This window comes from Asticcacaulis machinosus, assembly GCF_028550435.1.
Classification (GTDB): domain Bacteria; phylum Pseudomonadota; class Alphaproteobacteria; order Caulobacterales; family Caulobacteraceae; genus Asticcacaulis; species Asticcacaulis machinosus.
In genome coordinates this window covers 286369-390036 of record NZ_JAQQKV010000003.1, presented here as the reverse complement: position 1 = coordinate 390036, position 103668 = coordinate 286369, and the positions used below count along the sequence as shown (strand labels likewise).

The window sequence follows — 103668 nt, the reverse complement described above, 5'->3', positions numbered from 1 at the left end:
GATGTTCTATAACCCCAAACGCAAGCACACAAACAATGGCATGTTGTCGCCCATTGACTTCGAAGACAGACAACGCATTTTGAAGACGCAAGGTGTCTACAATTCTAGGGGCACCTCACATAGCGCGTTTGTGGCGGCAACCACTTTTGTGGGTGCAGCGCATACCACATGCGGAAACCCTTTGTGAAAAATGCCCTTACCCGCGTAACTGGCACGTAATGTCAATCAACACGACTGACGCCTCAACAGCTTCATCGCCGCAGCCAGTTTCGGCCCCAGTTGTAACTGCGCGGCAGTTGATAAATGAATGCCATCCGCATTTTTGGGCAAACCGGCAGCGGATACGAAGCCCACATTGGCAATTGATGACGCCACCTCAATCTGTGCGGCCTGAACCTGCGCCCACCCATCCGTAGGCTTGGGCCAGCGCAGGGGATCCGGCCGATCAGATAACCCGACGATCACCCAGGGCAAGCAGGCATTACCGATATCCTGACGCATACGGGCAATAAGGGTTGTCATCCTCTCGCCCCAAACCTGCGCGGTCGCCATCTGCCCGGCATCAGTTTCGCCCTGATACCACAAAACACCGGCGATCCGGCCCTTAGCCGAAGCTTCACGGGCTCTTGCCAGACACGATCCGTAAAGGCGTGTCCGTGACGTATCGGGCGTCCACTGCGACAGGGACGAGCCGCCTTTGGCACAGGGCACCAGAGCAATCGGGCGTGAGCCTCCCGCCATTGCCTGACCAAAGGAGAGACCGGGGCCGACACCGGCCTTACCGGCATCTGAGGATACCGCATCAACTTCGTTTGTGGGATCATCCAGCGGTTCCTGAGCGGGTCGCCAGACTCCGTCATTACCGTAAAGCCACACAATATCCGAAGCCCGCAACGACTCAGGCAGCTCAGCCAGATCGCCGCGCCCTGACATATTGGATTGCCCCATCAGTAGATAGATATCCATGTCCGCAGGCGGGAGCGTTTTCGCCTCGGTAAGCGCGATGGTCGACAGAGACAACCCTATAGCGATCTGACAGACCATATATTGGAATTTTAACATTGGGGCGCCCCGATGGTTTAGCCACAGTCTACTTCACCGGGCCGAGAATGTCCGCCTCGACAATACTCAGGATATTGCCGGTTTTGACTTTTTCTGCCCCGGTAGAGGCCCCCTGACGGTCGGTGGTCACTTCGATGATGTTCCCGAAACCGTCACGGTCTTCGGTCGGAGATATCAGCTCGATCTTGAGTTTTTGCCCCGTTTTCACCGGCCAGTTCAGATCGGCATAGCCGAGGTTCTTTTCCGGCGTACCGCGATAGACCGTCTGACCATCAAGGGTGATATGCAGCGGATAGCTGCGCACCCGCCAACCGGTCATGCGCAGTGAGACCATATCAACGGCCTGCGGCGTACCCAAATCGTATTCGATCCACGCACCTGTTGCGGTGCCATCGGAATTCCAGACCGAAGCTTCGTTATCGTCACGCGATTTGGCCGCATCAGCCGCGTTGGAGCCTGCGGTGATCGACGCCACCGTCACCCCGCGCCGGGCGTCGGTATAAGAAGGCGTCGCAGGTGTCGGTCCGCGCGTAAGGTTGACCGGCTGATAGTCTTCGGCAAACACTTTCGACAGACCATCTTTGACGGCGATAGCCTTGGTACGGGTTGAAACCGTCGCCCCTTTCAGGCCATCGGCTGAGGCGGTCAGGGTCACCTTCCCTGCCTTGGTGGTGGATCGGATCAGAACGCGGTTGATGCCGCCTTCGACCGGCAGAACCTGAGACAGGACATAGTTGGTCGATTTTTTCTTGTCACCCGCACCGTTCGGCCCGACCTCTTCCTGCGCGAGGCCGCCTTTCCAGATCGCAGCCCCGTCCAGCTTGAAATTGATGGCATTGAACGCGGTCGGCACACGGTTGCCGTCTTTATCGACCACTTCGACATCGACCAGCATGGCGTCCATGCCATCGGCGACAAAGCCGCGCGGCCCATAAACCGGCGTCAGTTTCACCGCGACCGGCGCGCCTGTGGTTTTGCGCACATCCTCAGACGTTTTACCGTCGCCATAGGCCGCCACCGCCTTTAGTTCCCCCGGCGCATAGGCCACATTTTTGAAGGTGAACAGGAAACCATCGGATTTCTCGCCCTGCCCCACGGATTTGCCGTTTATGAACAATTCGACACGGTCGCCGTTAGAGGCCACAAAGATGTCTTTGGTCACACCCGCTGTGTAATTCCAATGACCAATGATATGGGTGTGATAGCCTTCGGAATTGACCCAACCATCCCACATCACCTTATGCACCCACAGGCTGTCCTTGGGCAGGCGCATGGCGTCCACTTCGCCGGAGCGACGGTAGTTGTTGTCGCCACGGAAATGCGAATTTGAGTCGGTAAAGCCGATGTTCACGCCGCCTGCACTGACGCGGTCGCCGGTGCCCGGACGGTAGCGGTAAAAGTCCCACCAGCGCTTGACGTTTTCTACCGCGATCGATTCCACATTACGGTTATAGGCGGGGCTGTCCTTATGGAATGGCGGGGTAAAGTCGTCCTGATAGGCGCGGGCCGCTTCGTCACGGGAATATTCGGTCGCCCACAGGGGCTTCGATTTCGACTTGTTGATATAGAGCATCTCACCGCCATATTCGGCGATCTGTGAGCCCATCATTTCACGCGACCCAATGGCACGCCCGCCATGAGGATCATAAAGATCGCGCACGGCCTTCATCTGCGCCATGTGGGCTTCGGTGATGCCCTTATTGCCGCTTTCGTACATAATGATGGACGGATTATTGCGGTTATAGATGATCGCATCGCGCATCAGATCAACCCGCAGATCAAAGCGCCGGTCCTGGGGATCGCCCTCTGAGTCGCCGGCCGGCATGGCCTGCATCAGACCCAGACGATCCGACGATTCCACATCCTGCTTTGCCGGCGTGACGTGCATCCAGCGCACCAGATTGCCATTGCCTTCCAGCATCAGATTATTGCCAAAGTCCGATATCCACGGGGGTACGGAAATGCCCACGCCCGGCCATTCGTTGGTGGAGCGCTGGGCATAGCCCTTCATCATAAGGACGCGACCGTTCAAGGTTACTCTACCATTGTCAAATGAAGTCGAGCGAAACCCGGTGCGGGTATCGACGGCATCAATGACTTTGCCGTTTTCGCTCAAGGTTGTGGTCACCGTATAGAGATAGCCGTAGCCCCATGACCAGAAATTGAGATCACCCACCCGTTGTTCGGCGCTGAGGGTCGCGGTCTGGCCGGGAGCGACGGTGACTGGCTGCCCGGCGTACTTCGCCACCACCTTGCCGTCCAGGTCACGGATTTCCACGCCGTAGGTCAGGGTACGCGGCGCAGATGTCGTATTGCGAACCTCGGATTCAGCATGGACGGTCGCGGCCTTTCCCGCGATGTCATAGTCCTTGCCGTAGATATAGACGCCGGTCGTTTCCAGCGATGACCATAACGGCAAGGTCTGGTAGACGCCGCCGGTCAGGTGAAGTCCTACCGACTTATTGATACCGCCATAGTTGGCATAAAAATTCTTGTCCGCCCACTGATAGCGGGTTTTGGTGGTGCGTTCGCGGGCCGCCCAGTCGTTATCAACGCGCACGGCGATGACATTGTTGCCTGCTTTCAGGGCCTTAGCGATATCGAACCCGAACGCCATGACGCCGTTTTCGTTATAACCGATCTTTTCGCCATTAACCCAGACGTCAGCGATATGACGCACGCCTTCAAATTCCACAAAAACATGCTCAGGTTTTGCACCGGCCGGCAGCTTGAAATGCTTGCGATACCAGGTAATGCCGGTCTTTTGCAGGTGAATGTCCGACGCAAAGGCCTCTTCCTCATTAAAGGCATTGGGCAGAACCGCATCCTGCCAGCCCTTATCGTCAAAGCCCATCTCGGAGGCTTTCGCATCATCGCCGGTCGTCATTTTCCAGCCGTGATCGAAGCTGTAGCTTTCGCGCGGAGAAGATACGAAGGCCGAGGCGCGGTGCGCTTGCGCCGGTAAGGTTACGGCCAGTCCGGCATTCAAAATCAGAACGGCCACAAAGGTACGCGCGCGGATATAGGGCATGGGTCAGCGTTTCCTGTTGATCTTAATTGACCAATACCATTACATTGGTCAGACCAATAACGCAATTACAATCATATTCCGTCGCCATCACGCACGAATTTTATTTAGGCGCTTCTATAAATAGTGCGCCAACAACCCCTCAAAACCGTTGCGCTCTTACATGGTCGACAAAGGCTCTCAGCGCCGCGGGCATTTGTCGACGACTGGGATAATAGAGGAAGAAACCCGGATAGTAAGGGCACCAGTCTGACAGAACCTCCACCAGTTGCCCTGATTGAATATAGGCGGCCACCTGCTCCTCAAACACGTAGGCCAGCCCAAGGCCGTCAAGCGCGGGCCTGACCATCAGATCGAGGTCATTGACGGTAACAGGGCCTGCGACCTCAACCTCCGGCGCTTCCGGCCCGCGTTCAAATTCCCAGCGATACAGAGCCCCGCTATCGAAACGGTAGCGTATACATGGAAAATGCCGCAGATCATGAGGTGTTTTGGGCACGCCATGCCTGGTAAGAAACTCAGGCGACGCCACAACGGAAAAGCGCTTACGCGGCCCCAGCGGGATGGCGATCATGTCCGCCGCCAATGCTTCGCCGAAACGCACGCCGGCGTCAAAGCCCTTACCCACAATATCGCTCAACGCATTATCGGAAACCACCTCCACGGACACATCCGGATAGCTTCGGGTAAAGCCCGAAAGCAAAGGTAACAACACAAGATGACACGCCAGCCGGGCCGCGTTAATGCGGATTGAACCCGCTGGCCGATCCCGAAAACGGTTGAGATCCTCGATCGCATCGTCGATATCACGAAACGCCGGCGTCACACGATCGTACAGCCTTTGTCCGGCCTCCGTCAGGGCCACACTGCGCGTGGTCCGGTTAAGCAGACGCACGCCCAACCGCTCTTCTAACGTGCGCATGGCATGGCTCAGCGCCGATGCCGTTACACCCAGTTCTTCCGATGCTTTACGAAAACTTTTCTGGCGCGCAATAGCGATAAAGGTCGATAGATCGTTGGGATCAAGACGGCTCATTGCTGAATTTATTTCAGTACTATATGGAAAAATCAAGGGATTAATTCAGGAGATAACTGGGCGTACCTTTCAATCATGGCCGCAGGGAAGCGGCTCGATCGAAAGGAAACCCAATGAAAACAATTCGTAAAGTCTGGTTCATCACCGGCGCCACTCGCGGCTTTGGTGTGCGCATTGCCCAGAGCGCGCTTGACGCAGGCGATCAGGTGGTTGCCACCGGCCGCAAGGTTGAGGCCATCGAAACCGCACTTGGGCATCACCCTAATCTTTTGGCCCTGCCGCTCGATGTCACCTCCGAAGCTCAGGCGCAAGTCGCCGTGGCGGCGGCCGTCAAGCACTTCGGTCGCATTGATGTCCTCGTCAACAATGCCGGCTACGGTTTGCTGTCGGCGGTTGAAGAAGCGACAGCGGCGGAGGTCGAACGCCTCTATGCCACCAACGTCTTCGGACTGCTCAACGTCACCCGTGCCGTGCTGCCACAGATGCGCCGGCAGCGTTCCGGCCATATCATCAACCTGTCCTCACTGGGCGGTTACATGGCCTATTACGGCTGGGGCGTCTATGGCTCGACCAAGTTCGCCGTCGAAGGCCTGACCGAAGCGATGTCGATGGAGTTAGCGCCTCTGGGCATCCATGCCACGGTCGTTGAACCCGGCTTCTTCCGCACCGACTTCCTTGATGATACATCGCTGAAGGTCGCCCGTGAGATCGCCGATTACGCCGACACGGTGGGCCAGATGCGCCATCTGGCCGCCGACCTCAACCACGCCCAGCCGGGGAATCCGGATAAGCTGGCCGCCGCCATCCTCGAACTGGCCTCGACCGACACCCCGCCCCTGCGACTGCCGCTCGGTAGCGATGCCCTGCAACGCATCGCTGACAAACATGCTCAGGTCGAACGCGAAACCCGCCAATGGCGCGGGCTGTCACAATCGACCGACTTCGCCCCCGAAGCCCACGCCGCCGCCGAATAAGGAACTTTCCCATGCTCACCCTCGAACAGTCCCAGCGCGCCCTTGCCGCCGCCGAAGCCCACGCCGTTGCCATCGGCGTCCCCGTAAACATCGCCATAGTTGATGCCGGCGTGCACCTTACCGCCTTTGCCCGCATGGACGGCGCGGTTCTCGGTGCCATCGACGTCGCTCTGGGCAAGGCCCGAACCGCCGCCCTCTTCCGGATCCCCAGCGAAAGCGTCTGGGACTACTGCAAACCCGCCGCCCCCGCCCCGACACTTGAACTGTCAAACGGTGGCCTGATGGCCTTCCCCGGCGGTCTGCCGCTCACCGCGGCCGATGGCACGTTTCTGGGTGCCGTTGGCGTATCGGGCGGCGCGCCCTCTCAGGACCGTGAGATCGCTAAAGCCGCCACCCAAACCCTTTAGTCGCGTTCCCGCTCCAACACATTGATCTTCATCTGAAAGGAACTTTGTTATGTCTACTCACTCGAAAACCATTCTCATCACTGGTGCCGCGGGCGGCTTCGGCAAGGGCGCAGCCATTGGCATGGCCCGCAATGGCCACACCATCATCGCCACCGTCCATGTAGCGTCTCAGGTCACGGCCTTGCGTGAAGAGGTTGAGCGCCTCGGCCTCAGCGACAAGATTACGGTCCACCGCCTCGACCTGACCGATCCTTACGATATCAAACAGGCGGTCGGGCTCGACTTTGACATCCTGTGGAACAATGCCGGCATGGGCGAAGCCGGGCCGGTGTGGGAAATCCCGCTTGATCTGGTGCGCAAGAACTACGAGGTCAATGTCTTCCTGCCGCTGGAACTGACCCAACAAGTGGTACGTAAGTGGATCACTGAAGGCCGTAATGCCGGTAAGAAGGTGGTCTTTACCTCATCAATGGGCGGGCTATTTACCCCGGCCAACTGGGGCACCTATGTCTCGACCAAACATGCGCTGGAATCGATCGCCGAAGCCCTGCAACAGGAACTGGCAGGTTATGACATCAAAATTCAGACCATCAATCCGGGCGCCTACTACACCGGCTATAACGAGACCATGGCCGACAATCCCTTCCGCTGGCTGGACGACAAGGTACACTTCACTAAGCGTGCCGATTTGCGTAAGGGCTTTGACGACTTTTTCGCTACACCTGAAGGCAAGATGGACGCACAGGAAATGATCGACACCATGATTGACGTGGTTCCGGCTGACACCGGAAAGTTCCGCAATGTCATGCCCAAAGCCATCGAGGACATGCTGAAAACACATCAATTAGCGGCCTGGGATAACCAGATTTAAGTCACCTGACAGGACGGTACCTAAAGTACCGTCCCTTTCCCCCTAAAGGCCACTTCGATTACTCTATCGACCGCTTGCCAGCCCCTGAGTAACGGCCGCATTGCGATCAACCGACATGTGTTCGTTTACAACACGAAGTTCGGCTACCTGCAAAACGGTGCGGTGCTGCCAGTAGGGATCGGTTTTGGCAGCATCCTCCTGCCCCTGATGGACGAAATAATAGATCAGAGCGCGTTCGGTCCCGTCCGCTTCGCGGCTGACGACGACATCAGCATGCTGTCCTTTTTCCCTGTCAGTCGGATATATACCCGGCATTTCCAGAATACGATCCGGCTGCCATTCCCAGTTCACCCCATCCTCGGAGCGCTGGATGCTCAGGCCTTTCCATGAATCGATAAGCATCCAGTAGATACCGTCCAGCCGGATCACCTTTGGCCCTTCGCCGCGCCCGGCAAACGCGGGCTTATCGTCGCGCACCCAGCTCTTTAGATCGTCAGATTTCGCTGAATAAATCCGACCTTCCTTCATGTCTTTGTACCACATGCGATACGTACCCGGTGACATCTCTAGGGTTGAGACATCGATAACGGTGCTTGATCCCAGATCCGGCTCCCCCTGGCACGCCCATGATTTCAGATCGCGACTGGTCAGATGAACGATCCTGGGTTTTGCGGCAGGGTCTCCCCACGCCTTGAAGACCCCGTTCACCACGGTCAGATACATATGGTATTCGCCCCTGGTGAATATGATATCCGGTGCCCACAGGGTTGGGCCGGTGCAATGTTCGGGGATGTTGGCAATGCCATCATAGCTCCAGTGCAGCCCGTCTTTTGAAGTCGCCACGCCGATATGCGTGCCGTGCACCCACGACACATCTTCAATCGATGGATATTTCACATCAGCGCGACGATTGGTATAAAACATCCGCCACAGCTTCGCGCCCTCATCAAACACGATGGCCGGATCCGCCGCACCGTCATGAACCGGATCGCGGTACATCGGTTTTGCCGCCGGCCCCGTTTGCGCCAGCACCGGTGTCACGGCCACAATCAGCGTCAGTAAAACCGCCGATATCAGGCGTAAGATTACCTTTCCGGTCATTCAGGGCTTCCTTTGAGTCTTGTCATGCAGGGCAGCCTGCGGGGCCATGCCGGTATCGCTGCGGCAATAGTGGTGTATGAAGGCGCCGTGCGCGGGCATCCGGTCACCACAGGCCGCAATCACCTGACGCATATCGGATAAGGCACGGCCAAGGTCGGCATGAGGAATACTCAACGATAAGGGATCGGCCTGACGGGGGCGCAAGCCCTGCCCCCACATGACTGCCAGCCAGTTGCCGGTGCGAAACTGCTCACCGCGCTCAGGCGGAATACGGCCCCGGCTCTCAAACAAGGCTAATCTGGCCGACAGGGTCTCCGGTATTTTCATACTCTGACAGTAGCGCCAGAAGTCACTGTCCTGGCGTGTGCCAGCATGATAGTGCAGGATCAGGAAATCGCGCACCTCTTCGTATTCGCGTGTCATGTCGGCATTATAGGCGTCGATGTCAGCAGCCTCAAACGCCCGATCCGGAAACAGGTACTGCAGGCGGGCAATGCCGTTCTGGATCAACATGATTGATGTCGATTCCAAGGGCTCAAGAAACCCTGACGCCAACCCGATAGCCACACAATTGTTGTGCCAGAACTTTTTGCGGCGGCCGGTGGTAAACGCAATGCGCCTCGGTTCAGACAGCGCCGGCTCACTCAGGCTGGACATCAGATGCGATACGGCCTCGGACTCATCCATGAACGCACTTGAAAAGACAATGCCGTTGCCGTTACGATGCTGAAGCGGAATACGCCATTGCCACCCGGCACTGTGCGCTATGGAGCGGGTAAAAGGTGGTGGCGGCGCCGTTGTCGCCGTGGGCACCGCATAGGCGCGGTCGCAGGGCAGCCAGTGGCTCCAGTCCTCAAAACCAACGCCCAGCGCTTCGCCCAGCAATAGTGACCGAAAGCCCGTGCAATCGATAAACAGATCGCCATCAATCTGACGATCGCCGTTCAGCTTAAGGCCGGTGATGAAACCGCGATCGTCGGTCAACACCGTCTCAATTTTGCCTTCGACCCGCCTCACCCCACCCGCTTCCGACATCTGGCGCAGAAAACGGGCATAGAGGGTGGCATCGAAATGGTAGGCATAGGTGATTTCGGCCAGCGGTGAATTGGCTCCAGACGGCGGCATGAATTTGCCTGCTCGTGCGGCCACCGCCTGAAGATTATAGCCCTCAAGACTATCCGAAGGGGTCTCCAGCGCATGACGCAACCACGCCGAATGAAACGGCAAGGCGCCAAAATCGCGTCCAAAGGCCCCAAACGGATGGAAATAGCGGTTGTCTTCTCGCCCCCAGCCTTCAAACTCGATGCCCAGCTTACAGGTGCCGCCGGTGAATTTCAGGAAGGCGGCCTCATCGATGCCGAGCACCTGATTATAAACCTGAATATAAGGCGTTGTCGCCTCACCGACCCCCACCGTTGCGATCTCGTCGCTTTCGACCAGAACGATCTCTTCGACATCGCCTTTAAGCGTTTTGGCAAACCACGCCGCCGTCATCCATCCGGCGGTGCCGCCCCCGGCAATGACCACTTTCCTGATCGGCTGAGACATAATGAAATCCCACTGAGGTTAACGCGTGACGATACCAAAGTCTTTGAAAGCGACTTTCTGGCTGCCCGCGACGGGATGAGGCAGCACCAGCCGGACAAAGCGCCCTTTAGCCGGAGCCTTGAACCGGACAGTCTGAAGGGCGCGGTTATTGGCGATGTTGGAAAACTCGCCCTCAGCCACCGGCGCACCCCAGTCCTTGCCGTCCGCGCTGATCCATATCTGGTAACCCGCAGGCGGCCCTTCGCTGAGCAAGGGATTGGTCTCCCCCGGTGACAGAGTAATGCCCAAAAGATCGTAAGGATGGCTCAGGTCGATAATCACTTCATAGGGGACGCCTGACGGGCCGGAGAACTTTGCGCCTGAGAAAGGGATAGCTTCAGGCTTTACAAGCCTCCATGAGGCCGATGACACATCGAAACTGGCCGATGACACCTCACTGACCGTGCCTTCCGGCAAGCGGGCGACGGCCTTGATCACGCCGCCGTCCACCAGCGATACCGCATGCGTGTAGAGCGGACTGGACGCGGCAGGTATTGAACCGTCGGTCGTGAAATAGATCGCCGCCTTTGGGTTGGCGGCTAAAAGTGTGACCATGCCCGACCGGTCGCGACGTATCTCCGGGGCTTCGATGACCGCAGGCTTGAGGAACAGGCCAAACTGCCCGATAACCGGCGACGCATCGGCCTTAACGAAACGCACCCGCACACGGTCGGTCGTGACCGGCGTCGGCAGCAGGACAAGGCGTTTATAGGCAATGCACTGATGTTGCGCCACCTGCTGCCAGCCGTCTGCCTTAAATATATCGATGGCAAATGTGTCTACCCGAACGCCCAGATTTATATCTTCGGCCAGCCGGATAACATCAAAGGTCTGAGCTGTCGGCAATTTGACCTCAACCCAGGCGCTGATGCGATCCTTAACCTTGGCTGCCCAATATGCCGTGTCGGACAGGAGGTTGGCGGCCTTATATTGTGACGACAAGTGGCTTGAGGCCGTCACCGTGGCGCCTTTTACGAGATTAACCGCATAAAGCTGATCGCGCAGGGCCTTCCAGGCTTTTAGTTCACGCACATCTTCGTCCGGCACCCGCCCGCGCCGGTCAGGGGCCATGTTGAGCAACAGGTTTGAACCCCGCCCTACCGACTCAAAATAAAGCCGCAGCAGATTGGCGGCACTGCGTGGAGCTTCGTCGGCGTGCCAGAACCAGCCGCGCCGGATAGACACATCCGTTTCCGCCGGATTCCAGATGTCGCCATTACGCGTGCCGCTATTGCCCTTGGCCTTGGTAAAGGGCGTCGCGTCAACCGTAGGCCAGCATGGATCGCCCGCGTGTCCCTCTTCGTTACCGACCCAGCGAATATCCATATGGGCATCGGCAAACATCACCGCCTGCGGCTGGTTGCGGCGAACGATTTCGCGCACGCGATCCCACTGATAATAGGTCGCACCATCAATGCGCCGGCGTTCGCGCGCGCCGCCATAATAGCCATCGCCCCCGTTAGCGCCGTCAAACCACACCTCAAACAAGGGACCGTATTGTGTGGTCAGTTCTTCGAGTTGGTTGTGATAATAGCGGACATAGGCGTCACGGCCATATTCGGCGTGGTTACGATCCCACGGCGACAGATAGGTGCCGAACCTCAGCCCCTTACGCGCACAGGCCTCAGCCAGTTCGCGTACGATGTCGCCTTTACCGGCTTTGTAGGGACTATTTTTGATTGAATGTTCCGTATAGGCGCTGGGCCACAGGCAAAAGCCGTCATGGTGCTTGGCCGTCAGGATCAGAGCCTTCAGGCCACCCGCTTGCGCAGCCTCAACAATCTGATTGGCACTAAAGTCAGATGGATTGAACAGGGAGGCAGATTCGTCGCCATATCCCCATTCCCGATCGGTGAAGGTATTGATGGTGAAGTGCACAAAACCATAGGTTTCGAGCCGATGCCACGCCGCCTGACGCGCAGACGGCACAGCACCATAGGGCTGAACACCGGCAGCAGCAAAAGCGCCCTCAGCCAGGCCCCCTAAACCCGCGGCTCCGCCCAACACAACCTGCCTGCGCGATAGATGGAACATTGGCCTGTGTCCTGATTTTTAGCGCTTGATCTCTTCGATGGTGCCGTCAGGGCGATGGATCAGAGGGGCAAAGCTGATCGAGCGGCGGTGGCTGCCCCCGCCCGGCAACAGGTTATCATGATAGAAGAACCACCATTTACCGGCCCGCTTGATGATCGCCTGATGGTTGGTGCTGATAGACAGATAATCGAAGATCACACCGCGATATTCAAAGGGCCCTGTGGGTGATTTGGAGGTGCCATAGACAATCTGCCCCGGCCATCCGGTCGAAAAGCTGAAATAATATAGCCCGTTATGCTTATGTAAAAACGGCGCTTCGCCGTATTTTTTCTTAGGGTCACTGGCTGGGAAACCGGTGATTTCGACGTTCATGATCGGCCCGGAGGTCGTGACCATATCCTTATTGAGCTTAATGACCTTGGGCACGCGCGTCCCAAAAAACAAATAGGCCTGACCGTCATCATCAATCATTACCGCCGGATCGATCGGTTCATCACCGGCATTGGCGTCACGCGCCTTATCGATCAGGGCATCGGTGCGGGCATCCTTAAACGGCCCCTGCGGTTTGCTGGCCACCGCCACGCCGATCTTGTCACCGCCGACCGGGGCGTAAAAGTAATATTTGCCGTTGCGGTAAGCGGCTTCCGGTGCCCAGGCCTTGGCGTCAGGCTTGGCCCATTTAAAGACACTGACGCCAAGGAAAGCGCCGTCGTCCGACCAGGTTTTCATGTCCTTAGACGAATAGAGCCGCCATGTGGTCGAATCCCAATATTTACCCGAATTGGACGCATCATCGGTCGCATAGACATAGACCTTGCCCTTAAAATCATGGGGCGACGGGTCGGCATTAAAGCGCGGCGAGATTGGGGTTTGCGCCACCGCCGCACTGGCTGCGATCATCAAAGTTGCCGTGATAAATCCTGCCCATTTCCGTTTCATGTCCTGCTCCTTATTATTCGACGATGCCATAATATTTGTCCGCCCCATCGAGCCGGATTTCAGCATGGTCCAAAACCACACCGGGGTCGAGGGGCCAGATCTTAAGCTCATGGGCTCCGGCGTTAAGCATCCGCAGAGGCTGGGTTTGCACGGCCTTATTTGTCAGCACATTGGCTCGCCACTGATCGCTGCGGCCCACCGTTGAGAAATCAAACACTTCTATGGGGCCGCTATCCAGTTGCACCGCGACCTTCACGCCCGTGCCCGGATTGAGCGCGTGAACCGGCAAGGCGACCAGATTAAGGCTGCCGCCCACAGAACTATAGGTCGAAAACCGGTAACGCAGGGGCTCGCCGTCCGGGGCCTGCAAGGTTGGCAGATCAAGACGAGAACGCAACGCAGCACCTGTATGCCCCAGATCCTCCAGCCGCTCCCAGCGCGCATCGCTTTGGCTGGCCAGCGGTATGACCACGCGGCGATCATTTTCAACAAAATCAGCCGGTGCCGGTGCAGGCAGCAATTTTGTGTGGATGCGGATCGTTTTGCCGCCGCACTGAATATCGATCGGTCCCAGTTCGGTTGTGCCGTCATAGGTGACGGTCAGGCGCTGCTCCCAGCCATTGGCTGCGTTGAGAGTGCCCCTTTCGGATGAAAGCTTAAGCGCGCCTTTGGGGGCTTTCAACGACCAGTTCTGATCGGTTGTCTGGCGCGAAAAAAGCTCGATCACCCGGCTGCGCGGCTGGCCCGTCACAAAGGTCAGGGCGTTTTCATCATTCCACCAGCCGCCCGCAACGGCCGTCGCGCAGTCCGGTTGCGATGACGGTGACCACTGCGGATAGACCGGCTCCATAAACACTGGCAATCGCCGCGGCACCATATCCATCATGCGGTTCCACTTGCCGTTTTCCAGACCATTATAGGTGGCGGTATCGGCCACGATGGCCTGATGGGCGGCGCGGGCACGGTCAGAGTATACATTGGCACTGGCGCGCCCCTGACGGGCATAGAGACCGGCCAGATCGATATTGAGCACCCGTGCGTTCAGATTGGCCGCCCCTCTGACCGGATAGAGCACCAGTTCAAAATAGGCCGACTGACGATCCACCGGCAACCGCGCCCCCAACGCCTCAGCGCGCGCCACCAGATCAGCATAGGCGGCCAGACGGCCTTGCGCCTTTTCCCCATCGGGTTTGACGAAATCGCTCTGGGTGACCGGCGTGACCGGCTCGGTTTCGGAAAAGCCCATATATTCAGGCTTTCGCTCAAACGCCAGATCATAAAAGCCCATCATGATATCGGCAACTTCAGCCCCGTTTCCGGCCCCGAAGGTTTCATCACCCCACCACGTCAGATGCGCCCTTGGGCCTGATTTCAGAAGGTCCGCATCAAACGCCAGATCAAGGAAATACTGCGTCAGATATTCCAGCGGTTTAACATCACCGACATTGAGTATCCAGATACGACGCGCTTCAAGCGCGTAAGCTTTCTGCATTTCAGAGCGCAGCAACTCAGGATGGTTAGTGCCCAGCCACTGATAATCATGAGGCCGCCCCCAATAGGAGACATGGTAATATACCCCTGATCCGCCCTTACGCTTACGCTCCTCAGCGTTACTCAGGCGGCGGATATAACCGTAATTATCGTCGGCCCACATCAGGGTGACATCATCCGGCAATTTCAGCCCGGCGTCATAGGCTTCCTGAAGCTCGTGATAGAGCACATAGGTCTGCGGCACGGTTTCCGGTGCGCGCCCCAGAGCGGACTTGAACAGGTTGCGTTGAAGGCCGATCACCGACTGCAACACGTCCTTGCGCGCCTCAAGCGTATCGGCGCCCTGCATCGGCCCATCGTGAATCCCGCGCAGGCCTACGGTATAGATGTTCTCGTAAGGCGCACTTTCCTTAAGGCGGGTGCGCCAGTAGTTGAGGATTTTGTCGCGATTGACGGTAAAATTGAACGGCCCGTTGCGGGCCTCATCCCATTCGCGCAGATTGTTGCGCATCATCGGCTCGGCATGGGAGGTGCCGATAATGATGGCATAGTCATCGGCCACCTTTGGATTGCCCTTTAGGCCGTAAAACTGCACCGTATTGATGTGCATGGCCGGCCACAGAGTATTGGCCTTCAGCCGCCACATCAGTTCATAGACCCGCGCATAGGTCTTTGGCCCGATATTGCCGACATCGGGCTCAAAGGTCTTGCCCGCCCACGGCTCAAGGCCCCAATCTTCGTCGTTGAGGAATATACCGCGATACTGCACCGAAGGAGTCTGGGACAGGCGTGCGGCGTCATCAATCACCAGCCGCTCAGTCCGGCGCGGCTTGACATCGGCCCACCACTCCCACGGCGACACCCCCAGTTCGCGCGACAGGTCGGTTACGCCGTACACCGCACCCCGGCGGTCTGAGCCATAGATCAGCACATAGGTTTTACCGTCCTTTTGCAGCACGGCGCGGCCATAGCGCTCCCACTGACCTTTGAGGGCCAACGGATCAACGCCTGTGGATTTGGCCAGATTGGCCATCAGCGCCGAATCATAGGTGCCGATGACCACGCACACTTGCGGGCAGTCGCGCAGACGGGTTGAGACCTTTGCGGTGTGTCCGGTCAGGGCCTCAACATCGCGCGATAGCATCTGCGCGGCCAACTCCAGCGTGCGGCCCTTATCGTGGACGACGCCGATCTTGTTTGTGCCGTCAAACAGGGTGACCTCGGCACTGAGCGCCGACGATGCGGACATAAGCACGGCCCCGGATAATAGTCCCGATAACAGCCATGAGCGAACCATCGGCAACCTCCTACTTCTCACTGGATGACAGGCGGAAACTATAACTGACCGGCGCCAGCGGTACGCGGTATTTCACCAGTGGCCGTCCGATCGTATTCCAGCCCGTATCGCCACCGACGCCTGACTGGGCTATGTCGATCAGCAGCGAGCCTTCGCCGTGAGGCGCGATATCGGAGGACTTCCAGGTGCCCTGCGGCCGGACGTAAAGATCCTCATAGGGGAAGGCCAGCGCATTGACCGACAGAGGCTGCGCCCCGGTTACCTTGAGGCTGCGCCCCTTATCGTCCGACAGCGACAACCAGCGCACATCGGTTTTATTGCCGCTTTCCTGCGGACGGGCATAGTCGTGATACTGGGCCCGAACCGAACCGCGATATAGCCCAAGCGCCGCGCCGGTATGGCGGTCGCCGTAACTTTCGTGCGGCCCCTTGCCATACCAGCTCAGGTCATCCATCGCCGGATCGAAATTGAAACGCAGGCCGACTCGCAACGGATCAGGCAAATCGTCTTTTTCGGGGGTAAACGCCGCCGTCACATCGACCTGACCGTCGCCCGCCATCCGGTAGGTAATATCAAAGCGACCCCCGCCTTGGCCCAGCGCATAGTTGACCCGGACGAAATCAGCGCCGGTTTCAATGGCGCGCACCCGGCGGTGCTCGGTATAGTCCTTCCAGATGCGGTGGCTTTTCTCAAGGCCGATGCCGACATCATTATCAGTCAGCCCGCGCCAGAAGTTGGGCGCACCCCCATTCAGCAGTTGTTTGCCCGCCTCATCAAAGCGGATCAGGCCCGTTCGGGTATCGACCGTTAACTGATTGCGCGCCGCACTTAAGGAGATAGCATCGGCAGACTTTGCGATTTTTACAGTCCCTGAAACAGGAGCCGCCAGAGGCGCGGCCACCCGCAAGGTGAACTGATTAAAGGCCAGTTCGGTGCCCGCCGGCACGCCTTTGATCGCACCGTCACGGGCGATGGCCCGCACCGTCAGTATGGCCTCGCCGTCATCACCGATTGCGGGCAGGCTAAAGGGGATCGTCTGGCGCTCACCGGCCTTAACCGGCACAGTTGTGAGCACACCACGGGCACTTTCACGGCCATCGATGCGGACATCCCAGCGCAGGTCAAAGCCCGACAGGTCGATGAAATCATAGCGGTTTTCGACGACAATATTGCCGCCTGTGTCGCGTTCAAACGCCACCGGCGCCTGCACCTGACGCAGTTCGTAATATTCCGGATCAGGGGTGCGATCGGCCTTGATAACGCCATCACCGATGACACTGTTGTCGCCGCGTTTGGGGTTAAGATCAAAGCCTGACGCCCAATAGGTGCGGCCTTTGTCATCCTTGGCATAGACATACTGATCGACCCAATCCCAGATGAACCCGCCCTGCAGCTTTTTGTGGGCGCGGATGGTTTGCCAATAGTCTTCAAAATTGCCGAGCGAATTGCCCATAGCATGGGCATATTCGGTCTGGATCATCGGCTGGGTGAACTGCGGATCTTCGGCATAGTCACGCATCCGGTCGATATCGTCATACATGGGCGCATAGATATCGACATAAGCATTGGGCCTATGTTCCTCGGTCAGGGCGCTGTAGCCCAGGAAGGACAACAGGCGGGTCTTGTCATTTTGCCGAACCCATTTGGCGGCGTTTTCAAAATTCGGGCCGACGCCGGTTTCATTGCCCAGCGACCAGAAGATGATGGACGGCGAATTCTTGTCGCGCTCAACCATGCGCGACACCCGATCAAGGTGCGCGACTTTCCAGTGTGGTTTAAAGCCCAACTGGACGCTGGTATCGCCCTTGTCACGGCCCAGAGTCATATATTCGTGGCTCTCGACATTGGCCTCGTCCATGACATAGAGGCCGTATTCGTCGGCCAGATCATAGAGCCGCGGATCGTTCGGATAGTGCGAGGTGCGCAGCGCATTGACATTGGCCTGCTTCATCAGTTCGATATCTGTGCGCATCAACGCTTCTGAGATGACGCGGTAAGTTTTCGGGTCGTGCTCATGGCGGTTGACGCCCTTGATCATCACCCGCTTGCCATTGACCTGCACTTCGCCATTGCGGATTTCGACCGTGCGGAAACCGATCTTGCGTGAGGTGGCTGAAATCAGATTGCCCTTGGCATCTGTGTATTCGATCACCAGACGATAGAGGTTCGGCGTTTCCGCCGACCAGGCTTTGACGCCCTTGATCGTGCCGGTCAGTTTAGCCGGTTTAGTGGTCGAGGCCTTGGCTGTGGTTTTCAGCACCTGAGTGTCGCCGTCATAGACCGTGGCGGTGATCGTCCCCGATCCCTTGACACCGGCCAGTTCGGCCTCCAGGGCAAAGGTGCCGTCGGTGTAGGTTTTATCGAGGGAGGCCGTGACGGTATAATCGCGCAAACGGACTTTAGGCTCAGCATAGAGATAAACGCTGCGCTCGATCCCTGACAGGCGCCAGAAATCCTGATCCTCAAGATAGGAGCCATCGGCATAGCGGTAGATTTCAATCGCGATACTGTTGGTACCGGCTTTCAGGAACTTGGTGACATTAAATTCCGACGGCAGTTTGGAGTCTTCGGAATAGCCGACCTTTTCACCGTTGACCCAGATGTAATAGGCCGCGCCCGCCGCCCCGATATGTAGGAACACATCACGACCGGCCCAGTCGGCGCTGACCTCAAAGCTGCGCTTATACGATCCGACCTCATTGGCGTCATGCGGGATGAAGGGCTCGTTCATCGGGAACGGATATTGGATATTATAGAATTCAGGGGTCCCGAACTTGCCCTGCCCTTGGGCCTGAATCATGCCGGGCACCTGGATCTTATCCCAACCCGTCGTGGCTTCTTTATAGAAATCTTTAGGCCGCGTCTCTACGCCCTTCGAGAACTTGAAATCCCACGTCCCGTCCAGCGAGAGGTAATTGCGCGACGCCGACATATCTCCCGCCAGCGCCAGATCCCGGCGCTCAAAATTAAAGAACGTCGCCTTCATCGGCTCGCGGTTCACCGCCACTACCTCCGGCTGCTCCCATTCGGCGCGCGGCGCCACCTGAGCCAGAGCCGGTGTCGCCAGCACCAGAGCCAGAGCCGTGAGCGCCGTTACAATAGGGCTACGCATAATCAATCCTCCGCGTCGGCGGGCTCTGCGGCCCGCCCGACGATCGTTATTAATTCACAGCACAGGCCGATGACGGCGCCGCGATCAGTTCAACCTCGGCAACCTTGACCGCCTTGCCTGCCGTCAGGGCAAAACGATAGCGGGCATAGGCCCTGGCTTTCAGGTCATAGGTTTTGGTCATATAGGCTTGATCGAACACCTCACCCTTGCGGGTATCAAGCGCGACCCAGCGCTTGCCATCCCAGCCCTCGACACGCCAGGCTGACGGCGGCGTTGATGGGTCGCTCGTGCTGACCGTATAGGCCTTAAGGCATACTGGCGCCGTTCGCTCAAAGGTGGCGCTATCACCGGATTTGGCTGTCCAGACCGTTGAGGATTTACCATCAACCAGTTCGGCTACGCTTGAGATTGTGGTCACGACCGCGCCGTCATAGAGCCACTGCCCCGGCGTTGCACTCATGCTAAAGGCCAGCTTACCCCCCGCCTGCACCTGTGCCTGAGTGACAAATGGTGCCTCCAGCGGCGTTCCATTCAGGGTCACGCCCGCAATATAGGGCAGGCCATCCCCGGCATTATCCGCAACGATTTCCAGAGACTTATCCTCGCCAAGCTGAATGACGCTGCGCACGTGACGCGGACCGTGCAGATAATACCGATCACTGGCCAGCTTGGGGAACAGGCCCAGACGGTTAAAGACATAGTTGGAACTCATCGCACCGGCATCTTCATCGCCGGGATAAGCCGTATCCGTGAAATATTTGAACGTGTCGCGCGCCCAATAGGATGACAGGTCGGCGCGACCGATATTATGGAACAGCCACGGCGTGGAGAACGATGGCTCATTGGTAATATCGATCAGGTGCGAGCTAAGCGCGTGCTGCAAACGCTCATTAAAGCGCACCCGCCCGCCCATAGCCTCGACCATGCCGTCGATATCGTGCAGAATACCGTAAGAATAAACCCAGGCCGTGCCTTCGTAATAGCCGACATTATTGTGAACCTTACCGTCCCAGCCGAGTTTGGCATCGATATCCTGAAACGTGCCATCCGGATAACGCGGCATGAGAAAACCACTGAAGCCATCACTGGTGGTCGCCGGGTTCCAGATCTTTTTCCAATTGGCCGAGCGCGTCATCAGGCGTTCGGCTTCATCAGTCTTACCGACTTTTTTGGCCACCTGAGCAGCGAAATAATCGTTAAGCGCAAACCCAAGCGTCGATGAGCCCGACTTGGCGCGCTGATTATTGGGTTCGGGACTTAAGTCACCAACACCGAAATAGCCGCTTTCCAGATAGCGCGGACGGCGGCGCTCAAACGCATTGAAATGGGTCAGACGATAGGCATCATTCCAGTCAATGCCCTTGGCATCCCGGATCAGGGCCTCACCAATCACATTGTCCGCTTCATCCCCACCCTGGCCCACATGATAGTTCTGGCCACCGATAATGGCCGTGTCCGCTGCCCCCAGCTTGTCATAGGTATGGATCAGCGAATTGATGTTTGACGCATAATCCTTAGGCGACAGGATCGACATCAGCGGGAACAGGGTCCGATAGGTGTCCCACAGGGTATAGTGATCATCCCAGTTGGGTCGCCCCATTTCCTTGGTCGGCTGATCCAGCGAACGATCACGCGGCTGAATCGAGCTATGGTACAGGGCGGTATAAAAGCGGCGGGTTTGGGCTTCATTAAGACCGGACACCTCAATTCTGGACAGGCGTGTGTTCCAAGCCGTTTGCGCATCTTTGCGCACCTGCTCGAAATCCCAGCCCGGAATTTCCTTATCTAGCAGCGCTTCGGCCGTTTCAGCGCTGGTAAACGACACGGCCAGCTTGACCAGAACCAGTTTTTGGGGATCGCCCTTGAAGGTCAGCCATGCCCCCAGACGCTCATCAGGGCCGGTCGCGGCCTGAGTGGCGCCTGCCTTAGTCGCTCCCTTATCGAAAATGCCCCACTTTGTGGGCATCTGACTGACGCGGGCGACAAACCAGATATCAATCAGCGCCGGGTTCCAATAGCCCTTAGCCTTAACGTGACCGACGACTTTACCCTCTTTCGGGTAGAGCTTTACGTCCGCCAGTTCAGAGGCAACCACGCCACCCACTTTACGCGTCACGTCAAAAACGAGTTGCGCCTCGTTACTTTTGGGATAGGTCAGGCGATAAATGGCCGAATAGTGGGCCGGTGTGATCTCCACCCGTGTCGCATAGCGGGCCAGATCGACACTGTAGTAATCGGCGGCCATCGTCACATTGGCCTTGTCCGACAGGTGCGCCGGCTCATCAAATTCGGGCACGCCCACCTGCGGCGACAATAGAAAGGTGCCATAGGTCGTGACCCCGCCGGAGCCTTGGGTATGCAACTGCCCGAAACCGCTGATCTTTTCGACGGGATTATAGCCGGAATTATTGGGATTAAGTGTTTCAGGCGACGGATGGATCGACCCGTTGGGGCGCGCGACACCCGGAATAGTATCGCCTTCGTTGTCATTGCCCAGCCCAATCCGCAGATCCGGCAGGGTGTAAAGCGCCGGTGCCTGCGCGGCCACAGCCACGCTGATAAGAGACAGACTAACTACCCCAGACGCCAGCCATATGGCGCGGTAAAATTGGGTCATGAATGTCCCTTCCTGCTTATGTTTTTTGGCAAAATAAAATATGGCAACGCATGAGCGCCCGCCATTAAAATTTACATCGTCCCCCCCTACTTCCAAAAAGAAAAATGGCGGGCCAGAAAGGAGAAACTGGCCCGCCCAGGGGGAGGAAGCTTTTAGAAAACAGCGCGCGCGGTCAGGGTGACTGTACGGCCGTCATAATCGATCCAGCGCACGAAACGCTCATCGTTCTCATACTCGTAACGCTTCTCGTCGGTGATGTTGTAAGCATCCAGAGAGATGGTCACCGCATCGGTCAGGTTATAAGACGCCGACAGATCAAGCTGACCGCGTTCCTTTACCGAACGAGCACCGCCGGTGTAGGTGCCGTTGGCATTGAGCGGGTAATCGGTGCGGTAGTTGTAAACCGCCCGGATACCGTACTTGGAGGTTTCATAGAACAGGATCGCATTGGCGGCGTGTTTTGAAATCCCTGGGAACGGAGCGATGGCCGGGCTCTTGGATTCCGTATAGGCATAGTTGAAGTTACCGCCGAAGTTACGCCAGAAGCCCGGCAGGAAGTCAAAGTTCTGCTGAATAGCGAACTCGACACCTTCCACAGTCGTGTCCTTGTCAAGGTTATAGGCCCCCGACGCATTGACGTGAACGATACGTGTCGGTGTGCTCAGAGCTGTGGCGGTGCAGTACTGACCGTCCCATGACAATGCGCCAAAGCCCCAGGTCGAACCATCCGACGGACACAGAATGGCCGGATCAGACGTCGCCACGACACGGCCGGTGATGATCTTCTTGAAATAGGCCAGAGAGACCATACCACCCGGGCGATTATACCACTCCAGCGACAGATCGTAAGAGTCGGCCAGATACGGCTGGAGCTTGTTATTACCGATCCGCACACTGGTGTCATAGACGCTGATCGAGGGGGTCGACAGGCCGGCATTCAGGGTCTGCGACGGCGTTATACGGGTGACCGGCGAGAACTGACGCGCCTGCGGACGCACATAGGTCTTATAGTAGGCGCCGCGTAACAGCAGGTCATCGGTAATATCCGCCGCAAAGATGGCGGACGGCAGCCAGTAGTCATAGCTGTTCTCAATGCTCTGCCATTCAAAGTTTGACAGCGAACCGACCGAGTTGGTGAACGGCGTGATGACATCGTAGGAATCGATTGTGTTGTCGGTCGATTCATAACGTGTACCAAAATTACCGCGGACACGATGGCCCAGAACATCCGTATCGAATTTGAACTGGATATAGGCCTGAGATACATCGTTCTGGGTATTATAGTTATAGTCGGCAAAGGCACCGTCGGCATACTGGATATTAAAGCCCGCCGTCGTCAGCCCACCACCGGACGGGGTGTAAGGCGTTACCGGTGTGACCGCCTTAATGAAGCGCTCCGCATCAAACGTGATCCAGTTGGTAGTGATATCGGCATTGCCATTCATGAAATCACCGACGAAGGACGGGGTATAGACCATGTCCGCGGTGATGTTCTGCATCTGAAGACCGTAACCCATATTGCGGAAGCCGCGGGATTGGAACTTGTTCTGCAGCAGTTGAACGCCGCCCTTGATGCTCTTGATCGGGCCGAAGTCCACGAAACGCTCGACATTGACCTGCGCCGAATTGACCGTTTCTTCCGCAAGGGATTCTGAACCACTCAGGCTGAAGTAGTAGACACCACCCGGTTGCAGATATCCGGCAGGATCAGAGGCATTGGCATTAATGCTGTTGGGCGCACCCTGCCAGACCCAGCCAGACGTAAACAGTCTGTTCTGTGGCGACGGCGTGACCGAATAGCTGAAGTCATCCAGATCGCCAAAGCCAGTCGTGATTGTCCCGCTGATGCCATTGCTTCCGCCACCACTGACCGAGTTGGTCTGAAGATTCAGCTCAGTTTCAATCGATGAGTTTTCACCTTTAGACAGGGCAAGCACCCCGTCAATTTTCCATTCTTCGCTCGACCACTCGGCATTAGCGACGATACCGCCGGCTTTCTGATGCTGACCATACTGACGCGTCGAGATCTTGGCCGGGAAGTTGTTATGGGTGACCGTCTCGTAAAGCCAGCGGCCATCCGAAGTCTGCACCGGCGTGCCTGACGGCGTCATGGTGCCCGCCCCCGCCCAGACCGCGTTGATCAGGAAGTGCTGGGTCGTCTTTGGCAGGTCACGATCGGTGTAGTACCCGACAATACCGACCTTGGTGCTGGTGTTTGGCTTCCACTCCATGCCGCCCGAGGCCGTCCACAGGTCGCCTTCGTTGGTACGGGTATACTGACGAATGGCATCCAGCGCATAAACGCCGGTATTGCCTTTTGAACCGGTCGTGCTGGTGTTAAAAGCCGAAGTCCCCAGAACCGTCGCCAGAGGCTGACAGAAGGAACCAGACGTCGGGCAGGCCGAGGCCGAATAGTAGTCCCCATAGGTCGCCGCAAACTGGGCATTGGTCAGGCCCGTCAAGGCCGGGGTCAGACGGCTGTAACCGTTAAAGCGCAGGGTATCGCGGCGGAAATTTTCTTTCCGGTAGGCCACCGTACCAAACACGGCCAGATTTTCACTCAGATGCTTATTGTAACCCAAGGTGAACGCAGGCGCCACAGTGCCACCCAGCTCATTATATTCATAAGCTCCCTTGATCATGCCACCGTCCTTACGGGACAGAGCCGGCGCAATCTGCATGTCAACGTTACCACTCAGGCCGCCGGACGGCGCATTGGCCATCGGAGACTTCTGGATGACAAACGCCGAAAAGATGTCGGAGTTGAAGGCACCCAAGGGCGAGCCCTGATCATTCGCCAGAGACGGCGGTGCGGCGAACGCCACACCATTAATGGTCGTCTGGGCATAGGAGCCAGGCATACCGCGGACGTTGATCGTGGCGTTACGGCCTTCGGCTTCACGGTTGATCTGGACGCCTGGCACACGCTGCAAGGCCTCACCGACGTTAAGGTCTGGGAAACGGCCCAGACCATCCGACGAAATCCCGTCGGTAACTTCGATATTAGCGCGCTTGGCGCGCACAGCGTCGATATAGCTTTTCTTGATGCCGGTGACGACGACCGTATTAATGTCTTCGTCCGCCGGCGCAGCTTCCTGCGCACTGGCCATCACAGGCAATCCGCCCATAATCGTAGCACTTAAAAGCGCCGCTCTCCAAGCAAGGCTGGCATGAGAGTTCACTGGATACACCGCAATTTCCTTTCCTGATTGCACCGGTCTCAGGCCGGTTTTTTCTTTATTAGCCGTCATACCAAAATTGGCACAATAGGTCTGACCAATCAGTTATCAATGGAAAATCGATTAGTCAATTTGTACGACCATATACTCATGTCTAATTTTGACAATGATACAAAAAAGTCACAGACCAATCACAATTGATTGTTTTTGCTTGCTTTTAAATATGAATTTTAAAATACTTATCTTTAAAACATATTTTAGCGCTAACATTTCACACCTTGTGATCACGGCGGATGGTAAGGCCAATACCGCTTGACTTAATGTAAGCCTCAATACACACAGTGTTTAATTGGTAATGCCAATTGGAAAATGGCCTGACTTCCGCAGACAACGGGCTATGCTTTGAAGGAGTCGCGTAAAATGACCTATACGGGAATCGATTTTGAAGAGATGACGCAAACCACCCTGCGCAAGCCCCCGATAGCGTCAGAAGGCCTGTCCGGCACAAATCTTGTGCGCGCCGGCGAACACAATCAGCGCGTCATCCTTCAGGCCATCCGGTCAAACGCCTCTATAACCCGCACCGAACTGACCGCCATCACCGGCCTGACACCGCCCGCCGTGGCCAAGATCACGAATCGATTGCTGGAGGAGCGGCTTATCCAAACCAGCGGAAAGGTGCTGGGCAGCCGGGGCCAGCCCGCCAGCAAGTTTGTCATAAGCCCGCAAGGGGCTTACGCCCTGGGGCTGAATATTGACAGAGATCATACCACTCTGGTGGCGATGGACTTCGGGGGGCAGGTGGTCGATAGTTGCTGCATGGAAGGCCACTTTGCCTTACCGCATGACGTTCTGAGCTTCGTACAGGCACAAATCGACCGGCTGAAACGTGAAAAGCGCTTCAATATGAACCGGCTGGCAGGCATTGGGATTGGCATCCCCGATAAGCTGGGCGACATCCCCCTGCCAAATAAGCCCGCGGGCTATGAAATATGGTCTCAGATCGATGTGTGCGAGTTCTTTTCCGAAGCCCTCGCCCTGCCCGCCTATATCGAAAACGACGCGACGGCGGCCGCCATTGGCGAACTTCATTTTGGTGGGGGCGGCTCTCACCAGAATTTTATGTTCACCCTGATAAGCGCCGGACTTGGGTGCGGCATCATCATCGGTGGCCAGCCCTACAGGGGGGCCGACGGGCGCAGCGGTGAAATTGCCTTTATTGCCCGCGACCTTTTCCAATCCTCCCACCCCGGCATTGTGCAGGATAATCTGTCTCTCTATTCCTTGTATGCGTTTCTGGCTGAGCGCGGCATCAGCGCCTCGACCCCATCAGATATAAAGCCGGACCATCCCGAACATGCTGACGCCATTGAAATATGGTCGAAGCTGGCGGCAGATGAACTCCTGGGGACCGTCGCCGTTTTGAACTGCGCCCTGAATCCTGACTCCCACATTATTGGCGGCCGCCTGCCTGCCGCCGTTATTGAGCGTATCTGCAACCGCCTGAATGAGCAGTTGGCCTTGCGGCTTCCGCAAGCCCCCTCTGTCGCTCAGGTTCGACCGGCCAAAGCCGTAGAGGACGCCGCGCCTATGGGGGCTGCCATGCTGGTGTTTCAGAACCGTTACCTGCCGACCCCGGAAGTGCTGATGAAGACGGAATACGCCTGAGTAATATTTTACCTCGCCTGAACATAGGCGGCGACGCCGTGGGGCGGTAAAGTCACCGCATCTTGCGCTGGCGTGTTATCGAACACCGATTTCCAACGCTCCTTATCGCCCAGAGGCAATGATTTGGGGGCGCCGGTCAGGTTAATCAGCACCCGCGCCTGTGTGCCATCCTTTTCACGGCTAAAGATCAGGTGGTCGTCACCGGCTTTTGAGATCAGGGTAAACTGCCCGTCGGCCAGAACCGGATGGTTTTGCCGGGCTTTATAGAGCGCGCGGTAATATTCCAGAAGGCTGCCTTTGGCGCCGGTTTGCGCCGCGACCGTATGGGTTTGCGCATTGACGGCATAAGGGCGATAGGGTTTGGCCGCGGTGGTAAAGCCATGTCCGGCAGAGCCATCCCATGACATCGGCGCCCGCAGGCCCGGATCGTTATATTTGCCGTTATTACCCATGCCGATTTCTTCGCCATAGTAAGAAAACGGCGTATCGGACGCCAGAATGGAAATCGCCGCCGCCACTCGGTAAGCGCCGTCATTACCGGCAAATTCATGGATCAAACGGTCGCCGACATAGGCGTCATGGCTTTGCAGCACCAGCGGCATCAGCGGGCGCTTTTCGCTTGAGAGCACCGCAACCAGTTTTTCTGACAGGTGGCCGGTTTTGGCGCTGTCCTTGATCTCTTTTTGAGTGCCGAACGCAAACGAATTGGTGCAGGCGTCACCGGCATAAAGGGCGGGCTGTTCCGACGCCTCACAGATCAGATAACGGTTGCCATAGGACTTCACCACCGCGTTTAGCTGTTTCAAAATCTCAAGGTTTTCGGGCTGATCCATATAGGCGGTAGGGCCGTTTTCCACCAGCATGGTCACCGCATCGATACGAAAACCATCGACGCCCTTATTGAGCCAAAACCGGAAATTGTCGGCATGATAGGCCAAAGCCTTGGGATTTTTGAGGTTGAAATCCGGCATCTGGTCATCGAACAGGCCGTAGACATAGCCGCCGCCGACCTTGTTCTGACGCCACGGCCCCCAGGAAAAGCCCTGCCACTTCGGATCGGTATCGGCAAAGATATACCAGTCGCGATAGGGGCTCGATTTTGAGCGCGCCGCATCCAGAAAGATCGGGTTATCACTGGCTGAATGATTGACCACATAATCGATGATGACACCAATGCCGCGCTTATGGGCCTCGCCTACAAAGCGCTCGAAATCGGCCATAGTGCCAAAATCGGGATTGATAGCCCGATAATCTGAAACCGCATAGTTGTGGTCCTTATCAGCCGAGGGATGGATCGGCATCAGCCAGATACCGGTAACGCCCATATCTTTCAGATAATCCAGCCGCGCCGTCAGGCCATTGAAATCACCGATACCGTCGCCGTTGCTGTCCTGATAGGAACGCACAAAGATTTCCATAAAGGTCGCGCGCGTGTTCCAGCCCGCATCTAAGCCGGTGTCTTTGGGCTGGGCCGCAACCGTTGAGACATCGATGGTGGTCACGGGGGCGAGCGCAGCTTCGGCGCTTACAGCCGCAGACAGGCACAGCGCGCCGATACAGGCGGCGAAGGTTTTGAAAGTCATTAGGTGTCTCCCTGTGTTTTGGGGAGCAAACCACACGGCGCATCGCCTGCCTACCATGCGCGCTAATGAATACGTATCCAGCCTTCAATCAAATTTTCGCCCGGCAATTCTGAGCCACATAAGCCCCATGATCGGGCAAACCGGCCACGGCGGCACTGAGGAGTTGGCGGATATTAGCCATATACTCCCCCAGTTTTTCGTCGCTAACCGTCAGGGTCAGAGGCGACGGTGATTTCGGGATAATCCCCTGCCCGATCAGCACCTGCGCCCAGTTGGTGTCGCGGAACAGGTCGGCCTCTTCGATGATCAGGCGACCGTGCTCACGGAAGTAATCGATCTTGTGCGCCAGACTGTCGGGAATCGTCATGGTGCGGCAATGGTTCCAGAATTCGCTGTCGTCGCGCTGCGTCGCCTTATAGTGCAGCACCAGAAAATCACGGATCAGCTCATACTCGTGGGCGGTCAGTCGGTTATATTCAGCGATTTCCAGCGGGCTAAACCCCTTATCCGGAAAGAATTTCAGGAACCGCGTCATGCCCGATTGCACCAGATGAATACTGGTCGATTCCAGCGGCTCCATGAAACCGGACGACAGGCCAAAGGCGACGCAGTTTTTGACCCAACTGGCTTTGCGCCGACCTGTGGTAAAGCTTAAGGTTCTGGGGTCGGCCAAAGCCTTGCCGTCCAGATTAGTCATCAGGATATCGCGCGCCTCATCCTCGGCCATAAAGGCGCTACAGAAGACATGACCATTGCCGATGCGGTGCTGAAGCGGAATGCGCCATTGCCAGCCCGCGCTGTGGGCCGTGGCGCGCGTATAGGGCAGAAGCGTCTGCGTTGACGCGCACGGCACCGCAATCGCACGGTCGCACGGCAATACATGCGTCCAGTCCTCATAGCCGGCCTTGAGCGCGCCTTCGATCAACAGCCCCCGAAAACCGGAACAGTCGATAAACAGATCGCCCTCGACGATGGCCCCATCACTCAGGGTCAGGCTATCTATAAAGCCATCCTCGGCCCGCAGATTAACGCCTGAGACCATGCCTTCGCGCCGCGTGACACCTTGCGCCTCACACACCCGCCGCAGGAACTTGGCCAGCAACCCCGCATCGAAATGCCAGGCATGGGTCAGGCCCGCCATCGGTGCGTTCGGCAGTTGTTTCAGCGGCGCAAACCGGCCCGCTTGGGCTGCCAGATCATTGAGGCTGTAGTCCCACAAGGATCCGCCCCGCCCGGCCAGATGCTCTTTCAGCCAGTATTCGTAAAACGGCACGATGCCCAGATCGCGGCCCGGACTGCCGAAAGCGTGGGTGTAGCGATGGCCTTTACGATGCCAATCGACAAACTCGATCCCCAGCTTATAGGTGCCCTGAACCGCCGCCAGCATCTCATGCTCAGGGATGCCCAGAAAGATAAACAGATTGGCCAGCGGCGGGATGGTCGCTTCGCCCACACCGACCGTGCCGATGTCCTCGGACTCAACCAGCACAATCTCGATCGATCGGTTGACCACACGCGCCAGCATAGCCGCCGACAGCCAGCCCGCTGTACCGCCGCCGACAATTACTACCCGTTTAATCGCCTGATCGTTCATGGGCGGAATCTTCCTTCTCCCTGCGTGCGGGGAGAAGGTGGGCTGACATCAAAGATGGCAGACCGGATGAGGGGCAAACCCCGCACCCGGCGCATTTGATGCTATTCCAAGCCCCTCACCCCACCCTCTCCCCGCACGCAGGGAGAGGGAGTAACAAGTTATCAGAACTTGTAGCTCAGGCCCACCAGATAGGTGGAACCGTACTTCTCTTCCTTGACCACGTTGTTGCCCTTATAGAGATAGAAGGGCTCATTGGTCAGGTTCGAGCCGGACACCGAAATAGCCAGATCCTTGAGCGGGCCATCCTGGAAGGTATAGCTCATCTGGGCATCGACCACGGTTTCCTCACGCACCGTGCGGTTTTGAAGGGCGTTGGTGAAGTCAGGCACTTCGCCGGTAAAGTCGCCGCGGTAACGACTTGAGACCCGCGCCGAGAAGCCGTGCTTTTCGTAATAGACCGTGCTGTTGATGATCTTTTCCGACAGGCCCGGCACCGGAATGACGGCGCTGCCCGACGGGTTGATCTCCGAGTCATTAAAGCTGGCGGTCAGGATGGCACCGAAACCATCCAGTATCGGGTGAATCATCTCACCCGGCACGGACACGGTGAACTCCGCCCCCTTGATCCAGCCGCCTTCACCATTGGCCTGAGCCGAGGTAATGCCGGTACGGTTAGCGTCCGCCAGCGAACAAACCCAGATATTGGTCACCGGATCAAGACGCTGAACCGTGTTATTGGTGCCGGAAACATAGCATTTGCTGGGCAGAGGTGCGCCGGTATAGTCCTTAAGCACCGTGCGGTTATAGATGAACGACGTCAGGTCCTTATAGAACAGGGCCGCCGACACATAGCCCTTACGGCCAAAGTACTTCTCGATCGAAACGTCAAAGGCATTGGCCTTCCACGGACGGATCTGGGCGTTGCCGCCATTGCCCGACCATGCGTAGGCATTGCCGCTGAACAGTACCGGCGCCTCGGTATTCATCTTGGCGTCGTAGGTGGTGCCCGCCGACATATCATCCATGCGCGGCCGCGCCATTGTGGTGCCGGCCCCGACCCGCACCGTCAGGTCTTCGGCGACCTGAAAGTTCAGGTTCAGGCTCGGCAGGGTTTCCATATAGTCGTCGCCATCGGTAACCGTGCGCGCACCGGCATCGCTGAGGAACAGGGATGTGGCTTCCTGCTCTGCCTTTTGTACCTGAATGCCGACATTACCGCTGACCGGAATGCCGAACAGGCTGGTGTCGATATCGCCCTTAAGGAAGACGACATCGATGGTTTCCGACACCGACCAGTCCCGCTTCAGTTCACTGGAATCGGTCGACTGCACCAGAGTAAACAGGCCATCGCGGTACATGCCCAGCGAGTCATAGGAAATCATGCCCGACGTGTTGCCAAGGAAGGACGCATCGGTCGTGCCCAGACGGTATTTCTCCGGCACCACCAGTTGGGCGACTGAGCCTAAGCTCATATAGGCGGCGTAGTCGTCCTTGGACTTGGTATGGTCATTACGGCTGACGCCAAAGGTGACCTTATTGATCGGCCCGGCGCCAACGGTGCGTTCCACCGCCAGTTTGATGATGTCCATCTCATCTTCGACGTGCGGCGCGCGGAAGAAGCCCGCCCGGTTGGTGACCCCGCCCCAGCCGCCCGGATCGGTCAGGTAGATGGTGTTGAAGTCAGAGTAATCGAGGACGCCCGACAGCACATAGGCATTGTTCTCACCGGTATTGCGGAAATTGATGGTGTCAGTAGCCCCGCTGCCTGAAGGCCCGGTACCAGCAGTCGATTCAATGATGATGTCATCGCGTTCGACCTTCTGGGTCGAAATATCGGCGATCAGGCTCCACTGGTCGTTCAGATTGTAGATGGTGTTGAGGCCAAAGGCCTGAACGGTCGACTGGCGCTGGTTGGTGTAGTTTTCAACCACCGTCTTGACGCCGGTAAAGGTGCCTGACGTCACATAGCCATCCGCCGTCGTATAGCCCGGCTGCAGGGCGGCTGATGACCAATAGAGCGGATATTCAAGACGGGCGATGCGTTGAAGTTCTTCAAACTCAGAATAATAAGCATCAAACGTCATGCGCAGGCGGTCATTGGGCCGCCATTCGACCACGGCCATATAGCCATCGCGCTCAAGATTCGACGACTGAACCGCACTTTTCTGACCGCCGGGGATGAACTCACCGGTGGGCAGGGCCGGCAGATCGCCGTCACCCCACGGCTCAAGACGCGTAACCTGATAGGGGGAAGTGGTGCGGGCATAGCCCAGCGCCACACCCAGGGTCTTATTGAAGAACTGATCGATATAGTTGATCGAATAGCGCTCGCCTTCATTGCTCAGGCCCGCGACCGCAGCGTCTTCGGAATTGAACTCCTTGCGCACATTAAGGGCGATAGCTTTTTTACCATAGGCCAGAGGCCGCACGGTTTGCAGATCGGCCGTACCGGCAATGCCCTGCGTGGTCATAGCGGCGTTCGGGGTCTTATAGATCAGCACCTGACTGATCAGTTCGGACGGGAACTGGTCGAACTCGACGGAGCGGTTGTCATTGGTTGAGACCTGCTCACGCCCGTTCAGGGTAGTGACCGTATAGTCAGGGCCAAGGCCACGGATCGACAGGGTCTGGGCGCGGCCATTGGTGCGCTGGGCCGCAATACCGGGCAGGCGCGCGATCGATTCGGCGATCGATTGATCCGGCAGCTTGCCGATGTCTTCGGCAGAGACCACTTCGACGATATTGGAATTGCCCTTCTTGGTGGCAATGGCGTTCTGAATACCCCGACGGATACCGGTGACGACGACTTCGGTGACATCGGAGTCTGCCGCTACGGGTGCCGTTTCCTGTGCAAAGGCGGGTGCGGAAAACCCGCAGGCCACGGTCAGGGCAATGGCACTTACTGCCAGTTTCGCGGCGGGCAGTTTAGCGGCGGGCAGTTTTTTAGATTTACGAAGATGAGGGGATTCAGAGCCTGAGATGTAGAACATGTGAGCCTTCCTGGTTGTTATTATAAAAGCTTTTTCGCAACACAGATGACGACGCACCGCCTCCCGCCCTTGGGCGAAACACTCGGCGGTACCGTAGAAAAATCTGCGTCCCTGTATTTTTATTCTCAGCTTTTTTGAGGCTCTTGCGGCCTCATGCGCATTTATCTACATGCTCGTCGAAAATTTGCAAGCATTTGCAAAATTACAGACAATTTAGGAAACGCTTTGCCATACCCTGTGGCTAACAGGATACAATTATGGCCCATTTTGATGCTTAAATCGTATATTTTGCCCAATTTGTTGCAACGCAGCGCAAATACACGCTTTAAAATTTCTGGAAATTTATTTGCACAATAATGCAAATTTATGCAAATCCATGCAAAATTTCACGCCAGAAATGATGGTTGCGCTAACATTTTCTCAGGGGATAACAGCTTTAACCGCCGCACGACTCACGCACCACCAGTTCGGTGGACAACCGCTCCGAAGGGATATCGGTATTGGACAGGGCGCCGATCAGTTTGGACACCATCAGTCTTCCCGCACGGCCCAGATCCTGAGAGATCGTCGTCAGTGCCGGATGGGTAAAGCTGGAAAGCTGGATATTGTCATAGCCGACGACCGAGACATCCTGCGGCACATTAAGCCCCGCTCGCGTCAGCCCCTTTATGGCGCCAACCGCAATGACATCGGAGGCGGCAAACACGCCATCGATCTTAATACCCTTGGCCAGCAAACCGGCAATGGCGGCCTCACCGGCGGCTATATCGAAGTGCGCCGGCACGACCAGACGCGGATCGAATTCAAGACCATAGTCACTCAGGCCATTAATATAACCCTCATAGCGCTGCTTGATTTCCGGCGCTTCGGTATCGCCCAGAAAGACGATTTTTCGCCGCCCCAGACGCGCCAGATGTGATGTCGCCCGCGCCCCGCCCTGCATATTGTTGGACCCGATCGAACAATAGTCCTGCCCGTTCAGTTCCGCCCCCCAGACGATGAACTTATGCGGGCCTCTGGCCAACTGGTTAAAGCGTTCATGAAAATAGCTCTGGCCCAGAAAAATGACGCCATCGGCGCGGATGTTCTGCATCAGCTTAGACAGGTCATGCTGGTTGCGCGGCGTCAGGTGCGACAGCAACAGATCACAGCCCATATCACGCGCGGCCTCCCCCACCCCTGAGATCAGCTCCAGATAAAACGGATCGTTAAACCGGCCCTCACGGCCCTGAGGCGGCGGAATAACAATGGCAATGGTCGCCTGAATACCGCTTAAGGAAATGGGCAGGTCATGGCCGGAAAAGTAGTGATTTTCGCGCGCGATATCCCAGATGCGCCGCTTGGTCACACGGTTGATCGCCGGTGAATCATTGAGCGCCCGCGATACGGTCGCCACGGACACACCGGCGATTTTGGCCAGATCTTCGAGACGGGTCTTGGTTTTATTCACGAATTTTACGCTCAATACTCAGAGGTGGGGCCGGTTCTTGCCGCTATAGAGTGCCATAGCGTCAGTGGCGTCAAGAACCTTCCGAACCCACCTATAATTACCTATCTGGATTTTGCTGCCACAAAGCGGATGGCCTGCCCACCACCGGGTGCCAGTTTAAGCGTCAGGCGATCGGCGGCTGTCACCGCCTTTTGCTCGATGACATAATGATGGCGGGTCTCGGTGCGGAAATCGGTATCGTCCGCATCACGATAGATCTGGGCGGTATAGGTTCTGCCCGGCTCAAGAAAGCTGAGCGCGACCTCCAGCGTGCGGCCGTCCTCATCAGTGGCCGCTCCCAGATACCAGTCGGCCGAGGCCTTATCCTTACGGACGATGGTAACATAATCACCGACCTCACCATTGAGCACCTTGGTGTCCGCCCAGTCAGTCGGTACGTCCTTGATGAACTGGAACGGCTTCATGTGCTTGCGATAGTTCTCGATCGTGTCCGCCGCCATCTGAATGGGCGAATAGATCACGACATAGAGGGCCAGTTGCCGCGCTACGGTCGATTGCAGGGGCTGGCCCGCACCCTCAAGGCTTAAGACCCCCGGCGTATAGTCCATCGGCCCGGACAACAGACGCGTAAAGACCAGATTGATCTCATGCTCCGGCGGGTTGGGCGGATTACCCCAGGCATTATATTCCATGCCGCGTGCCCCTTCGCGGGCCACCCAGTTGGGGTAGGTACGCCGCAGGCCCGTATCCTTAATCGGCTCATGCGGATTGATGGCGATATGGCGTTTGGCGGCCTCAACGACGACTTTCAGATGGTGGCGCGACATGACCTGACCATCATGCCAGGTGTAGAAAATATTGCCCTCGGCATCGCGGGCCTTGACCCCGCCCGCATCCGCCACATAGCCGGTCTTGATACTGTCGATGCCCAGACGCTGATAGAGATCAAGCGCGGCCTCAAGCTGCGGCTCATAGACGGCGATATTGCCCGCCGTTTCATGGTGACCAACGATGCGGACGCCCTTCTTTTTGGCATAGGCGGCCAAGGCTTCTATATCGAAATCAGGATAAGCTTCGGTGAAACTGAAATCATCGCCATTGGCGAACCAGTCGCCGTCCCAGCCCTTATTCCAGCCTTCGACCAAAACTCCGCGCAGGCCATGCTTTGCGGCAAAATCAATATAGTCTTTGGTTTTTTGAGTGGTGGCGCCATGCTTTGGGCCTGAGCCCCATGTATTGTTATTGAGGTGCATATCCCACCAGATGCCGACATATTTGTACGGCTTGACCCAACTGACGTCGCCCAGCGCATTGGGTTCATTGAGGTTCAGCACCAGATCATTTTCGACCAGCCCCCCGGCGGTATCGGCCATCTGCACGGTGCGCCACGGCGTGTTAAACGGGGCCGTACGGGTAACCTTTGGGCCATCGCCATGCGGCGACAGATTGGCCTTTAAGGTTTGCCCGCTCACCCGGCGCAGCCACATGGCGGAGTAATCCACCAGCGCGGCCTCATGAAACGCCATATGCAGGCCGGAGGCGGTTTTGAGGGTTATAGGCGTATGGGCCTGACTGACCTCATTCAGCGGGGTCTTGTTATAGAGGTATTCATAGCGGTTCCATTCCCCCGCCGGTATCCACCAGGCGGTGGCCGGCTCCGTGACCGAAAATTCGGTCAGTTCCTCAACGATCTTCACCGTCTTTAACTGCGGCTGATCGGGGAACTCATAGCGAAAGCCAAAGCCGTTATCATAAAGCCGGAACACTACCATCAACTGCCGCTTCAGGCCGGTCTTTTCAGTAAAGCCAAGGCGCAACTCGTTATAGTCATTACGCACGAACTGCCGCTCCCCCCACGGCAGTTCCCATGTGTCATCGTGACGGGATTGCGACTGTGAGGTCAGGGCCATATTGCGTTCCAACTTGGGCTGGTCGGCCAGAATGAAGCCGAGCTTCGACGGCGCGATGACCTCCTTGCCGCCCCGATCTATCGCATAGGTGATGTGGCCTTCATTGCCGGTCATGACCCGAACGGCAAGCTGCCCGCCCGGCGATGCGGCGGTGGCGACCTGATCCGCATAGGCGGAAATGGCTATCACCAGACCTATGATCAGGGTGATCACGAATAAAGATGCCGCTTTTGGAAAGCCGGACAGATGTGATGAGAACATGACGTTTCCTGTGTCAGCGCTTGGTGCGCCCTATTTTGACGCGACCATAACCAGCTTTTGCGCAAACGCCGCCTGAATACGTATTCATGGCCATGCTGCGATCTGTGAATACGTATTCGCGTTGCGCAAGCCGTGCCTCAGTGAAATAGGCTTATCCCCAAGATGTCGTCGCAGGCTCTGCGCGTAAGTTGTTGTCCCTGACGCCTTATGTGCTGTGCGCGCCGGCAGTCTCAGTATCAGGTTGATAATCTGGCGGGCGCCGTTAACGTCGGCCAGCCCTTAACCTGCCCTCCGCGAGTGGCGACATTCGCGGGCTCTGTAGTTTGCCGTTCAACCTGTTGGACGGTGGGCGCTTTTTTTCTCAGCAAAAAACTCCCTCTCCCCCTCGTCCACGCTCGGGCGGGGGGTAATTTTTTTGTCCTGTAAGCCGCAACATCTCACATCTTAAAGCTTTGTAATCGGCCTGCATACGTATTCACATTGCCGGTGGGTTTTCAAATCCATATGACAGTTGAGACGCGTTTTTACAGGGACAACGCGGCGGGTGATTTTCAGCACCCACCATAACAAAACAGTTCAAACACATGTCGCGCAAACCCCGAAACCGGGCATGCGAACGGCAGGGAGCTTACCATGACGTCCAGACTATCCAAAACCGTTGTCCTTCTGATGTGCAGCGCCGCCACAGGCGCACTGAGCCTGACCGCTAACGCTCAGGAGGTTGCGTCCAACGCCGCCCATACCCCCAACCAGATCGTGCAAACAGAAGCCACTGATGGGCCCGGCGAGGTTTCGCCCTGGGCCTATTCGGCCAAGCAGGGGATCGGCGCATCCTATGAAGCCTATAAGGACTTCCACTATTCAGACGATGCCACCACCGGCAAGGTGTCAAAGGTATGGTTCTCACTGGCCGACGGCGTTGTCACCGAAACCATGTCGGGCCTGATCCATGAGGCCCAGATCCGTGAACTGCAAATCGCCATCGCCGGCAAAGGTTATGTCGCGCTGGAGACCACCGACACGACCTCAAAGATTGAATATATCCACACCGACCCTGACGGTCGCCCACTGTCGCCCGCCTACCGCCTGACCAATACCGATAAAGAGGGCCGGTTCGTGATCGTGAAGGACATCTTCACCGATCCGGATCACCAGACCCTGATGATGCGCGTGACGGTTAAGGCTCTGAAAGGGCCGGTTACGCCCTATATCGTGCTCGATCCTTCGGTCGCCAATACTTCCGGCGACGATCAGGGCCGCGCCAGCCCCACCGCCTTACAGGCGTTTGAAGGGGATGCCGCCCTGTCCTTGAAAGCCAGTGTCCCGTTCAAAAAGGCCAGTGTCGGCTTTACCGGAAAGGACGGGCTGGCCAGCCTGCTAACGACCCAAAAACTCGGCAAACTGTCGTCGGACACCGGCGGCGTTAAAGGCAATATCCGCCTGATCGGTGAACTGGCCCCGGTGACCACCACCACGACCTTTGATGTGGCTTTGGGTTTTGGCTCAACGACCGCCGCCGCCGATGCACAAGCCGCGGCGACCTTAAAGACCGGCTACGCCAAGGTTCTGGCCAATTACAATGGTGAAGGGGCGGCGATTGGCTGGGAAGACTATCTGGCGTCTCTGGGCGAACTGAAATCCCTCGTTCCGGTGACCGAAGACAACGGCAAACTGCTCTATGCCTCGGCTCTGGCGCTAAAGGTTCAGGAAGACCGCACCTATTCCGGAGCGCTCATTGCCTCCTTGTCCAACCCGTGGGGCGACACCGCCACACCTAAGGTCAGCGCCACTGGCTATAAGGCGGTCTGGCCACGCGACTTCTATCAGGTCGCGATGGCGATGGCAGCACTTGGCGATAAGGAAACGCCGGTCGCCGCCTTTCGTTATTTACCCAAGGTTCAGGTTGGCGCGCACACACCCGGCAATAAGGGTGACGGCGGCTGGTATCTGCAAAAGGCCCATGTCGACGGCACACCGGAATGGGTGGGCGTTCAGCTTGACCAGACCGCCATGCCGATCATGCTGGGCTGGAAGCTGGAAAGCCTTGGCCTGATCTCAAAGCATGAACTGGTTGGCTCATATAAAACGTCACTGAAAAAAGCCGCCGATTTCTTAAGCTTTGGCGGCACCCCGAACCTCGGCTGGAACAACCAGAAAATCACGCCGCCCTATAGCCAGCAGGAGCGCTGGGAAGAACAGGAAGGCCACTCGCCATCCACCACCGCCGCCGTGATCGCGGGCCTGCTGGTGGCGTCCGATATCGCCACACAGGCCGGAGATGCCACCTCTGCCGCGACCTATAAATCCAAGGCGCTCGACTATTCCGCCAAGCTGGATCAACGCCTCTATACCACTAAGGGCGAAGTGGCAGGTGCGCCGCAGTCTTACTATCTGCGCATCAGCCGCTCCGAAGACGCCAACACTCCCGGCGTGCAGGATGAACGTAACGGCCGCGTGGGGCTGCACGGCGATAAGGTTATCGATGCCGGGTTCTTAGAATTGGTGCGCTACGGCGTGCGCCCGGCCCGCGATGCCAAGATCGCCCAGTCTTTGACCGTCATCGATAATGAAACCATCGCGGAGAACCTGCGGGTCAAATATACTTTTAAGGGTAAATATCCGGGCTTCCGCCGCTATGGCAATGACGGTTACGGCGAAGATCAGGTCACCGGCGGCAATTACGCGGTCTTTGGCCAAAGCTCACCCAATCAGCGCGGACGGGTGTGGCCGATCTTTACCGGTGAGCGCGGTCATTACGAACTGGCGCTGGCCACAGCCAAAGGGGCAACGGATGCTGATATTGCCCGCATCCGCGACACCTACGTGGCCGCAATGGAATACTTCGCCAATGACGGCCTGATGCTGCCCGAACAGGTCTGGGACGGGGTCGGCGCGCCCTCACCTCACGGCTATGCGGTGGGCGACGGCACCGACAGTGCCACACCTCTGGCCTGGACCCACGCCGAATATGTCAAGTTGCTGCGCTCAGTCCGCGATCGCAAGGTCTGGGATCATTACCCGGTCGTGGCCGATCAGTTGACAAAATAGCTGTTTTAGAACTCCCCCCTGATTTCAGGGGGGATACCGCCTATTAGGCGGAGGGGGGTTAAAACCGCCGATGTTAACCCCACCCGTCGTCCGATGCTAAAGCACCAGCCGCCACCCTCCCCTGAAATCAGGGGAGGTTCTATAATTACCCACCACACGATTCGCGAATAATCAACTGCGTCGGGATACGTTTCAGTTCAACCGGCTGGCCGCTGATCAGCACATCCAGCGCATCGACCAGCACATGGGCGGCCTCAGTTGTATCCTGACGCACGGTCGACAGCATCGGGCTGGTGCAGGTGCACACCCACAGGTCGTCAAACCCCATCACTGACACGTCCTTTGGCACCGACAGTCCGGCCCGCAGCAATTGCTGGATCGCCCCAACCGCCAGCAAATCGGCGACGGCGAATACGGCATCGAACGCAACGCCCTCACGTATCAGGCGTTCAATCGCCGCCACGCCGTCCTCACGCGAAATAAAGCAGTCGATCATAAGCTCCGGGTCAGGCGTTATCCCGGCCTCGGTCAGGGCACGGACATAGCCCTCAAAGCGTTCCTTGTACTCAAGATGGCTGGCCGACGGCTCACCCAGAAAGGCAATCCGCCGCCGACCCAGCCCGATCAGATGCTTAACCGCGCTATAGGCCCCGCCTTCATTATCCGAGCCGATAACCAGATTGGGATGCTCAGGGATTACCGGCCCCCACAACACCCACGGCTCGCCCATCTCACCCAGCACGGCGACCTTTTTCGTATAGGTGTCGTAGTCGTTGTAGCCGAGGAAAATGATGCCATCGGCCCGACGCGCATGGCCGTAATCCGAGCCCCAGTTATCGCTTTGTTTTTGCAGCGACACCAGAACATCATAGCCTTTTGATCCGGCATATTTCAGGATCGACCCGATCAGCGGCATAAAGAACGGATTGATAGGGCTGTCGGACTTATCCATATCCTCAGAGATCAGCACGGCGATGGTGTTGATCTTTTTGGAGCGCAGCTTACGCGCATTGACATCGACCGTGTAGTTCAGTTGTGCCGCGGCATCGACCACGCGCTGACGCACAGCCTCACTGACCACCCCGCCCTGACTGAGCGCGCGCGACACCGTCGCCTGAGATACCCCCGCAAGGGCCGCAATATCAAACGAAGTCGGCCGTTTCACGATATATTTGTCCCTTAAGTCTTTTGTATTTTAGGGCCAGAATAGAGTAAATCGCGGCGGAAACAAGTTGACCTTACCCACTATAGTTTAAGCGTGCGTGTCAGGACGCGTGACGGGCTACCTTCCTTCAGAATATACATGGTGCCGCCGTGCTTAAGGCCAGAAAATTACGGCGTAAATTTTGGACATTAGACATAGTTAAAGTCCTTGATGAGGCTGAGATAAGATTTCGGATTAAGGCTTGGTTGAGTTATTACGCGTCACCACAGCCGCACGCCGGTCATGGTTTCCGACAGTTCCCACAGCCGCTTGCAGTCAGCCTGATTGAGGGCGGGTGCCGGTATTTTAGCAAGCGTCGGATAGCCGCGCGTTTCGCTCATCCGTTCCGGCCCGATATAGCTGCCGGGCTTGGCCAAAGGTGCCGTGGCGGCATAAAGGGTCGGCCATGCACCGTGGGCCACCGGCTGGAACATAAAGCCCAACACGCTGCGCAAAATACCGACCGCGCTCCAGCGACCGGCGGAATTGTACAAAAGCTCTGTGCGCGACAGGCCCGGATGGGAGGCCATACTGGCTACCCCCCAGCCTCCGGCCTCGCTGCGGCGCTGAAACTCAAGGGCAAACATCAGGCAGGCCAGTTTTGACTGGGCATAGACCGGCATCGGCTGATAGTTTTTTTCGGCATTAAAATTATCGAAATTAATGATGCCCTGCCGGGCGGCAACGCTGGACAAGGTCACCACCCGTGGCTGCTTGGATTGGCGCAGAAGCGGCATCAGATGAGCGGTGAGCGCAAAATGACCCAGATAGTTGGTGCCCAGTTGCAACTCAAAGCCGTCTTCGGTCACCTGCCGTTTGGGCGGTCGCATGACGCCTGCATTATTGATCAGAATATCCAGGCTCAGTCTTTGGTTGCGCAGACGCCTACCAAAATCCGCAACAGAGGCCAGACTGGCCAGATCGAGTGCTTCAAAACACACATTGGCAGCAGGGGTGGCTTTTAGAATGGCCGCTACCGCCTCGGCTCCTTTTTTGGGATTGCGCCCCGCGATGATGACTTCGGCCCCGGCGTGCGCCAACGCCAGCGCCGTCTCAAACCCCAGACCGCCCGTGCCGGTAACCACGGCTGAGCGGCCGCTTTGGGAGGGCATATTGGAAGATGTCCATTTCACCATGATAATACCTCAGAAACTGTAAGCTAAAGTGATGCCCGCCGTCGGCTGCCAGCGGCTGCCGGGGATGGGGATCGGACTGTCGGCAATGTTACCGACCAGATAGTTCACGCGCACACCGAGGGCGTCCACGCCATCCAGTGATCCGTCAGATGGGCGACTTTGTGCGGCGGCGGCGGTGCCGAGGGCGGCGCCCGCCATCACAATTCCACAGGCCAAGACATAGGTTTGATAGGTGAGCATGTTCATTCCTTTGCAATTGAAACCATGCGCTTCAGGCATATCTGTCCGCATTCCGACACATGGATGTCCGAAGGGGCTGGTATCTAAGGCTATGTTTTGGCTTTAGGTTTTACGGATAAGTTCAGCGATACGCTGGTTGGCGATCAGGCACGCAATGCCGGACAGGACGCACGCCACGGGCACAATCAACAGCCCAAGCCCCAGCCCGTTGGGTATTTGCGCAGAGGTTGCCGCATCGCTGATCATACCGACCATCAACGGGGCCAGCGCCGGGCCCAAGAGGCCTGAGGCAATCATCACCAGACTGGAGGCCATAGCCTGCTTACCCGGCCCCGCCACCAGATGGGCGGCACCAAACGCCCACGGCAGCAGAAACGCAAAGGCCAGCATGGTCGGCACGAACAGCAGGATGGCGACCCAGCCGATGGGCGCAAACAGGGCCGCGGTGACCGTCACGCTGGAGATCAGAAACAGAATGGCCGGCGGGCCCAGCACACGCCCTGTGCCGGAGCGCACCGCCCGGTCAAAGCCGCGTCCGCCAACCAGCGTGCCAATAATGCCCATCAGCCCCTGAAGCAGGCCAAACGACAGGCCGACCTCGCTGGCCGTAAAGCCGTGGGTACGGATCAGAAACGGGGCCGAAAAGGCATAAAAAGGTGCTGAGGCAAAGCCGAGGGCTACCCCCGCAATCACCAGCCAGCGAAAGGCGGGCACAGACAGCAGCCGCAGGCTTGAGGCCAGGAAAGGCTCGGTCACCTTTGATGTCACCATGACACGCGGCGTTGACGGTATGACCAGGTAGGCCAGCACGGCCACAGCCGCACCCAGAGCACCGGCGCCGATCAGGGCTGTGCGCCAGCCCAGGCTATCACCGATGGCACCACCGGCGGCAAACCCAACCATTGTCCCCAGCGGGATTCCCATGGAGAACAGGCCGATCGCCAGCCCTCGCCGTTCAAGCCGGATGGTGCGGGCGATTATAGCGTGGCCTGAAGGAATAGCCCCCGCTTCGCCAAACGCCACCCCAAAGCGGGTCAGGGCCAGAAACACAAAGCTGGCGGCCATACCGCCCAGAGCGGTCATAACGCTCCATACCACAAGACAGATGAGAAGGACCATCCGTGGTGAACCGCGATCCGCCTGACGAGCCAATGGCAGAGACAGCAGGGTATAACAGACCGCAAAGGCAACACCGGTCATCAGGCCGATCTGGGTATCGCTCAGCGACAGGTCTGTTTTAATGGCTTCCGCCAGAATATAGGGCAGTATCCGGTCGATCTGGCTGACCGCGTTTATCAACAAAAGCGTGGCAAGGACGGCCCCGAAACGCCAGCCCTGCACATAATTAGCGCTAAGGTTTGGGTCAGGACTTACCGCCGGGGGTTGACAAGTCAGGGCGTTCGGCTCAACTCTTTGGGTCTCAGCAGTTTCTGACATGACACGCTTTCATTTGGTTCGATTGGGCAAAATCAAGCTAAAGGGAAATGTCGATGTTCAAAATGCCTGAAACCTCAATAAACTTGCCTATTCCTGCAAACGCGGACTCTAAGGTGGTTCAGTTGCACCCCAGCCCCATATCGCCCCCAAACGCCGAGGCCTCGCCCATGCTTGCGGGGCTGCTGAGGGATGTGACCGCCTATATCGAGGCCGAAGGCGGCGGTCAGGGCGCCTTTAAAACCGCCGTCAGCAACGTCAATATCCTGCGCTGTTTTCAGGCCATGATGCCGATGCGTAAGATCTATAAGCCCTCCATGTGCGTGACCTTGCAGGGTTCCAAGGAAATCCTGTTAGGCGACGAACAACTCGATTACCGCGCTATGGAGTTTCTGGTAGTCAGCATCGAGGTGCCGGGTTCCGGCCGTATTGTCGAGGCCAGCCCTGACCTGCCCTATGTCGGCATCGTTATTGATTTCGATAGCGCCCTGATGCGCGAAGTCGTAGCACAGGTTGACGATATTCCGGCCACCTCAGAGTCAGGCCGGTGCGTATTTGTGGGCAAGGTCGATGACCGGTTGGCCGAATGTCTGCTGCGGCTGGTGCGATTGTCGGACACGCCCAAGGCGGTGCCGGTGCTCTACCCGTCGATCATGAAGGAAATCTATTACTGGCTGCTGACCGGGCCGCATGGCGCTGAGCTGCGCAAGCTGGCCCTGCCGGAAAGCAATATGGAGCGGGTGACCAACGCCATTTACCTGATCCGCGATAATCTCGCCAAAACCATACGTGTGGAGGAACTGGCCTCAGAGGCGCGCATGAGCCCGTCGTCATTCCATCAGCATTTTAAGCGCATGACCTCGATGTCGCCATTGCAGTACCAAAAGCAACTTAGGCTGCTGGAGGCTCGGCGGCTGCTTATGGCGGATGCCGCCAATGTCTCGGACGCCGCCTATCAGGTCGGCTATGAGAGCGCCTCCCAGTTCAGCCGGGAATATTCCCGCATGTTCGGCATGGCCCCAAAGCGCAGCCTGATGGTCTTGCGGCCCCTGCCCGCCTGACAGGCGCTGTCAGGCAGGCAGAGATTTACATCTTATTGCGACAGATCACCGGTTTTGGCGGGCTTTTTGCCGGGCACCCAAAGTTCCGGCGTGGCCGGTTTCAGGTCTTTGCGGGTTTTGCGACCCTTAGCATCCTTGGTCAGCGAAAAGGCATCATAAAGCTCACCATTGGCAGTGAAGGCTTTATAGTTCAGGGCCTTGCCCTCAACGGTCAGCACCTGAAACAACTGAGTGTGAGAGGCCTTACGGTCCACCCAGTCAAGATCGGCCACGGCATACATCTTAGGGCCTGCGACTGACACCACATAGACCGTGGCGTCGTCTTTCGGACTTTGCTTTGACCGCGCCGTGGGTGCTGCCCCGCGGGCATAGCCGTGGTCATGGCCTTGCAGCAGCAGATCGACCTTATATTTGTCGATCAGTGGCTTAAGCGCCTCACGCACGCGCGGATTATCGCGGTCAGGCTCGGACGAATAAAGCGGAAAATGCAGGCTGATGATCGTCCAGTCATTGGGGTTGTTGGCCAAAATCTTATCAAGCCACTGAACCTGCGCGGTGCGCTCGGCTTCATCGCCGTGCAGCAGCGGCGCATCGATCGAAATGACCCGTACACCCTGATAATCAACATAGAATGCCGTTTCTTTCAGCTTATCACGGCCCTCCGGCCCATTTTCCGGTAAGGTATATTGCGCCCGCCACTGGGGTGACAGACGCGCGCCGGTATCATCAATCGGGCGGCCATATTCGTGATTGCCCGGCGTCATGATCGACGGGGTCTGAGCGTGGATAAAGCCACCGGCTGAGAACCATTCGCCCCATTCGCGGTCGCTGGCATGACGGTTGATCAGGTCACCGGCGTGCAGCATGAACGACGCCTTGCTATCTTCGCGCAAAGCTTCGCGCAACACCCGCGACCAGTGTTCTTTGATATTGTTCTGGGCATCGCCCAGATAGATGAAGGTGAATTTGTCGCCCGGCTTACCCGCCGTCGAAAACTGGAACCATTCTGACCAGTTGGCACCATCCCCGACGCGGTAGACATAGCGGGTGGCGGGTTTCAGTCCTGTCAGCACCACCGAATTATAGGTCGCCTGAAAGCCCGTTTGTTCCTGCACATCCAACGTCAGGGCCTCGGTCTTTGCGGCTACTTCGGTTGTGCGGGACACAAAGTTCGGACCGGGTTCGGAGATGGCAAACTGCACCTTGCCCGCTGCGGAACCCGCAGCCGAGCGCCAGGTAACGGCCATTTCGTGTTGCGGATCATTGGTCAGATTAAGGATGATACGTTCAGGCTCAACCGTGGCCGGAGCCAGTGGCGGCACAGGCGCGGTTTGCGCGGTCGCCAGTACGCTGATGGCCAGACCCGCCGCCGTCAAAAGCGCACGCGCCGCCAGATATTTTGCAGATGAGGTCATGAAGCTGCCTTTAAAAGCAAAAGGCGGAGCCTCCGGTACGCACCGAAGACTCCGCAAGTTTGGGGACAGGGTTATTAGTAAACGTAGTTGAAGGTCAGGTTGATCGTGCGGCCATTCTTGATGAACGCGCGGCTTGACGCTTCGGTCGGGCCATAGGAAATCCAGTAGGTATGCTCATCGAACATGTTCTGGACATCGAGGCTGACGGTCGCCTTTTTGGTCAGGGCCTTGCGCACCTTCATGTCGACAAAGGTATAGTCCTGCTCATAGGGGTTGTTGCCGAAGTCCTGAATGCCTTCCAGCATTTCCGACTGATGGTTGACGGCGATATAGCCTTCCCAGCCGTATTTTTCGTAGAACAGTTCAAGGTTTAACACCCGCTCAGGCGTCTCCATCAGCGGCAGTTTATAGCCGTCCGGATGCCAGCTCATGCCCGTGACCGCTTCCGAAGTCTGGAAGGTGCCGTTGAAACCGACCCCAAAGCCATCGAGCGGCGACGGCAGCCAGTGGAATATCTGACGGGCGCTGACTTCCATGCCCTGAACGGTCGCCTTCTTGCCATTGTTCGGCATCAGGACGGCCACACCATTGGGATCTTCGTTCTCGCTGGAGGTGCCATCGCGGACGTTGGAAGATGACGAGCGGAACAGGAAGTTCTTGATGTCCTTATAATAGACGGCCACCGAATAGGCGCCGGTCTTGCCGTTATACCATTCCAGCGACAGATCGTAATTGACCGCTTCCATAGGCTTTAGATCAGGATTGCCCTTTTCCACCGCCACCAGTTCCCATTCGGCCACAGGATTGGCCGTACCGTTGCCGTCAGGATCGGTGTTGTAGCTATATTCCTCGGCCGAACTCATGCGGGCAATGTCCGGACGGGCAAAGCTGGTCCAGATCGCCCCGCGCAGGAACAGGTTCGGGCTGAACTTATAGGTCGCATGAACCGACGGCAGGACATTAGTGAAGTCGGTCTTGGTCTGGGAATACTGATCCCCCAGCTTCGGATCCATCATCCAGGCATTGATCAGATTTTCTGTCTTCTCAACACGGGCACCGGCGATGACCTGAAGCTTGCCGAACTCGGCTTCGCCCATGGCATAGAGCGCGGTGACCTTTTCCTCAAAGCCAAAGCTGTCTTCGTCGGAGATGGTGGCCTCATCCGGCGTCAGGGCCTCCCCGTCAAAGAAGGTCGAGGTGCCGGCCGTGGCGCGGGCCAGTTCGGCCAGCATTTTGTCGTTATCCAGCACAATCCCCAGACGATAATCGCCGCTGTATTCGCCGTCGAACAGGCTGTTTACCGGATCGCCATAAAACTGGGAGAAGTCCGCCAGCGTGCCGTCCATATCAAGATTGAGGAACGAGCCTTCAAACTTGTTGCGGTCGGATTCGTAATATTTGGCCCCGGCGCGGAAGGTGCGCAGCCAGTCGTGATTGAAGTCATAGGCGATGTTGATCTGGGCCTGCTTCAGCTTTTCCTTGACCGAGGATACACCGGCCTCAAGACCCGAAAAATTGTAGTTGGCCGGATCATGAACGGCGGCCATACCCGCAGAGTTCAACACCCATTTCGGGTAGCGGCTGTCGGCCGAGCTATCGACGCCCACGCCTTTGTTGCCTTGCCAGCCATAAAAGTCGGTGCGGAATTCCAGTTCGTATTCACCATCAGCGACATCTTCGGATTCCGATACCGACAGGTCATAATCGACCGTCAACTGGCCAAAGCGGCTCTTACCGCCAAAGTTCAGCGATGACAGAAGGCCGGTCGAATAGCTGCCTTCCCAGAAACGGCGCAGACGAAAACCCTGCGGATCCCAGGTGCCCGAACCACCATTTAAGGTATAGAATGAACGGGTAGATTTGTCCGCATCGGTGATTACACCATCGCCGTCGCGGTCAACGATCTGCGCGGTCGTGTAGCTATATATATTCCCTTTGGCCCCCGTGCCGATGATCGCGTTGCCGGGCTGAGCCAGAGTGGTGTCGCTGAGATTGCGCTGGGTCAGGCGTGCCGAAAGCTGAGCCGTATCGTTACGGAAGTTCAGACGGGTCGAAAATTCTTTTTCGTTATATTCGTTATAGGTGCCGCGCAGGTGGAACTCATGGTCATCACCGCGCCAGTCGAGCGAACCATTGACACCCTTACGCTCAACTTCGGTTTCACCGGTCGCGATCTGCATACCGCGGTACACAAAGTTGCTGAGGTCGGAGCCCAGAGTTTCGGAGTTTGAATACCAGTAATAGGGCTGGCTGTCGCCGTCGCCGCCGTTTTCCTCAAACTGCGTGTTGCGCTTGGAATAGGACGCGGTCAGGAACAGGCCCAGACGGTCAGAGAATTTACGGCCGAAAGAGACCGATGCCTTGGATGACGTCGGGTTATCGAACTTATCCATCACCCCGCCCTGCACCGACAGGCCGATATGGGTGTCTTTCTTGAAGCTGAACGCCGTTGGGGTATCGATTTCGACCGTACCGCCCAAGGCGTCGCCATCCATGTTCGGCATGATGGTCTTATGAACCGTGATGCCGGAAATACCTTCCGGCGGCAGGAAGCTTAAGCGCACACCGCGATAGAACTGATCATCACGCGAACCGGCGCCCGACATCTTCACGCCGTTCATGGTGTAGTTGTTCAGTTCCGTCGACAGACCGCGCACGGTGATGCGGTCACCTTCGCCGGTGCGGCTGTCGCGCACGGCATTAACGCCAGGGACTTTAGCGAGCGCCTCGGCGACATTGGCGACCGGCAGATTGCCCATGTCGTCAGCGCTGACGCGGTCGGAGATGTTTTTGTTCTTACGCTTGTTGTCGAGTGATTCCCGCATAGCGACGGCATAACCGCGCACAATCACGGTTTCGATCTCGGCGTCTGCGACCGGTGCAGCAGTGGTAGCCGCCGTCGCCGCCGGTGCCAACCGCACTACGACCGAGCCGCCGGAAATATCGGCGCTCAGGCCCGTGCCTTTAAGAAGTTGCGTAAGGGCTTCACGGGCCGTAAACGATCCCGATACGCCGTTCGAGCGCTTGCCGCGCATCAGATCCGGATCGGCCATGACCTGAAGGCCGGTCGCCTTTGAATAGTCTTTCAAAGCTGCCGACAGGTCTTTGGGTGCAATTTTGAAGGATTGGGTGGCGGTCGCTTGGGTTTGGGCCTGAACCATCAGCGGCGCAGCCATCCCCCCAGCCATAAGCGCCAGCACGGACAGCCCCTGCACAAGTCTGAATTTCGTCGTCACGTTTAAATCTCCGGTAAACGCGGCCCCCATCGGCCTCGCATTAGGGGAGATGCGACCGGGCCCCGGCTCCCGACAAAAAATATTATGAATGTTTTATGAATAAAATCAGACACATTTTGCACACATCAAACTATTTCGTCAGTACCGTGACGGTTTCATCCGCCTGCACATTAATGCCGTAAACCTGCTTCAGCCCGCTTAAAACCAGTGCCGGATCAGAGACTTTGAAACGGCCGGACACCGTTTTGGCCGCCAGATCCGGATCAGCTATTTTGACCGGGACTTTAGCAAAGCGGTTGACCTCGGCGATCAGTCGCCCCAGTTCAATATCCTCGGCCTCATACCAGCCATCGCGCCAGTCGGGCGTCTGCGCGGCATCAAAGCGCGTCACTTCGCTGCGCCCCGAATGGCTGATCAGCTTCAACCCCGGTGTCAGATCCGTATGAGCCTTACCGACCGCCACCTGAACCTTGCCGCGGTAAACGGAAATTTCCGTAATGTCGCCGGTGACAGTATCAATATTAAACGCCGTGCCGACCACCTTCACATCGGTGTCATTGGCCGCGACGTGGAACGGGCGGCCCTCGTCATGGGCGACATCGAACCACGCCTCACCCCGTGTCAGTTCGACCTGCCGGCGTCCGTTCAGAAACTGAACCGTCAAAGCTGAATTGCCGCTCAAGGCTATGCGCGTGCCATCGGGTAAGGCCACATCCTGAATATCGCCGGGGCCGGTCATCAGGCTGGCGCTATAGGTCGGCTGCGGCTTAAACGCCGGGAGCCCGACGGATTTGGTATTCAGGCTTACAAACCCCAGCACCAGACAGGCCGCGATCGCCCCGCCCAATATAATCGCCAAATGGCTGCGCCCCTGCCGCTGGCGCTTAACCGTAGCCGTTGCCTCAGCCACCGATGGCGCCTTCCAGGTCGCAGACAGGTCAGCATAGGCCTGCGCATGGTCGGGATTCGCCGTGATCCACAGTTCAAACTGCCGCTCAGTATGGGCCGGTACGCTCTCGGCCATCATAGCGACAACCCAGGCGGCCGCCTCGTCCTCAACCGATAAAATTTTCGGGTCGTTCACAACCTTAATCATGACGCCCACCCTTCTTCTATATCGTTATCTGGCCTGTCGTTATCTGGATTTATAGTTTTGTCGGGCGCCTCAACTTCCCGCCATTTCCGGCGCGCGGCATGCAGATCGACCAGCGCCCGTGTAATATGTTTTTCGATAGCCTTAGGGTTCAAATTCAACGCCCGGCCAATGTCTTCGCAGCTTTGGCCCTCAAGTCGCCGGCGCATAAACACATCACGCCTAAGCGGTGGCATCTTATTTAACGCCGCCAGCATGGCCCGCGTTTCAGCGCGATCCTCGGTGATCCGATCCGGCAAGGGACGCGCACAGGCCATACCGTCAATTTCACTGATGTCCGAAATGGGTTTAAGCCGCCGGTAATGGCCCTTGATCAGGTTGTCCGCGATGCGAAACGCCAGCGCATGAAGGCTGATGACAATGTGATTTTGCTGATATTCAATGGCATTCAGCACCGCCTGCTGGGCAATATCGTCCGCCAGATCAGGCTGGCGGGTGCGGCTTAGGGCGTAGCGACGCACAATCAGGCGTATAGCCGCCCAGTCATCGTCATGCCGCTGAGGCTCCACGCCGCGTCTCCAGCCAATACTCACACCGCCTCGCTTTAGCCGCCTTTTGTGACAGACTCATGAGATGATGCGTCACCGCGCCAAAACCCGACAATCGAGTGTGATTCGCATTCTAAAATAGGCATTACGGTCAACACGGTACTATCAAAGCCCTACCGGGATGCGCTTATGCCGGTTAAGCACGACTTAAGCCCGAAAAAACATTAATGATATCAGAGAGTTGATGGAGGAAGTGGCGGAGAGGGTGGGATTCGAACCCACGGTAGGCTTCCACCTACGCCGCATTTCGAGTGCGGTACATTCGACCACTCTGCCACCTCTCCGCAGAGGTTCTGAATGTGAGACTATAAAGCCCGTGGCCGTCAGAGCGCGTGTCTCTAATGGCTCATGAAAGTTTGTGCAAGCTTTTTTGTGCGGTATTTTCAGCTTCAAATGACGAAGGCATCGAATTGAAAATTTACATCCTCTGATTTTATAGGAATAAGCGTGTCTTTAAGGTGTCAGGTTCGCTTAGAACACACCTGAAATGGCTGAATGTGGGGCGATATTCAATTTGACGGCTAGTCAAAGCCCCGACATGAAGTTATTTAAGACGCTTGTAATGATTAAAGCTTTCAGCCGAATGCGTCGGCTGTTTGTTGGAAAAAGCCAAGAGAGGGCTCTAATTATGAAGTTAAAACTGCTGGCGGGTGCTGCACTCGCCTCTTTAGCGTTGGCGTCTGGCGCCGTCGCTGAAGAAATCAAGGGATGGTACGGCGCTGTCGACCTCGGTTATAACTGGAAGGACGAATGGGGTGCCCGCTCGCAAGGCACCGCTCCTGACGGTGGCCCTTACGTTTTCGACGTTTCGACTGACGATGACTGGGCTGGCTTTGCCCGCCTTGGCTATCGCTACAGCCCAAACTGGCGCGTTGAACTCGAAGGCGGCTATCGCCCTGGCGATGTCACCGCAGCTCGTGGTTTTCCGCGCACTCTGACGGCTCAATCGCTTTGCGCCTCGACTCAAACGGCCACCACCTGTGGTTCGCCTGACGGTTCGATCGATCAGACTTCGGTTATGGCCAACCTGATCTATGACTTCCTGCCAGAATCCAGCTTCCATCCGTTCGTGGGTATCGGTGCCGGTCTGACCAAGGTTGATGTCGATGTTGTCGGCAAGTTCTCGAACGCCAACCAAACCCTCACCATCTCCGGTGATGACACGGTCGCCTCTTACCAGTTCCTGACCGGTTTCGTCTGGGCTCTGTCTGAAAAGCTCGACCTCGACCTGACCTACCGTTACCACAAGCTGGACAAGGTCAACATTTCTTCGACCTCGACCTCGCCGCTGGCTACCTATAAGCCGGGCGACTTCTCTGGCCGTTTCGACAACCAAACGGTTTCGGTTGGCCTGCGTTGGGCGTTCGGTTCGCCGACCCCACCTCCCCCGCCACCTCCGCCGCCCCCACCGCCCCCACCGCCTCCGCCACCGCCTCCAGTGGTTGCGCCGGTTGCACCGCCAGCCCCGGTTTATGAAGCTCGCGAATTCATCGTGTACTTCGAATTCGATCAGGCAGCGCTCACGGCAGACGCTCAAGCTGTGGTTCAGGCTGCTGCTGATTATGCCAAGGCCGGTAACGCGACCCGTATCGTGGTTGTTGGTCACGCTGACACCTCCGGTTCGGCCGCTTACAACATCCGCCTGTCGGAACGCCGCGCTAAGACCGTTGCTGATGCCCTCGCTGGCCTCGGCGTTGACGGCTCCAAGCTGGCTGTTGACTGGAAGGGTGAATCGGCTCCGGCAGTCGCTACTGGCGACGGCGTAAAGGAACCGCTGAACCGTCGTTCGACCATCGACGTTGCTTTTTAATTAGCAACCTCTAAGGTCTTAGACATAAGAGCCCGGCCTGAGAAATCAGGTCGGGCTTCTTGTTTCTTTACACGCGCCTCCCCGACAAATCACCCAAAACGAGTCGTGACTGTAGCTCTACATAGAAGCCGGCAAATCTTGATAATGTTTTCAGTCGTTATCCAGTGTAATCACTGCACTTGAAAATCCCATAGCCAACGCCGCGACTAATAACAGCAAGCGCATTTATACAACAGTCTCATGAATGACCGGAATCGTGCACCAAACACTAAGGACTGGGTTGGGTGCCATCTAACCTTACCGGATCGAATAAATCCTAAAACGTCTGAAAATATGGGCTTTTTCAACGTGGCGGGGTATGTTGGAGGGGGAGATGGTGCCTGGAGCCGGAATCGAACCAGCGACACGCGGATTTTCAATCCGCTGCTCTACCAACTGAGCTATCCAGGCACTCAACACATCACCGGCGCTTGGTTCCATCCGGTGGGAGGCAGGTCTATAGGCGAGGATTGAAGTCATGGCAAGCCGCTGCTGCGCCCATTTTACAAAAAATCCGCTTAAAGCCCGTCATCCTCTTCAAAAGATGAGGATAAGTCACCAGATGGTACCTCTCCCAGCTCACTGTCATCGACGCTCAGGCCGCCTGAACCGTCAATGACATAGTCCCCTTGCAGCCAGTGAACCAGATCAACATCGGCGCAGCGTTTAGAGCAAAACGGCGTATAGTCGCGCGCGGCATTGGGCAGGGTCTCATCCGGAGTTTCATAAGCCTGTTTGCAGCGGGCGCAGGTGCGGGTCGCCATGATGAAACTCCTTTATACAATCATACCGGCCATCGGGGCCGTTTCGTCGCGCTCAAAACCGATCCGCGCAGTGAGCGGGTCGAACGAGCCTTTAATATAGTCGCGGGCGGCATCGATCACCACGGCCGGCGCTTTAACCGTCAGCAGTCGCCCGCCGTCATGGCGTCCAGCCTCCGCCACCTTCCGCAACAGCAGACGCGCCGCCCGGTCGGGGCGCATCCGCCCTGCCTCATCATAGGCCCTGTCACGCAGAGGCGTTGCTCCCCACGGACGTATGAACTCCAAGGTGCCGAACTTTGTTACCGGCGCTATGATCAGGCGGGCGGCTTCGTCGCCAAAGGCCGTGAGCGTCAGGCCGCGGATAATTTCCGGGTCATGCCGCCGCCCGATCAGGTCAACCACGATAAGTCCTGCGAGATTCGACAGGCGCAACCGCCGCGCCACCTCAAAGATCGCCCGCTCATTGCACTGCCGCGCCCATTGTTTGGGCGATACGGCCATCGTGTCCGCTGCCCCCGCATCCACATCACAGGCGATCAGAGCGCGGGTTGGCTCAATACTCAGATAGCCGCCCTCAGGTATGGGGCCTGACGGTGACAGAGCCTCAGCTTCAGCCACATCAAGATAGTCAGCCGCCTCATCCCCCTCGATCACACGGGCATCCGACGCGGATCGCAACAGGGCCGTTTTAAGCGACAAAGGCTGCGTTATCCGGCGCGGTTCGCCATCAAATAGCCTGATGAAGTTGGCGCGGGCGCGTTTATCACGGCGAGCCTCCGCGATGATCTCAACCTCAACCGCAGCGCCCAGAGCCGGTGCCTTGATGTTTTGCGGCAGGTCAAGCACAGCCTCCGAACCGTCCGTCAGGGTCAGGAAATTCACACCCCCTGCCCGGCCCGACAACCGCGCCACCGAGCGCACACCAACCCGCGCACAGGACGGATCAATCTCAAGACCTTCGTCATAATAGTGGGGCTGGCCATTGAGATAAAGCGCGCCGCGCGCAATCCCGAACCGGCTATGGTAATAAAGAACCGCGCTCATGCGACTTTGTACCCCGCGCCCTCCAGCAGACAGCGGGTTTCATAAAGCGGCAAGCCGACCACGGAGGTATAGCTGCCGACCAGTTGGGTCACATAACCACCGGCAATGCCCTGAATACCGTAGCCACCGGCCTTGCCCAGGCCTTCACCCGACGCGACATAGGTTTTAAGTTCGACGGCACTTAAGCGCTTAAACCCTAGCCGCGTCTCGACCACCCGCGCCGACACCCGCCCGTCAGGGGCGATCACCGCAATACCGGTCAGGACACGGTGATTACGGCCCGACAGCAGCTTAAGACAATCCGCCACTTCCTGATCCATCTCGGCCTTGGGCAGGATACGGCGGCCCACGCACACCACCGTATCGGCGGCCAGCACAAAAGCGGGCACCTCAAGGGTCTCAAACACAGCGTTCGCCTTGGCGCGGCTTAAGCGCCCAGCCAGTTCGTGTGGGGTTTCAAGTTTTAACGGAGTTTCATCCAGATCGGCCGCAACCACCTGATCAGGCACAATGCCGATCTGTTGCAAAAGCGCCAGCCTGCGAGGGCTGGCGCTGGCCAGGATGAGATTTGCAGTCACGCCCATCACCGGAGCGCGAGCTTACTTAAAGCGATAGGTAATACGACCCTTGGTCAGGTCATAAGGCGTCATTTCGACCATGATCTTGTCGCCGGCCAGAACGCGGATGCGGTTTTTGCGCATCTTACCCGCCGTATGGGCGATGATTTCGTGATCGTTCTCCAGCTTCACGCGAAAGGTGGCGTTCGGCAGCAGTTCAATGACGGTACCCGGAAACTCTAAAAGCTCTTCTTTTGCCATTCGGCCTTCTCAAAAAATTGGGGAACAGTGCGAATCTCACACGCTTGAGCGCGGGCGCTCCGTTCAGGAGCGCCTCCTTTATACCTATTAGGGTTTGGAGAAAAGTAAAAAGACGCACTCATCACGAAAGCCCCGGTGCAGGGGAGCACACCGGGGCTTTAGGGCTACAGTTCTGAATTTAGTTTGCGCGCAATTGGTTCCGAAAACCGCTTCACACTTTTCGGATTGCGCTTTGCTTATCAGAACTTGCGGACAAGGTTCAAAGAGACCGTATCGGAATCGCCGTGCTTTTCACGGTACTCAGAGCGGGTGTAGTCGCCGCGGACGGCATAGGTGTCATTGACCTTATACTGGGCACCGACGCCGTAATCGAAGGCATTGCCGTTCTCGACCATGTTGACGCCTTCGGGGCGTTTCAGGCGGGTGTTGGACACACCGGCGCGACCGATCAGTTCAATGTTTTCCGTTACCGGCAGGTAGCCTACGGCATAGGCCCCCAGACGGTGGGTCTGCTTATATTTGCCGGTAGCGTTAGAGTCGGAATTGGTGCCAACAGTGGCCTCACCTTCAAGGCCGAAATGCGGGGTAATCTTATAACCTGCACGGGCATTGATGGAATTAAGGCTGGAATCGGACTTGGAGGTCTTTGAGTTCTGGACGCCGATCGACCCATAGGTTTCAGCGCTGGCAACACCGGCGGTGGCCACCAGAGCCAGGGCGGCGGCAGAGACGATGATCTTTTTCATGGGTATGCTCCTATTGTTACTTTCATGGGCGGGAATTAATCCCTGCGGAACGCACAAACAGGTTCGCGTCCCGACATGAAGGAATATAGGCGCTGAGATCAGGGCATGTGTGACCGTGAGAAGGTCATTTAGGGGCATTCAATGACAAATGTGGCAGTTTTGCCCTAATCGGGCCACCATGATGAACGATCGTTCATCTACATTAAATTTTAGTCATTTCAACGGGATGCGGCAAATAAAAATGCGATGCGGAAAGCGTCACCAAAACCGCCAGCCACAGAAAATGCGACTTTTATACCACTAGTCTAATTCCGCAAATGCAGCGCATGAACCAGCGTAAACAAACGCCGCGCCGTTTCATGGTCGATGGCGATCTTGCCCGCCAACCGCTCGGTCAGCAGTTCCGCCCCTTCGTTATGAACCCCGCGGCGGCCCATGTCGATCGACTCGATCTGGGTCGGCGTCGCATTTTTCAGGGCATCATGATAGCTTTCGCAGATCATGGCATAGTCGCGTGAGATTTGCTTGAACGGCGCCAGCGACAGCATGAACTTACGCGCATAGTCAGGGCCGGTCACATCGAACACCAGCCGGCTGTCTTCATAGGCCAGACGCAGATCATAAGGCCCCTCACCGCCACCGTCGGGGGTAAAGCTGTTCCTTTCGATCAGATCGAAAATGGCGACCTTACGCTCATGCTCCACCTCGGGCGAAGCGGCGGACAGGCTTTGGTCATCGATCTCGATACGGGCCAGGCGCATGGGCTTTAGTCCTCTATATTATGGTCGGGCTTGGACTGGGCGCGATGGGGTGCAGCCAAATCCATCAGCAGTATATCAAGACATTCGACCTCAAGGCAGAGCTGATTGCCCTGCGGCCCCGCAAAGGTCAGCAGCAACTCATAGGCCCCGTCCTCACGCGGGGCGGCTTCCATAGTCAGCACGCTCAGGGCCTGCACCCGTCGCTTAAGGTCAATTCCACGCGACCTCACCTTAAGCACGCTGTGGATTTGCAGCACGCACGGCGCCCGTAGCGGCACGGATGAGGCCTGTTCATGACAAAAGCGGTTCATGCGCAACATGAAATGGCGCGCCTTTGGATCATAGTGCAGACCGACCCCGCGCAAGGCAGCATCCTGAATGAGGGCCGCAATCGGGACAACATCTTCGGCCGACTGCGCCATCAGACGCAGTGGTTTAGGGGATGTCTGCTTTTTGAACCACCCAAACATACTGCCGCGCCTATTCCAGTTCTTCGGGCAAGGGCTCATCACCCTTCAGACGCTTGATCTTCGCGCCGCAGGCCGACAGCTTGCCCTCAAGATTCTCAAAGCCGCGGTCGAGGTGATAAACACGGTTGACGACGGTTTCGCCCTTGGCCGCAAGCCCTGCGATCACCAGACAGGCCGAGGCCCGCAGATCGGTCGCCATGACCTGAGCGCCCCGCAACTCCTCAACGCCGCGCACCCGCGCCTCCGGCCCGTGAACTGTGATGTCGGTCCCCAGACGGCCCAGTTCCGGCACGTGCATAAAGCGGTTCTCAAAAATCGTCTCGCGGATGATGCTTTCGCCGTCCGCCATAGTCATCAGGGCCATGAACTGAGCCTGAAGGTCGGTAGCAAAGCCCGGATAAACGCCGGTCGTCACATCAACCGGCTTCAGGCGGCCTGCGCCGCGCTTAATGGTCACCGTATCAGCGGTCGTGGAAATTTCACAACCGGCCTCAACCATCTTATCCAGCAATATCTGTATCAGTTCCGGCCGCACCTTGGTCAGGCGCACTTCGCCCCCCGCCATAGCGCCGGCCACCGCATAGGTGCCGGCTTCGATCCGGTCGCAGATGACGCTCCAGTCAGCCCCGTGCAGGGAGGTAACGCCTTCGACCACAATGGTTGGCGTACCCGCCCCTGAGACCTTTGCGCCCATCGCGTTCAGGCATAGGGCCAGGTCTTCGATTTCCGGCTCACAGGCGGCGTTTTTGAATACGGTCGTGCCCTGCGCCAAGGTCGCCGCCATCAGGGCATGTTCGGTGGCACCCACGCTGACGAACGGGAACTCGATCTCCGCCCCTTTGAGACCGCGCGGGGCCTGAGCAAACACATAGCCTTCGTGCATGTCGATATGGGCGCCCAGCGCCTCAAGCGCCTTAAGGTGCAGGTCAACCGGACGCGCGCCGATGGTGCAGCCACCCGGCAAAGACACCTTGGCATGGCCGGTACGCGCCAGCAGCGGGCCCAGCACATTGAACGACGCCCGCATCTGACGCACCAGATCATAGGGCGCAAAGGCCGAGGTGATTTCCGGCGTATGCAGAATCGTTTCCTGACCATCCGGGCCAACCGTTTCGGTGATCTGCGTCCCCAGACGGGTCAGCAGCCGCCCCAGCAGGCGCGTATCGGCCAGACGCGGCATATTGGTCAGGCGCAGCGGCTCAGAGGTCAGCAATGACGCCGCCATCAGCTTGATGGCCGAGTTTTTCGCCCCGCTAATGGGGATATCGCCAAACAGTTGGGTGCCGCCTTCGATGGCTATACGATCCATAAATACGCCTTGTAAAACTTTATGCAGAGGGCCAGAGCTATGACTCACAGCGTGGATTAGCGGTTCTACATCGAATATAGACTATGGCAACACCGTTTTATGCGTCGTCACTATCCGTGGCTGCGGTAGGGCTTGTGGCGGCCTTACGACGCTTAAGATTATGGCGCAGGGCATCAGCCAGACGCCGGGCCTTATCGGCCTGAGCTTTGGTGCGCACCTCTTCGGGTGTGGGGGAAGCGGGTTTTTCGGACATGATGGCGGCTCGGACGCGCAGATTGTGTAATGTCGCGGATTTAAGCCCATATATCGGCACTGGCGAGCCTAAAATATGCCGACCAGCCCGATTAATTCACAGCTTATCTCATTTTTTGCTTTGCGTTGCTGTTTAAGTTTCGCTATAGCCGCACCCCTCAGCCGGTGTTCGCACCGTCTATATGCCGCCGTAGCTCAGTGGTAGAGCGCATCCTTGGTAAGGCTGAGGTCGGAAGTTCAATCCTTCTCGGCGGCACCACGAAGGCCCGACCCCTAAAGGGTTCGGGCCTTCTCCATATCAAACCAAATTTTCGAGTATTGGCGTTTCGAAGCGCAACATTGCGCGAATTGCCCGCTAATAGCGTGCAAAACCCGTGCAGCCATGTTCACACCCCGTTGTTAAGCCGAAACGCCGGTCGATGCTGACATGAGACTGATCGCCGAAGACGGGCAGCGCAATTATCGACAGCGGTGCGGCATTGCGCGGCTTCGGTGCCTACACCAGAGAGGGATCATGGGCGGCGTGCAGCCTGAGCGAATTTGCATGAAATTGATCACAAATGCGCCAAGTAAGTTGACAGCCGGTAACCGGTGTCATTAACTGACCTGATAATTCAAAGACACATCAGGGAGCGTCAAATGAAAGATCGCCATGCCATCCGGATGAAGGCCGGAAACAGGGCCGTGACCTGTATCGTCGTTTCGATTCTGACGCTCTCTGCCGCCATAGCTCAGGCTGAGCCGGCAAAGACAGATAGTCTTATGCTGTCCGGCACAGGCCCTGATGATGCGGTTTCGTGGGATTTCACAGTTAGTGGAGGTATGCGCGCCGGTCAGGCTTCCAAGATCGCTGTGCCGTCGAACTGGCAAACGGAAGGCTTCGGCCATTACCAGTATGGCTATGACAAGGGTCCGCGCGCCTCTGACAAGGGTGTCTACACACGCAGCTTTACCGTGCCTGCCGACTGGAAAGACAAGAACGTCCGTATCGTGTTCGACGGGGTTATGACTGATACGCGGGTCTTGGTGAACGGAACCGTCGTCGGCGCGGTGCATCAGGGCGGCTTCAACCGCTTCAGCTACGATATCACGACGTTCATAAAGGTCGGCGAAGCCAATACACTTGAGGTCGAGGTGAGCGAGGCCTCAAGCAATATCGCGACCGACATTGCCGAGCGCCACGGCGACTACTGGGCCTTTGGCGGCATCTATCGTCCGGTATGGCTGGAGGCGACGCCACCTGAGGCTATTGCGCATGTGGCGCTGGACGGACAGACCGACGGCGATATCATCGCCGATGTCGCCCTGCGCGCGCCGAAGACGGTGACCAGGGTCGTCGGTCAGGTCATGTCGCTGAACGGCAAGACTGTGGGCGCGCCGTTCGAGGCTGCTATCCCCGCGGGGGGCACGGGCAAGATCCGCCTGAGTGGCCATGTCGATAAGCCAGCCCTTTGGACGGCGGAAACACCCAATCTCTATTATCTCGATGTGACGCTTTATGCCGGTGACGCGGCGGTACATACGGTGCGCGAACGGTTTGGGTTCCGTACCTTTGAAATCCGCGAAGGCGATGGGCTCTATGTCAACGGTCAGCGCGTCATGATGAAAGGGGTGGTCCGCCACACCTTCCGTCCGAAGACGGGGCGGGCGATAACCCGCGAACAGGCCTATGACGACGCGCGCCTGATCAAATCGATGAACATGAACGCCATGCGCGTGGCGCATTATCCACCGGACAAGGCTATCCTTGAGGCCGCCGACGAGATGGGGCTCTATGTCATCAACGAACTGTCCGGCTGGCAGAAGTCGCATGACACCGACAACGGTCGCAAGCTGGTCAGGTCTCTGGTCGAACGCGACGTCAATCACCCATCGATCATCATCTGGGCCAATGGCAACGAAGGCGGCTGGAACAGCGAGCTGGACGCCGATTTCGCACTTTATGATCCGCAAGGGAGGCCGGTCATCCATCCGTGGGCGCAGTTCGGCGGCATCGATACAAAACACTATCCGCGCTACCCCGACCTGATGACACGCCTGTCGGGTAAGATGCTGGTCCTACCGACTGAGTTCCTGCATGGCCTGTATGACGGTGGCCACGGCTCCGGCCTTGATGACTACTGGAAGGCTATGACCGCATCGACAAACGGCACCGGTGGCTTCCTGTGGGTGCTGGCCGACGAAGGTCTGGTGCGCACCGATCAGAACGGGCGTATCGACTCTTACGCCGCCTATGGACCGGATGGCATGGTCGGGCCGCACCATGAAAAGGAACCGAGCGTTGATACCATCCGCGATATCTGGTCGCCGGTGCAGATCGACGCGCCGATCCTCGATACCGGGTTCACCGGCGCGCTGAAGGTGCGCAATGGCTACGATTTCACGAACCTGTCGGATGTGACGTTCAAGTGGGAATGGGTGCGTTTTGCGCGGCCTGATGCCAAGACGACCGCCGCCAGGGTGCTATCGAGCGGCACCCTAACCGGCCCGGCCATCGCCCCGCACGGCGCGGGTGATTTGACCGTCCCGCTGGCCAAGGACTGGCAAGCCGCCGACGCTCTGCGCCTGACGGCGGTCAAAGGCGATGCGGCGCTGCTAACCTGGGTCTGGCCGACGCCACCCAAAGCCACCAACATGAACGGTAGCCGCGTCGGTACGCCGAAGGTCGAACGCGCGGACGGCGCGATTCGCCTCGTGGCAGGTCAAGTGACGGCGTCGTTCGATCCGGCAAGCGGCCTTCTGACCAGCGTTAGCCATAACGGCAAGACACAATCTCTGTCGAACGGGCCGCGTCTGGTGCTGGCACGCCCGAAGGACAAGACCGAACCGGTCTGGGCCGTGCCCTCCGATGCGGGCGGCGGCGTCTATAGCTTTGAGGCTCCGGCTATGGCCAACAGCGCGACGATTGACCTCGGCACGGTTGAAACCGACGGCTGGGCCAGCTTCAGACTGGAAGTATCACCGGACGGCAAGATGTGGAAGCAGGTCTATGAAGGCGGGCGGGTCTTCCCGCGTGACGGCCTGACCTACAGCTTCGCACCGCAGCCGGTGAAGGCCATCCGTATTTCCAATCTGGCCGGTGTGCGTCAGACGCCGAAGGTGGTGTCGGTCAAGCTGGGCTTTGAGCCCGCGCGCTATGCGCTGCCGGACAAAGGCGCGGTGACGATCACGACCGGCGCGGGCAAGGACACACAAACCGGCAAGGCCGTGGCCTGGCTGGACGCCCCGAACGCAGGCGGGCTCGACAGTGTGCGCTGGATCTTGCGCGAGGACGGCACCCTGAGCCTCGATTATGGCTACAGCCTCAGCGGCCCGATGCTCTATCACGGGATCGGCTTCGATACGCCGCTGGGTGATGTCACTACGGTGCGCGGTCTGCTGCGCGGGCCGACGCCGGTATGGCAGAACCGTCTGCGCGGCCCGGTGCTGGGCGTGTGGGACATTGCGTCAAAGACCACCAAGGGCGCGTTGCGGCCCGACACGGCGGGCTATTTCGCTGATCCGCGCTGGGTCAAACTGAGCGGCGGGAAGGGCAATCTGACGATCGCCAGCGAAGGGTCCGCTTTCGTGCAGATCGGCAAGCGACCGGAGGACTTTCCCACCACTACCGTGGAATTCCCCAATACCGATATCGGCTTCATGAACGCTATCCCGGCCATGGGGGCCAAGTTCCAGAACGCCGATCTGACCGGCCCGCAAGGCCAGCCCGCTAACGCAAACGGCACCTATACCGGTCGCCTCGTTTTTGGGTTTTAGCCTGCCATTAGCCTGCCAAAAGTTAGATGTCGTCCCCGAAAGGATTGAACAGCCATGTCAGACACGACGTTTTCGCTAAGCCGGCGGGATTTGCTTGCGAGCGCATCGGCGCTCGGCCTTATCTTGCCCGCAACATCTGCCCTAGCGGCAAGTGTCGGGGGAAAGTTGGCCGCCGTATCTGTTGTGCCGGAGACATCTTCAAGTTTCCCCTTGGTAGCGAACGGAAAAGCCGCGCCTATCATCCTTCCTGCCAATGCGCCGGAAGTGGTGAAAATCTCGGCCCGTGAATTAGCCGAGGACATTGCCGCTGTCACGGGCAAAACCCCGGAAATTCTCTCCGCAAGCCGCGGTAGTGAGCCGCAGATCGAGTTGCAGATTGCACCGCACCTCGCGGGACGTTGGGAGGCATATCAGCTTTCAGCAAAACCCGACGTTCTTACCATTTCCGGATCGGATCCACGCGGCCTTTGCTATGGTATGTTTGAGATTTCCAATCGCATCGGTGTTTCCCCGTGGCGCTGGTGGGCAGATGTGCCTGCACCTCAGAGCAAGAGCTTGTATCTAAGCCTTGGCGAGGCTCCCATTGATCAACCGGCTGTTAAATATCGCGGCATCTTCATCAACGATGAAGACTGGGGCCTAGAGCCCTGGTCATCCAAGACTTTCGAGCCGGAGGCGACCAAGCTCGGTCCGAAAACCTACGCTCGCATCTTCACCCTCATGATCCGTCTTCGCGCCAATTACCTTTGGCCCGGCATGCACCCGACGACCAGGGCGTTCCACACTCAGCCTGGAAATGCGGCTGCCGCTGATGCTCATGCCATCATTGTCGGCTCCAGCCATGCCGAACCGATGCTTCTCAACAACGGCAAGGAATGGCCGGACGAGAAGGATAAATTCAACTACCTTGCCAACCGGGACGCCGTTTACGCCTATTGGGAAAAGCGCATCTCCGAGCGAACATCGGGCGAGAGCCTCATCACTATTGGGATGCGCGGTATCAACGATACTCCTATTATCGGCCCTAAAAATCAACAGGAACGCATCGCCACCCTTGAGAAAGTCTTTGCCGATCAACGCGAATTACTCGCCAAATATCTTGGCATGGGGGATGCCACCCTCGTGGCGCAAATGTTCTGTCCTTATAAGGAAGTACTGAGCGATTATAATGCCGGGCTGCGTGTTCCCGATGACGTTACGATCGTCTGGCCCGACGATAATTTCGGATATATCCGCCGCTATGGCAATGACGCTGAGCGTGCCCGCTCCGGTGGCCTGGGGGTATATTATCACGCCTCATATAGCGGCAGACCACTTTCGTGGCTCTGGATCGACGTTATGCCCCCGGCTCTCATCTGGTCCGAGATGATGCGCGCCTATGAACATGGCTCCCGCACCCTTTGGGTTGTGAACGTTGGCGATCTTAAAAACACCGAGCGTTCTACTGAGTTCTTCCTCGACCTTGCCTGGCACGCTGACCGAACCGACCTCAACGCTCCCGTCCGTGCAATGCGCAAAACCGCCGCGCGCGACTTTGGCGTAAAACATGGCGAGGCTATTGCATCGCTTTTAAATCGTTTGCAGATATTCTCTGCCAATCGGCGTGCCGAACACCTGCAGTGGCACCTCAGTCTGACGCCCTATATCCCAACCGAACTGAACGAGACCGAAATCGAAGAGCGACTTCGTGTCGCCGCAGAACTTCTCCGGGATAGCACGGCGATTGCCGCGTCCTTGTCCCCGAAATTTCAGGACGCATATTTTCAGCTTGTGCACTACCCCGTCGCCATTACGGAAGCGGCGAATCATCGCTACTTTCACTCCGAGCTTGCGCGTGCCGACGTCGCCCGCAACCGAAATCCGGCAGCAAATCTGGCCGCTGAATCCGAAGCTCAACGCCGCATCATAGCCGCTACAACCCGCTATAACGAGAAGATCTCCGGCGGCAAATGGCAGTATATTGTGACAGAGAACGGCTATTATCCAAAGGACTGGCCAGCCTTTCAACGCGACACCACTACGCCGCGCCCAAAGCCTACGCTTGAAAACGTTGCTCCCGCCGCACCGCCCACGCCGTCCCCACTCTCTTTCCCGAAGGGCTGGCGTCGTTCGGATTTCGTTGAGCGTGACAAGGCCGTTTCAATCAATGCGGGACACTTCACAACAAAACATGATTTGCCATCCGGCGCTGGGTGGCGCTCCATTAAGGGCCTTGGGCGCACCGGTTCCGCTGTGACCGTACTGCCGTCCAATACCAAATTTACGTCCAAGACCGCACCAAGCCTGGACTACCGATTCCACGTGTCAACCGGAGGCATGGCCAATGTTCGGGTGCGCCTTTTGCCAACTTTTCCAATCGCCCAGGATCAGGGCCTGCGTCTCGCGATTGCCGTCGATGATGGGATACTGCATTCCCTTAATGTGACCGATGGCTTCGAGACAACGGCTGGTAATGGTATGTTGAGCTCATGGGGAAAACGTGTCCTCTCCAATGCGACAGAAGTCACCATCACCTTGCCCACGCCGCTAACCTCTGGCTGGCACATTCTGCGCCTAGTCGCTGTTGATACCGGCGTTGTCGTCGATAAAATCATCATCGATTTTGGCAGCTTGCCCCGATCCTATGACGGCCCACCAGAAACGCGCATTCAATAATTTTTCGATTAGTGCTAAAAATTTGGGTCGCCTCGAAAGTAGAAATTGATCTCCTAACCGCGGCTCTGCGCCCAATCCGGGAAAGGTACTGAGCGCATGAGCTCATTAAAATTCAAAATTCGTTTTGTGCCTGATATCAAAATGAAGCGAACTTTGAATTCACGATACTAGTGCAAAATCTGACTCAGAAACTGGCGGGTCCGTTCGTGTTGAGGCGCACTGAAAAACGCATCAGGCGTATTCATCTCAATAATCTGACCGGCATCCATAAAGACAACTCGGTCGGCAACCTGACGGGCAAAACCCATTTCGTGGGTGACGCACAGCATGGTCATGCCGGATCCCGCCAGATCGACCATGATATCCAGCACTTCCTTGACCATTTCGGCGTCCAGGGCTGAGGTCGGCTCATCGAACAGCATGACATCCGGCTGCATGCACAACGCCCGCGCAATGGCGACGCGCTGCTGCTGCCCGCCCGAAAGCTGACCCGGATATTTCAGCGCCTGCTCGCCGATGCGCACCCGCTCCAGCAGAGACATGGCCAGATCTTCAGCCTCGGCCTTCTTCATTTTCTTAACGTGGATCGGCGCCAGAGTGCAGTTTTCCAGAATGGTTAGGTGAGGAAACAGGTTGAAGCTCTGAAACACCATTCCGACGCTTTTGCGCACACCTTCCACGGTTTTGATGTCTGAGGTCAGGGCTGTGCCGCCGACTGAGATCGTGCCCTGATGGTGGCTTTCCAGTGCGTTGATACAGCGGATCAGGGTCGACTTGCCTGAGCCCGACGGGCCGCAGATAACAATGCGCTCCCCCTTCTCAACGCTTAAGGTCACATCGCGCAGGGCATGGTATTCACCGTACCATTTGTTGACGCTGTTGAGTTCGATAAAGGCCATCAGCGGTTCACTCCGAACAGGTTCTGCCGCTCGATCCAGTGGGTATAGCGCGTGATCGAAAAGCAGATAATGAAATAGATCAAGGCAATGAAGCCATAGGTTTCGGCAAAAGGGGCTGGCCATGCCGGGTCAGCCAGTGCGGCGCGTCCGGCACTCAGCAGATCATAAAGGCCTACTATCAGCACCAGCGAGGTGTTCTTGACCATGACCACGACCGTGTTGGTCAGCGGCGGTATGACCTTCGATATGGCTTGCGGCAGTATGATCAGGCGCGTCTTTGACCACCACGACAGCGATAAGGCGTCCGCCGCTTCGCCCTGCCCGTTATGCAGACCTTGTAGCCCCCCGCGCAGTACCTCGGCCAGATAGGCCGCCGAAAAGACGGTCATGGCGACCAGCGCTCGCAATAGCTTATCAATCTTAAGCCCGTCCGGCAGCATCAGCGGCAACAGGATCGAGACGATGAACAACAAACTAAGCAAGGGCAGACCGCGAATACCTTCAATAACCGCCACGCAGATATATTTGACGGCCTTAAGGTCCGACTGCCGCCCCAGTGCCAGCGCAATCGCCAGCGGAAAGCCTAACCCCAATGACAAAACGGTCAGGATCAGCGTTACCGGCAGCCCGCCCCAGGAGTCGGTCGGCACAGCCTCAAGGCCAAACACACCGCCCGCCATCAGAGCTAAAGCGATCACCGTGCCGATCACCCACGCCCACAGGGTCGAGGTCTTCCAGTTCTTTGGGGGCAGGGAATAAAGTGTCAGGCCGACAAAAATCACAATTAGCGCAATCGGCCGCCAATATTGCCCCGGCGGATAAATGCCAAACAGAATAAACGGATATTTGGCCCGCAGGAACGCCCAGCACGCCCCAACTCCGGTGCACTGTGCCCCCTCACCCGTCCAGATGCCATTGAGCATGCCCCACGACACCAGCTTCGGCGCCAGGGCTATGACTGCAAACAGGATAGCCAGCGTCGAGACCGTGCTTAAGACATCGCCAAACAGTACCCGAAATAAGTTGTACCGAGCGGCCAAGGGCGCGGTTCGGGCAGCGATGGGCTGGGTTTGAACAAAGCCTGTCATCGGACTTTTAACGCCACGCGAGAGTTATAGATATTCATGGCCACGGAGGTCACGATGCTGATGGTAAAGAACACCAGCATGAGGATAAAAATCCCCTCCAGCGCCTGCCCCGTCTGATTGATGGTGGTGGCCGTCACAAATGAAATGTCGGGATATCCAACCACTAGCGCAAGCGTCGAGTTTTTGAGAATGTTGATATACTGACTGGTCATCGGCGGAATGATGATGCGCAGGGCCTGCGGGATCAGCACCAGATTAAGCGCTTGCTTGGGCGCCAGCCCCAGCGCAAGGGCCGCCTCAGTCTGGCCTTTGGAGACCGCCTCAAGTCCTCCGCGAATAATCTCACCGATAAAGGCCGCCGCATAGAGACTAAGCCCCAGATACATGGCGACAAATTCAGGCGACAGATTAAGCCCGCCCTCAAAATTGAACTTGGCCCGCACCGGCATATCAAGGCCGTTTAGCGATATCGCCGGCAGGTAAAGCCCGCGTTCGGTCAGATAGACCCCTGGCAGCGGATTAAGCGGCGCGTCGATCGACGGCAGGCCAACTGTGACCAGCGCGTACCAGAACAGAAGTTGCACCACCAGCGGTGTATTGCGGAAAAACTCGACATAGGTCGTGCCCGCTCCTTGCGCCAGCGGGTTGTCCTCACGCCGCAGAATGGCCAGCATCAGCCCCAGAACCGTCGCCGTCAGCGCCACGATCACCGTGATAAACAGGGTGTTACCGAGCCCGACCGTATAGGCCCACCAGAAATGATCTGTCGGGCTGTAGCTCAGAATACTTTCGGAAATCGGAAAGCGCGCCGCCCGTCCCAGAAAATCAAACCCGACGGTCAGCCCGCGCTTGGCCAGATTGGCAGCCGTATTGCCGGTCAGCCACAGGATCAGGCCTATGAAAGCGCTGGCCGCCAATAGCTGAAGGGCAATGGCCCTGAATTTTTGATCCCGCCACCACACCATCTCAGCTAAACGGCAGGGGCACCATCAGCCCTCCGTCCCTTTGCAGGCGGTTCAGGCCGCGATCGATCTTAAGCTTTGAGTCCTTACCGACATTGCGGTCGTAAACTTCACCGTAATTGCCAACTTGCTTGATAATCTGATAGGCCCAGTCTTCGCGCAGGCCCAGCGCCTTGCCGTAACCGGGCTCAACGCCAAGCAGACGCCGAATGGCCGGATCTTCGGATTTAAGCATCTCATCGACATTGTCACGGGTGATGCCCAGATATTCGGCGGTGATCTGGGCCTGAAACACCCATTTGACAATATCAAACCACTGGTCGTCGCCGTGACGCACGGCAGGCGTCAGCGGGTTGGCTTCGTCATTGGCTGCAAAGATCACATAGTCATCGGGATTTTTCGACTGGGTCGCCCGCACCGAATAGAGCGACGACGCATCGGTGATCAAAGCGTCGCACCGGCCAGAGAAAAACGCCTGACGCGTTGCCGAAACATTATCGAAAATGACGGGTTTGAGGTCGAGTTTCTGCCGCCAAGACACATCGGCAAAGATCACTTCGGTGATGGAGCCGGTCTGAACGCACACCGACGCACCCTTGATGTCAGCCGGTTTGGTCGCACCTGTGGCCGCCCGCACCATAAAGCCGGTATAGTCATAATAGTTGGGAAAGGTGAAATTGACGCCATTGGCATCACGCGCCATCGTCCACGTCGTCGTGCGTGGCAACAGGTCGATCTCGCCCGTCTGCAAGGCTGTAAGGCGCTGCTGGCCGGTCAGGGGCACAAAGCGCGCCTTATCCTGATCGCCCAGAACGGCCGCCGCCACTGCCCGGCACATGTCGATATCGAGCCCGCGCCAGTAACCTTTGTCATCAGGCAGAGAGAAACCGGCATTGGCCTGAGACGCGCCGCAGGACACATAGCCATGCTTTTGCACCGTCGCCAAGGTCGATCCGGCCTTACCCGCCGGCGCGGCATCATTTACCGGCTTCGGCGCCGGCGAACAGGCCGCCAATGCGCCCACCACCCCGATAATGGCTAATCCCCTGCGCCTCATCGGATCACGCCGCCGCGCTATCTGAGGCATCCACAGCCGCATTGAGATGTGCGAACAGCACCTCCAAATCAGCCCACAGATCGGCAGGATCTTCGAGCCCAACTGAAATGCGCAGGATCAGGCCCTCCTCTTTCCACGGCACGGCCACGCGATCGGGCCGGATGTCCATCGGCACAATCAGGCTGCGCGTGCCGCCCCATGACGCCCCGATCGAAAAAGTTTTAAGCGTATCGAGGGCGGCATCGACAGCGGCATTGGCTGCGGGTTTCAGCACGACCGAAAACACGCCGGAGGCACCAACGAAATCGCGCTTGAAATATTCGTGTCCAGGGCAGGACGTTAGCGACGGATGCAGAACACGTTCCACCGACGACAAACCAACCAAACGCTCGGCAAATTCGGTAGACACCTTGCCCATATGGGTAAGTCGCACGCCCATAGTCTGCATCCCACGCAGGGCCAGCGCACAGTCATCGGGCGAAACCCCAATCCCGATCATGCGGGTCGTGGCCTTAAGCGCGCGGTGAAGTTCGACGTCGCGCACGCTGATCGACCCCAGCAATATATCGGAATGGCCACCGACATATTTAGTCAGGGCTTCCATGACAAAATCAGCCCCATGCATCAGCGGCTTGAACAGCAGCGGCGTCGCCCAGGTATTATCGGCTCCGACCAGCGCACCTTTGGCATGGGCGGCAGCAATGATGGCCGGAATATCCTGAAACTCCATCGTGGTGGATCCGGGGCTTTCCATCCACACTAATTTGGTATTGCCCTGCATCAGGTCGGCCACTCCGGCCCCGATCATCGGGTCATAGACTGTATAGTAAATACCGCGCGGCTTCAGGTAGTTCTCGCAGAACCCGCGTACCGGCGGATAGGCCGTGTCGGGGATCAGCACATGATCACCGGGCAGCAGCACCGTCAGGAAGACGATGGTAATGCCCGCCTGACCTGATGGAACTATGACGGTACGGGTGCCGCCTTCTAGGGCCGTCAATTGCTCTTCCAGAGCCTTGGTGGTCGGCGTGCCGTGCAGGCCGTAGGTATAGCCGTCCGGTCCGCGATATTTGCGGTTGGCATAGGCCTGGGCATCGTCAAACACGATGGTCGAGGCCCGGTACGTCGGCACGCTCAGAGATTTGAACCCTTCCATATTGGGTTCCGGCGGATGCACAACGCGCGACAAATCTTTCATTTCAAGGCCTCAGACTATTCGGCTCAAGCATGAGCCGTTATTTCAAAAAAACAATCATATTGCGGTAACGGCGGCGGGCGTGCTCAAGGGGAAGAACCGCCGCCGTTACCGTCCGCCCGGAGAACCACCCCTGGTAAACTCCGTGCAGTCAGGATTACTTTGGACACTGCGCCATGATCGGGTTGCCCTCAAACGCGGCCTTTACGAACGGCAGGCTGTCGGGCAGTGAACCATTGACCGCACCGGAATGGCTGAGTTCGGGATAGAGCTTCGTCACCACGATAGAACCCTCAGAGCAGGCATCTTTCGCCAAAGCCAGTTGTGCGGACGAAGGAACCTCGGCATCCTTGCCGCCGATACCTAAGAAAAGCGGGCTTTTGAATTTTAGAAGCGGATATTCCAGCTTTGTCAGAACCGGTGACATAGCGGCATTATAGGCCTGCGCTCTGAACGTAGTATCGCGCGTCAGCATGGCTCCGCGAATATCGGCTTCAAGGCGCGTATTACAGACGGATTTGGCCTGCTCAAACAGTGGCAGCGCTTCGGGCGATATAATGTCAGCCCCCTTGAGATCAGGCTGAGTTTGCTGGGCCATTAACAGGCCGTAGAACATGTAATAGATGGTCGGATCAGCCGCCTTTGCCGCCTTAGGGTCGACTTTCCCACCGACCGGCCCAACCTGCAATGACTGGCCGAATTTATAGGGCGTGCCGGTCGCGACCGTGCCGCGGATGTCCAGTTCGGGCGCGTAAGTCGGCGCATAGGCTGCCGCCGCCACCGCCGCCTGACCGCCCTGAGACTGCCCCACAATCACGGTTTTCGGCGACAGAACCGGAAAGCCGCGCTGGGCGGCACGAATGGAGTCCAGCACACTATAGGCCTGCGGACGAGCATTGACGTAAGGATGCGGACCAGGTGTCCCCAGCCCCTGATAATCCGTGGCGACAATGGCATAACCTTCTTTGAGCCACGTATTGAGATAGGCATTGTCACGCGCTGACCGCCCGGCTAGCGACGGTGCGCAGACATCAGCCATGCCGACCGTGCCATGCGCCCAGGCAATGACCGGCCAGCCACCGTCGGGGGCCTTGCCTTTAGGCAGGAAAACCGCACCGGACACCGCCACGATATCTTCGCCGTCCACGCCATCCTTTGAAGTATAGAGAATACGATAAGCCGATCCGGCCTGGCTCAGGCTCAGGCTTGATTCCAGAGCCTCCATCGCTACCATCCGGCCTTCGTGACCGGGCACCGGACGCGACCAGCTATAAAACGCCGGTACGCGGCCATCACCCTGAGCTATATCAGTATGGGCGTGCAACACCGCATCATGGGCGACAGCACCTTGCGCAAAAAGCGAAGCTATTACAGCCAGTTTAGAGAATTTTCCCGCAATGCGCTTCATGGTCAGCCCCTATCCCGTTTGTGACGATAAGATGACCATGTCGGCTTTCGGGTAGAAACACAAATGCCGGATTAGCAGAACTCTATGCCTAAACCTTATACTATTTGGGCATGAGCGTGCGGTTGTAGGAGCGTGCCCTGAGCAAGGCCCCGACGAAGCGGTTGACGACCTGCGCCTTCTGAGTGTCGGGCCGGAACAAAAGGTAGGAGCGGAAATAGATTTCTGGCTCAAACGGCTTCAGGATCAGCCCACGCTCAGGAAAGCCTTCGGCGGCCACCAGATTTACAATCCCGACCCCGACACCCGCCAGCACCAAGGCGCACACCGTCAGGGCATAGGGGGTTTCGACCACGACCTGCGGCTTGACGCCCGCCTCATCGAATATGGTCGTCAGTTGCGCCCGCAGACGGTCTTCGGGTGACAAAGCGATAAACGGTAATCCGTCCAAATCTTCGGGCCGGATAATATCCTTATCCGCCAGAACATGCCCTGGCGGCAAAGCACAGACGGCGCGGAAATTCCCGAACAGACGGTGCTCAACCCCTGACAAATCAACCTCTTCGGCCGCCAGTCCAATATCAAACTGCTGATACATCACATAGTCGCGAACCGTCGCCGACGACAGCACCTGTAAGGTTATGGCGACATCCGGATGAACCTGGCGAAAGGCATGGATGGCCCGTGGCACCAGCGTAGACCCTAAGGCGGCTTGCGAGGCAATACGGATGGTCCCTAAGCCAAAATCGCGGATACGTGCCGCCGATGAGCGGATACGATCAAGGCCAATGAAGCTGTCATTCACGTCGCGGAAAAATAAAATACCTTCGGGTGTAGGGACAAGACGACCCTTGACGCGGTCAAACAGGAAAAAGCCGAGATTATCCTCCAGTTCCGCCACGGCACGACTGACGGCCGGCTGAGTGATTTGCAGAAGCTCCGCCGCCCGCGACGCCGAACCGCCCATCATGACGGCGCGGAATATCTCCAACTGACGTATATTCATCGGGGTTTTCACCAGCTACAACAGTAACCCATAACATTTAGGTATAGACCTTTGCGTTTCTGTCAATTGTGTTTCTACGTTTCCTCCCGCAGTCTCTTTTTATGACGTTTTGATAAAACCAAGACGACACCTGAGTGACACAAACAATTAGTCAACATCAACAGAGTGAAACACCACGAAGCGTACCAATTTTGGCTATTTCATAGCAGGGGATATACTATGAAACGCAGACCTGTAGAGTATAAACGCTTACTTCTTGCCTCTTCGATTATCGGCGTCCTGACGGGCAGCCTGACTATATCGGCAAACGCACAAGAGACCACATCCGAAACTTCCGAAGTGACCGAAGTCGTTGTGACCGGCTCGCGCTTTGGACGGGTTGTCGCCCAGTCGGCCACGCCGATCGACCTGATCCGTCAGGAAGACCTTGAGCGCGTAGGCTCACCTGAGCTTAAGGGCAAGCTGCGCACCCTGGTGCCGAGCTTTTCGATCACCAATAACTATGCGGCGGGCGTCAATGATTTCATGGCCAATCCGTCCTTGCGGGGCCTGTCGACCGGCCACGTCCTTTTGCTGCTGAACGGTAAGCGCCGAGTAACGTCGGCCACCGGCGGCGGCGATGTCGCCTACGATATCAATGCAATCCCGTCGATTGCCCTGTCGCGGGTCGAAGTTCTGCGTGATGGCGCCGGCGCTCAATATGGCTCCGATGCCATTGCGGGCGTCATCAATCTGGGGCTGGACGACACGACCGGCTTTAAGGGTGAAGCCCGCTACGGCGAAACCTCAAAAGGCGACGGGGAAGCCATTGATATCGGCTTAAGTTACGGCCTGCCGATCCTGACTGACGGCGTGCTTCGCGTCTCCTTCATGCACTCGGATCACACCAAAACCGACCGTGCCACACCCGATACCCGCCAGCAGTATTTCGGCTCAAATGGCACCCGTACACCGTCTGCCAATTACGGTTCCGGCACGGGTCTTACCCCATCGAACGGCACGCTGGATCCGCGCGAAGCGACCATAGATCGCAACATGTGGGTGTCGAACGACCCGGAGTATATCAACAACGCCCTGTTTTTCAGTGCTAAACTGCCGGTGAGCGAAGGCATCGAAGCCTATAGCTTCGGCGGCATCAACAAACTCACAGGCAATAGCTACAATTTCTTCCGTCGGGCCGGTCAGGACGAAACCGTGCGCTCTATTTATCCGGACGGCTTCCTGCCGCTTCAGATCATCGAGATGGAAAACCACGCCGCCGCCGCCGGGATCAAGGGCGATGACCTGTTTGGCTTTAGCTGGGATCTGTCGGTCAATTACGGCAAAAACCAACAGGACTTTGGCTACGAAAATGCCGCCAACGTCTCGCAGGGTGCAGCCTCGAAAACCACCTTCTATCGCGGTCAGTACGCCATCGACCAAACCTCGTTCAACTTTGATGTCACCCGCGAAATTGAAATGGGCGCCAGTCCGCTGAAATTCGCAATGGGCCTCGAATACCGTGAAGAGAACTACAATACCTCACCCGGTGAACCTGACTCATATGCCTTTGGGGGTGTCCCCATTCTCGATGGCCCCAATGCCGGACGCCCGGCACCGGCCGGCGCTCAGCCCGGCGGCGGCATCCGTCCGGATGATGCCCTGGATGGCAGCCGCGATTCCAAAGCGCTCTATGTCGAACTGGACAAGACCTTCTTCGATCGCTGGCAGGTGATTGCGGCCGGCCGCCACGAGGATTTCTCCGACTTTGGCTCGACCACCAATTACAAAATGGCCAGCCGGTTTGAAATCAACGATCATCTGGCCCTGCGCGGATCAGTGGGCACGGGTTTCAGAGCCCCATCTCTGGCTCAGTCCTATTTCAGCCGCACCAATGTCACCTTCATCAACGGTCTGCCGGTGCGGGTGCGCGGGATTTCGGTCTATGATCCGGTCGCGCCGCAACTGGGCGCCCAACCATTAAGCCCGGAAGAATCCGAAGATGTATCCGCAGGCATGGTTTTCCGTTTCGGCAGCTTTACCGGCGCGATCGACTATTACAAGGTTGAGGTCACCGACCGGATCGTTTCGTCCTCCACGTTTCAGGGCGGCACCTTATCAGCCTTCATGGCCGCCAACGGTCAGCCCGATGTGGTCGGCGTGACCTTCCTGACTAACGCTGTTGACACCACGACCGAAGGCATCGACCTCACCGCTCAATACCGTCAAGACCTCGGGACTTGGGGAGCCTTAAGTGCAACGTTTGCGGCGAATTTCAACGAAACTGAAATCGACCGTATTTCCGGTACGCCGCCGCAAATCACGGCGCTCGGTATCAATACCACCCTGTTTGATCTGACGCAGCAGGTCACCCTGACCGATGCACGCCCTAAGGATAAACAGACCCTCGGCCTGAACTGGAAGCGCAATAAATTCAACGTCGCACTCACCGCTACCCGCTACGGTGAAGTCTCGGAAGTGTCTCTAACCGGTAAAACTTTGGCGCAGGTCAACGCGCTTCTGCCCGCGGGTAAGTATGACACAACCCTGGTTCAGACCGGATCGACCTATTCGATCATCCAGACCTACCAGTCTGATATCGTTACCGATCTGGATGTCACCTATGCCGTCACCGACCATGTGAACCTGACGGTAGGCGCGTCCAACATTTTTGATGCTTATCCGGAAAAGCGCATTGCCTCAACTGTGGCGTCAGTGGCGACAGGCACCAACGGCGCCGATAATGCCGGCACCCTGCCCTATTCTTACATAGCCCCCTATGGCACAGCCGGGCGGGTCGTCTACGCCAAGCTGTCAGTGAAATACTAGCCCATTAACGGGCAGGTGCCCTCGGACACCTGCCCGTTAAGGCCTACTCCCCGGGCCATGCACTTGAGCCTGCCTGAATAGGCATCCCCTCTCCCCCATTGCTCAAAAGCCTGCCGGACATTCCGGCAGGCTTTCTTTTGGGCGTGACATAGCAGGGACTTTATTTGGCCGTGATGGTTTTCAGTATCCGGGTCACAAAGGCTTCGCCCGCTTTCAGTGACGCCACCGCCACGCGCTCATCATCGCCGTGAATTCCTGTTGTAGACGCGGCATCGGTCGGCATGGGTTCGATGCCGTAGACAGGCACCCCGCGCTCGCGCCACGGCGTGGCGTCGGTTGAAGCGACCAGCAGGGTCGGTACAACCGTGACCTTGGGCCAGGTTGCCTTGGCTGACGTCTCGATCGCCCGGAAAAGATCAGTGTCAATTGATGACGGCCTGATCGCAGACCGCCTGCGGAACCGCTCCAACGTTTCTTGCGGCGGCAAGGTGCTGATGATTTCAAAACGTGCCGCCTGATTATCAATGACTTGTTCCAGTTCACGGATAAAGGTCTCAACGCTTTGGCCGGGCAACAGACGCGCGTTCATGACGGCCTCTGCCGTTCCCGGAATGACGTTTGGCTTGATGCCTGAATTAATCATGGTGATCACCAGTGTATTACGCAGCAGCCCCTCCGTCCCCCAGCCTCCTTGATCAGCCGCCAGCAGGGCCTGACTGGCCTTAAGCTTGTCGTCGGGAGTGGTGGCCGCCAGCAGCGCGTTAATGGCCGCGGCCTTTTCCGGGGAACTGACCTTGGCACTGGCCTTAAGATAGGTTGCAGTTTCTTCAGACAACACAATCTCGGTCTGGTGCGCCTGTAGTTTCATAAGCGCCGTGATCAATTGACCGTTGGCGGTCTGATCCAGCGGCAAAGGGCGGGATGAATGACCGGTCGGGCCGCTGGTCTTAAGCCTCAGATTAAGCGTCAGCTTATCGGCCCGCGATACGGTCAGTTCGCGCACGACACCATCTGGATCAAGCCGCGTGCGTCCGCCTTCGTTCAGGCAGAACTCGGCATCAATTTTGTCCCAATGGTTCTGCGCCAGCCACCCCGTATTGTACTGACCCTGCTCCTCATCCGCTTCGGCCAGAAAAATGACATCGCGTGTCCGGGTACCACGGGCCTTGGACAGAGCGATCATGGCCGCCGCAAACACCGCGACATCGCCTTTGTTATCGAGCGCCCCGCGGCCGTAAATAAAGCCATCCTTTTCGACTCCCATGAACGGATCAACGCTCCAGCGCGCGGCCTCAGCCGGCACGACATCGGTATGGGCGGCGATCAGCACAGGCCGTTTTGAACCATTCCCTTTCAGCCGTGCAATAAAATGGGCCGCCTTACCATTAGGGGCCAATATAATCTCATTGGGAATATTGTGCTGATTAAACAGGACTTTCAGATAATCAGCTACCGAACGCGTATCGCCCGGCGCATTGACCGTATCAAAGCGGATCAGATCTTTCAAAAGGGAGACCACATCGACCTTCCCGGTCTGAGCGCGCGCGGCCCTGTTTGTCAGAGGATAGGCCATAAGCCCGCTCGCAACTGAAGCCAGCATAAATCTTCGGTTCACAACCACAATAACCTCCTGCACGTCTTGTTAAGCCCGTCAGAGTAACAACGCGACCATACGAAACAATTGCAGACAAAGCATTTATCTATAAGCTGATGTTATATTATCGCTTACTCATTCGCATCAAAACGCGTCAAAGAGGCTCAACTTAGATTTTCACGACAACCATGTGGACAAGGCGTCTACTGACACGACCAAAACAGGCGTCGAATTTGAAGAAATGCCAGATGTATACAAATGGCATATTGCGCTACTTACTTACCCGCCTGCCAACTTCGATCCGGCGCGGAGATATGCAGCTATCGTCGTGGCGCACCCGAATGCTGGCGTAAAGAAACAGGACAGCGAACATTATCCCGACCACTGATCGTCCTCAACGGCCCCGATAACGCAAAGCCTCGACCACGGCGGTGAGCGCGGGCGAGTGGCGGCGGCTGGGGTAGTAGAGGTGATAACCGGAGAAGCGGTCGCACCAGTCTTCGAGCACCCGGATCAGGCGGCCCTCGGCGACGTGCACCAAAACCGCGTCTTCGGGCACATAGCAAAGGCCCAGACCGTCGAGCGCGGAATTAATACGCAGGGCGAGATTGTTGTAGACCAGTTGCCCGTCGACCCGCACCTTGACCTCACGCCCATCCTTCTCGAATTCCCAGGCAAATAATCCGCCATAGGTCGGCAGACGCATATTGATGCAGTTGTGGCCCGTCAGCTCCTGCGGCGTCTGTGGTCGTGTACGCTCATTAAAATAGGCTGGAGACCCCACCACGGCCATGCGCATGTCCGGCGCGATCCGCACCGCGATCATGTCCTTGGCGACTTGTTCCCCAAGCCTGACCCCGGCGTCGAAACGCTCCGCCACGATGTCGGTCAGACCGTAGTCGACGATGATCTCGACATTGACCTCCGGATGGTCGCGCAGGAAGGGCGCGAGTGCCGGCTCCAGAACCGACACCGCCGCGTGTTCTCCGGCGGTAATCCGAACGGTACCGGCCGGGCGATCACGAAGGGCCGTCAGCGCCTCAAGTTCCGCCGTAATTTCTTCCAGCCTCGGTGCCAGCGTACGCAGCAGGCGCTCACCCGCCTCGGTCGGCGAGACGCTGCGGGTTGTCCGCGTCAGGAGCCGAAAGCCCAACCGGTCTTCCAGTGCCCGCACGGTCTGGCTCAGAGCGGACTGTGAGACACCCATCTTTGCCGCCGCACGGGTGAAACTCTGTTCGCGCGCCACCTGAGCAAAGGCGGCAAGATCGTCGAAACTGGGCGTCGGCATTCATTAGCCTCCCTAATAACATCATCCCGATTATAGCGGCTAATCAAATTTGTCCAGCGTGTTTAGTTTAGGGGCCTCGGGGGATCGTGAGCGAAAAGGATAAGGACATGCAGACCAGAACGCTTGGCACCCACGGCCTCAAAGTGTCCGCGCTCGGCTTTGGCTGTATGGGGTTGAACTTCGGCTATGGCACAGCGGTGTCAAACGACGAAGGCATCGCACTGATCCGTCAGGCGGTCGAACGCGGCGTGACCTTCTTCGATACCGCCGAGGTCTATGGCCCTTTCACCAACGAAGAGATGGTCGGCGAGGCCCTGCGCCCGGTGCGTGACAATGTCGTCTTCGCGACCAAGTTCGGCTTCAACATCGTGGATGGGAAGCAGGCCGGGTTAAACAGCCGCCCAGACCATATCCGCACCGTCGCCGATGCTTCGCTAAAGCGCCTCGGTGTCGAAGTCATCGACCTCTTCTACCAGCATCGCGTCGATCCCGACGTGCCGATCGAAGATGTCGCGGGGGCGGTGAAAGACCTGATAGCCGCGGGCAAGGTTCGGCACTTCGGCCTGTCCGAACCCGGTGCCGCTACGGTGCGCAAGGCCCACGCCGTACACCCCGTTACGACCTTGCAGAACGAATATTCGCTGTGGACGCGCGGCCCTGAGACCAATGGTATTCTGGAAACCTGCGAGGAACTGGGCATCGGCCTTGTCGCCTATAGTCCGCTCGGTAAGGGCTTCCTGACCGGCGCTATGTCAAAGGACACAACAATCGCCGAGGGTGATTTTCGCGCCAGCCTGCCGCGCTTCACGCCCAAGGCCATGCAGGCCAATCAGACCCTGGTCGATCTGCTGAGACGCATCGCGGAGACAAAAGCCGCGACGTCGGCCCAGATCGCCCTCGCCTGGCTGATGGCGCAGAAGCCGTGGATCGTGCCGATCCCCGGCACGACCAAGTTGCACCGCCTTGAGGAAAATCTGGCCGCCGCCGAGGTCGAGCTGACGCCCGCCGACCTTGCCGACATCCAGACCGCCGCCGCCGGCATCACGGTCGAGGGCGACCGTTACCCTGCCCATCTCATGACGACGGTGGGCCGCTGAGATGCAAAACGTCACCCTCAATAACGGCCTCACCACTATGAGAGACCAGACCATGACCGACCAGCCCCCGACAGCCGTTTCACCTCATCGCCGCCAAATCCTGTTCGGTGCCGCCGTCGCAGGCGCCTTACCGCTGCTCGCGCCCACCGGAGCGCAGGCGGCGACGGAAAGCATCAACCGTTCTGATCGTCGCAAACTCGGCACGCTGGACGTCTCCGCCGTCGGGATCGGGGTGCAGAATATGAGCCGAACCTATCAGACCACAATCCCCAGCCGTCCGGAGATGCACAACATCATCCGTAAGGCCTTCGACAACGGCGTGACCTTTTACCATGCCGCCGTAGCTCAGTGGTAGAGCGCATCCTTGGTAAGGCTGAGGTCGGAAGTTCAATCCTTCTCGGCGGCACCACGAAGGCCCGACCCCTAAAGGGTTCGGGCCTTCTTCATATAAAATCAAAATTTCGGATAGTGACGTTTCGAAGCGGAACATTGTGCGGATTGCCCGGCGATTACGTGTAAAATCCGTGCAGTCACGTTCACCTGACGCTCTCCAATATAGACAGCGGTTTAAGGGCGCAACAACCATTGCCGCGAATATAAATCTCGCTTAATTGCGTAAAAACAACGCTGAAATAATTCTAATTTTTAAAATTCCGGCTTAAAATTAGCGTTCAGCCAAACTCTCATGACTTGCCCTTTTTCCAACTGAACTTGTGATAAATCGAACGGATCGAGACGCTCAAGAAAATCTTCGAAGCTGTCCGCGATAACTTCATTTCGGTCAACCTCGTGATCCCAAAAATAGATTTTATGGTCAAATACTCCAAGGCAAATAAAATTTCCGGCGTCATCATCTGCAATAGGGATTAGATCGTCTGACAGACCGTCAACAGATTGCGCCGTTTCTAAAATATCTGAGGCCGCGATAAAACTGCGAACTCCTATCGAATTGTTCGTACCGCGCAATACATTCTCTGGAGGGGTTACACCATCGTGCACCCCAATAAATTTCTGGTAACCGTGCGGCAACTCTCCGTAAGTTTCAGTGAGCCTTGCAAGTGTTGTTGACGAAGCCGGTTTCGCTTGTGGCAGAGTTAGCGACATTAATTAAAACCTCCATTTCTAATGACCGCAGCCCCAGTATGGCGCACAGAATTATGGACTTTATGGGATCAGTTGCATTGTAACCCGATCTTCTATGCGGCGCCTAACGTGAGCAACTTGGCACTATATGGCCAACCGCGGTATCGCAAAACTTATGAAACTTGGTGACTGGAACCCCATCGGCATTAACTGTCTTTTTCTACGGCTCCATTACCGCAGCGCAGCATCGCCCTTATTGATCCCTTATGCCTTAAGGCTGATGGTATCATTCTGCCTTTATGTGTTTGCAGACAAAGGATGACGCCATGAGCCAGCCCCTATCGGACGAAGACAAGCGCGCCCTGTTTGAAAAGCTGGATCGCGTGCTCGACGAGATTGGCACGCGCCCGGTGGAATATGCGCGGGCCTGCACCTATGTTGAAAAGCTGGTCACTGAACGCGCTGGCGACAGCGATGACGCCAGCGGCCTGATTGACATGACCGAACGCGAAATCGCGGGCATCCTGTCCGGACACCGCGCGGCCTGAAAACGTGTTGAATGGCTTATAGTGTAAGGGTTACAAATACTGATGCCATTTAAGGCATATCCCGCGCCATTGTGGCACGGTCACACCCGCTAATCAGCGGTGCTCGTGATCCTGCATCCAGGGTAGCACTACGAAAGCGACAAAGCACGCAAGCATTATCGCAGTGGCGGTCAGGCCGACAAACGCTTCCATTTTAATCCTGCCCTACTTCTGAAATCCGATTCCCAAGCGTAAGATATTGCCGCCCGGAAATCATTCGCCCCATAGGTTTCAATGGGGACTTATATAAAAAGTTAATAAATTCTTAATCGCATAGCAAGACATATCCGCATCACGAATCGTTGACGCGGTGCGGTAGGGCAAAAAAGACACTAAATTCGCGCAAATGGCGAATTATTTCACCACTGTTACGTCACCCACACCTTAACGAAGTATAATGCTTTACCCGTTACAGTAGCAGCCCGTGGATGGAACCGGCTTTTAGCCCAAAAATAAACGATTAGGCATAGCCCGATGGTCATATTCCCCAAGCTGAACTTATTAAGGCCTAAGACATGTAAAGCTCAGCCGGTCAGCGCCCGTCAGGAGATGGTTTACGTACTGATCTTTTGCGGATTGGCAGGCCTTGGCGTCTATCTTGATCTGTTTCGCCGGTTTGTAGACCTTGCCCATGAGACTCAGACGGCATGGACCAATGCCGGCGCGCTGATATTTCTGGCCCTGCTCATCTGTGGGTACGTGCTGTCGCACCGGCGGGCCGTAGCGCTCAAAGCGGCCCTTGAAAACCGCAATGCCGCCGAAATGCGTCTGAATGAGATGGCGGCCTTTGACGCCCTGACCGGCCTGCCCAACCGGCGCACCCTCAGTGTCGATCTGAACGAGGCTCTGGAGGCCCGTTACAGCGACCATAGCCATGTCGGCCTGATGATGATCGACCTCGACCATTTCAAGCCTGTTAATGATACCCACGGCCACCGTGCCGGCGATATCCTGCTCCAGATGGTTGCTGAGCGTCTGGGCGCAGGGTTGCGCGACGATTCGCAGCTATATCGTACATCGGGTGATGAATTTGCGGTGCTGTTTAAAGTCACTGACACCGATACCCACGAAGATGCCGCCTTACGTTTATTACAGGCGTTTGAGACGCCGTTTGATCTTAATGCAGAAAGTGCTTCGCCACCGTGCCATCTGGGCGTGAGCATTGGCATCGCCGTCGCCAGATGCAACGACAATCTCAGCGGCAGCGATCTTTTGAAGCGGGCCGACATGGCCTTGCACCGCGCCAAGGACGATGGCCGCGGGCAAATCAGATATTATGATCAGGATATGGACGCCCGCATTCAGGCCCGCGCCACGCTGGAATCCGACATGCGTCAGGCCATTCGCAACGGCGAAATCAAAGCCTATTATCAGCCGCTGGTGACGCTTCTGACCGGCGAAATCGAAGGCTATGAAGTGCTGGCCCGCTGGCACCATCCGCACGCCGGTACAATCGCGCCGTATGTCTTTATATCCGTGGCTGAGGATATGGGCCTGATTGATCAGCTCACCTTGCAACTTTTGGGGCAAGCCTGCCAGGACGCGCAAGTCTGGCCCGACAGCGTATATATTTCGCTCAACATCTCTCCCAGCCAACTCAAGGATCACCGGTTGTCGAAGCAGATTCTGGCCGTACTGAAAGACAACGAGATTGCCCCGTCCCGGCTTGAGGTCGAAGTGACGGAAAACGCGTTGGTTCAGGATTATGACACCGCCAAACTGATCCTGCTGGCCCTCAAGCACCAAGGGGTGCGCATAGCCCTCGATGATTTCGGCACCGGCTATTCCAACCTCAACCACCTGCGTGAACTGCCGTTCGATAAGCTTAAGATCGACTCGTCCTTCATCATGGGGGCGCAGCGCCGTCCTGAGGACCGCAAAATTGTCGAGGCGATCCTAAGTCTGTGCAAAAGCCTTGATCTGGCGACCACCGCCGAAGGGATCGAAAACTTCGAGACCGCCCATTGGCTATCGGAGCAGGGCTGCAAGACCGGTCAGGGCTTCCTGTTCGGTAAGGCCATCACCGGTGAGGAAATCACCGTCAACGGTTTCTGTGACGATCAGATCGAGGCCCTGCGCATTGCCCTGTCGGCCCTGATTGCCGCCGATCCGGAAAAATCGGCCCTGATGACCGATGGCCGCTTTCCGGCTTTGCTGGCCAGATAATTATTAGAGCGAAATGGATCATTTCGCTCAGGCCGCCATTGAGGCGGCGGCCAAGGTGGCAGAGCCACCGCCCGGCGAGGGACTAAAGTAAGCTACCTTGGGCCGGATCATCTGGGTCTTTGGGGCCCGCGATCGCCAAACCACCACGCCAGCGCGGTCGAAGCGCTGAACGTTACCGCATTGACGAAGGTAATCACAATCTCTTCGCGGATCGCCGCAGGCAATCGCGCCCCCAGAGCCGTAAAGAACAACAGGCTGAATACCCCCCAGATCAGCACCGTGAGTGTCGGCCGCACCAAAGCGCGCACCGCCTCAACCCACACATAGCCGCCGTTCAGTTTCGCCTCAGCCGCAACCGATGCCTCAAGCCCGGCCCAGCGTCCTTCGCTGTCGGCGTGCTCTAACGCCTGTCCTGCCTGCCGGGCCTGCGCGTCCGACTGCGCCCCTATCAGCCTCAGATCATGCTCCCAGCGGTCACGGTCATGGGCGATATCCATAGCGCGGTCTTTGCGTTTTTCGCGCAGTTCATAGATGCCGATCAGGCGGCTAAGCCCCGATCCCACCGCCCCGAACACCCCGCCCAAAGCCCCGGCTCCACCAATCATATCCAACATCGTCATGGTGTTAGCTCCGGTAATTAAAGCTATGCGCCGATACTGAGGTCATGGCCCGCTGGCCCGTGCCCGTATTGGCGACGGTGGCAAACAAACCCAGTTCCGGCGACCACGCCACGCCGCGCCAGCCCTTATCAGCCGCACTTACACCCAATGACCAGTGGATACCGTCGGCTGAGGTCATCACGCGGTTGCCCGTGCCCGATGACGCCATCGCACAAAACAGACCGATTTCCGCCGCCCACGCCACGCTGCGCCAGTCCAGATCAGCCGGTGTGGTACGCAAAGACCATGTGATGCCGTCGTCGGAGGTCATGACCCGGTTGCCGGTACCGGATGAGGCCACCGCCACCAGCCGGTTCAGTTCCGCAGACCAGCTTAAGCCCTGCCAGTCCAGATCGGCGGGCGTGGTTCGCTGCGTCCACGTCAGGCCATCGGCTGAGGTCATGATCCGGCTGCCGGTGCCTGATGACGCCACGGCGACAAACAGGCCGATCTCCGCCGCCCAGACGACACTGCGCCAGTCAAGATCAGCCGGGGTCGTCCGCGCCGTCCAGACCAGCCCGTCGGGTGAGGTCATAACGCGATTACCGGTGCCCGTCGCGGCTACGGCGCAATAAAGATGCCGCTCCGGCGACCAGCATACGCTTGACCAGCTATGGTCAGCGGCGGAGGTTCGTTGCGTCCATGTAATGCCGTCAGGTGAGGTCATGACGCGGTTGCCGGTGCCCGTCGCGGCTACCGCACAGAACCGGCCCAGTTCCGGCGACCAGCAGACACTCATCCAGTTATTATCAGTGGCCGATGTACGCTGCGTCCACGTCACCCCATCCTCAGAGGTCATAACCCGGTTGCCGGTGCCCGTCGCGGCCACGGCGCAGAACCGGCCAAGTTCAGGTGACCAGACGATGCTTTGCCAGTCATGATCGGCAGGCGTGGTGCTGTTCAGCCAACCTTGGCCAGTCACATGACGACGCTGAACGGCATTGGGTGATTTAAGGGGCGCAACGCCAAACCGCACCCGCCCTGAGACATGATTGACCCGCAACGCCTCACGCCAGCTAATGCCGTCCGAGACCTTAAGCGTCAGATCATCATTGCCCAACAGCCCCAAAAGCGCGCGGGTCTCATAAGCCGACTGCCACAGAAGCTGCACATCGGCATCATCGGCACCGCGGTTAAGCGCCAGACTGAAATCGCCGCTGCCACTATCTTCGGCCGACATAAGCGCCGCCGGGCTTTTGAGCGCCAGCCGGTTATAGCTGTCGGCCCCCGTGCCAATCCCCAGCCGGGTCAGATTATCAAACCGGTGCAGATAGCCCTCCAGCCCAGCCCAGCCTGACGCTGTGCGTACCACAAAACTTTGGGTGTCAGCGATATAAACCAGTGCACCGACGGGTACATTGATCACCTCCCACAGGTGGGTATCATAACGTATCATCGCCCCGATGGGCTGTCCCGCCCACTCGGCGCCGCTGGCGCCTGACGGCAGGATATAGGCGTCACCATCCACCGGCGTGGCGGGTTGTGCACCCACGTTCACACTTAATACGCGGGCGTGGATAAGGGCGTCGCAGCGCATCAGGGCTTCGTTCAGGGTGATGTGTTTCTGACTTTGCCCTGCCGCCAGCAGGGCAAGGTTCAGGCGCGGTGTCTGGGTGTCGGGCACAATTGATCCTCAGATAAAATGGGTCTGAGGTCAGGATGGCAGCGCAACCGGGCGCGGGCACAGATGGGGGGACAATCACCTGCCTAGGGATGAAGGTAAATGACCCGCTTCTTGCCCTTGACCGATTTCATGGCTGCGACATGATCGGCATGGGCGCCTGACGCATGGGCTTCGCGCTTACTGGCGGCAACATAGTGGGTTTTGTCGATATAGTTTTGCACCAGTTTGGCAGCATAGAGATGACCCTGAAAGAACAGGTCGGCGGCTTGCCCCACGACCGGCACAGAGCTTACGCCGTTATCGACAAACAAAACGCCGATCGCCATTAAAAAGGTCGGCAAATCCATGCGCGCCCGAATACCATGAAGCAGGATAATAAGACTGGCACCGACGCTGTAAATCAGCCCCGCTCCCGGTATCCAGGTCAGAATCCCGTCAAGCCCTATACCAAACGGCCCAAGACCCACCACCCGGTCAGACAGGCGCTTGATTGTGCCCACCTGCTCATAAACGCGCTGCACATCTTCATGGGATTTTACAAACATAGGCCTTGCCCCCCGCAAGGATGTGGATATTAATCCGTACAATCACCTGCCATTTAGGCACAGCTTAAATCAAAAGGAAATACTATGGCTGAGGGAATAATCCTGACCACGACCAACACGGTCGAAGGCCGCCCGGTCGAGGCCTATCTCGGCATAGTTACCGGCGAAGCCATTCTGGGGGCCAATATCTTTCGCGACCTGTTCGCCGGCATCCGCGATATCATCGGCGGCCGGTCAGGCTCATACGAAAAAGTCCTGCGTCAGGCTCGCGATGCGGCACTCAAGGAAATGCAGATCGAGGCCGAAAAGCTGGGCGGCACGGCGATTTTGAGCGTCGATATAGACTATCAGACCGTAGGCCAAGGCACCATGCTGATGGTGAGTTGCTCAGGCACCGCGGTCCGCCTGCGCTAATCCGTGCTGATCACCCGCCTGTTTCATGTCCTATGCTTTCTGGCCGCCGCCACTCTGCTGGCGCTGGGGGTGATGATTGCGCTCAATCCGGCCGGGCGTGAGCTGTATCTGATTGATATATTTACCTTGCCGCTGTTGAGCGGGGCCGCGTGTTTTGCTGTGCTGATGTTGCTGCTCAGGCGGCATGTGGCGTGCCTGATGACATTTGTGGCCTGTCTTGCGATGGGCATAGGCTTTTGGCCCACAGCGCTGCCCTCCGGCAACCCCGCCGCAACGGATGTAAAGCCCGTGCGGGTCGTGTTTGCCAATCTGTGGGTCAATAACAAAACCCCTGAGCGGCTGGCCGATTGGGTGACTCAGACGAACCCCGATATTGTCGTCTATATCGAAGACGGGCCCAGAGCTGAGGAACGGCTCATGCCGTTAATGAAGGCTCAGTACCCCTACCATTTTGAGACGTGGGACAGCCATGTCTTTTCGCGCTATCCGCTGACCCATGCCAAAGGCTATATCGACCATCGCAATCTGCACCGGGTCGATGTGATGGCGCCACAGGGCAGATTTACACTTCTGGTGACGCACTTTACCCGCCCCTGGCCGTTTCAGCCGCCCGCCGCGCAAGCAAAACAACGTGATTTTCTGGCCGACTATCTGCACAGATCCACTGATGAGGCCACACTCATTGTCGGGGATTTCAACTCTGCCCCCCATGCCCGTCTTCTGGATGTTCTGATGAAAGACCAGAGGCTGCATGTGGCCGCAAGCCTCGGCGGCACGTGGCCGGCACGACTGCCTGTTCCTTTGCGGGTAAATATCGACAACGCCTTTGCGCGTGACGGCCTGCACCTGTCACCCAAGGCAATCGGGCCCTATTACGGCTCAGATCACCTGCCGATCATGGTCGAAGTGTCACCGGTCAGGTCAAAGCCTTAATTATCTGCGCTCGGCTTTGGCGCTCGCTTCTTTTTGGGGGCGGGCTTGGCCAGCGGCTCCAGACTGTCAGCGGCCGTATCCATCGTGGCCGCCATAGCCTCTGGGGCGGTTTTTACCGCTTCGGCGCCGGCCTCAACCGCCGCCTCAGTTGCAATCTCTTGTGGCACAAAGGCGGCCTTTACCGGCACATGCGGCATACGCTCCACGGCTTCGGCGGCGACCTCTTCGGCCTCTATCATCATCTTCATGGCCGCGCGCTGAGTGTCGCGGATCGCACTTTCGGTTTCGGCCATAACCGTACTTAAGGCTGAGGCATTGGGCAGCCACGGATTGACAAAGTTTACAGGTTTTAGCGCCCCGTCCGGGCCCACCGCCTTAGCAGCACTCATAGCCTGACCCACGCTCCACGCGCTGATCCCAAACGAGGTCGCCGCCCAGAACGGCACCCACATGGGCGACAGCGCTCCCATCCAGAAGTTAGCCATGCGTTCAGACGCCTGCTGCACGGCTTTTCCGGCCTCTTCGGCCTGAGCCAGCGGGGCGAAATCCACGGTATCGTCAGGCATAGGCATGATTCCATTGAATGAGAATTGGGTTAACCCAGCGTAACATGGAAAACGCTGACTGACCATGAACCACAGATCACAGGCGCGTTATTGCACTGCGGCATATTGTGCGCTTATTTAGCTCAAACGCCGCATGGCTCGTCACATTAGTTCGGGCGACCATGTTTCAGGTAGTTGGCGGCCTTGCCACAGAGCCCTAAAGGGCACTTTAGATGAGGGATTACGGGTTGAGCGTCCAGACCTTGGCCAACCCGCCCTCATCGCCAAAGACCGTGACCACATCGGCGGCAATGGCCCGCAGATCGGCCTCAAACCCTTGCGGCGCACCTACCGCCACCAGTGCACAGCCGTTCATCTTCATCGGGTTCCACAGCGGGCGCAGACGCAGTTCAGCGATTAGCAGGTCCGGCTCATGGGTTTCGCCGTTAAACAGCTCATGCTCCATATCGCGCAGATAGCGGTCAAAGGTTTCCAGATCTTTCAGTGGCAACCAGATCAGGGCGGTCAGGTTTGGCCGCGCCGTAAGCCCCGCCTTCAACGCATCAACAATCTGCGTATAGTCATCCGACCGCTCAAACGGCGGATCGATCAGCCAGAACATGTCGGCAGGGTCATCAATCTGAGCGGCACCCACCGCAAATTTGTAACCATCGACATTCTGCGCCTTACCGCGCGGCACAATCGCTTCCTGCAAATAGCGGAAATCGTCAGGGCGCAACTCGCAGCCGACATAGGCATCGCCAACCCGCAGGTGATCCAGCGTCAACACGGGCGAACCGGGATAAAGGCCGATCGAGTCGCGAAATCCGGCCCGCTCATTCTTGGCACGCACATAACCGGCCAGCGGTTTCAGGCTGTCTGGCACATCCGAACTGAGCAGGTATTTGATACCGGCCTCGGCTTCTTTTGAGCGCGCAAAATGCGGATCGGACAGGTCATAATAACCGGCCCCGGCATGGGTATCGATGACCGTCAGCGGGGCCGCAGATCCGCGCAGGTGCTTTAAGAAACTCAACACCGCCGCATGTTTGGCCAGATCGGCAAAGTTTCCGGCATGAAAGCCGTGGCGGTAGTTCATGCCATAAGTCCCAATTCACGCTTCAGTTTTTTCGGCAGGGCCACTGCAATCAGATCGTACGATCCACGCAAATGATCGCGCAATTCGTCATCGCTCATCTGTGTGGCTCCGCGCGCCTGTATCCAGGTCATACCCCGTGACGCCAGATACGGCGCCGGGATGCAGTCGGGGTGATCACGCAGAATTTCAAACCCGACCGGCGTGACCTTGAAACTGACGCGAAACTGATTGTCCTCTACCGAGGCAATCACAAACACCTTGCCGCCGACCTTCCACACGTCCGAGCCACCCCATTGCACCACATGGGTTGTGGCGGGCAAGGCGGCGCAGAAGGCGTTACAGTCGTCGAGCGTCATCTATTTCAAGTTGGCTTCACGCGCGATGTGCAACACATCGGCCAAAAGCGCCTCAGAGGTCGGCCATGCGCCCGCGCCCTTACCCGTCACGTACCAGAACTCACCGTTTTCCAGTTCAAGGATCAGACGGTTCTGCTCGCCCTTGGCCCCGACCAGATAGTGATCGGCATCCAGCACCTCAAGCTTCATCGAGGCGTCGATACCGTCATCGGTGCGCCAGCAACGCGCCACATAGCGCAGGCCCTTGCCTTCGGGGATGATCAGCGACTCTTCGGTGATCGCACCGACCTCAAGATGCTTGGGCGTCAGGCCCGGATAGGCGATTTCACGCAGGAGTTTCAGCTTTGCGCCGACATCAGTGCCATCAAGATCCGCCGTCGAATCCGGTTCGGCAAAGCCTAGGCGGCGCGCCTCGTCCATAGCGGCATCAAAGGTCTTGCCGGCCTCGACCTGATCGATCACAAAGTTAGAGGTGCCATTGAGCACGCCGCAGAAGCTTTTGATCTTATGGGTTTTCACCGCCCGTTTCAGAGCTTCGATAATCGGCGCACCACCGCCGACCGAAGCCGAATAGGTCAGCAAAGCGCCAGAGGCTTTCGACGCCGCCCGCAGTTTGTCACCTGAGGCCGCCACCGCCTGTTTATTGGCCGAAGTCACTGACACACCAGCCTTGAGGAAGGCTTCCAGCAGTTCGGCCGACGGCGACACGCCCGTGCCGATATCGACGAAGACATCGACATCAGCCTTGGCGAATGAGCGCGCATCCGAGGTAAATTTGGTGGCCAAAGGATGATCTCGGCGTTTGGAGACATCACGCACCAGCACGCGGTCGACCTCGATCAGATCGTCCCACTCCTGCGCGCGCTCAAGGAATTTCGCACCAACCCCGCCAGCGCCCATAACGGCGATGCGCAATTTACGTTTAAGTGGCGCGGCTTTGCGTACCGAAGTTTTACCCCCCAGAACAGTCTCATAGCCCTTGGTCAGGGCCGCGACCTCAACCGTCATGCCATTATCCTTGGCGTAGCGCATGGCCTTGTTCTGCACCACCGGATGGGCGATTTTCAGCGCCTCATCCCAGGCCAGTGCCTCATAGGGTTTGGCACTATCGCCGACCTGCGCCGGATCGGCATCATAGATAGCGTCCACGTCTTTATAGAGACGTACCGGCACATCCAGAGCTTTGGCCAGATAAACCGCCGTCAGATCAGACCCACCGCGCCCCAGCAGCACCGGCTCGCCCGACGCATTTTCGGCTACATAACCCGGCACGACCACCAAATCGAACTTTTCAAGATCACTCCGCAGCACATCGGCGTTCACGCCGGTGGGATTGGCGTTGAAATGATCGCCATCGGCTGTCAGGCCGATTTCATAGGCCGAGCGAAAGCGCGTCACGATACCCGACCGCTCGCACGCCATGGCCAAAAGCGTGGCCGCCTTCATCTCACCGGTCGCCAGCAGATGCGGCGTGGCCGAAGAGGTCGAGGCCTGCGTATAGGAAACCGCCAGCCGCATAAGCTGATCGGTGTCGCCCTTAAAGGCAGAAACCACGGCAATAATCTTATGGGCATCGCGCACATACCGATAAATCTCAGCCACCGCCCGGTGCAGCGCACCTTCTGAGGTCAGAACCGATCCGCCGAATTTCACAACAAGGGTAGACATTTCAAGATTTCCGATCATGGGTTTGCGCCCCTACGGCAGGCGACAAATTTTAAGAGTTAAGGCTTGCGTGGTTATAAGACCTGACCCGAAATTCAAAGGAAAAAGATAAGCCATCCGGCAAATTGTGTTATGGCGATCATATAACGCACTTACTTGGTTTCAAAAGAAATTTTCGTGTCGCCCGTTCCCGCCCCCCCTGCTGCCTCCGCCTCACTCAAAGCCTATGGCTTTTTAGCGACCGCGGGCCTGTTGTGGGCAGGTAACACCGTCGCGGGCAAGATGGCGGTCGGCCATATCGATCCGGTGACGTTGAGTACCTTGCGCTGGCTGAGCGCCTTTTGTCTGATGGCCGTAGTTTCATTAAAGCCCCTGCGCCGCGACTGGCCGAAAATCCGCCGCCACTGGCCATTGCTGCTGGGATATGGCGCCGCGGGGTTTGGGCTATTTAATATCGTGCTTTATTCGGCGCTTAGCCTGACGTCGGCCACCAATGTGGTCATTGAGCACGCCGCCATGCCCGCGGTTATTTTCGCGCTCAACTATGCCATATTCCGGGCGCGGGCCAATCTGGCCCAGATTGCCGGATTCAGCCTGACCCTGTTTGGGGTTCTGGTGACCGCCAGCCACGGCGATCTGATGTCGCTGATCCACCTGAACCTCAATCGCGGCGATGCCCTGATGGGACTGTGCGTGCTTTTATATGCCGGATACACGATTGCCCTCAGGTTCAAACCCGACATCCACTGGCAGAGCCTGATGGCGGTCTCAGCCTTAGGGGCCGTGCTGGCCTGCCTTCCGGCCTTGGCCCTGCAAGGGATGGCGGGCAAGATCATCTGGCCCGACGCGACTGGATGGGCTATTGTCGCCTACACTGCGCTGCTGCCCGCTCTGGTGGCGCAGGTCGCCTATGTCTGGGGCGTAGAACTGATCGGGGCCAACCGGGCGGGCCTGTTCATCAATCTGATCCCCATTTTCGGGGTCGGGCTGTCCGTGCTGATCCTGCGTGAGCCTTTACACAGCTTCCACTTTGTGGCTCTGGCGCTGGTGTGTGCGGGAATTACGCTGGCCGAACTGGGGCGGCCTAAATTAGCGGCCTAACAACTTTTCACGCAAGGTTTGCGGGGCTTTGGGCCCCAGCCAGATATTGAAAAAGGCCCGACTGAACTCAGCATCTTTGATAGTGCCCAATAATTTTGAACCGCTGTAAAAAAGCGCATGACCGCTGGCATCGCGCACCCCGGTGATACTGGCCCCTTTAGACACATCCGGAAAAATCGCCGCCATCTGGTCGCGCCAGCGGTTGAGCTTATCGCCGCTCACCCCCTGTTTCTGGATTTCCTTAACCGAGTTATCGGTAATGGACTTGCCCTTAATGTTGCGCAGGTATTCAAGCTTAAGCGCAAAGGGTGCCCCGGCATTATACCGGCTCTGCGGCGCATACAGGGTGGCGTCGAATATATCAAACCCCAGATGGCTGAACCGTCCGGCCCCGACCTTTTGGGCATCAGGCACATGTTTGAGAACATCCGGCGTTTCGGCGTGAGCGCCAAATGCCGAAACGGCAAGACATGAAGCGATAAACTGGCGGCGGTGCATGACAGATGGCCCTTTTGGTCTGATCTTTGGTGTCCCGTCAGATCAGTTTACGTAACCTACGGGACACCAGATCAGGTTGAGGCGAACCGCTTGGCCCCCAGGACACACAGCACTATGCAGGCCATGACGATCAAAACCTGCGGCCCGACCACTTCTTTTAAGACCACCGACGCCACCACCAGCGATAAAAATGGCTGCAAAAGCTGCAACTGACCAACCGCCGCAATCCCGCCCAGTGCCAGACCGCGATACCAGAATATAAACCCGATCAGCATCGAAAACAGCGACACATAGCCAAGCCCGGTCCAGGCCGCGGGTGATATCGCGCCCAGATCCTGCGGCCATTGCCAGATCATCACCGGCACCATGACCGGCAAGGCGATCAGGAGCGCCCAGCAGATTACCTGCCAGCCGCCTAAGCGCCGCGCCAGACGAGCCCCTTCCGCATAGCCCATGCCGCACACAATGATCGACATCAGCATCAGCAAATCACCGCGCGGTGACAGGGCAAATCCCTGACTGAAGGCGTAAATCAGAATGCAGGCGCTGCCCAAACCCGAAAACAGCCAGAACATTTTCGACGGCCGTGCCTCTCCGCGCAACACCGCAAAGGTCGTGGTCGCGACCGGCAACAAGCCCGTAAAGACGATCGAATGCACCGAACTGATTTCGCGCAACGCCATCGCCGACAACAGCGGAAATGCCACCACCACCCCAAAGGCTGCCAGCATCAGCGGGATGATCTCTTCCCGCCTTGGCCGCTCGGCACGTAATACGATCAGGCACAAAGCCCCCAGAACGGCCGCGATCACCGCCCGTGCGCCGGTCAGAAACAGGGGCGACATCTCCAGCACCGCCACCCGCGTCGCCGGCATCGAGCCTGAAAAGGCGATCATCCCTAAGGCCCCGTTTATCCAGCCAACTGTCTTTTTGTCCATCACACGCACTCCTGACGATGGGCGTTTATGGATGAGCGGGACTAGCCTTCCCAGATACATTTCGGTAAAATCAAAACAAACTGTCAGGTACAATTACCAGTACAATTTTAATCTAAGGCTTGACCGATGGACGACCTCAGCCCCTCACTGGTGACCCGCATCACCGGCGTGATTCACAAACAGATCGCCTCGCGCCAGTTATCGTTAGGGGCCAGACTGCCCTCGATCCGGTCGCTGGCAGAGGCGCAAGGGGTGTCGAAATCAACCGTGGTTGACGCCTATGACCGTCTGGTGGCCGAAGGGGTGATCACCTCACGGCGCGGATCGGGCTATTTTGTCGCCGCCCCCACCGCGCCGCTGGCCCTGTCCGATATTGGCCCCGCCCTTGATCGGCAAATTGACCCACTATGGCTGTCACGCCAATCGCTGGAAACGCCGGACGATTATCTTAAACCCGGCTGTGGGTGGCTGCCGCCATCATGGATGCCAGAGGACGATATCCGCCGGGCGCTTAGGGCCGTGGCGCGCAACCCCAAAAGCAATCTGGTCGAATATGCCACGCCTCTGGGCCACCTGCCCCTGCGCCAAATATTGTCGCGCCGATTGGGTGAACTGGATATCACCGTCGCGCCCCAGCAGATCATGCTGGTGGATTCCGCCACCCAGGCGATCGAGCTTCTGTGCCGGTTCCTGCTTAAACCGGGGGATACGGTTCTGGTAGATGATCCGTGCTATTTCAACTTTCTGGCCAAGTTACGCGCGCATGGCGTCAAGGTCGTGGGTGTGGCCCGCACCGCGCACGGCCCTGATATGGCCGCGTTTTCAGCGGCGCTTGAAGCCCACAAGCCCCGGCTCTATATCACCAATACCGCCCTGCATAACCCGACCGGCACAACCCTGTCGCCCCTGATGGCGCACCGGCTTTTGAAGCTGGCCGAAGCCCATGATCTGACCATTATCGAAGACGATATCTATGCTGATTTCGAGCCGGAACCGTCAGCGCGCCTGACCGCCTTTGATGGCTTTGAGCGCGTCATCTATGTCGGCGGCTTTTCCAAGACCCTGTCGGCCTCGATGCGCTGCGGCTATATCTGCGTGCGTGGTGACTGGATCGACGCGCTGATCGATCTTAAGATCGCGACCATATTCTCAAGCCACCAACTGCCCGCGGAACTGGTATGCGCGGTCATCAGCGACGGCCACTACCGCAAGCATGTTGAGCTTATTCGCCAAAAGCTGGCAGCCTTGCGCGGCAGAACGGTTGAGAGTTTTGAACGGATGGGTTTCAAAATTGGCGTTGTGCCGCAGGCGGGAATGTTCCTGTGGTGCGAGCTACCGGGCGGTCGCGATGCCTCGGAACTGGCCAAACGCGCACTTGCTGAAAAGATCGTGCTGGCCCCCGGCAATGCTTTCAGCCTGTCGCAATCGGCCTCCGGTTTCTTACGCTTCAACATTGCCCAGTCGCAGGATGGGCGCGTCTTTGAGTTTTTGAAGCGAGCGCTTGGCTAAACATATCCCCCTTGACGATTTTATAAAAACTGCGCATAGCAAAGCCACTCATCGAGACCAGCCGAGGGACAGGCCCATTGACGCTGGGGCAACCGCTTAATTCGCGTGCGGATTAAAGTATGGTGCCAACTCCTGCGAAGATTTATCTTCGACAGATGAGAGAAAGACGCCACGCGCCGTCTGCGGCAGAGCTGTCTTATCTTCTCACCCGTCATGATAATTTTCTGGTCGCGATTGAGCCCGTTTTGCTTGATGCCCATATGGATGACATGACCGCGACCCTGCATACCCTGCCCGACCTGACCGGCGTTGATGTGATTGCGCCGATCCCTGCCGATTTTCGTCTCGCCAGCGGGCAAAAACTGATGCAAAGCCACGCTATCGGTCGCGTTTACGGCCCGCCCGGTGCACCTATGGTCATCGCCGTCGGCGGCATTTCGGCCAGCCGCGTCCTGTTTCAGAAAGAAGACTCGACCGACACCGCCCCCGGCTGGTGGGAAGGGGTCGCCGGCCCCAATCAGGCGCTCGATCTCAATCACTGGCGGGTGTTGAGCATCGACTTTGCCCCGTCCCTGCCCGCCGATCAGGTCTATACCATTTCCACTCACGATCAGGCGCGCTTGGTGAAACTGCTGCTCGATCAGTTGGGCGTGACCGAGGTACATGATTTTATCGGCGCATCTTATGGGGCCATGATCGGCCTGGCCTTTGCCGAGCTTTATCCGGATGTCGTCAAGCGGTTATGCGTGATCTCTGCCGCCCACCGCGCGCACCCGATGGCCACGGCCATGCGTGGCCTGCAACGGCGTATCCTGATGTTCGGCAAACAGACCGGCCATGAACGCGACGCCATTTCTCTGGCGCGGCAACTGGCCATGACCACCTACCGGTCTGAGCAGGAGTTTCTGGAACGCTTTGACGGCCTGGCGCCTGATGTGGCCGGTGAGAACTACACCGTCTGCAACTATCTGCGGGCGCGCGGCGATGCCTATACAGCGTCGGATGTGAACCGCTGGGTGTCGCTGTCGGACTCGCTGGATCGCCACCGCGTTGACCCCAAAGCCATTAAGGCCAAGGTGTTCCTTGCCGCCGTGCCGACCGACCGGCTGGTGCCCTATGCTGACATGGTCGCCCTGCATGAAAGCCTGAGCGATAGCGTATTCATCGACCTGCCCTCACTCTACGGCCACGATGCCTTCCTTAAGGAAATCGAGCGCGTGTCCAATATCGTAAAACAATCTCTGGAAACCTGAAAAACCTCCTCCCCTGTTCACGGGGGAGGTGGATGCGAATGAAATGAGCAGACGGAGGGGGCACCTTACCACCGGATGCCCCTCACCCTCCCCTCTCCCCGCACGCAGGGAGAGGGATATTTGAAAGATTACCATGTCGAAGAAAGACTATCTCAAAGACGCCAAGCTGGCGACCCGCGTCATCAATATCGGCATAGATACGGATACGTCTCATGGTGCGGTCATGCCGCCGATCTACCTGTCATCGAACTACACGTTTGAAGGGTTCGGTAAGAAGCGCACCTTTGACTATGCCCGCTCCGGCAACCCGACGCGCGAAGTCGTCTCCGAAGTCATCGCCGAATTAGAGGGCGGCGTTGGCGCGGTCATGACCGCATCGGGTATGGCGGCGATTGATCTGCTGTGGCAACCGCTGACTAAAGATAACAACCGCGTGGTCGCACCCCACGACTGCTATGGCGGCACCCAGCGTCAGTTGAACGCCCGCGCCAAGCAGGGCCTGATTGACCTTGTTTATGTCGATCAGGGCGATGACGCGGCAGTAGCCGAGGCCCTATCCCAGCCGACCGCGGTGCTGCTGATCGAGACGCCGTCGAACCCGCTGATGCGGGTGGTTGACCTGCAAAAGCTGATTGATCTCGGCCACAAAGCCGGGGCCAAGGTCGCGGTTGACAACACCTTCCTGTCGCCCGCCCTGCAAAACCCGATCAAGTTCGGTGCAGACTTTGTGGTGCATTCGACCACCAAATATATCAACGGCCATTCGGATGTCATTGGGGGCGCATTAGTATGCACTACGGCGGAGGATCTGACCCTTTACCGCTGGTGGGCCAATTGCGTCGGCTCGACCGCACCGGCGTTTGACTCGTATCTTACCTTGCGCGGGGTGCGCACCTTGTTTGTGCGCATCAAACAACAGCAGCAATCGGCGCAGGCCGTCGCCGAATATCTGGAAGGCCATCCGGCGGTCGCAAAGGTGTTTTACCCCGGCCTGAAATCCCACCCGCAGCACGACCTGGCCGCCCGTCAGCAGGCCGGATTTGGCGCGATGATGAGCTTTGAGCTTAAGGGTGGACTGGATGCCGTAAAAGCTGTCCTCGATGTCGTTGATCTGTTCTCTCTTGCCGAATCCCTGGGCGGGGTCGAAAGCCTGATCGTCCATCCGGCCTCTATGACCCACGCCGCCATGTCACCGGAAGCACAAAGCATCGCCGGCATCACCGGCGGCCTGCTGCGCCTGTCGATCGGGCTAGAAGATGCCGACGACCTGATCAAGGCGCTGGATCGGGCCCTGTCGGTGGCATGACCTGACCAAGGGCGGCGCACCACGCCGCCCATTTCGTGATCGAAGGCGTCATAAAAACGCCGGAAACATATTTTTATCAGTTCGAAATATTATATTTAATAAAATAAAATCAATACTTTACATATTGTAACGAAAAATCACACGATTATCACATTTTCGTGATTTTGTCGTGAAAATGCCACGGTTTACGCGCCGGAATAGGTCATCCCCACAGGGGATCAACCCATGCCAAGGAGGCCGTCGTGACCGTGCGCTCATTCAAACTCAAGTCCCTAATTATTGGCGTATCCTTATTTGTAATCCCCGCCTATCTTACCGCCTGTTCGAAACCGGCCGAAGTCCCGGTCGAGGAAATGGCCGCAGAAGCCGCACCGGAAATCACGACGAATAACCAAACCTCTGAGGCACGCACCGACACGCCATCCCTGCCACAACTGGCCTATGATTACAGCTTTAGTTTAAGTGCGCCGGATAAGGCTCTGGACAGCCTTTTGTCCGCTCATCGCAATGCCTGCACCGCCGCGGGGGCTGCGACCTGTCAGGTCATATCAATGGACAGCACCTCTGATCGGGCACAACATTTCCAAAGCCATCGCCTGATTTTGCGGGCCACACCCCAGTGGATTGAAAGCTTCCGTAACGACCTGAACAAACAACTGGCGGCGACCGATGGCCGGATCGAAACCCAGACCATAGCCACCGAAGACCTGACCGCGCAGATGGTCGACCATGAGGCCCGCATCAATAATCAGATCGCCCTGCGCGATAATCTGCAAACCACCCTGCGCACCCACAGGGGTAAGATGGCGGACATTATTGAACTGCAAAACCAGCTCAGTGAGGTTCAGTCGCAGATAGACTCGGCCCGCTCTCAACTCGCGCTGATGAAAAAGCGGGTGGCGATGTCGAAGGTGACCCTGACCTATTCCGGTGCGGCGGCCGCACAATCGCAAGGCACACTCTCGCCGCTGCTGAGCGCCTTTGGCAGCGTCGGCCCGAACTTTATCGCCGTCATGACCTTTATGGTGATGATTTTCAGCTATGTTCTGCCATTCGCAGTGGTGCTGGCACCAATTGTCTGGTTCGTGACCCGGCGGAAGAAAAAGCCCGCCAAGGCGCCCGCCGCCTGATCAGACGTACCCTGTGGGGGCGAGCATCACCTGGGTCTTTTGCGTGGTGATCGCCTGCCCGCGAAGTTTCACGCGGTCGCCCGCAAGTTCGCACCGTAGATCCCCGCCGCGGCGGGGATAGGCCTGATGAAAATCAAGCACGGCCTTACCCGTCAGGCCCGCATAGAGCGGCATGAGGGCGCAGTGCATTGACCCCGTCGTCGGATCTTCGGCAATGCCAAAACCGGGGGCAAAGAACCGGCTGATGACCTCATAGGGGCTGTCTTCATCCGCGAACGCCGTCACGACCACATGGGCGGCGTCAAACAGGGTGCAGGGCTGAGGGTAACTGATCTCGCCGGCATTGAACTTCAGATCGCGCACGGCGGCCTCTGAGGCCAGTTGCAGGATCAGCATCGGCCCGCCAAAGGTCGCCACCGCCGCCTGTCCGATCACCGCCTCGATTTCAGGTGCCGCCTCAATCGCCTGCACCGGATAGGCCGGAAAATCCATTTCAAGCTGACCGCCCGCGCGGCGCACACTCAACCGGCCCGCATGAAGCGTGTCGAAATGCACGACCTCGGCCTCAAGCCCCAGTTCGGTAAACAAGGCATGGGCCGCCGCCAGCGTGGCATGGCCGCACAGATTGACCTCAACCGCCGGCGTGAACCAGCGCAGACTGAACACATTGGCTTCATCAGTCCTGACCATATAGGCGGTTTCGGCCTGATTGTTCTCCATGGCCAGTCGGCTCATGAAATCATCGGACGGCCAAGCATTGAACGGCTCGACCACCGCCGCCGGATTGCCCATAAACGGCGCCCGCGCAAAGGCATCAACAAGGAACTGTTTCATCAGTTAAACTTCCGGAAAATAAAAAAGGCCGGGATGACCCGGCCTGTTACGTCGATGATGCTTATGTCATCAGGCGATAATATCAGGGCGGATCTTGTCTTCGATCTCGGTAATCTGATCGCGCAGGGCCAGTTTCTTGCGCTTTAGGCGGGCAATCAGAATCTGATCCGGCAAGGGCATGGATTCCAGTGCGCTGATGGATTCGTCCAGATCCTTATGCTCCATCCGCAGATGGGCCGCCTGCCCACGCAATTGCACGGTCTCAACACTGATCGGCAATTCACGCACGGTCGGATCAAGGTCGTCCTTCTGGTAGTCCAGCACGTCCTCGGCAATATCATCAAAATTTTCAGCATCAACATCGCGCCGCCCAAAGACACGCCGCTCAATATCAGCACTGACTTCACCTGCACCGGATTTCACGAGGGTCAGGCCCTGAGTCGGGAACAGCGATCTTATATTGCTTTGATCGTCGTGCATGCAGACATCCGCTCCTTTAAGGTACGACTGGACCCGATGTGAAAATCTCACAGAAATCTTTGGGCCCCAGAGTATTCAGGACATTTAAGACATATGAGTATACTCTAAAAAACCGCCGTCCGAAAGAGTGCCAATCAGACTAATCAACTGAGGTCGTGGCACTTTTGGCCCCCACGCTTTTGCCACCACCGCTACATTGTCCGTACAAAGAGCGGTAAGATTTTGTTTCGCTTTAGAAAAATCAATAATGGACAGAGATTCGAGCGCCGTCATGAGTTCGCGCTCACTGTTCAGTTCCACTGATTTTACCTGCGCAGCTATACGCTCCCGCGCCAAATCATCTATGTCGGATAAAGGTTTTCGCAACCTTTTGCGAAGTATTCGCAGAGGTGAAATGACGGCGTCGTTCCATGACCTGGCCATATCGGCCCCCTCTTCGACCATATCCTCTGTCAATTTCACACCCGACACTCCCGTCCAGACCGCCCACAGCAGCAGTGGCACGCACTGGTCGTGATCATCCTGAAGCGACAGACACTGCGCAGCCACGCCGTCTCCGCCATAGGCCGCCACAGCCCAATCCCAGAAGCTAGTCATGCTTAAGGGCCACATCGACGCCCCATTTCTTGAACGGTGCCTCCAGCCCGAACAGGTCGAGCACCCGCCCGATATTCTGCTCCACCATCTCATCCAGGGACTGCGGACGGGTATAAAAGGCCGGCATGGGCGGGGCGACAATCGCCCCCATCTCCGTCACCGCCGCCATCGAGCGCAGATGGCCCAGATGCAGCGGCGTTTCGCGCACCATCAAAACCAGCCGTCGCCGCTCTTTTAAGGTCACATCGGCAGCCCGGCTGATCAGGCTGGAGGTCACGCCGGTGGTGATTTCGCTCAAGGTCTTGACCGAACAGGGGGCGATCAGCATGCCCAGTGTTTGGTACGATCCCGACGCAATCGCAGCCCCGATATCGGCCGGTTTATAGACCACATCGGCCCTGGCATGCAGATCGGACAGGCTGATATCCAGTTCCGCCGTCAAACTCAAAGCCGCCGCTTTTGAGACAATCAGGTGGCTTTCGACACCCAATGCGCGCACGGTCTCCAGCGCCTTAAGGCCGTATATGGCCCCGGATGCGCCGGAAATAGCGATGATCAAACGGTTGGGTATAGTCATGCCACGGCATCCATCATTCATAATTTATAAACTTAGAATCTCTCAGTTCCGTGATCAATTGTAATCCATTGTGATTCTACACACAGCCATTTCGGGTGTTCCCTAAGCGGGTTCGGACATGGGGTTCGGACCGGTATAGACAAAGAGGATCCTGCAATATGACCATGGCAGCCAGAGTACGCGAGTTGGATCAGCGTCACCAATCCCTCAAGCATACGATTGAACGCGAAGCGAAAAATCCGTCCGTGGACTCTCTATACCTTAAGGAGCTGAAGCGCAAAAAACTTAAGCTCAAAGAAGAAATTGAACGCATCAGAGATGTTATGCGACAGGGCGATGGCATGAAGGTGCTGCAATAACCCCGTAAAATATCATTGATGTGAAAAAAACGCCGGAGAGTGATCTCCGGCGTTTTTGTATTTTGGCCCTATTTGATGGCGATCTCAAACGGCCCGGCCGGAAGGCCCGCCCGGTCATAGAGCGTGCAGGTGGGCGCATCAGCCCAGCAATAGCGCACATATTGGGCGCTGACCGCATTGGGCGCTTTTAAGGTCACGCTGTTGCCGCTCAGTTGGGCGGCGGCATAGGTGCACGGCCCTTGGTTAGAGTCACACAGTTCAAAACTGATTGGCTTATCGGTCGAATAGGAAATCAGCCCGCCGTCGATATCGGTAAAGGCTACCGTCACCGTGTCACCGGCGCGTGTGGCCGATTGCGGTTGCGGCCCGGACGGCGTGATATTTTCCTTATAGATCACCGACCGCGCCCCCCGCGCCAGTCGTTTACCGACCGTATTCTTATCCAGCGGATGGATATCGTTCGGATCACCGATATCGATCGTGACTGCCAGAGCGGCATTGCCATCACGCGCCACGGCCAGCCGCTGCTGATCCTGCAAACGCGCCCAACCGGATTCAACCGGCTGCGTTGGACGCGCCCCGTAATTGGCCAGTTGCACGATCAGGAACGGCAGATCCGGCCCAAACTGCCCGCGCCAGTCTTTCATCATGCCGCCCAGCAATCCGGCATAGGTTTCGGCTTCACCCGCATTGGACTCGCCCTGATACCATAGCGCGCCTTTCAGGCCATAAGGACCGATCGGGGCAATCATGGCGTTATAAAGCGTCATCAGGCCACCCGTCGCATCCCACGGCGCGCGCGGCGGCTGAGGCACAGTTTTCGGTACCCGCTGGAACCGCCAGTCGGTCAGCGCAACCGTGGTGCCATCGGCAAGCGTCAGGTTGCGCGGCCCGTCACCATAGATGCCCCCCGCCCCCCAGGTATCGACCGCATTGATAATGACCGTATTGTCACCGGCTTTAAGCGCGCCCGCCGCCAGTTTATAAACGCGCGACGTCCCTGCCCCAGACGTATAGCCTGCCGGTTTGCCATTGACCCAGGTCTGATCAATCTCATCAATCGTGCCAAGGTTCAGCATCGCCGCCCCTTTGGCCTGAGCGGCGGTCAGCTTGACCGAAGCCGCATACCACAGACCGCCATTATAGGCGGCAAATTCGCTTAAGCCCCACTGCTCCCAATTCTTTGAAATATCGGGAACTTTGTCCCATGTCGCGAGTGTTTTAGGCGTGACCACCCACGGCTTGCCTGCGCCGCCATTCGCGGCCCACCAGGTCTCAAAGTTCGCGCCCCAGCGTGCCGTGCCCGCAGACCTATCCTTGGCATAGACCGTCATCAGATCAAGCTGATCGTTATAGCCGCCAATCTCCCGCAGGGCCTTTTCGCTCATCCACGGGCGAATGTTTGACCCGCCCCACGACGCATTGATCAGGCCGATGGGCACATTGATTGTCCGTTTCAGGTCACGCGCATAGTAATAGCACACCGCCGACCAGTTCGGCACGGTCTGTGGCGACGCCACCTGCCAGTTGACCGGCGCCATGAACCTGTCCGATGGCGCAAGACTTTGAGTCTTGGATACCGTCATCATACGGATGGTGTCATCTTTGGCGGTGGCAATCGCGCCCTGAGATCCAATCGTGCCCTGAACATTCCACTCCATGTTCGACTGCCCCGAACACAGGAAGACATCGCCGAACAGCACATCATTTACAATCTGCCGGTTGCCGGAAACCGTGGACACATCGAGCGTATAGGGCCCGCCCGCGGCTGTCGCCGGATAGCTGGCCCGCCACACCCCTTGCGCATCCGCCGTGGCCGTCAGGGTCTGGGCCCCCAGCTTTACAGTCACCGCCTCATTCGGGGCCGCTTGCCCCCAGATCGGCACGGCGCGATCGCGTTGCAGCACCGCATGATCCTGAA

The 103668-nt window shown here is 57.5% G+C and carries 79 protein-coding genes, 4 tRNA genes and 1 riboswitch (1 of these 84 only partly in view); of the genes, 24 read left to right on the top strand and 59 right to left on the bottom strand.

The window, feature by feature from the left end:
- Nucleotides 1–225 precede the first annotated feature (225 nt).
- From PQU98_RS15255 to PQU98_RS15245, 3 genes are all read right to left on the bottom strand, one after another.
- Complete coding sequence (locus tag PQU98_RS15255) at nt 226–1062, bottom strand: sialate O-acetylesterase (RefSeq protein WP_272745816.1); 837 nt, start codon at nt 1060–1062, stop codon at nt 226–228.
- 28 nt (nt 1063–1090) lie between these two features.
- On the bottom strand, nt 1091–4093 hold the full coding sequence (locus PQU98_RS15250) for a DUF4982 domain-containing protein (protein ID WP_272745815.1): 3003 nt from the start codon (nt 4091–4093) through the stop codon (nt 1091–1093).
- A gap of 139 nt (nt 4094–4232) precedes the next feature.
- Nucleotides 4233–5126: a LysR family transcriptional regulator gene (locus PQU98_RS15245; protein ID WP_272745814.1), complete on the bottom strand. Its 894-nt coding sequence runs from the start codon at nt 5124–5126 to the stop codon at nt 4233–4235.
- A 113-nt stretch (nt 5127–5239) separates the two neighbouring features.
- Between PQU98_RS15245 and PQU98_RS15240 the strand changes: the two genes are divergently transcribed.
- Genes PQU98_RS15240 through PQU98_RS15230 form a run of 3 tightly spaced genes read left to right on the top strand, consistent with a single transcriptional unit; the run spans nt 5240 to nt 7378 of the window.
- The gene (locus PQU98_RS15240; protein ID WP_272745813.1) at nt 5240–6100 is read left to right on the top strand and encodes an oxidoreductase; all 861 of its coding nucleotides are present in this window, start codon (nt 5240–5242) and stop codon (nt 6098–6100) included.
- An 11-nt stretch (nt 6101–6111) separates the two neighbouring features.
- Entirely contained in the window at nt 6112–6507 is a 396-nt protein-coding gene (locus PQU98_RS15235; protein WP_272745812.1) for a GlcG/HbpS family heme-binding protein, read from the top strand.
- Between the two features lie 49 nt (nt 6508–6556).
- On the top strand, nt 6557–7378 hold the full coding sequence (locus PQU98_RS15230) for an SDR family oxidoreductase (RefSeq protein WP_272745811.1): 822 nt from the start codon (nt 6557–6559) through the stop codon (nt 7376–7378).
- Nucleotides 7379–7441: 63 nt separating this feature from the next.
- Here the strand turns inward: PQU98_RS15230 and PQU98_RS15225 are convergent, their stop codons facing one another.
- From PQU98_RS15225 to PQU98_RS15190, 8 genes are all read right to left on the bottom strand, one after another.
- Complete coding sequence (locus PQU98_RS15225) at nt 7442–8479, bottom strand: glycoside hydrolase family protein (RefSeq protein ID WP_272745810.1); 1038 nt, start codon at nt 8477–8479, stop codon at nt 7442–7444.
- Entirely contained in the window at nt 8480–10027 is a 1548-nt protein-coding gene (locus PQU98_RS15220) for a tryptophan halogenase family protein (RefSeq protein ID WP_272745809.1), read from the bottom strand. It abuts the gene before it with no gap.
- An 18-nt stretch (nt 10028–10045) separates the two neighbouring features.
- A complete protein-coding gene (locus PQU98_RS15215; RefSeq protein ID WP_272745808.1) occupies nt 10046–12100 on the bottom strand; it encodes an alpha-L-fucosidase in 2055 nt (684 codons plus the stop codon).
- 18 nt (nt 12101–12118) lie between these two features.
- Nucleotides 12119–13039, bottom strand: a complete 921-nt coding sequence (locus PQU98_RS15210; protein ID WP_272745807.1) for a family 43 glycosylhydrolase — start codon at nt 13037–13039, stop codon at nt 12119–12121.
- Between the two features lie 13 nt (nt 13040–13052).
- Entirely contained in the window at nt 13053–15779 is a 2727-nt protein-coding gene (locus PQU98_RS15205) for a glycosyl hydrolase 115 family protein (protein WP_272745806.1), read from the bottom strand.
- Nucleotides 15780–15837: 58 nt separating this feature from the next.
- Nucleotides 15838–18939 carry a glycoside hydrolase family 2 TIM barrel-domain containing protein gene (locus tag PQU98_RS15200; RefSeq protein ID WP_272745805.1) on the bottom strand — a complete coding sequence of 1034 codons (3102 nt, stop codon included), beginning with the start codon at nt 18937–18939 and terminating at the stop codon, nt 15838–15840.
- Between the two features lie 49 nt (nt 18940–18988).
- On the bottom strand, nt 18989–21556 hold the full coding sequence (locus PQU98_RS15195; RefSeq protein WP_272745804.1) for a GH92 family glycosyl hydrolase: 2568 nt from the start codon (nt 21554–21556) through the stop codon (nt 18989–18991).
- 152 nt (nt 21557–21708) lie between these two features.
- Nucleotides 21709–24684 carry a TonB-dependent receptor gene (locus PQU98_RS15190; RefSeq protein WP_272745803.1) on the bottom strand — a complete coding sequence of 992 codons (2976 nt, stop codon included), beginning with the start codon at nt 24682–24684 and terminating at the stop codon, nt 21709–21711.
- Between the two features lie 471 nt (nt 24685–25155).
- On the opposite strand from PQU98_RS15190, the gene PQU98_RS15185 reads away from it, so the two are divergent.
- Nucleotides 25156–26403: an ROK family transcriptional regulator gene (locus PQU98_RS15185; protein ID WP_272745802.1), complete on the top strand. Its 1248-nt coding sequence runs from the start codon at nt 25156–25158 to the stop codon at nt 26401–26403.
- Between the two features lie 8 nt (nt 26404–26411).
- Here PQU98_RS15185 and PQU98_RS15180 read toward each other — a convergent pair whose 3' ends face one another.
- The 5 genes from PQU98_RS15180 to PQU98_RS15160 all read right to left on the bottom strand — a co-directional run bounded on the left by PQU98_RS15180 (nt 26412) and on the right by PQU98_RS15160 (nt 36191).
- Nucleotides 26412–27986 (bottom strand): alpha-amylase family glycosyl hydrolase, encoded by a 1575-nt coding sequence (locus PQU98_RS15180; protein WP_272745801.1) that lies wholly within the window; start codon nt 27984–27986, stop codon nt 26412–26414.
- Nucleotides 27987–28074: 88 nt separating this feature from the next.
- Nucleotides 28075–29580, bottom strand: coding sequence for a tryptophan halogenase family protein (locus PQU98_RS15175; RefSeq protein ID WP_272745800.1), 1506 nt, complete (start codon nt 29578–29580; stop codon nt 28075–28077).
- 161 nt (nt 29581–29741) lie between these two features.
- Nucleotides 29742–32570, bottom strand: coding sequence for a TonB-dependent receptor (locus PQU98_RS15170; protein ID WP_272745799.1), 2829 nt, complete (start codon nt 32568–32570; stop codon nt 29742–29744).
- 436 nt (nt 32571–33006) lie between these two features.
- A complete protein-coding gene (locus tag PQU98_RS15165; RefSeq protein ID WP_272745798.1) occupies nt 33007–34020 on the bottom strand; it encodes a LacI family DNA-binding transcriptional regulator in 1014 nt (337 codons plus the stop codon).
- A gap of 101 nt (nt 34021–34121) precedes the next feature.
- Complete coding sequence (locus PQU98_RS15160) at nt 34122–36191, bottom strand: glycoside hydrolase family 97 protein (protein ID WP_272745797.1); 2070 nt, start codon at nt 36189–36191, stop codon at nt 34122–34124.
- A gap of 633 nt (nt 36192–36824) precedes the next feature.
- Here PQU98_RS15160 and PQU98_RS15155 point away from each other — a divergent pair.
- The gene (locus tag PQU98_RS15155; protein ID WP_272745796.1) at nt 36825–39239 is read left to right on the top strand and encodes a glucan 1,4-alpha-glucosidase; all 2415 of its coding nucleotides are present in this window, start codon (nt 36825–36827) and stop codon (nt 39237–39239) included.
- Between the two features lie 145 nt (nt 39240–39384).
- Here the strand turns inward: PQU98_RS15155 and PQU98_RS15150 are convergent, their stop codons facing one another.
- The 4 genes from PQU98_RS15150 to PQU98_RS15135 all read right to left on the bottom strand — a co-directional run bounded on the left by PQU98_RS15150 (nt 39385) and on the right by PQU98_RS15135 (nt 43256).
- Nucleotides 39385–40404, bottom strand: a complete 1020-nt coding sequence (locus tag PQU98_RS15150; RefSeq protein WP_272745795.1) for a LacI family DNA-binding transcriptional regulator — start codon at nt 40402–40404, stop codon at nt 39385–39387.
- A 260-nt stretch (nt 40405–40664) separates the two neighbouring features.
- The gene (locus tag PQU98_RS15145; RefSeq protein ID WP_272745794.1) at nt 40665–41579 is read right to left on the bottom strand and encodes an SDR family oxidoreductase; all 915 of its coding nucleotides are present in this window, start codon (nt 41577–41579) and stop codon (nt 40665–40667) included.
- A gap of 9 nt (nt 41580–41588) precedes the next feature.
- A complete protein-coding gene (locus PQU98_RS15140; RefSeq protein ID WP_272745793.1) occupies nt 41589–41819 on the bottom strand; it encodes a hypothetical protein in 231 nt (76 codons plus the stop codon).
- Nucleotides 41820–41921: 102 nt separating this feature from the next.
- On the bottom strand, nt 41922–43256 hold the full coding sequence (locus tag PQU98_RS15135) for an MFS transporter (RefSeq protein ID WP_272745792.1): 1335 nt from the start codon (nt 43254–43256) through the stop codon (nt 41922–41924).
- A gap of 167 nt (nt 43257–43423) precedes the next feature.
- On the opposite strand from PQU98_RS15135, the gene PQU98_RS15130 reads away from it, so the two are divergent.
- Complete coding sequence (locus PQU98_RS15130; RefSeq protein WP_272745791.1) at nt 43424–44314, top strand: AraC family transcriptional regulator; 891 nt, start codon at nt 43424–43426, stop codon at nt 44312–44314.
- 32 nt (nt 44315–44346) lie between these two features.
- Here PQU98_RS15130 and PQU98_RS15125 read toward each other — a convergent pair whose 3' ends face one another.
- The 5 genes from PQU98_RS15125 to PQU98_RS15105 form a co-directional block, all read right to left on the bottom strand.
- Nucleotides 44347–45729, bottom strand: coding sequence for a purple acid phosphatase family protein (locus PQU98_RS15125; protein ID WP_272745790.1), 1383 nt, complete (start codon nt 45727–45729; stop codon nt 44347–44349).
- A gap of 74 nt (nt 45730–45803) precedes the next feature.
- Nucleotides 45804–48965 carry a TonB-dependent receptor gene (locus tag PQU98_RS15120; RefSeq protein WP_272745789.1) on the bottom strand — a complete coding sequence of 1054 codons (3162 nt, stop codon included), beginning with the start codon at nt 48963–48965 and terminating at the stop codon, nt 45804–45806.
- Nucleotides 48966–49095: 130 nt separating this feature from the next.
- Entirely contained in the window at nt 49096–50061 is a 966-nt protein-coding gene (locus tag PQU98_RS15115; RefSeq protein WP_272745788.1) for a FecR family protein, read from the bottom strand.
- Nucleotides 50058–50651: an RNA polymerase sigma factor gene (locus tag PQU98_RS15110; RefSeq protein ID WP_272745787.1), complete on the bottom strand. Its 594-nt coding sequence runs from the start codon at nt 50649–50651 to the stop codon at nt 50058–50060. Before PQU98_RS15110 ends, PQU98_RS15115 begins: the two co-directional genes overlap by 4 nt.
- 209 nt (nt 50652–50860) lie before the next feature.
- Nucleotides 50861–50950, bottom strand: a tRNA-Ser gene (locus tag PQU98_RS15105).
- 344 nt (nt 50951–51294) lie between these two features.
- On the opposite strand from PQU98_RS15105, the gene PQU98_RS15100 reads away from it, so the two are divergent.
- Entirely contained in the window at nt 51295–52476 is a 1182-nt protein-coding gene (locus PQU98_RS15100) for an OmpA family protein (RefSeq protein WP_272745786.1), read from the top strand.
- Nucleotides 52477–52850: 374 nt separating this feature from the next.
- Here the strand turns inward: PQU98_RS15100 and PQU98_RS15095 are convergent.
- From PQU98_RS15095 to PQU98_RS15050, 10 genes are all read right to left on the bottom strand, one after another.
- Nucleotides 52851–52926: transfer RNA gene (locus PQU98_RS15095), tRNA-Phe, on the bottom strand.
- Between the two features lie 107 nt (nt 52927–53033).
- The gene (locus PQU98_RS15090; RefSeq protein ID WP_272745785.1) at nt 53034–53279 is read right to left on the bottom strand and encodes a DNA gyrase inhibitor YacG; all 246 of its coding nucleotides are present in this window, start codon (nt 53277–53279) and stop codon (nt 53034–53036) included.
- A gap of 12 nt (nt 53280–53291) precedes the next feature.
- Nucleotides 53292–54323: a ribonuclease E/G gene (locus PQU98_RS15085; RefSeq protein WP_272745784.1), complete on the bottom strand. Its 1032-nt coding sequence runs from the start codon at nt 54321–54323 to the stop codon at nt 53292–53294.
- Nucleotides 54320–54907, bottom strand: a complete 588-nt coding sequence (locus tag PQU98_RS15080) for a Maf family nucleotide pyrophosphatase (protein WP_438263884.1) — start codon at nt 54905–54907, stop codon at nt 54320–54322. Before PQU98_RS15080 ends, PQU98_RS15085 begins: the two co-directional genes overlap by 4 nt.
- A 15-nt stretch (nt 54908–54922) precedes the next feature.
- Entirely contained in the window at nt 54923–55141 is a 219-nt protein-coding gene (gene infA / locus PQU98_RS15075) for a translation initiation factor IF-1 (RefSeq protein WP_189486447.1), read from the bottom strand.
- A gap of 239 nt (nt 55142–55380) precedes the next feature.
- Nucleotides 55381–55887 (bottom strand): porin family protein, encoded by a 507-nt coding sequence (locus PQU98_RS15070; protein WP_272745782.1) that lies wholly within the window; start codon nt 55885–55887, stop codon nt 55381–55383.
- A gap of 305 nt (nt 55888–56192) precedes the next feature.
- Nucleotides 56193–56648, bottom strand: a complete 456-nt coding sequence (locus PQU98_RS15065; protein ID WP_272745781.1) for a UPF0262 family protein — start codon at nt 56646–56648, stop codon at nt 56193–56195.
- 5 nt (nt 56649–56653) lie between these two features.
- Nucleotides 56654–57118, bottom strand: a complete 465-nt coding sequence (locus PQU98_RS15060) for a DUF2948 family protein (protein ID WP_272745780.1) — start codon at nt 57116–57118, stop codon at nt 56654–56656.
- Between the two features lie 10 nt (nt 57119–57128).
- Complete coding sequence (gene murA, locus PQU98_RS15055; protein ID WP_272745779.1) at nt 57129–58427, bottom strand: UDP-N-acetylglucosamine 1-carboxyvinyltransferase; 1299 nt, start codon at nt 58425–58427, stop codon at nt 57129–57131.
- 97 nt (nt 58428–58524) lie between these two features.
- Nucleotides 58525–58680, bottom strand: a complete 156-nt coding sequence (locus PQU98_RS15050) for a hypothetical protein (protein WP_272745778.1) — start codon at nt 58678–58680, stop codon at nt 58525–58527.
- A gap of 183 nt (nt 58681–58863) precedes the next feature.
- Between PQU98_RS15050 and PQU98_RS15045 the strand changes: the two genes are divergently transcribed.
- The 3 genes from PQU98_RS15045 (at nt 58864) to PQU98_RS15035 (ending at nt 65090) form a co-directional block, all read left to right on the top strand.
- Nucleotides 58864–58938: transfer RNA gene (locus PQU98_RS15045), tRNA-Thr, on the top strand.
- Nucleotides 58939–59318: 380 nt separating this feature from the next.
- Nucleotides 59319–62435, top strand: a complete 3117-nt coding sequence (locus PQU98_RS15040; protein WP_272745777.1) for a glycoside hydrolase family 2 TIM barrel-domain containing protein — start codon at nt 59319–59321, stop codon at nt 62433–62435.
- Between the two features lie 54 nt (nt 62436–62489).
- The gene (locus PQU98_RS15035) at nt 62490–65090 is read left to right on the top strand and encodes a glycosyl hydrolase 115 family protein (protein WP_272745776.1); all 2601 of its coding nucleotides are present in this window, start codon (nt 62490–62492) and stop codon (nt 65088–65090) included.
- 167 nt (nt 65091–65257) lie between these two features.
- Here the strand turns inward: PQU98_RS15035 and PQU98_RS15030 are convergent, their stop codons facing one another.
- From PQU98_RS15030 to PQU98_RS15000, 7 genes are all read right to left on the bottom strand, one after another.
- Nucleotides 65258–65989, bottom strand: a complete 732-nt coding sequence (locus PQU98_RS15030) for an amino acid ABC transporter ATP-binding protein (RefSeq protein WP_272745775.1) — start codon at nt 65987–65989, stop codon at nt 65258–65260.
- The gene (locus PQU98_RS15025) at nt 65989–67077 is read right to left on the bottom strand and encodes an amino acid ABC transporter permease (protein ID WP_272745774.1); all 1089 of its coding nucleotides are present in this window, start codon (nt 67075–67077) and stop codon (nt 65989–65991) included. The genes PQU98_RS15030 and PQU98_RS15025 overlap by 1 nt, the downstream gene beginning before the upstream one ends.
- Nucleotides 67074–68042, bottom strand: coding sequence for an amino acid ABC transporter permease (locus PQU98_RS15020; protein WP_272745773.1), 969 nt, complete (start codon nt 68040–68042; stop codon nt 67074–67076). The genes PQU98_RS15025 and PQU98_RS15020 overlap by 4 nt, the downstream gene beginning before the upstream one ends.
- A gap of 1 nt (nt 68043) precedes the next feature.
- Nucleotides 68044–69126, bottom strand: coding sequence for an amino acid ABC transporter substrate-binding protein (locus PQU98_RS15015; RefSeq protein WP_272745772.1), 1083 nt, complete (start codon nt 69124–69126; stop codon nt 68044–68046).
- Complete coding sequence (gene metC / locus PQU98_RS15010) at nt 69101–70294, bottom strand: cystathionine beta-lyase (protein WP_272745771.1); 1194 nt, start codon at nt 70292–70294, stop codon at nt 69101–69103. Before metC ends, PQU98_RS15015 begins: the two co-directional genes overlap by 26 nt.
- 154 nt (nt 70295–70448) lie before the next feature.
- Nucleotides 70449–71699 (bottom strand): alpha/beta hydrolase, encoded by a 1251-nt coding sequence (locus tag PQU98_RS15005; RefSeq protein ID WP_272745770.1) that lies wholly within the window; start codon nt 71697–71699, stop codon nt 70449–70451.
- Nucleotides 71700–71799: 100 nt separating this feature from the next.
- Nucleotides 71800–72702, bottom strand: coding sequence for a LysR substrate-binding domain-containing protein (locus PQU98_RS15000; protein WP_272745769.1), 903 nt, complete (start codon nt 72700–72702; stop codon nt 71800–71802).
- 219 nt (nt 72703–72921) lie between these two features.
- On the opposite strand from PQU98_RS15000, the gene PQU98_RS14995 reads away from it, so the two are divergent.
- Nucleotides 72922–75510 carry a TonB-dependent receptor plug domain-containing protein gene (locus PQU98_RS14995; RefSeq protein WP_272745768.1) on the top strand — a complete coding sequence of 863 codons (2589 nt, stop codon included), beginning with the start codon at nt 72922–72924 and terminating at the stop codon, nt 75508–75510.
- 160 nt (nt 75511–75670) lie between these two features.
- On the opposite strand, the gene PQU98_RS14990 is transcribed toward PQU98_RS14995, so the two are convergent.
- On the bottom strand, nt 75671–77083 hold the full coding sequence (locus PQU98_RS14990) for a M20/M25/M40 family metallo-hydrolase (RefSeq protein ID WP_272745767.1): 1413 nt from the start codon (nt 77081–77083) through the stop codon (nt 75671–75673).
- Nucleotides 77084–77498: 415 nt separating this feature from the next.
- Nucleotides 77499–78392: a LysR family transcriptional regulator gene (locus PQU98_RS14985; protein WP_272745766.1), complete on the bottom strand. Its 894-nt coding sequence runs from the start codon at nt 78390–78392 to the stop codon at nt 77499–77501.
- 107 nt (nt 78393–78499) lie between these two features.
- Between PQU98_RS14985 and PQU98_RS14980 the strand changes: the two genes are divergently transcribed.
- From PQU98_RS14980 to PQU98_RS14970, 3 genes are all read left to right on the top strand, one after another.
- Nucleotides 78500–79489 carry an aldo/keto reductase gene (locus PQU98_RS14980; protein WP_272745765.1) on the top strand — a complete coding sequence of 330 codons (990 nt, stop codon included), beginning with the start codon at nt 78500–78502 and terminating at the stop codon, nt 79487–79489.
- A 52-nt stretch (nt 79490–79541) separates the two neighbouring features.
- On the top strand, nt 79542–79844 hold the full coding sequence (locus PQU98_RS14975; protein WP_272745764.1) for a hypothetical protein: 303 nt from the start codon (nt 79542–79544) through the stop codon (nt 79842–79844).
- Nucleotides 79824–79898: transfer RNA gene (locus tag PQU98_RS14970), tRNA-Thr, on the top strand. Before PQU98_RS14975 ends, PQU98_RS14970 begins: the two co-directional genes overlap by 21 nt.
- Nucleotides 79899–80134: 236 nt before the next feature.
- Here the strand turns inward: PQU98_RS14970 and PQU98_RS14965 are convergent.
- Nucleotides 80135–80593: an SMI1/KNR4 family protein gene (locus PQU98_RS14965; protein ID WP_272745763.1), complete on the bottom strand. Its 459-nt coding sequence runs from the start codon at nt 80591–80593 to the stop codon at nt 80135–80137.
- Nucleotides 80594–80898: 305 nt separating this feature from the next.
- On the opposite strand from PQU98_RS14965, the gene PQU98_RS14960 reads away from it, so the two are divergent.
- The gene (locus PQU98_RS14960; protein ID WP_272745762.1) at nt 80899–81120 is read left to right on the top strand and encodes a hypothetical protein; all 222 of its coding nucleotides are present in this window, start codon (nt 80899–80901) and stop codon (nt 81118–81120) included.
- 588 nt (nt 81121–81708) lie between these two features.
- Nucleotides 81709–83325: a putative bifunctional diguanylate cyclase/phosphodiesterase gene (locus PQU98_RS14955; protein WP_272745761.1), complete on the top strand. Its 1617-nt coding sequence runs from the start codon at nt 81709–81711 to the stop codon at nt 83323–83325.
- A 107-nt stretch (nt 83326–83432) separates the two neighbouring features.
- Here the strand turns inward: PQU98_RS14955 and PQU98_RS14950 are convergent, their stop codons facing one another.
- The 3 genes from PQU98_RS14950 to PQU98_RS14940 all read right to left on the bottom strand — a co-directional run bounded on the left by PQU98_RS14950 (nt 83433) and on the right by PQU98_RS14940 (nt 86153).
- Nucleotides 83433–83945: a hypothetical protein gene (locus tag PQU98_RS14950; protein ID WP_272745760.1), complete on the bottom strand. Its 513-nt coding sequence runs from the start codon at nt 83943–83945 to the stop codon at nt 83433–83435.
- Nucleotides 83946–83949: 4 nt separating this feature from the next.
- Nucleotides 83950–85608 (bottom strand): DUF2793 domain-containing protein, encoded by a 1659-nt coding sequence (locus tag PQU98_RS14945; RefSeq protein ID WP_272745759.1) that lies wholly within the window; start codon nt 85606–85608, stop codon nt 83950–83952.
- An 83-nt stretch (nt 85609–85691) separates the two neighbouring features.
- Nucleotides 85692–86153, bottom strand: a complete 462-nt coding sequence (locus PQU98_RS14940; protein ID WP_272745758.1) for a DUF4112 domain-containing protein — start codon at nt 86151–86153, stop codon at nt 85692–85694.
- Between the two features lie 84 nt (nt 86154–86237).
- Here PQU98_RS14940 and PQU98_RS14935 point away from each other — a divergent pair, with 84 nt between their 5' ends.
- Entirely contained in the window at nt 86238–86567 is a 330-nt protein-coding gene (locus PQU98_RS14935) for a heavy metal-binding domain-containing protein (RefSeq protein WP_303649661.1), read from the top strand.
- Nucleotides 86568–86570: 3 nt separating this feature from the next.
- Complete coding sequence (locus PQU98_RS14930; RefSeq protein ID WP_272745757.1) at nt 86571–87500, top strand: endonuclease/exonuclease/phosphatase family protein; 930 nt, start codon at nt 86571–86573, stop codon at nt 87498–87500.
- On the opposite strand, the gene PQU98_RS14925 is transcribed toward PQU98_RS14930, so the two are convergent.
- The 4 genes from PQU98_RS14925 to PQU98_RS14910 form a co-directional block, all read right to left on the bottom strand.
- Complete coding sequence (locus PQU98_RS14925; protein ID WP_272745756.1) at nt 87497–88066, bottom strand: hypothetical protein; 570 nt, start codon at nt 88064–88066, stop codon at nt 87497–87499. The genes PQU98_RS14930 and PQU98_RS14925 overlap by 4 nt on opposite strands.
- Nucleotides 88067–88286: 220 nt before the next feature.
- On the bottom strand, nt 88287–89144 hold the full coding sequence (gene rlmJ, locus PQU98_RS14920) for a 23S rRNA (adenine(2030)-N(6))-methyltransferase RlmJ (RefSeq protein WP_272745755.1): 858 nt from the start codon (nt 89142–89144) through the stop codon (nt 88287–88289).
- Nucleotides 89141–89500 carry an MmcQ/YjbR family DNA-binding protein gene (locus tag PQU98_RS14915; protein ID WP_272745754.1) on the bottom strand — a complete coding sequence of 120 codons (360 nt, stop codon included), beginning with the start codon at nt 89498–89500 and terminating at the stop codon, nt 89141–89143. The genes rlmJ and PQU98_RS14915 overlap by 4 nt, the downstream gene beginning before the upstream one ends.
- Nucleotides 89501–91168, bottom strand: coding sequence for an amino acid kinase family protein (locus PQU98_RS14910; protein WP_272745753.1), 1668 nt, complete (start codon nt 91166–91168; stop codon nt 89501–89503).
- A 174-nt stretch (nt 91169–91342) separates the two neighbouring features.
- Between PQU98_RS14910 and PQU98_RS14905 the strand changes: the two genes are divergently transcribed.
- On the top strand, nt 91343–92266 hold the full coding sequence (locus tag PQU98_RS14905) for a DMT family transporter (RefSeq protein ID WP_272745752.1): 924 nt from the start codon (nt 91343–91345) through the stop codon (nt 92264–92266).
- Here PQU98_RS14905 and PQU98_RS14900 read toward each other — a convergent pair.
- Nucleotides 92255–92764, bottom strand: a complete 510-nt coding sequence (locus PQU98_RS14900; RefSeq protein ID WP_272745751.1) for a chalcone isomerase family protein — start codon at nt 92762–92764, stop codon at nt 92255–92257. The genes PQU98_RS14905 and PQU98_RS14900 overlap by 12 nt on opposite strands.
- A 71-nt stretch (nt 92765–92835) precedes the next feature.
- Nucleotides 92836–93702: a DMT family transporter gene (locus tag PQU98_RS14895; protein WP_272745750.1), complete on the bottom strand. Its 867-nt coding sequence runs from the start codon at nt 93700–93702 to the stop codon at nt 92836–92838.
- Between the two features lie 126 nt (nt 93703–93828).
- On the opposite strand from PQU98_RS14895, the gene PQU98_RS14890 reads away from it, so the two are divergent.
- The 4 genes from PQU98_RS14890 to PQU98_RS14875 all read left to right on the top strand — a co-directional run bounded on the left by PQU98_RS14890 (nt 93829) and on the right by PQU98_RS14875 (nt 98900).
- A complete protein-coding gene (locus PQU98_RS14890; protein WP_272745749.1) occupies nt 93829–95211 on the top strand; it encodes an aminotransferase-like domain-containing protein in 1383 nt (460 codons plus the stop codon).
- Between the two features lie 45 nt (nt 95212–95256).
- A riboswitch (SAM riboswitch) is annotated at nt 95257–95373 on the top strand.
- Nucleotides 95367–96464 carry a homoserine O-succinyltransferase MetX gene (metX, locus tag PQU98_RS14885; RefSeq protein ID WP_272745748.1) on the top strand — a complete coding sequence of 366 codons (1098 nt, stop codon included), beginning with the start codon at nt 95367–95369 and terminating at the stop codon, nt 96462–96464. Its footprint overlaps the riboswitch before it by 7 nt.
- Before the next feature lie 133 nt (nt 96465–96597).
- Nucleotides 96598–97770: a cystathionine gamma-synthase gene (gene metB / locus PQU98_RS14880; RefSeq protein ID WP_272745747.1), complete on the top strand. Its 1173-nt coding sequence runs from the start codon at nt 96598–96600 to the stop codon at nt 97768–97770.
- 242 nt (nt 97771–98012) lie between these two features.
- Nucleotides 98013–98900, top strand: a complete 888-nt coding sequence (locus tag PQU98_RS14875; RefSeq protein WP_272745746.1) for a DUF4349 domain-containing protein — start codon at nt 98013–98015, stop codon at nt 98898–98900.
- Here PQU98_RS14875 and PQU98_RS14870 read toward each other — a convergent pair whose 3' ends face one another.
- From PQU98_RS14870 to PQU98_RS14855, 4 genes are all read right to left on the bottom strand, one after another.
- Entirely contained in the window at nt 98901–99734 is an 834-nt protein-coding gene (locus PQU98_RS14870; RefSeq protein WP_272745745.1) for a PhzF family phenazine biosynthesis protein, read from the bottom strand.
- A gap of 69 nt (nt 99735–99803) precedes the next feature.
- On the bottom strand, nt 99804–100214 hold the full coding sequence (locus PQU98_RS17110; protein WP_368408162.1) for a YdcH family protein: 411 nt from the start codon (nt 100212–100214) through the stop codon (nt 99804–99806).
- A gap of 84 nt (nt 100215–100298) precedes the next feature.
- Nucleotides 100299–100811 (bottom strand): TIGR02444 family protein, encoded by a 513-nt coding sequence (locus tag PQU98_RS14860; RefSeq protein WP_272745744.1) that lies wholly within the window; start codon nt 100809–100811, stop codon nt 100299–100301.
- Nucleotides 100804–101388 carry a UbiX family flavin prenyltransferase gene (locus PQU98_RS14855; RefSeq protein ID WP_272745743.1) on the bottom strand — a complete coding sequence of 195 codons (585 nt, stop codon included), beginning with the start codon at nt 101386–101388 and terminating at the stop codon, nt 100804–100806. Before PQU98_RS14855 ends, PQU98_RS14860 begins: the two co-directional genes overlap by 8 nt.
- A 158-nt stretch (nt 101389–101546) precedes the next feature.
- Between PQU98_RS14855 and PQU98_RS14850 the strand changes: the two genes are divergently transcribed.
- On the top strand, nt 101547–101747 hold the full coding sequence (locus PQU98_RS14850; RefSeq protein ID WP_272745742.1) for a DUF465 domain-containing protein: 201 nt from the start codon (nt 101547–101549) through the stop codon (nt 101745–101747).
- 68 nt (nt 101748–101815) lie between these two features.
- Here the strand turns inward: PQU98_RS14850 and PQU98_RS14845 are convergent, their stop codons facing one another.
- Nucleotides 101816–103668 carry the 3' portion of a sialate O-acetylesterase gene (locus PQU98_RS14845; protein WP_272745741.1) on the bottom strand. It continues 100 nt past the right edge of the window, so only the last 1853 of its 1953 coding nucleotides appear in the window; the start codon falls outside the window, past its right edge; its stop codon occupies nt 101816–101818.

Coding starts and splice junctions, on each gene's coding strand:
- PQU98_RS15255 (WP_272745816.1), bottom strand. CDS start 1,062: ATGTTAAAATTCCAATATATGGTCTGTCAGATCGCTATAGGGTTGTCT.
- PQU98_RS15250 (WP_272745815.1), bottom strand. CDS start 4,093: ATGCCCTATATCCGCGCGCGTACCTTTGTGGCCGTTCTGATTTTGAAT.
- PQU98_RS15245 (WP_272745814.1), bottom strand. CDS start 5,126: ATGAGCCGTCTTGATCCCAACGATCTATCGACCTTTATCGCTATTGCG.
- PQU98_RS15240 (WP_272745813.1), top strand. CDS start 5,240: ATGAAAACAATTCGTAAAGTCTGGTTCATCACCGGCGCCACTCGCGGC.
- PQU98_RS15235 (WP_272745812.1), top strand. CDS start 6,112: ATGCTCACCCTCGAACAGTCCCAGCGCGCCCTTGCCGCCGCCGAAGCC.
- PQU98_RS15230 (WP_272745811.1), top strand. CDS start 6,557: ATGTCTACTCACTCGAAAACCATTCTCATCACTGGTGCCGCGGGCGGC.
- PQU98_RS15225 (WP_272745810.1), bottom strand. CDS start 8,479: ATGACCGGAAAGGTAATCTTACGCCTGATATCGGCGGTTTTACTGACG.
- PQU98_RS15220 (WP_272745809.1), bottom strand. CDS start 10,027: ATGTCTCAGCCGATCAGGAAAGTGGTCATTGCCGGGGGCGGCACCGCC.
- PQU98_RS15215 (WP_272745808.1), bottom strand. CDS start 12,100: ATGTTCCATCTATCGCGCAGGCAGGTTGTGTTGGGCGGAGCCGCGGGT.
- PQU98_RS15210 (WP_272745807.1), bottom strand. CDS start 13,039: ATGAAACGGAAATGGGCAGGATTTATCACGGCAACTTTGATGATCGCA.
- PQU98_RS15205 (WP_272745806.1), bottom strand. CDS start 15,779: ATGTCCGCATCGTCGGCGCTCAGTGCCGAGGTCACCCTGTTTGACGGC.
- PQU98_RS15200 (WP_272745805.1), bottom strand. CDS start 18,939: ATGCGTAGCCCTATTGTAACGGCGCTCACGGCTCTGGCTCTGGTGCTG.
- PQU98_RS15195 (WP_272745804.1), bottom strand. CDS start 21,556: ATGACCCAATTTTACCGCGCCATATGGCTGGCGTCTGGGGTAGTTAGT.
- PQU98_RS15190 (WP_272745803.1), bottom strand. CDS start 24,684: ATGGGCGGATTGCCTGTGATGGCCAGTGCGCAGGAAGCTGCGCCGGCG.
- PQU98_RS15185 (WP_272745802.1), top strand. CDS start 25,156: ATGACCTATACGGGAATCGATTTTGAAGAGATGACGCAAACCACCCTG.
- PQU98_RS15180 (WP_272745801.1), bottom strand. CDS start 27,986: ATGACTTTCAAAACCTTCGCCGCCTGTATCGGCGCGCTGTGCCTGTCT.
- PQU98_RS15175 (WP_272745800.1), bottom strand. CDS start 29,580: ATGAACGATCAGGCGATTAAACGGGTAGTAATTGTCGGCGGCGGTACA.
- PQU98_RS15170 (WP_272745799.1), bottom strand. CDS start 32,570: ATGTTCTACATCTCAGGCTCTGAATCCCCTCATCTTCGTAAATCTAAA.
- PQU98_RS15160 (WP_272745797.1), bottom strand. CDS start 36,191: ATGTTCTCATCACATCTGTCCGGCTTTCCAAAAGCGGCATCTTTATTC.
- PQU98_RS15155 (WP_272745796.1), top strand. CDS start 36,825: ATGACGTCCAGACTATCCAAAACCGTTGTCCTTCTGATGTGCAGCGCC.
- PQU98_RS15145 (WP_272745794.1), bottom strand. CDS start 41,579: ATGGTGAAATGGACATCTTCCAATATGCCCTCCCAAAGCGGCCGCTCA.
- PQU98_RS15140 (WP_272745793.1), bottom strand. CDS start 41,819: ATGCTCACCTATCAAACCTATGTCTTGGCCTGTGGAATTGTGATGGCG.
- PQU98_RS15135 (WP_272745792.1), bottom strand. CDS start 43,256: ATGTCAGAAACTGCTGAGACCCAAAGAGTTGAGCCGAACGCCCTGACT.
- PQU98_RS15130 (WP_272745791.1), top strand. CDS start 43,424: ATGCTTGCGGGGCTGCTGAGGGATGTGACCGCCTATATCGAGGCCGAA.
- PQU98_RS15125 (WP_272745790.1), bottom strand. CDS start 45,729: ATGACCTCATCTGCAAAATATCTGGCGGCGCGTGCGCTTTTGACGGCG.
- PQU98_RS15115 (WP_272745788.1), bottom strand. CDS start 50,061: ATGATTAAGGTTGTGAACGACCCGAAAATTTTATCGGTTGAGGACGAG.
- PQU98_RS15100 (WP_272745786.1), top strand. CDS start 51,295: ATGAAGTTAAAACTGCTGGCGGGTGCTGCACTCGCCTCTTTAGCGTTG.
- PQU98_RS15090 (WP_272745785.1), bottom strand. CDS start 53,279: ATGGCGACCCGCACCTGCGCCCGCTGCAAACAGGCTTATGAAACTCCG.
- PQU98_RS15085 (WP_272745784.1), bottom strand. CDS start 54,323: ATGAGCGCGGTTCTTTATTACCATAGCCGGTTCGGGATTGCGCGCGGC.
- PQU98_RS15080 (WP_438263884.1), bottom strand. CDS start 54,907: ATGGGCGTGACTGCAAATCTCATCCTGGCCAGCGCCAGCCCTCGCAGG.
- infA (WP_189486447.1), bottom strand. CDS start 55,141: ATGGCAAAAGAAGAGCTTTTAGAGTTTCCGGGTACCGTCATTGAACTG.
- PQU98_RS15070 (WP_272745782.1), bottom strand. CDS start 55,887: ATGAAAAAGATCATCGTCTCTGCCGCCGCCCTGGCTCTGGTGGCCACC.
- PQU98_RS15065 (WP_272745781.1), bottom strand. CDS start 56,648: ATGCGCCTGGCCCGTATCGAGATCGATGACCAAAGCCTGTCCGCCGCT.
- PQU98_RS15060 (WP_272745780.1), bottom strand. CDS start 57,118: ATGTTTGGGTGGTTCAAAAAGCAGACATCCCCTAAACCACTGCGTCTG.
- murA (WP_272745779.1), bottom strand. CDS start 58,427: ATGGATCGTATAGCCATCGAAGGCGGCACCCAACTGTTTGGCGATATC.
- PQU98_RS15050 (WP_272745778.1), bottom strand. CDS start 58,680: ATGTCCGAAAAACCCGCTTCCCCCACACCCGAAGAGGTGCGCACCAAA.
- PQU98_RS15040 (WP_272745777.1), top strand. CDS start 59,319: ATGAAAGATCGCCATGCCATCCGGATGAAGGCCGGAAACAGGGCCGTG.
- PQU98_RS15035 (WP_272745776.1), top strand. CDS start 62,490: ATGTCAGACACGACGTTTTCGCTAAGCCGGCGGGATTTGCTTGCGAGC.
- PQU98_RS15030 (WP_272745775.1), bottom strand. CDS start 65,989: ATGGCCTTTATCGAACTCAACAGCGTCAACAAATGGTACGGTGAATAC.
- PQU98_RS15025 (WP_272745774.1), bottom strand. CDS start 67,077: ATGACAGGCTTTGTTCAAACCCAGCCCATCGCTGCCCGAACCGCGCCC.
- PQU98_RS15020 (WP_272745773.1), bottom strand. CDS start 68,042: ATGGTGTGGTGGCGGGATCAAAAATTCAGGGCCATTGCCCTTCAGCTA.
- PQU98_RS15015 (WP_272745772.1), bottom strand. CDS start 69,126: ATGCCTCAGATAGCGCGGCGGCGTGATCCGATGAGGCGCAGGGGATTA.
- metC (WP_272745771.1), bottom strand. CDS start 70,294: ATGAAAGATTTGTCGCGCGTTGTGCATCCGCCGGAACCCAATATGGAA.
- PQU98_RS15005 (WP_272745770.1), bottom strand. CDS start 71,699: ATGAAGCGCATTGCGGGAAAATTCTCTAAACTGGCTGTAATAGCTTCG.
- PQU98_RS15000 (WP_272745769.1), bottom strand. CDS start 72,702: ATGAATATACGTCAGTTGGAGATATTCCGCGCCGTCATGATGGGCGGT.
- PQU98_RS14995 (WP_272745768.1), top strand. CDS start 72,922: ATGAAACGCAGACCTGTAGAGTATAAACGCTTACTTCTTGCCTCTTCG.
- PQU98_RS14990 (WP_272745767.1), bottom strand. CDS start 77,083: ATGGCCTATCCTCTGACAAACAGGGCCGCGCGCGCTCAGACCGGGAAG.
- PQU98_RS14985 (WP_272745766.1), bottom strand. CDS start 78,392: ATGCCGACGCCCAGTTTCGACGATCTTGCCGCCTTTGCTCAGGTGGCG.
- PQU98_RS14980 (WP_272745765.1), top strand. CDS start 78,500: ATGCAGACCAGAACGCTTGGCACCCACGGCCTCAAAGTGTCCGCGCTC.
- PQU98_RS14975 (WP_272745764.1), top strand. CDS start 79,542: ATGACCGACCAGCCCCCGACAGCCGTTTCACCTCATCGCCGCCAAATC.
- PQU98_RS14965 (WP_272745763.1), bottom strand. CDS start 80,593: ATGTCGCTAACTCTGCCACAAGCGAAACCGGCTTCGTCAACAACACTT.
- PQU98_RS14960 (WP_272745762.1), top strand. CDS start 80,899: ATGAGCCAGCCCCTATCGGACGAAGACAAGCGCGCCCTGTTTGAAAAG.
- PQU98_RS14955 (WP_272745761.1), top strand. CDS start 81,709: ATGGTTTACGTACTGATCTTTTGCGGATTGGCAGGCCTTGGCGTCTAT.
- PQU98_RS14950 (WP_272745760.1), bottom strand. CDS start 83,945: ATGACGATGTTGGATATGATTGGTGGAGCCGGGGCTTTGGGCGGGGTG.
- PQU98_RS14940 (WP_272745758.1), bottom strand. CDS start 86,153: ATGTTTGTAAAATCCCATGAAGATGTGCAGCGCGTTTATGAGCAGGTG.
- PQU98_RS14935 (WP_303649661.1), top strand. CDS start 86,238: ATGGCTGAGGGAATAATCCTGACCACGACCAACACGGTCGAAGGCCGC.
- PQU98_RS14925 (WP_272745756.1), bottom strand. CDS start 88,066: ATGCCTGACGATACCGTGGATTTCGCCCCGCTGGCTCAGGCCGAAGAG.
- rlmJ (WP_272745755.1), bottom strand. CDS start 89,144: ATGAACTACCGCCACGGCTTTCATGCCGGAAACTTTGCCGATCTGGCC.
- PQU98_RS14915 (WP_272745754.1), bottom strand. CDS start 89,500: ATGACGCTCGACGACTGTAACGCCTTCTGCGCCGCCTTGCCCGCCACA.
- PQU98_RS14910 (WP_272745753.1), bottom strand. CDS start 91,168: ATGTCTACCCTTGTTGTGAAATTCGGCGGATCGGTTCTGACCTCAGAA.
- PQU98_RS14900 (WP_272745751.1), bottom strand. CDS start 92,764: ATGCACCGCCGCCAGTTTATCGCTTCATGTCTTGCCGTTTCGGCATTT.
- PQU98_RS14895 (WP_272745750.1), bottom strand. CDS start 93,702: ATGGACAAAAAGACAGTTGGCTGGATAAACGGGGCCTTAGGGATGATC.
- PQU98_RS14890 (WP_272745749.1), top strand. CDS start 93,829: ATGGACGACCTCAGCCCCTCACTGGTGACCCGCATCACCGGCGTGATT.
- metX (WP_272745748.1), top strand. CDS start 95,367: ATGAGAGAAAGACGCCACGCGCCGTCTGCGGCAGAGCTGTCTTATCTT.
- metB (WP_272745747.1), top strand. CDS start 96,598: ATGTCGAAGAAAGACTATCTCAAAGACGCCAAGCTGGCGACCCGCGTC.
- PQU98_RS14870 (WP_272745745.1), bottom strand. CDS start 99,734: ATGAAACAGTTCCTTGTTGATGCCTTTGCGCGGGCGCCGTTTATGGGC.
- PQU98_RS17110 (WP_368408162.1), bottom strand. CDS start 100,214: ATGCACGACGATCAAAGCAATATAAGATCGCTGTTCCCGACTCAGGGC.
- PQU98_RS14860 (WP_272745744.1), bottom strand. CDS start 100,811: ATGACTAGCTTCTGGGATTGGGCTGTGGCGGCCTATGGCGGAGACGGC.
- PQU98_RS14855 (WP_272745743.1), bottom strand. CDS start 101,388: ATGACTATACCCAACCGTTTGATCATCGCTATTTCCGGCGCATCCGGG.
- PQU98_RS14850 (WP_272745742.1), top strand. CDS start 101,547: ATGACCATGGCAGCCAGAGTACGCGAGTTGGATCAGCGTCACCAATCC.